The sequence below is a fragment of the Bacteroides bouchesdurhonensis genome (assembly GCF_900155865.1).
Taxonomy (GTDB): Bacteria; Bacteroidota; Bacteroidia; order Bacteroidales; family Bacteroidaceae; genus Bacteroides; species Bacteroides bouchesdurhonensis.
Map to the genome: position 1 here is coordinate 1,627,356 of NZ_LT707006.1, position 115,343 is coordinate 1,742,698.

Annotated in this window: 78 protein-coding genes and 1 pseudogene (2 of these 79 cut by a window edge); 50 read left to right on the top strand and 29 right to left on the bottom strand. The window is 38.6% G+C overall.

Annotated elements, in window-relative coordinates; genetic code table 11:
• The 5 genes from CZ225_RS06500 to CZ225_RS06520 form a co-directional block, all read left to right on the top strand.
• On the top strand, positions 1-1,675 hold the 3' portion of the coding sequence (locus CZ225_RS06500; protein ID WP_077153435.1) for a RagB/SusD family nutrient uptake outer membrane protein. The gene continues 284 nt to the left of window position 1, outside the view; only the last 1,675 of its 1,959 coding nucleotides appear in the window; the start codon falls outside the window, past its left edge; the stop codon is at positions 1,673-1,675.
• 23 nt (positions 1,676-1,698) lie between these two features.
• On the top strand, positions 1,699-3,039 hold the full coding sequence (locus tag CZ225_RS06505) for a BT_3987 domain-containing protein (protein ID WP_077153436.1): 1,341 nt from the start codon (positions 1,699-1,701) through the stop codon (positions 3,037-3,039).
• An 85-nt stretch (positions 3,040-3,124) separates the two neighbouring features.
• Positions 3,125-4,417 carry a glycoside hydrolase family 76 protein gene (locus tag CZ225_RS06510; protein ID WP_159441756.1) on the top strand — a complete coding sequence of 431 codons (1,293 nt, stop codon included), beginning with the start codon at positions 3,125-3,127 and terminating at the stop codon, positions 4,415-4,417.
• 398 nt (positions 4,418-4,815) lie between these two features.
• Positions 4,816-6,348, top strand: a complete 1,533-nt coding sequence (locus CZ225_RS06515) for a GDSL-type esterase/lipase family protein (protein WP_159441757.1) — start codon at positions 4,816-4,818, stop codon at positions 6,346-6,348.
• 36 nt (positions 6,349-6,384) lie between these two features.
• Positions 6,385-9,192, top strand: a complete 2,808-nt coding sequence (locus tag CZ225_RS06520) for a sugar-binding domain-containing protein (RefSeq protein WP_077153439.1) — start codon at positions 6,385-6,387, stop codon at positions 9,190-9,192.
• 213 nt (positions 9,193-9,405) lie between these two features.
• Here CZ225_RS06520 and CZ225_RS06525 read toward each other — a convergent pair whose 3' ends face one another.
• From CZ225_RS06525 to CZ225_RS06540, 4 genes are all read right to left on the bottom strand, one after another.
• Positions 9,406-9,909 (bottom strand): GDYXXLXY domain-containing protein, encoded by a 504-nt coding sequence (locus CZ225_RS06525; protein WP_077153440.1) that lies wholly within the window; start codon positions 9,907-9,909, stop codon positions 9,406-9,408.
• Positions 9,896-10,855 (bottom strand): DUF4401 domain-containing protein, encoded by a 960-nt coding sequence (locus CZ225_RS06530; protein WP_077153441.1) that lies wholly within the window; start codon positions 10,853-10,855, stop codon positions 9,896-9,898. The genes CZ225_RS06525 and CZ225_RS06530 overlap by 14 nt, the downstream gene beginning before the upstream one ends.
• A complete protein-coding gene (locus tag CZ225_RS06535) occupies positions 10,842-11,759 on the bottom strand; it encodes a DUF2157 domain-containing protein (protein ID WP_077153442.1) in 918 nt (305 codons plus the stop codon). The genes CZ225_RS06530 and CZ225_RS06535 overlap by 14 nt, the downstream gene beginning before the upstream one ends.
• Before the next feature lie 149 nt (positions 11,760-11,908).
• Entirely contained in the window at positions 11,909-13,648 is a 1,740-nt protein-coding gene (locus tag CZ225_RS06540) for a thiamine pyrophosphate-dependent enzyme (RefSeq protein WP_077153443.1), read from the bottom strand.
• A 236-nt stretch (positions 13,649-13,884) separates the two neighbouring features.
• Between CZ225_RS06540 and CZ225_RS06545 the strand changes: the two genes are divergently transcribed.
• Positions 13,885-14,103, top strand: coding sequence for a winged helix-turn-helix domain-containing protein (locus CZ225_RS06545; RefSeq protein WP_077153444.1), 219 nt, complete (start codon positions 13,885-13,887; stop codon positions 14,101-14,103).
• Positions 14,104-14,288: 185 nt separating this feature from the next.
• Here the strand turns inward: CZ225_RS06545 and CZ225_RS06550 are convergent, their stop codons facing one another.
• Complete coding sequence (locus CZ225_RS06550; protein ID WP_129585758.1) at positions 14,289-14,699, bottom strand: DUF6249 domain-containing protein; 411 nt, start codon at positions 14,697-14,699, stop codon at positions 14,289-14,291.
• 154 nt (positions 14,700-14,853) lie between these two features.
• Between CZ225_RS06550 and CZ225_RS06555 the strand changes: the two genes are divergently transcribed.
• The 8 genes from CZ225_RS06555 (at position 14,854) to CZ225_RS06590 (ending at position 22,697) form a co-directional block, all read left to right on the top strand.
• Positions 14,854-15,417 (top strand): RNA polymerase sigma factor, encoded by a 564-nt coding sequence (locus CZ225_RS06555; RefSeq protein WP_077153445.1) that lies wholly within the window; start codon positions 14,854-14,856, stop codon positions 15,415-15,417.
• Entirely contained in the window at positions 15,401-15,748 is a 348-nt protein-coding gene (locus tag CZ225_RS06560; RefSeq protein WP_077153446.1) for a hypothetical protein, read from the top strand. Before CZ225_RS06555 ends, CZ225_RS06560 begins: the two co-directional genes overlap by 17 nt.
• Before the next feature lie 45 nt (positions 15,749-15,793).
• Positions 15,794-16,807 carry a threonine aldolase family protein gene (locus CZ225_RS06565; protein WP_077153447.1) on the top strand — a complete coding sequence of 338 codons (1,014 nt, stop codon included), beginning with the start codon at positions 15,794-15,796 and terminating at the stop codon, positions 16,805-16,807.
• 95 nt (positions 16,808-16,902) lie between these two features.
• On the top strand, positions 16,903-18,093 hold the full coding sequence (locus tag CZ225_RS06570; protein ID WP_077153448.1) for a BamA/TamA family outer membrane protein: 1,191 nt from the start codon (positions 16,903-16,905) through the stop codon (positions 18,091-18,093).
• The gene (locus tag CZ225_RS06575) at positions 18,080-19,783 is read left to right on the top strand and encodes a phosphoethanolamine transferase family protein (protein WP_077153449.1); all 1,704 of its coding nucleotides are present in this window, start codon (positions 18,080-18,082) and stop codon (positions 19,781-19,783) included. Before CZ225_RS06570 ends, CZ225_RS06575 begins: the two co-directional genes overlap by 14 nt.
• Before the next feature lie 83 nt (positions 19,784-19,866).
• Positions 19,867-20,835 carry a DnaJ C-terminal domain-containing protein gene (locus CZ225_RS06580; RefSeq protein ID WP_077153450.1) on the top strand — a complete coding sequence of 323 codons (969 nt, stop codon included), beginning with the start codon at positions 19,867-19,869 and terminating at the stop codon, positions 20,833-20,835.
• 14 nt (positions 20,836-20,849) lie between these two features.
• Positions 20,850-21,164, top strand: coding sequence for a chaperone modulator CbpM (locus tag CZ225_RS06585; RefSeq protein WP_077153451.1), 315 nt, complete (start codon positions 20,850-20,852; stop codon positions 21,162-21,164).
• Between the two features lie 174 nt (positions 21,165-21,338).
• The gene (locus CZ225_RS06590; protein ID WP_077153452.1) at positions 21,339-22,697 is read left to right on the top strand and encodes a transposase; all 1,359 of its coding nucleotides are present in this window, start codon (positions 21,339-21,341) and stop codon (positions 22,695-22,697) included.
• Positions 22,698-22,997: 300 nt separating this feature from the next.
• Here the strand turns inward: CZ225_RS06590 and CZ225_RS06595 are convergent, their stop codons facing one another.
• From CZ225_RS06595 to CZ225_RS06610, 4 genes are all read right to left on the bottom strand, one after another.
• On the bottom strand, positions 22,998-23,468 hold the full coding sequence (locus CZ225_RS06595; protein WP_077153453.1) for a GAF domain-containing protein: 471 nt from the start codon (positions 23,466-23,468) through the stop codon (positions 22,998-23,000).
• A 176-nt stretch (positions 23,469-23,644) separates the two neighbouring features.
• Positions 23,645-25,351 carry an acyl-CoA dehydrogenase family protein gene (locus tag CZ225_RS06600; protein ID WP_077153454.1) on the bottom strand — a complete coding sequence of 569 codons (1,707 nt, stop codon included), beginning with the start codon at positions 25,349-25,351 and terminating at the stop codon, positions 23,645-23,647.
• Between the two features lie 6 nt (positions 25,352-25,357).
• Positions 25,358-26,377: an electron transfer flavoprotein subunit alpha/FixB family protein gene (locus tag CZ225_RS06605; RefSeq protein WP_025075962.1), complete on the bottom strand. Its 1,020-nt coding sequence runs from the start codon at positions 26,375-26,377 to the stop codon at positions 25,358-25,360.
• A gap of 47 nt (positions 26,378-26,424) precedes the next feature.
• Positions 26,425-27,297, bottom strand: coding sequence for an electron transfer flavoprotein subunit beta/FixA family protein (locus CZ225_RS06610; RefSeq protein ID WP_073350263.1), 873 nt, complete (start codon positions 27,295-27,297; stop codon positions 26,425-26,427).
• Between the two features lie 340 nt (positions 27,298-27,637).
• Here CZ225_RS06610 and CZ225_RS06615 point away from each other — a divergent pair, with 340 nt between their 5' ends.
• From CZ225_RS06615 to CZ225_RS06650, 8 genes are all read left to right on the top strand, one after another.
• Entirely contained in the window at positions 27,638-31,729 is a 4,092-nt protein-coding gene (locus CZ225_RS06615) for a hybrid sensor histidine kinase/response regulator transcription factor (protein ID WP_077153455.1), read from the top strand.
• 257 nt (positions 31,730-31,986) lie between these two features.
• The gene (locus tag CZ225_RS06620; RefSeq protein WP_129585760.1) at positions 31,987-33,564 is read left to right on the top strand and encodes a phosphodiester glycosidase family protein; all 1,578 of its coding nucleotides are present in this window, start codon (positions 31,987-31,989) and stop codon (positions 33,562-33,564) included.
• Between the two features lie 19 nt (positions 33,565-33,583).
• Complete coding sequence (locus CZ225_RS06625; RefSeq protein ID WP_083714598.1) at positions 33,584-36,823, top strand: SusC/RagA family TonB-linked outer membrane protein; 3,240 nt, start codon at positions 33,584-33,586, stop codon at positions 36,821-36,823.
• A gap of 11 nt (positions 36,824-36,834) precedes the next feature.
• Complete coding sequence (locus CZ225_RS06630) at positions 36,835-38,802, top strand: RagB/SusD family nutrient uptake outer membrane protein (RefSeq protein WP_077153457.1); 1,968 nt, start codon at positions 36,835-36,837, stop codon at positions 38,800-38,802.
• Positions 38,803-38,831: 29 nt separating this feature from the next.
• A complete protein-coding gene (locus tag CZ225_RS06635) occupies positions 38,832-41,825 on the top strand; it encodes a SusC/RagA family TonB-linked outer membrane protein (RefSeq protein ID WP_083714600.1) in 2,994 nt (997 codons plus the stop codon).
• A 16-nt stretch (positions 41,826-41,841) separates the two neighbouring features.
• Positions 41,842-43,500 (top strand): RagB/SusD family nutrient uptake outer membrane protein, encoded by a 1,659-nt coding sequence (locus CZ225_RS06640; protein WP_077153459.1) that lies wholly within the window; start codon positions 41,842-41,844, stop codon positions 43,498-43,500.
• 34 nt (positions 43,501-43,534) lie between these two features.
• A complete protein-coding gene (locus tag CZ225_RS06645; protein ID WP_077153460.1) occupies positions 43,535-45,784 on the top strand; it encodes a glycosyl hydrolase family 28 protein in 2,250 nt (749 codons plus the stop codon).
• Positions 45,785-45,796: 12 nt separating this feature from the next.
• Positions 45,797-47,647 carry a beta-N-acetylhexosaminidase gene (locus CZ225_RS06650; protein ID WP_077153461.1) on the top strand — a complete coding sequence of 617 codons (1,851 nt, stop codon included), beginning with the start codon at positions 45,797-45,799 and terminating at the stop codon, positions 47,645-47,647.
• An 11-nt stretch (positions 47,648-47,658) separates the two neighbouring features.
• Here CZ225_RS06650 and CZ225_RS23645 read toward each other — a convergent pair.
• The 5 genes and pseudogenes from CZ225_RS23645 to CZ225_RS24860 form a co-directional block, all read right to left on the bottom strand.
• Positions 47,659-47,802: pseudogene (locus CZ225_RS23645) on the bottom strand (IS982 family transposase); the annotation flags it as partial.
• A gap of 340 nt (positions 47,803-48,142) precedes the next feature.
• Positions 48,143-48,640: a cupin domain-containing protein gene (locus tag CZ225_RS06655; protein ID WP_077153462.1), complete on the bottom strand. Its 498-nt coding sequence runs from the start codon at positions 48,638-48,640 to the stop codon at positions 48,143-48,145.
• Between the two features lie 184 nt (positions 48,641-48,824).
• Positions 48,825-49,472, bottom strand: a complete 648-nt coding sequence (locus tag CZ225_RS06660; RefSeq protein WP_077153463.1) for an HU family DNA-binding protein — start codon at positions 49,470-49,472, stop codon at positions 48,825-48,827.
• 380 nt (positions 49,473-49,852) lie between these two features.
• The gene (locus CZ225_RS06665) at positions 49,853-50,755 is read right to left on the bottom strand and encodes a 6-bladed beta-propeller (protein ID WP_077153464.1); all 903 of its coding nucleotides are present in this window, start codon (positions 50,753-50,755) and stop codon (positions 49,853-49,855) included.
• A gap of 53 nt (positions 50,756-50,808) precedes the next feature.
• Positions 50,809-50,916: a 6-bladed beta-propeller gene (locus tag CZ225_RS24860; protein WP_394334018.1), complete on the bottom strand. Its 108-nt coding sequence runs from the start codon at positions 50,914-50,916 to the stop codon at positions 50,809-50,811.
• Positions 50,917-51,367: 451 nt separating this feature from the next.
• Between CZ225_RS24860 and CZ225_RS06675 the strand changes: the two genes are divergently transcribed.
• The 5 genes from CZ225_RS06675 (at position 51,368) to CZ225_RS06695 (ending at position 57,202) form a co-directional block, all read left to right on the top strand.
• Positions 51,368-52,627 carry an ISAs1 family transposase gene (locus CZ225_RS06675; protein WP_234982984.1) on the top strand — a complete coding sequence of 420 codons (1,260 nt, stop codon included), beginning with the start codon at positions 51,368-51,370 and terminating at the stop codon, positions 52,625-52,627.
• Between the two features lie 292 nt (positions 52,628-52,919).
• A complete protein-coding gene (locus CZ225_RS24255) occupies positions 52,920-53,747 on the top strand; it encodes a transposase (protein WP_234983011.1) in 828 nt (275 codons plus the stop codon).
• Between the two features lie 264 nt (positions 53,748-54,011).
• A complete protein-coding gene (locus CZ225_RS06685; protein ID WP_077153466.1) occupies positions 54,012-55,436 on the top strand; it encodes a DUF6734 family protein in 1,425 nt (474 codons plus the stop codon).
• Positions 55,437-55,472: 36 nt separating this feature from the next.
• Positions 55,473-56,216, top strand: coding sequence for a C40 family peptidase (locus tag CZ225_RS06690; protein WP_077153467.1), 744 nt, complete (start codon positions 55,473-55,475; stop codon positions 56,214-56,216).
• Positions 56,217-56,254: 38 nt separating this feature from the next.
• On the top strand, positions 56,255-57,202 hold the full coding sequence (locus CZ225_RS06695; protein WP_077153468.1) for a hypothetical protein: 948 nt from the start codon (positions 56,255-56,257) through the stop codon (positions 57,200-57,202).
• Between the two features lie 415 nt (positions 57,203-57,617).
• On the opposite strand, the gene CZ225_RS06700 is transcribed toward CZ225_RS06695, so the two are convergent.
• Positions 57,618-58,298, bottom strand: coding sequence for a hypothetical protein (locus tag CZ225_RS06700; protein ID WP_077153469.1), 681 nt, complete (start codon positions 58,296-58,298; stop codon positions 57,618-57,620).
• Between the two features lie 389 nt (positions 58,299-58,687).
• On the opposite strand from CZ225_RS06700, the gene CZ225_RS06705 reads away from it, so the two are divergent.
• Both CZ225_RS06705 and CZ225_RS06710 read left to right on the top strand, forming a co-directional pair.
• Positions 58,688-59,914, top strand: a complete 1,227-nt coding sequence (locus CZ225_RS06705; RefSeq protein ID WP_077153470.1) for a sensor histidine kinase — start codon at positions 58,688-58,690, stop codon at positions 59,912-59,914.
• On the top strand, positions 59,914-60,642 hold the full coding sequence (locus CZ225_RS06710) for a LytR/AlgR family response regulator transcription factor (protein WP_077153471.1): 729 nt from the start codon (positions 59,914-59,916) through the stop codon (positions 60,640-60,642). Before CZ225_RS06705 ends, CZ225_RS06710 begins: the two co-directional genes overlap by 1 nt.
• A gap of 16 nt (positions 60,643-60,658) precedes the next feature.
• On the opposite strand, the gene CZ225_RS06715 is transcribed toward CZ225_RS06710, so the two are convergent.
• Positions 60,659-61,843, bottom strand: a complete 1,185-nt coding sequence (locus CZ225_RS06715; protein WP_077153472.1) for a C1 family peptidase — start codon at positions 61,841-61,843, stop codon at positions 60,659-60,661.
• A 320-nt stretch (positions 61,844-62,163) separates the two neighbouring features.
• Positions 62,164-62,685 carry a hypothetical protein gene (locus CZ225_RS06720; RefSeq protein WP_077153473.1) on the bottom strand — a complete coding sequence of 174 codons (522 nt, stop codon included), beginning with the start codon at positions 62,683-62,685 and terminating at the stop codon, positions 62,164-62,166.
• Between the two features lie 187 nt (positions 62,686-62,872).
• Between CZ225_RS06720 and CZ225_RS06725 the strand changes: the two genes are divergently transcribed.
• Together CZ225_RS06725 and CZ225_RS06730 are read left to right on the top strand one after the other, a co-directional pair.
• A complete protein-coding gene (locus CZ225_RS06725; protein WP_077153474.1) occupies positions 62,873-65,077 on the top strand; it encodes a cation:proton antiporter in 2,205 nt (734 codons plus the stop codon).
• A complete protein-coding gene (locus tag CZ225_RS06730; RefSeq protein ID WP_077153475.1) occupies positions 65,074-65,934 on the top strand; it encodes a patatin-like phospholipase family protein in 861 nt (286 codons plus the stop codon). The genes CZ225_RS06725 and CZ225_RS06730 overlap by 4 nt, the downstream gene beginning before the upstream one ends.
• Here CZ225_RS06730 and CZ225_RS06735 read toward each other — a convergent pair.
• Positions 65,924-66,796, bottom strand: coding sequence for an aldose 1-epimerase family protein (locus CZ225_RS06735; RefSeq protein WP_077153476.1), 873 nt, complete (start codon positions 66,794-66,796; stop codon positions 65,924-65,926). The two genes, CZ225_RS06730 and CZ225_RS06735, sit on opposite strands and share 11 nt — an antisense overlap.
• A 651-nt stretch (positions 66,797-67,447) precedes the next feature.
• Between CZ225_RS06735 and CZ225_RS06740 the strand changes: the two genes are divergently transcribed.
• The 7 genes from CZ225_RS06740 (at position 67,448) to CZ225_RS06770 (ending at position 81,112) form a co-directional block, all read left to right on the top strand.
• On the top strand, positions 67,448-68,416 hold the full coding sequence (locus CZ225_RS06740) for a hypothetical protein (protein WP_129585761.1): 969 nt from the start codon (positions 67,448-67,450) through the stop codon (positions 68,414-68,416).
• A gap of 12 nt (positions 68,417-68,428) precedes the next feature.
• Positions 68,429-69,643 carry a 6-bladed beta-propeller gene (locus CZ225_RS06745; protein ID WP_077153478.1) on the top strand — a complete coding sequence of 405 codons (1,215 nt, stop codon included), beginning with the start codon at positions 68,429-68,431 and terminating at the stop codon, positions 69,641-69,643.
• Positions 69,644-70,027: 384 nt separating this feature from the next.
• Entirely contained in the window at positions 70,028-71,194 is a 1,167-nt protein-coding gene (locus CZ225_RS06750) for an MFS transporter (RefSeq protein WP_077153479.1), read from the top strand.
• 33 nt (positions 71,195-71,227) lie between these two features.
• Positions 71,228-72,115, top strand: a complete 888-nt coding sequence (locus tag CZ225_RS06755) for a carbohydrate kinase family protein (protein WP_077153480.1) — start codon at positions 71,228-71,230, stop codon at positions 72,113-72,115.
• Positions 72,116-72,402: 287 nt separating this feature from the next.
• Entirely contained in the window at positions 72,403-75,105 is a 2,703-nt protein-coding gene (locus tag CZ225_RS06760; RefSeq protein ID WP_394334025.1) for a hybrid sensor histidine kinase/response regulator transcription factor, read from the top strand.
• A gap of 86 nt (positions 75,106-75,191) precedes the next feature.
• On the top strand, positions 75,192-80,765 hold the full coding sequence (locus CZ225_RS06765) for an alpha-2-macroglobulin family protein (protein ID WP_234983012.1): 5,574 nt from the start codon (positions 75,192-75,194) through the stop codon (positions 80,763-80,765).
• Positions 80,765-81,112 carry an MGMT family protein gene (locus CZ225_RS06770; RefSeq protein ID WP_077153482.1) on the top strand — a complete coding sequence of 116 codons (348 nt, stop codon included), beginning with the start codon at positions 80,765-80,767 and terminating at the stop codon, positions 81,110-81,112. Before CZ225_RS06765 ends, CZ225_RS06770 begins: the two co-directional genes overlap by 1 nt.
• A gap of 158 nt (positions 81,113-81,270) precedes the next feature.
• Here the strand turns inward: CZ225_RS06770 and nifJ are convergent, their stop codons facing one another.
• Genes nifJ through CZ225_RS06785 form a run of 3 tightly spaced genes read right to left on the bottom strand, consistent with a single transcriptional unit; the run spans position 81,271 to position 86,579 of the window.
• Positions 81,271-84,828, bottom strand: coding sequence for a pyruvate:ferredoxin (flavodoxin) oxidoreductase (nifJ, locus tag CZ225_RS06775; protein ID WP_077153483.1), 3,558 nt, complete (start codon positions 84,826-84,828; stop codon positions 81,271-81,273).
• 28 nt (positions 84,829-84,856) lie between these two features.
• Positions 84,857-85,384 (bottom strand): magnetosome magnetite crystal formation protein family, encoded by a 528-nt coding sequence (locus CZ225_RS06780; protein WP_077155731.1) that lies wholly within the window; start codon positions 85,382-85,384, stop codon positions 84,857-84,859.
• A 16-nt stretch (positions 85,385-85,400) separates the two neighbouring features.
• Entirely contained in the window at positions 85,401-86,579 is a 1,179-nt protein-coding gene (locus CZ225_RS06785) for an ATP-binding protein (protein WP_077153484.1), read from the bottom strand.
• Between the two features lie 162 nt (positions 86,580-86,741).
• Here CZ225_RS06785 and CZ225_RS06790 point away from each other — a divergent pair, with 162 nt between their 5' ends.
• Entirely contained in the window at positions 86,742-87,950 is a 1,209-nt protein-coding gene (locus CZ225_RS06790) for a hypothetical protein (RefSeq protein WP_077153485.1), read from the top strand.
• A 515-nt stretch (positions 87,951-88,465) separates the two neighbouring features.
• Here CZ225_RS06790 and CZ225_RS06795 read toward each other — a convergent pair.
• Entirely contained in the window at positions 88,466-89,923 is a 1,458-nt protein-coding gene (locus CZ225_RS06795) for a glycoside hydrolase family 10-like protein (RefSeq protein ID WP_077153486.1), read from the bottom strand.
• 107 nt (positions 89,924-90,030) lie between these two features.
• On the opposite strand from CZ225_RS06795, the gene CZ225_RS06800 reads away from it, so the two are divergent.
• The 3 genes from CZ225_RS06800 to CZ225_RS06810 are packed head-to-tail and all read left to right on the top strand — an operon-like array spanning position 90,031 to position 92,178.
• Complete coding sequence (locus CZ225_RS06800) at positions 90,031-91,461, top strand: carbon starvation CstA family protein (RefSeq protein WP_077153487.1); 1,431 nt, start codon at positions 90,031-90,033, stop codon at positions 91,459-91,461.
• The gene (locus CZ225_RS06805; RefSeq protein ID WP_077153488.1) at positions 91,458-91,688 is read left to right on the top strand and encodes a hypothetical protein; all 231 of its coding nucleotides are present in this window, start codon (positions 91,458-91,460) and stop codon (positions 91,686-91,688) included. Before CZ225_RS06800 ends, CZ225_RS06805 begins: the two co-directional genes overlap by 4 nt.
• 4 nt (positions 91,689-91,692) lie before the next feature.
• Complete coding sequence (locus CZ225_RS06810; RefSeq protein WP_077153489.1) at positions 91,693-92,178, top strand: outer membrane beta-barrel protein; 486 nt, start codon at positions 91,693-91,695, stop codon at positions 92,176-92,178.
• A gap of 85 nt (positions 92,179-92,263) precedes the next feature.
• Here CZ225_RS06810 and uvrA read toward each other — a convergent pair whose 3' ends face one another.
• Positions 92,264-95,038, bottom strand: coding sequence for an excinuclease ABC subunit UvrA (gene uvrA, locus CZ225_RS06815; protein ID WP_077153490.1), 2,775 nt, complete (start codon positions 95,036-95,038; stop codon positions 92,264-92,266).
• Between the two features lie 94 nt (positions 95,039-95,132).
• On the opposite strand from uvrA, the gene CZ225_RS06820 reads away from it, so the two are divergent.
• Complete coding sequence (locus CZ225_RS06820) at positions 95,133-96,641, top strand: glycoside hydrolase family 10-like protein (RefSeq protein WP_077153491.1); 1,509 nt, start codon at positions 95,133-95,135, stop codon at positions 96,639-96,641.
• Positions 96,642-96,728: 87 nt separating this feature from the next.
• Here CZ225_RS06820 and CZ225_RS06825 read toward each other — a convergent pair whose 3' ends face one another.
• From CZ225_RS06825 to CZ225_RS06845, 5 genes are all read right to left on the bottom strand, one after another.
• Positions 96,729-97,277: a chromate transporter gene (locus CZ225_RS06825; protein ID WP_077153492.1), complete on the bottom strand. Its 549-nt coding sequence runs from the start codon at positions 97,275-97,277 to the stop codon at positions 96,729-96,731.
• A gap of 30 nt (positions 97,278-97,307) precedes the next feature.
• Positions 97,308-97,865 carry a chromate transporter gene (locus CZ225_RS06830; protein WP_077153493.1) on the bottom strand — a complete coding sequence of 186 codons (558 nt, stop codon included), beginning with the start codon at positions 97,863-97,865 and terminating at the stop codon, positions 97,308-97,310.
• On the bottom strand, positions 97,862-101,872 hold the full coding sequence (locus tag CZ225_RS06835; RefSeq protein WP_077153494.1) for a hybrid sensor histidine kinase/response regulator transcription factor: 4,011 nt from the start codon (positions 101,870-101,872) through the stop codon (positions 97,862-97,864). Before CZ225_RS06835 ends, CZ225_RS06830 begins: the two co-directional genes overlap by 4 nt.
• 270 nt (positions 101,873-102,142) lie before the next feature.
• Positions 102,143-105,847 carry a phosphoribosylformylglycinamidine synthase gene (purL, locus tag CZ225_RS06840; RefSeq protein ID WP_077153495.1) on the bottom strand — a complete coding sequence of 1,235 codons (3,705 nt, stop codon included), beginning with the start codon at positions 105,845-105,847 and terminating at the stop codon, positions 102,143-102,145.
• Between the two features lie 442 nt (positions 105,848-106,289).
• Positions 106,290-106,724, bottom strand: coding sequence for a DUF6078 family protein (locus tag CZ225_RS06845; protein ID WP_129585889.1), 435 nt, complete (start codon positions 106,722-106,724; stop codon positions 106,290-106,292).
• 203 nt (positions 106,725-106,927) lie between these two features.
• On the opposite strand from CZ225_RS06845, the gene CZ225_RS06850 reads away from it, so the two are divergent.
• The 7 genes from CZ225_RS06850 to CZ225_RS06880 all read left to right on the top strand — a co-directional run bounded on the left by CZ225_RS06850 (position 106,928) and on the right by CZ225_RS06880 (position 114,134).
• Complete coding sequence (locus CZ225_RS06850; RefSeq protein ID WP_077153497.1) at positions 106,928-107,581, top strand: LysE family translocator; 654 nt, start codon at positions 106,928-106,930, stop codon at positions 107,579-107,581.
• An 11-nt stretch (positions 107,582-107,592) separates the two neighbouring features.
• Entirely contained in the window at positions 107,593-108,138 is a 546-nt protein-coding gene (locus tag CZ225_RS06855) for a DUF4924 family protein (protein ID WP_077153498.1), read from the top strand.
• Complete coding sequence (gene rfbD, locus CZ225_RS06860) at positions 108,139-108,987, top strand: dTDP-4-dehydrorhamnose reductase (protein WP_077153499.1); 849 nt, start codon at positions 108,139-108,141, stop codon at positions 108,985-108,987.
• A 1-nt stretch (position 108,988) separates the two neighbouring features.
• Entirely contained in the window at positions 108,989-110,563 is a 1,575-nt protein-coding gene (locus tag CZ225_RS06865) for a peptide chain release factor 3 (RefSeq protein ID WP_077153500.1), read from the top strand.
• 211 nt (positions 110,564-110,774) lie between these two features.
• On the top strand, positions 110,775-111,035 hold the full coding sequence (locus CZ225_RS06870) for an OadG family protein (RefSeq protein WP_025074841.1): 261 nt from the start codon (positions 110,775-110,777) through the stop codon (positions 111,033-111,035).
• Positions 111,036-111,066: 31 nt separating this feature from the next.
• Positions 111,067-112,899, top strand: a complete 1,833-nt coding sequence (locus CZ225_RS06875; protein ID WP_077153501.1) for a biotin/lipoyl-containing protein — start codon at positions 111,067-111,069, stop codon at positions 112,897-112,899.
• On the top strand, positions 112,899-114,134 hold the full coding sequence (locus CZ225_RS06880) for a sodium ion-translocating decarboxylase subunit beta (protein ID WP_077153502.1): 1,236 nt from the start codon (positions 112,899-112,901) through the stop codon (positions 114,132-114,134). Before CZ225_RS06875 ends, CZ225_RS06880 begins: the two co-directional genes overlap by 1 nt.
• A 100-nt stretch (positions 114,135-114,234) precedes the next feature.
• On the opposite strand, the gene CZ225_RS06885 is transcribed toward CZ225_RS06880, so the two are convergent.
• Positions 114,235-115,343 carry the 3' portion of a TolC family protein gene (locus CZ225_RS06885; RefSeq protein ID WP_077153503.1) on the bottom strand. 163 nt of this gene lie beyond the right edge of the window, so only the last 1,109 of its 1,272 coding nucleotides appear in the window; the start codon falls outside the window, past its right edge — the gene reads right to left on this strand; its stop codon occupies positions 114,235-114,237.

A 115,343-nucleotide genomic window follows, 5' to 3' on the forward strand; every position in this document is an offset into this window, starting at 1 on the left:
AAATGCTGCCGGTTGGTGGAATGCTTGCTATAATTATATCGGACATTGTCATATGTTTTTAAATCTGTTGGAGCAGTATAACAATCCGACAGGAGCTACTGAAGAAGATAAGGCACGTTGGAAAGCAGAAGCACAATTCCTGAAAGCATATTACCACTTCCGGTTGCTGGAAATGTACGGACCTATTCCCATTGTAGATGATCGTATGCCTCAATCTACTTTACCCGGAGAGTTCCCCGGACGTTCGCATTTTGATTATGTAGTCGATTATATTTGTAATCAGAAGCTTAATGATGAGACCATTAACGCTCTTCCGGATGTAACAAATGCACAAGAATGGGGACGTGCTACTTCTATCGCTGCATTAGCATTGAAAGGACGTGTACTGCTGTATGCTGCTTCTCCATTATGGAACGGTAAGTTCCCTTATCCAGATTGGAAAAATACAAACTATGAGACCCCGGGGTATGGTACTGAACTTGTGAGCCGTCAGGAAGATATGAGCAAATGGGATCGTGCCTTGGAAGCCAACTTAGCGGCCCTGAAAGCTGCTGAAAGTGTGGGTGAACGTAAACTAGTAGACATGGATAATGTGCCTAGTAATATACGTGATGTGCCTATTCCTTATATTGCAGGGGTTGATACTTCAACAGTTGAGGGTAAAGAGTTTGCCAAAAGAGTATTAATGCTTCGTACCATTACTTCTTCAAACGAAGATGATGGTAATAAGGAAATTATTTGGGGAGTATTTTTACAAGGTAGTAACGCATGGATGACTTTTGCACAATGTCCTCCTCGTGTTCTTTGTTTCAATGAGGCAGATAATAGATGGGCAGATGGTTGGGGGGCTATCAATCCAACACTTTATTCTATAGAACATTTTTATACAAAGAATGGAAAATTACCTGATCTTGATCCAAGTTTTCCAAAAGGGAATGAACGTTTTGAGAGAGCAGGTATCTTAGTGAAAGGGCATGAAAATGTAATTAAGCTGAACACTAATAGAGAACCTCGCTTCTATGCAATGTTTTCATTTGACGGAGATGATTATTCACCGATTATGAAAGACGGTGAGCCATTAACTATCAATATGCTTAGCAGCAAGGCACAAGGTTATGGCTGGGATCAGAATGGACGTAACTATATCGAAGGTGGATACCTTACTAAGAAATATATCTCTCCTAGTGTACGCTATTCTTCTATAGACGGGGCATCTGATAGCAAGAATTATGCAAAACCATTATTCCGTCTTGCGGAACTTTACTTGAACGTAGCTGAATGTTATGCAGCAAAAGGAGAGGTGGGAAATGCTTTAATTTATCTGAATCGGATTCGTGAACGTGCCGGACTTCAAGGATTGACAGAGTCCGAAGTTGCTGCTTCGGGAATGAGTATTACTGACTGGGTACGTAACGAACGTTTCATTGAACTTTGGGGTGAAGGACACCGATATTATGATGTACGTCGTTGGCTGTTGGCTCCACAACAGTTGAAAGCCGGTGCACGTGAAGGCCTGAACATGTTAGGCGCAGGAAAAGATCCAACGTTTGAGGCATTTAATAAACGGACGGTTATCAAACAACCGTTCCAATGGGACAACCGTATGTATCTATGGCCTATCGCATGGACTGAGATTTCTAATGACCCGCAGTTGGTTCAAGCTCCGGGATATTAATAATGACCTTAATAGCAATAGAAATGAAAAAGATAGTATACTTATCAATGCTTGCAGGGTGCTTGGTGTCTCTGGGTGCTTGCAACAGTTCGGAATATGACCTTGAAAATCAGATACCGGAGCGATATAATAAGATATTGTATTTGCAAACCACCGGTAAACAGGAGCTGACGCTGTATGATACAGGAGAAAACAACACGTTTACTTATGCTGTTATTAAAAGTGGAAGTGAACCGACGCTGACTGCTACTGCAGATTTAAAGGTGCTGACTCAACAGGAATTAGATGAACGATATGGTGAGTTGGAAGGCGTCAATTACAAAGTTCTGTCCGGAGATGCCTATTCATTGGGGAATTCACATATGGAATTTGCTTCACAAGATCGATATCAGAATGTGACTGTCTCTGTGGATCCTACAAAGGTTCAAGCAGATATGGAGGCAGACCCTACTGCAGTATGGGTATTACCCTTATATGCTACGAGTGAGGTAGACTCTATCAATGCAGATAAAAACAATCTGTTTCTGCAATTTACAAAGATACTAAAACCTGCTGTGCAATTCTCTAACACAAGAGTTAGTATTATCACAAAGCAGTATGGTTTGGTAGGGACATTTACACAAGAAGCTTTGTTTAAACTTGATGTAGAGAATATATCTTGGGATATTACTTGTAGCTTTACGGTAGATGCCGAATATGTGAATAATTACAACACAGAACATAAGACTACATATAAGCTATTAGATGCTCATTATTCATTTGCCGAGCAGATGGTATTGTCGAAAGGAACAACAGAAGCTCCGTTGGTAGTGACTATTGAAGGAGCTAATCTGGAGCCGGGAGATTATATGCTGCCTATTAAAATAAGTAATACCTCTTTATTCTTACCGAAGGAGGGTGAAGATGTTTATCCATTGACATTCCGCATTATGGGGACTCAATTGAGTAGAACAGGATGGACTGTTGTAGCCAGCTCACAAACAGTGGAAGGAAACGGTAATGGGGCAGCTTCCAATATATTTGATGATAATATCAATACTTATTGGCATTCTAAATGGGATAATGGATATCCTCCATTGCCACATGATTTGGTCATTGATACTAAAACTATGCACGAGTTCACTCAGATCTCCTTACAACGTAGGCTAGGATATAATTATGCGCGTTCTGGTTATTTCTATGTAAGTGATACGGGAGAATCTTGGCAGGAGGTTGGAACATTTACAATGGAAAACCAAGATGCTGTACAGACATTCAGTATAACTCCGACAAAGGGACGTTATGTGAAGGTAGAAGTTACCGAAAGTAACAATAATAATAACTGTGCAGCTTTTTCTGAGGTTTATTTGTATGGTATAAACTAATAATATAAATAGGGGGTGCCCTGAGAGAGGGATAAAAATGTCTATCGGAGGTACTCCCTTTGATTTATCAAATTATATTTGGCATATGAATATATTGAAAAGTTTATTGATTAGCTGTTTTGTTATGCCACTATTCATATCCTGCGGAGGCGACGATAAACCTATTATTGATGATGGGAATCCAATTGGCGGTGAAAATAACGGTGGAGATACAGAGCAACCGGTAACTCCGGCTGATCCGAAATGGTGGGGAACCGAAGAAATTCCTCCTACCTTGGCAGATAGTGCTTTCTGCTATTATAACAGGGCTTTTCTTCTGGATCGTCTGAACAGCAAGGATGGAAGAATTTACTATCGTCATCAGCAGGGGACCAAAGATTGGTCTTATTATTGGAATCATGCATTGATCATATTGATGGTGGAAGACCGTTATCAATGTGTGGGAGACGAATCTGTAAAGCCATTACTGTCGGAATTACTTTATTCTTTTTTGGAACACGAAAAGAATCCTGCAACAAACGATACGCACGATTGGACATGGAATATCTTTACTGATGACCTGCTTTGGGCCGGATTAGCATTTATTCGTGGGTATCAAATTACCGGCGAACCCCGTTTCTTGGAACAGGCAGAATGGGATTGGAACCATCTTTATAAGCAGGCTTATGATAACACCTATGGAGGGGGACTCTGGTGGAGCGTTAATAAAGAGAGTAAGTCCGGTTTGAGTAATAATCCTGCTGTATCCATGGCTTGCTACCTCTATGAAGCAACTGGTAAAGAAATGTACCTACAAAGAGCCAAAGAACTCTTTGAATGGCTTTATACACATTTGTATCAGCCTACGGGAGGAGTTGATGAAAACATTTCCGGTCCTGAACCCGGGAAACTGACCAATTCGTACAATGTATACAATATAGGGGCTTTTGTCGAAGCATGTAATGCATTATATCAGATTACTAAAGAGCCTATTTATGCAGAAACAGCCAAACAATGTATCAAATACGTGATGACGGAATGTGTAACTAATGAAGGGATAATGTCTGCTCATCGTTATGATGGTAGTTGGGAGTCTGAATTTTCGCGTGGTATGGGGCTTTTCGTACATGAAAATAACTTATGGAATTATGAGACTACTTATACAAAAGACCGGAAACCAATTACTTATTATGAATGGATGAAACTCAATGCGATGCTTTCTTGGAAAAGACGTAATAATGATAATCTTACATGGAATGAATGGGCGGTACGGACACCGGATGCACCTGTAGATGCTCCTTTGAAAAGAAAAGTATGGTCAGCATTGGAAATGGTAAGTATGGTAGTGATGAATCAGGTTACTCCGGAGACTAATCCTATGGGAACATCCGGGGAATAAAGAAGAGTAAAGCATGTCCGGAAAATTGACTAGATGGGTGATCTGTTCTTTTTTTATAGGAAAAAAGAATATTCAAGGATATAATCCTTCAAAAGAATGTAAGACAAAAGGAAAACAGGTTAAATAGGTATTGAATAAATAGGTATTAAATATATAATTCAATTTTCGCAAGTGGTTTTAGGCACTTCAGAAAGCTTTTATTTCTATGTTTGTAGAGTATTAATGATCTACTTGACGGGTATTAATAGTCTATTTGTCAGTTATTAATAGTTTGGAAATAGGGTCTGAATACACCTCAATAGGGCTATATATTAGAAAAAATACTTGTGAATATTGAATAAATGAGAAGTGATAAACCCCAAATTTTCAACTGGAAATTGACTATTATTTTATTGAAAATGAAAAGAATAAATTTATTATTAGGTTTTGCCTTTTTTCTCTCTCTTACGGTATGTGGTAAGAATGAAAATGGGAGTATGGAGGGTGAGGAATCTGCTCCGGCAGCAAGAACAGTGGTGAAACAACTCCCACCGGTAAGAGTTGTTTGTGTGGGTAACAGTATTACTGAAGGCTACGGAAATACAAGTCAGGAAAAAGCATGGCCTGCTCAAACCAATAAATTGTTGGGAAACGGCTATGCAGTACTTAACTGTGGAGTCAGCGGAACTACTATGTTTAAAAATAGTGAAGTTCCTTATTGGGCTACCCAAAATTTTAAAAGAGCTAAAGAAGCCAATCCGCAAATTCTGCTCATTGCTTTAGGAACGAATGATGCTCATCCATCACGTTGGAATAAGTTGAAACAGGAATTTAAGTCGGATTATCTGGCGATGGTGAATGAATTTCGTCAAGGGGGAAAGGATCCGGTTATTTATGTTTGTCTTCCTCCTCCTTTGTTCGGTCCGGCAAAAGCCGACCAGAATAAAGTGGTGGAAGAAGAATTGATTCCACTTTTGAAACAGATTGCAAAAGAAATAGGGGCTCAGGTTATTGATTATCACCAACCTTTGCTGGGGGCAAATAAGGAATTTCCAGATGATGTACATCCTGACGATTCGGGGGCGGCATTAATGGCTGAAATAGCTTTTCAGAAAATAAAAGAGATGCAAGTGATACAGCCTCACCTTTCTGTAAACAAAGGAGAGGAGAAGAAAGAAAGTATTGCTATAGTTGAAAAGGGAGGAACTGTGACTCTTGATCCACTTCCTAAAAATGGTAGCTGGCGTTGGGAAGGACCGGATGGGGTCACATTTAATGAGCGTGTCTTGAAACTGGAAAATATTAAACAGGGAGGTATTTATACAGCTATTTATACCAATGAGGCCGGATATCGAAGTGTGGCTAACTATCTGGTTTCTGTCAAAGGAGAGGAAGGACCGATTTTAATATCTAGTGTCAGAGATATGGAAGGTAAATGGTTAAGAAGTAAATTTATACGTGTCAATCCGGGGGGGACTATTACTTTAGATGTGCAGGCCGATGCTGTCGGTGAGTTAAGTTGGAGCTGGATTGGTCCGAATGGTTTCTTTGCAGGAACGCGGGATGTCACCTTATCACCAGTGATGGTCAATCAAGGTGGTGAATACACAGCCTCCTGCATTGACAGGTATGGTCGCCAAAGAAGCACGACTTTTACGGTGAAGGTAGAAGGAGAGGTGGGTTGTCCCGATCTTGTGTCTTACCTCAATAATGGCAGTGGTTGGCAGCAAGTAACTGAAATGGAGTTAAAAGCTGGTGACAATGTGACTTTTGGTCCCCATCCTATGAACGGTAACTGGCATTGGGAAGGTCCTGCGGGCTTTACTTCCGATCGGCGGGATGCTTCTGTACTTAATTTTAGTGAAGAGAAAGCTGGAAAATACGTCGGAACTTTTACCAATGTGGCAGGCTGCCGGTTGGAACTGGTTGTTACATTAAAATTGAAGAAATAAAATATATAGTTGCGTTAATAATAAAGAAATCAAACCATGAGAAGAAGTATAGTAAATTGGAGTGTTTTTATGGCTCTATTGTGTGTGGTATATGCTTGTCAGACAAATAAAAACTTAGGTCATTCTTTGGCGGGCGATTGGAGTTTTGCTTTGGACAGCAATGATATTGGCGAAAAAGAGAATTGGGCAACAAAGTCCCTTTCGGAACGTGTCAAGTTGCCGGGATCTTTACAGGAACAAGGGAAAGGGCATGATGTGGATATCCATACGCAATGGACAGGATCGGTGAATGATAAATCATGGTACACAGCGGAAGAGTATGAGAAATATCGGAAACCGGGAAATGTTAAAGTTCCGTTTTGGTTAAATCCTGATAAACATTATGTAGGTGTTGCTTGGTATCAAAGAGAAATAGAGATTCCCGATGCTTGGAACAACAAACGAATTCAATTTGAATTTGAACGTACTCATTGGGAAACTTCATTGTATATTGACGGAAAGAAAATAGATCATCAGGATGCTTTACAAGTTCCTCACAGATATGTAGTCAGTTCTTTGATCCCCGGCAAACATCTATTGACTTTGAGAGTTGATAATAGAATGCACATTGATGTCGGTTCCAATGCTCATAGTGTTTCAGATCATACTCAGTCAAACTGGAATGGAGTGATAGGGACGATAAATATGAAAGCGCTTCCCTCTATGGCTATCGATCATATACAAGTCTATCCTGATGCGAAAGCAAAAAAGGCGAACGTTAAAGTTTATCTGAATGGAAAGCCTGAGAATTCTCGTTTGGCACTGAAAGTTCTTTTTGAAGGTCGTCCGGTATTGAAGAAAGAGATAGAGGTTGCAACTAGTACGGGTGATTGTGTAGAAACTACGCTTGAATGGGAAGATAGTGTAAAGTTATGGTCTGAGTTTACTCCGAATGTTTATCGGTTACAAGCTGTTTTATCTTCTCAAGATGGAGCTAGCGAGAAAGAACTTAATTTCGGATTTCGTGATCTTACCGTCAATGGGACTCATTTTGATATTAACGGTCGTCCCCTTTTCCTTCGTGGAACATTGGAATGTTGTATTTTCCCGAAGACAGGTTATCCGGCAATGGATAATGACTATTGGGCGAAAATCTATAGTACATGTAAGAGTTATGGCTTGAATCATGTCCGCTTCCATTCTTGGTGTCCTCCTGCTGCTGCATTTCACGTAGCTGATAGCATGGGAGTATATCTTCAGGTTGAGTGTGGTGGATGGACTTGGGTAGGAGATGGCAATCCGCAGGATGAATGGTTGAAAAAAGAGAGCGACCGCATTGTGAATGAGTACGGAAATCATCCGTCTTTCTGTCTGTTGGCGTATGGAAATGAACCGGGAGGGGATAATCAAAAAAGTTATTTGAATGATCTTGTGGTTCATTGGAAACAGACTGACGGTAGAAGATTGTATACAAGTGCTGCTGGTTGGCCTAAAGTGAAAGACGCGGATTATTTTAATACGGATCACCCACGTATCGGAGGAATTGGACGTATAGAAAATATTCTGAATGTGTATACTCCCCGTACTGACTATGACTTTAGAGAACGCATAGAGAAAGATATGCCGACGGTAAGTCATGAGGTTGGTCAGTGGTGTGTATATCCCGACTTTAAGGAAATTGATAAATATACAGGTGTATTGAAAGCCAAAAACTTTGAAATCTTTAGAGAAACCTTAAATGAAAAAGGGTTGGGGGATATGGCTGAGAAGTATTTGTATGCTTCCGGTCGTTTACAAACCTTGTGCTATAAAATGGATATAGAAGCTGCTCTGCGGACTCCTGGCTTTGCGGGATTCCAGCTTTTGGATTTACATGATTTTCCCGGTCAGGGAACTGCCTTGGTAGGAGTATTGAATCCTTTCTGGGAAAGCAAAGGTTATGTGGATGATAAAGAGTTTAGTACCTTCTGTAATCAAACCGTACCTTTAGCGAGAATGGCTAAATTAGTGTGGAACAATAACGAACAATTGACAGCAGATATAGAGTTTGCTCATTTTGGAGAGAAACCTTTGAATGATGTGACTGTTGTGTGGAATTTTGAAACAAAGGAGGGTAATGTTGTAAAGTCAGGTTCTTTCAAAACTGATCTTCCTATAGGAAACTTGATAGAAGTGGGTAGCATCGAATTACCTTTGAATACTTTCACTGATCCTACTCAGCTAACATTGAAAGTGAATATAGAGAATACCGAGATCGCTAACAGTTGGCATGTATGGGTATATCCTTCCGAAAAGAAAGAAATACAAAAGATGCCTTATATCACGTATGATCTGGATAACAAAGCCATAGAGAAGTTGAATCAAGGTGAAAATGTTTTGTTCCTTTCTTATGGTAAGGTAGTACCGGAAAAGGGAGGAGATATTAAAACGGCATTTTCTCCTGTTTTCTGGAATACAGCATGGACCAACAATGCTCCTCCTCAGACATTAGGTTTCTTATGCGATCCTAAACATGACGTCTTTGCTTCTTTCCCGAACGATGGTTACTCGGATTTTCAATGGAAAGATCTTGCTGTAAATTGCAATGCTATGATAATGGATGATTTCTCTCACGATTTCAGACCATTGGTTTATATCATTGATGACTGGTTCAAGAACCGGAAACTGGGTGTGCTTTTTGAAGGTAAAGTAGGAAAGGGTAATTTGATGGTTTGCAGTATTGATCTGGATACGGATTTGGATATCAGATTATCTGCTGCTCAGTTTAAGCAGAGTATTTTGGAATATATGGCTTCTGACAAATTTAAACCTCAACAGGAAATAGATTTGCAGGTATTAAGGCCTATGTTCCTAACAGAGAAATAAGCAATGTATGCTTACATATTGTAAATGTACATGCAGTATCTGACATCACTGAAAAGAGTAAAAAGAACCTTTTCAGGATAGTGACGGTATCTCAATAAAAGATTGACGGTATATGGTTAGGATGGTGACATTATCCTGACCATATACCGTCAGTCTTTTATAATGATGTTGTGGCTATCTGTGGATAGGTAATCATGCTTTTTTGATGGATTACTATTTATCCGGCTCCGGCTGAATCAGCTGAAATTTCTCATTATACAATCCGATCAGTAAGCTTTGTCCTTTCCCATCTACTTTCAATCCTCCATAAACGGCGTTTTCATAGACATCGGCTTGTCCTTCTTCAAAAAAGAAAGATTCTGCTCCGAAGAATAACCGGAAATCAACTACTTTATATTTGATAGCCAGCTCATTCTCTGATATAGGCTCTAGATTTTCTTGCAGACGAATGATTTGCCCCACTTGGTTACTGTCTGTTTTCAGAATAGCGTATCCATGTGCCGGTGCATTTTCTTGTAACAGTTCCGATCTTGCTTCCTGGTATCTGAGCCCCATATAGTCTCCTTGCATCAGAGAACGGGGATCGACCGGAGCTAATTGCAATAACACCAGTTGCCCGTTTTCCAGTATCTTTTCTTTCTGATAAACAGACCAATTGAAATATCCCAATAGAAGGATTAGGTTTGCGATAATCAGTATCCGGCTATATTTTTTCATGTTTCGTTCTTTTTTGAGTGAAGTAATACCAGGCTACTAGTAAAGCAACTCCTGTGAAGAAGAGAGTGATTGACTTCAGGAGTAGATTTAGATTCAAATCATAATAGTATTTCGAAATAGCATAGATGAATAGCAAGAGTGCGGTGGCACACTCTGTCCGGTAGCCATAATGGAAACATATCAGGATGAGAAGCAGACTACCTGACAGATAGGGAGTAAACAGGGTAGGCAGGCAGATGATGAGGCAAAGAGCATAAACTCCTGCTTGTTTGGCTATCGGCTTTATTTCCATCACTTCCATAATTTTGCGGACAATGATAAAAAAACCTGTCCAAATGGCAACAGATGGTATCCAGAAAAAGCCGATATCGATTATCCAGGAACGGATGGATAATATGGCTAATGATGCAACGCAGGAGACAAATAATCCAGCATGAAACGGTCTGTATTTGGCAAGGTGATTCTTAAAAACGAGAGAGACTTTTGTTTCGTATACATTTGTCAGAAGAAAGGCTGCTAATATAAGTATCATACCTATTTGCAGTAGCTCCCATGAGAAAGTTAGTTGGGATATTTCTCCAAGGAATGCAAAAGCAAACAGGATAACTGAAAGGAAGGGGAGGATGAAACCTTTTGAGAATAGGAAGGTAGGAACGCTGATTATCATCAGAATGATAAAAAGAAGTACCAAGTTTTGGAATAGGCCGTAGCCTAATAGCATAGCTCCAGCTACATAGAGGGTGATGTCCATGGCATCTAGAAAAGAAGCTGTAGAACTTCGGTTGATAAACAGTGTAGCAACTATTAGTATTACTCCTATTATCATTGCAGATATTTCCGTATCAATAATTGAGGATACAAACATAAAGCCTAGTAAGAATATAGCAGTCAGGATTCCTCCTATGATCGACAGGGCTTGGATTGTCAGGCTATTATTTTGTGCCATACCATTTCTTTTTTAAGTTAAGTACTGTATATATAAGTAGGGTAGTCCCGGTAAGAACTATCAGTCCACTCAGAAAAAATAGTGCTGATTCACTATGTAAATTACTGCGGATTATAAAGAGGAATAATAAAATCATCAATATGGCAAAAGGGATGGTAGAGAGATAGAACAGATTCTTCTGTTTCCAGCCAAACCATAATCCGACCGGGAATAGAAGGAGAACGCTGATCAAAGGAAAGATGATCATATTTTCGCTATCGTCTATGGCAATGATCATTTGATAACTGGCATGGATAATGGTGGCTACGGACAATAATTGGATAAACCAGCTATTATGTGTTTCTAATTTTCCTTTCATTCTCATCCATTCGGTGAGAATTGTAGCCAAAGCGCATATCCATGTGACGGCATTGGTCAGTAGGGCTACTTCGAGAATCTGATTGGGAACTATTTGCAGGGCATATAGCCATAAGGTGACACAAAATAACCCCAGAAAAGTGAACCAAAGTGGTGCGAAACGTATGGCGATTGCCCAAAGGAGTGTAAAAAGTGTCCATCCCAGAAAAAGATCGTACGCATCAGCTCCTGTCTGATAGATTTGCCCGAATACAGCAAAGAGAGTACCTATAAGAAATGTTGCTCCAGTAAGTATAATCTGCTTGGTGAGTAAATTCCATCGGGTAAAAACTGTCAGTAAGACAGAGATTGTTAATATCACTTCTACGATTCCTAATTTAGCAAATTTGGGTAGAGTATCCCAGTTATAGGCAAAGAAAAAGATAATACCCGCTACAGTGAAGCCAATGCCGGCAGCTAGTAAAAAGATGGAAAGAAATTGATTCCATTCTTTTTTATTTGCGTACATCGATTGGCGGAAGGGGGATGAAGAGTCCGGCTTTTCCATGTGTTTCTCTTTTTGATGATTATACAAACATAAGAAAATAAAATGATTTTATGCAAAGAAGCATATAAAAAAGGTATAATCTACTTGATGGTAAATGAAACATCAGGCAAACTATACCTTAATTAAACAAATGGTAAATCGCTTCTCCTTTAAAATACTTCTCTGATATGTTTATAATTTGAATTAATCGTATCAATGACTTCTTGTGTCCGTCCATTAATCAGGAGCTTATACATTGATTGTGCAAAACCAACCATTTGCCCTAATTCAATTTTAGGAGGCATAGCAAGTGCGTTCGGATCTGTCATAATATTGATCAGTACCGGACCGTCAATTTCGAAAGCATTATATAAAGTAGTCAATACTTCTTCCGGATCACTAACATTAAATCCTGTCATTCCCATTGCTTCTACCACTTGTGCAAAGTTGGGATTCAGCATATCTGTTTGCCAGTCCGGTAGACCGTCTACTTCCATCTCTAATTTGACCATACCCAAAGAACGGTTATTGAATACAATGATTTTGATTGGTAATTTATATTGGACAACAGTTTGCAAGTCTCCTAATGTCATCGATAATCCGCCGTCTCCGCATAGTGCTATAACCTGTCGCTCGGGACAAGCTAAAGCTGCTCCAATAGCTTGTGGCAGAGCATTTGCCATAGAACCATGATTAAAGGAACCCAACATGTGACGTTTACCTGTTGCCTGTAAGTAACGTGCTCCCCATACACAAGTCATTCCTGTGTCTACAGTGAATATTGCGTCATCCGAAGCTAATTTATCAATCTCTGACATCACATATTCCGGATGAATTTTATTAATTTCTCCTTTATCTTCTGTGTAGGCTGCTAAATCTTTTTTAACTCCTTCATACCGTTTTAACTGTTTTACAAGGAATGAATCGTTGGTTTTAGGGTTTAGCATACGTAATAATGCCTGGATAGTCATTTTAACATCTCCACAAAGTCCGATTGCTAATTTGGCACGACGCCCCAGACGTTCAGGTTTAATATCGATCTGTACTATTTTGATGTCATCAGGAAGGAAAGCCGAGTAAGGAAAGTCAGTACCTAACATCACAAGTACTTCGGCTTCATGCATACTATAATATCCTGAAGGCATTCCTAATAATCCTGTCATCCCTACTTCATAAGGATTTTCGTATTGTATATCCATTTTTCCTTTGAAAGTATATGCAACTGGTGCATTCAACTTTTCGGAAAGAGCAATCACTTCTTCATGTGCACCCCGACAACCGATACCACAGAAAAGAGTGATTCTTTCATGTTTATTTAGTAAATCAGCTAATTGTGCCAAATCTTCCTCTGCCGGACAGATTTCAGATTTTGTGGGATAAGCATGTGTGGAAGAGTCTACAGAGACGGAAGAAGCTTTAGCCAAATCTCCGGGAAGTCCAATCACTGAAACTCCTTTACGTGTAATGGCTGTTTGTATAGCCGATTGAAGCATACGGGGAAATTGTTTTGGGGTAGTTGCTACTTCATTGCAATAACTGCAATCATTGAATAGTTTGATTGTATTGGTCTCTTGGAAATATTCGGTTCCGAATTCATTGGTGGGAATTGTTGAGGCAATAGCAATAACAGGTGCACCTGATCGTTGTGCGTCATAAAGCCCATTAATCAGATGGACATGTCCAGGTCCACTGCTTCCGGCACAACATCCTGGGCGACCTGTAAGCTGTGCCTCTGCTCCTGCGGCGTAAGCTCCGGTTTCTTCGTGCCGAACGTGTATCCACTTTATCTTATCGTTTTTTCTAACTGCTTCATTTACTTCATTCAAACTGTCTCCGGTAACTGCGTAAATTCGTTCTATACCGGTATCTGCTAACGTTTCAATCAGTTGATCTGCTATTTTCTTTGCCATATCTTTATTGATTATTGATGGATAATTGGAATAATAACAGATGTTTATTAAGAAAAGTTCTACTTTAACGTATGCTGATGAACCTATCTTGAGAAAGCAGAACACTGTTTTTGTGTTAAAAGGAGTTTTGTAACAGTATTTTAGTAAAAACGAATAAACAATTGCAATATCAATTGGTTATTTTTACAGGTGAAATTGTAACTTAATGTTTTAACCTATAAAATTTTTAGTGTAAAATGGATAAAAATGAAATTGGACTGAATGCAGGTAAGGTTTGGCAGTTGTTAAGTAATAATGAAAAATGGAGCTATGGCGTTCTGAAAAGAATGTCTGGGCTAAAAGATAAGGAATTAGGTGCTGCTTTAGGCTGGTTGTCTAGAGAAGATAAAATAGAGTTTGACCAATGTGATGATGAACTATATGTATATCTCTGCGTGAATATTTATATAGGATAGTTTTTTATTTGGTGATAAATAGATGGTGTAACTTTAGCAAATCAATGATCAGGCAAATAAATTCCTGAAGGTTATTTGAGAAAGTAAAATAGATATAAAATTAAAGCCAACTGATATAATTTATCATGTTAGCTTTAATATGGTTTTTTGTGTCCTTTAGTTATATTATAAAAAGGTTGCTAAGATTATTCTTTCTGACGTTTATTCATTTTTGTTTCGATTAGAAAAGCGATCAAAAGTCCGAGACCTCCAAAGGCGAGGACACATGCACCGTAAATGATGCTAACTGCTTGATAATTATTTTCTTTATAAGTATATCCAGGAAAAGAAAATAGACAAATGAAAAATCCTAATAATAAACCTAGACCGATTCCTAACATCAGAAAACCTCCTTTTAATGGACCGAAGGAGAATTGAGAACGGGAATAATTGAGATTTAGAGAAAGATTACTAATAATATCTCCATTATTCAATTTGTCTCCGAGTTTTTCAATCATTGATAAACGTTCTTTTTTGCACACGAAGAGTTCGAACAATTTATAAATTCCTAGCGTAATAATTCCCACAATTAATGGGGCAATGATAAAATCCATCATAATCGTATTGTTTTTTAATGAGTAATTTCGTTCTTTGCATTATTTGACGCAAAGAATTCTGAAAGGTTACATCAATTTTCGATTAATTTTATATTTGATTTTTTCTAGTAAAACGATGTAACCTTTTGGAGAGAGATACGTCTAAAAGGACAAGATGGAACAGAAAGACGAAATAAGCTATGTGAAACGAATCTTGGATGGAGAAACAGAATTGTTTTCTGTATTTCTTGATAGCTATAGTCATTCTCTTTATTCGTTGATAGTACAGATCGTCAGATGTCCGGAAGATGCAGAAGAGTTGGTGCAGGATGTTTTTTTAAAGGCTTTTCGTCATTTGCAACGTTATAAAGGAGAGTGCCGTTTTTCTACTTGGCTTTATCGTATTGCCTATAACGAAGCGATATCCGCTACCCGAAAAAAGAAACAAGAATATTTCTGTATTGAAGAAAGTATTATAAATAATTTGCCTGATGAAAAGATAGAGAACCTAATGGATCCTACAGAAGATGAGGAGAAAATAATATGTTTGGGGCAGGCAATAGATGACTTGAATACAGAAGAAAGATTTTTGATAACCCTCTTCTATTATGAGGATAAATCTTTGGAGGAGATCAGTCAGATTATGAGTGTAGCGGTTGGCAATGTGAAAGTGAAATTACATCGTACGAGGAAAAAATTGTATGTTCTAATGAGTGAAAGATATGGAAATAAAGAATAATCCAACAAATGCTTTGAAACAGGCATTGGAGCGGAAGCAAACAGGAAAACTTTCTTCTAATTTCTCATTTCGGATGATGGAACACATTTATCGGGAAGCGGAGAAACAAAGGAAGAGAAGGGAAAGATTGGGTATTATAGCTCTTGGCACAGCTGTGCTGGCATTGATCGGACTGGGGATATACTATATTGTTTATTGCCTGAAACTGACAGATATAATGTGGGGAGTTTTTTCACGAGATTCTTCTTCATTCTCTTTTTATTTTTATATCAGTTTTATTGTATTGGTGCTTCTTGGATTAGATTATTGGTTGCGTAAGAAGCATATCTGAAAATAATTCTGTTACTTTGTATTCCGATTAAAAAGCGAAGTAACAATGAGAAGTTTTGCCTCTGATAATAATTCCGGAGTACATCCAATGGTAATGGATGTACTGAACCGGGCGAATGTAGACCATTCATTGGGTTATGGTGATGACAAATGGACAGAAGAAGCTGTCCGCAAGATAAAGGAAGCTTTCACTTCCGATTGTGAACCGTTGTTTGTATTTAATGGGACAGGTAGTAATGTGGTTGCATTACAGTTAATGACTCGTCCGTATCATTCTATTTTCTGTGCTGAAACTGCCCATATTTATGTAGACGAATGTGGTTCTCCGGTAAAGATGACAGGTTGTCAGATTCGTCCTATCATAACAGTTGATGGAAAATTGACTCCTGAACTCATGCAACCTTATCTTCATGGTTTCGGTGATCAACATCATTCACAACCCAAAGCTCTTTATATATCTCAATGTACTGAACTCGGAACAATTTATACTCCTGAAGAATTAAAACGATTGACGGACTTTGCCCATCTGAATGGTATGTATGTCCATATGGATGGAGCAAGAATAGCGAATGCCTGTGCTGCTCTGAATCTTTCTCTTCGGGAATTGACCGTAGATTGTGGAGTGGATGTTCTTAGTTTTGGTGGCACAAAGAATGGTTTGATGATGGGTGAGTGCGTTATTGTGTTTAATAAGGATTTGCAACGGGAGGCTCGTTTTATTCGGAAACAGTCTGCACAATTGGCCTCAAAGATGCGTTATCTTTCTTGCCAGTTTACTGCATATCTGACTGATGACCTTTGGTTAAAAAATGCAACTCATGCTAATGTTATGGCGGCAAAACTTTATCAGGAATTGAAGAAGTGCCCGGATGTTGTTTTTACGCAAAAAGCTGAAAGTAATCAGTTGTTCCTGACAATGCCCCGCCCTCTTATTGATCGAATGTTGCAATCTTACTTCTTTTACTTCTGGAATGAGGAAAAGAATGAAATCCGTCTGGTGACATCTTTTGATACAACGGATGAAGATGTGGCTGAATTTATACGACTTTTCAATCGTTAAAAGAGAAAAATAGAACAACAAAAGCCTTTGTAATCGTGTTGTAATAAGAAGTTTGGAATTAACTTTGTCCCAGACTTCTATTCTTCTTATTATATATGAACACTAGGCTAAACAGATATATATTTTTAGTGCTGCTATTATTCATACAAACGACTTTAAGCGCACAAACAAATTCTACTTCATTAGAACAACCGGTAGACTCAGTTGTATCTGTTGCCGATTCTATTCCGGTTAGTCGGAGCTTTTTCAAAAAATTTCTTGATTACTTCAATGATGCCAATAAAGAAAAGAAAAATAAGAAGTTTGACTTTAGTGTGATAGGTGGTCCCCATTATTCCAGTGACACTAAGTTTGGTTTGGGACTGGTAGCCGCAGGTTTGTACCGTACCGACCGGAATGATACAATCTTACCTCCTTCCAATGTTTCTCTTTACGGAGATGTTTCTACAGTTGGGTTTTATCTGTTGGGGATACGGGGGAATCATTTGTTTCCTCAAGAGAAATATCGCTTGAATTATAATCTTTATTTTTATTCTTTTCCCAGTTTTTATTGGGGACAAGGATATGATAATGGAGCAAATTCGGACAACAAGAGTGATTATAAACGATTTCAGGCTCAGGTGAAAGCAGACTTTATGTTCCGTATTGCCAAGAATCTATATATAGGGCCAATGGCAGTGTTTGATTATATTGACGGGCGTGACTTTGAAAAACCGGAACTCTGGGAAGGAATGGCAGCGCGGACGACTAATGTAAGTCTGGGTCTTTCTTTACTTTATGATTCACGTGATTTTCTGACTAATGCTTATCGAGGATATTATTTAAGAATTGACCAACGGTTTAGTCCGTCATTTTTGGGTAATAAATATGCTTTTAGCAGTACCGAATTGACTACCAGTTATTACCATACGATATGGAAAGGAGGAGTATTAGCTGGACAGTTCCACACTTTATTGAATTATGGTAATCCTCCTTGGGGACTAATGGCAACTTTGGGAAGTTCTTATTCAATGCGTGGCTATTATGAAGGACGTTATCGTGATAAGTGTGCGATGGATGCTCAAATAGAACTCCGGCAGCACGTGTGGAAAAGGAATGGAGTGGCTGTATGGGCAGGAGTGGGAACGATATTTCCTAAATTTTCCGGCTTCACTTCAAAGCATATTCTTCCTAATTACGGCTTTGGTTATCGTTGGGAGTTTAAGAAAAGAGTAAATGTACGTTTGGATTTAGGTTTTGGTAAACACCAGACCGGATTTATTTTTAATATAAATGAAGCTTTTTAAGAATATAAAGAAATGGTTAGAAAACCAGGAACACCTATTTTATATGTTCCTGTTTATATTGATAGTGCCTAACATTGTTCTCTGTTTTACAGAGCCGTTACCATTGATGGCAAAAGTATGCAATGTGTTATTGCCTTTTGCTTGTTATTATGTGTTGATGACTTTATCCCGGAATTGTGGGAAAATGTTGTGGATTTTGTTCTTATTTGTTTTTTTCGGAGCTTTTCAGATCGTATTGCTTTACTTATTTGGACAGTCGATTATCGCTGTCGATATGTTTCTGAATTTGGCAACAACCAATTCTAGTGAAGCACTGGAATTACTTGATAATCTGATTCCTGCTGTTATTATAGTGATTGTCCTTTATGTTCCGGCGTTGGTATTGGGTATGATTTCAATCGTTAAGAAGCGAAGACTTTCTATCGAATTTATACATAGGGAACGGAAAAGGGCTTTTATAGTTTTGGGTATTTCACTTATTAGTCTTGTGGGAGCTTATATACAAGATTCCCGTTATGAACTGAAATCGGATTTATATCCGGTGAATGTATGCTATAACGTAGCATTGGCTATTCAACGGAATGCATTGACTCAAAATTATCATGAGACATCAAAAGATTTCTCATTTCACGCTCGGACTACCCATCCCGAGAATGAACGCGAAGTGTATGTTATGGTAGTAGGTGAAACTTCCCGTACCTTGAATTGGCAATTATACGGATATGGAAGGGAGACGAATCCGAATCTGTCTAAGCAGTCGGGGCTAATCGCTTTTCCCAAAGTGCTGACGGAATCGAATACTACCCACAAAAGTGTACCAATGCTGTTATCCAATATAACAGCCTGTAACTATGATTCCATTTATCATCAGAAAGGAATCATAACCACTTTTAAAGAGGCAGGTTTTCAAACTGCTTTTTTCTCTAATCAACGTTATAACCGTTCTTTTATTGATTTCTTCGGAATGGAAGCTGACACTTCTGATTTTATTAAAGAGGATTCCGTTAGCTTAACGTATAATCCTTCTGATGATGAATTGTTGAAGTTGGTAGAGCAGGAATTAGCCAAAGGGGCGAATAAACAGTTTATTGTACTCCATACGTATGGCTCACATTTCAATTATCGCGAACGCTATCCATCAGAAAGTGCCTTTTTTACTCCGGATTATCCTGCTGATGCAGAGCCAAAGTATAGGGATAATTTGATAAATGCATACGATAATTCGATTCGTTATACGGATGGCTTTCTGGCACGACTGATTGGTCTGTTAGAAAAACAGCAAGTGAATGCGGCAATGATCTATACCTCTGATCATGGGGAGGATATTTTTGATGATTCCCGCCATTTGTTTTTGCACGCTTCACCTGTTCCTTCTTATTATCAACTTCATGTACCTTTTCTAGTCTGGATGTCCGAAAGTTATCGGACAACATATCCGGAACATTGGGAAGGGCTTACAAAGAATCAGAATAAAAACGTTTCTTCCAGTGGTTCTTTCTTTCCTACAATGTTGTATTTAGGAGGAGTGGAGACTGCTTATCGGGATGATTCGCAATCAGTGGCAAGTCCACTTTATACGATGAAACCTAGGGTGTATCTGAACGACCATAATGAACCCCGTCCCTTGGATGATTTGGGTATGAAAAAGCAGGACTTCCAGATGTTGAAACAGAAGGATATTAACTACTGATAAATTGTGCTAAAATAGACATCAAAAAGACCTGTTGGTGTGTTATTTGCGGTATGAATAATAAACGATTAAATTCATAAAACATGGCTTATATAGATTATTATCAGATTCTTGGGGTGGATAAGAGTGCTTCTCAGGATGATATTAAGAAGGCCTACCGCAAGTTAGCCAGGAAGTATCACCCTGACCTGAATCCTAATGACCCAAGTGCAAAGGATAAGTTTCAGCAAATCAATGAAGCCAATGAAGTACTAAGTGATCCGGAAAAACGTAAGAAATACGATGAGTATGGCGAACATTGGAAACATGCTGATGAGTTTGAAGCACAGAAGAAAGCACGGCAACAAGCGGGAGGCTTTGGTGGCGGTGGACATGGCTTTGGCGGATTCGGTGGTGCCGGACAAGGTTTCACTGATGGTGATGGAAGCTATTGGTATTCTTCTGATGGTGATGGCTTTTCTGGTGGTAATGCCAGTGGTTTCTCCGACTTCTTTGAATCGATGTTTGGGCAACGGGGCAGGGGGCAAGGTAGTAATGCCGGATTCCGCGGACAGGACTTCAATGCTGAACTTCATTTATCGCTTCGTGATGCGGCTCAAACTCATAAACAGATTTTGACCGTTAATGGAAAACAAGTGCGTATTACTATTCCTGCCGGTGTAGCCGATGGACAAGTCATTAAATTGAAAGGTTACGGTGGTGAAGGTGTCAATGGCGGACCTGCGGGAGATCTGTACATCACATTTGTGATTGCCGAAGATCCTGTATTCAAACGGTTGGGAGATGACTTGTATGTCGATGTGGAGGTAGACCTTTACACTGCTGTATTGGGTGGTGAAAAACTGATTGATACATTGGATGGAAAGGTGAAACTGAAGATTAAACCGGAAACTCAGAATGGAACGAAAGTTCGTTTGAAAGGTAAAGGATTCCCGGTCTATAAGAAAGAAGGACAGTTTGGTGACTTGATTGTGACCTATTCTGTCAAGATTCCTACGAACTTGACAGATAAACAGAAAGAATTGTTCCGTCAATTACAGAGTATGAACTAAAATGAATGAGCACTATGCAGACCGAATTAATTATTGTCAGTGAATACTGTCACAAATGTCATATTGAGCCTTCATTTATAGATTTGTTGGAAGAAGGTGGTTTGATTGAAGTACGTGCCGAAGGTGGCGAGCATTATCTGCTCGTGTCACAACTTCCTGAGGTGGAGCGTTATAGTCGGATGTATTATGACTTATCCATTAATATGGAAGGTATCGACGCTATTCATCATTTGCTGGAAAGAATGGAAGATATGAGACGTGAACTAGATTCACTTCATAAACAACTTTTGCTGTATCGAGGACATGAAATCGAAGATATAGATTGGTGATAAAATGAAGCCTCTGTTTGATAGAAACGGAGGCTCTATTTAGGGATATTCGTAAAATAATAAAATTTAAGGCAACTAATTCATTGCGAGTTAGTTGCCTTTTTTGTATCTTTAAGCATTCCCCCCAAAAAACGGTTTGACGGCCAAAACGGGGGTAATCTAAACTAAAAAGACATGGTAAAGATACAAAAAATATCCGAAATCGAACCTTGTTTAGGTTTTACCGAGTTCGATATGCTAAAAAAATATCGTCAAAGTTTTGCAACGAGCGAATTAGGTCGCCTCCATGCTCTGTTTCCTTTCTCGGAACTGGCCCGGCAAATGCATTTGAAGTCCTCTGCTTTGGGTCGTAAAAGTTATTTTTCTCCCGAAGGTAAAATAGCCTTGATGGTCCTGAAGTCCTATACCAACTTTTCCGATGCACAACTGATTGAGCATTTAAACGGTAATATTCATTACCAGTTATTTTGTGGTGTTCAGATTGATCCTCTTCATCCACTGACCAATCCTAAAATCGTCAGTGCGATTCGTCAGGAAGTAGCGGACCGCCTTGATATTGAGTCCCTCCAGCTTATTCTGGCTGAGCATTGGAAACCTTATCTTGAGAACCTTCATGTCTGTATGACCGATGCCACCTGTTATGAAAGTCATTTGCGCTTTCCTACTGATGTCAAACTCTTATGGGAAGGTATTGTATGGCTTCATCGCCATCTGTGCAAACATTGCCGTACATTGCACATACAACGTCCCCGTAACAAGTATCTTGATGTAAGCCGTGCCTACCTTGCTTACAGTAAACTGCGTAAACGCAGGAAATCACAGACCCGTATGATTAAACGCAGGCTACTTCAGTTATTGGAAAAGCTACTGGACCAGCTGGAGCAGCTTCATTCATCCTACAGGCACAGGCTTACACTATCCTCTGATTACCAAAGGCGTTTCTCGGTCATACAGACGGTCCTTGAGCAAGGGAAGAATTTATTTGCAGGCAAAAAAGTGTCCAACCGTATCGTGAGTATCGACCGGCATTACCTTCGCCCCATTATCAGAGGCAAGGAAACCAAATCCGTTGAGTTCGGAGCCAAGGTCAACAATATACAGATAGATGGAATCTCCTTCATAGAACATATCTCCTTTAAGGCTTTTAACGAAGGAGTACGTTTGAAAGACTGTATTCATTTGCAACAACAACTGACCAAGGTCAGGGTTAAGGCGCTTGCAGCGGATTCAATCTATGCTAATAATGCCAACCGGAAATTTTGTACTAAATATCATATAAGTACTTCCTTTAAGCGTAAGGGAAGAGCTGCCAAAGATGAGCCACTTCGGAAAATCTTACGGTCGGAACTCAGCCGTGAAAGGGCTACCCGCCTGGAAGGAAGTTTTGGAACGCAGAAACAACATTACTCACTGGCCAGAATAAAAGCCAGAAACAGGAAAACGGAAATACTTTGGATTTTCTTTGGAATACATACGGCCAATGCGGTATCTATGATAGAAAAGGTCGAAAAGAAAAAAAGAACGGCTGCATAATCAGACTAAAAGAAGAAGAAGAAAAGAGGAGAGGTTTTTAACTTCCCCTAAAAAGACATATACATAATGTACCGTTGGGAAGAAAGAATAAGAATATGTAAATAATATTCTATTAAAAAGATACAAGACTTGAGACTTTACACAAAAAAATTAAGAGAAAAGCTCACGTAAAGTAAAACTGTTCTCTTAATTTATAAGAAAGAGGGACATTTACTGAATATCCCTATTTATAGTAAACAGAGGCTCTGATTCATTTGAATGGAGCCTCTGTTTTTTTGTATTTGTTTTTGTACCTGTTAATTAGTTGATGTATGTACAAATTTCTTCCAGATAGCGCGCATCTGTTTCATCGAAACTGTTCAGCATATTACTGTCGATATCGAGTACTCCAATGACCTTTCCTTCCTTGACAATCGGTATTACTATTTCTGATTTGGATTCGGAACTACAAGCAATATGACCAGGGAACTGGTCTACGTCAGTTACTATTAGTGTGCGGACTTCTTTCCAGGCAGTACCACAAACTCCTTTGCCGTAACGGATACGTGTACAAGCTATAGGACCTTGAAAGGGACCAAGTACAAGTTCATCTTCTTTTATCATATAAAAGCCTACCCAGAAGAAATCGAAAGTCTGCTTTAATCCAGCTGCCAAGTTTGCGAGGTTAGCTACTCTATCTGTTTCCGTACTGACTAACGAATATAGTTGTGGAAGTAATTCCCGGTATTTCTCTTCTTTACTTCCTGTTTTGACGAATAAATTTTCTGCCATATACTTAATTAACTTCTTTTTACGGTTAAGGATATCTTTATTATAGATAAAATCGTTTTAATTTTCTTCATACAAAAGTAAGGAATAATAGTGAAATATGATAGAAGTAGGAGGGATCTAAAAAAGCATCCGCTTCATGCGAAGGGATGCTTTTTACATTGTTTATCTATTTTCGATTATTTCTTGTAGAAAGCTAGTTCTTCCTGATCGAAGTTTTTGATAAAGTTGGCATGTTTCTCTATTTCTGCTTCAGCATAGTTCAAATATACGTGTGCAGATTTAGCAAATAGCTCTGGTGCTTTACTTGCATCTTGGATTAATAAGTGGCACATAATACAGTCTGCCGCCATTTCCATGAGTCTGCGAGCAGTAAAATCGAGTAATTCCTGATTTTGAGTCCCTTTTACGAGATTGGTGCAAGCTTCAAATTTATCTGCCATCTTCTTCAGGCTAGACATTAACGGTTCCATCTCGGGTGAACAAGGAATAGCTTCAAATTCGCGGATCGTTGTAATATAAGAGCCATTTGTCACGTAACGGATAGCAGCAACTGTCTGTAACTGAGTTGTACCTTCATAGATACTTGTAATACGTGCATCACGATAAATACGTTGGCAAGCATATTCCATCATGAAACCTGAACCACCATGAATTTGAATACAGTCGTATCCGTTTTGATTGGCATATTCTGAGTTCATACCTTTTGCTAATGGAGTAAAGCTATCAGCCAATTTTGCATATTTCTTCTGTTCCTGGCGTTCTTCCGGGGTTAGTTTGCGTTCGCGGGCAATGTCGTCTAATGCTTTGTAGATATCTACATAGCGGGCTGTTTGATACAACAGTGCACGTCCTGCATCCAATTTACCTTTCATGATAGCAAGCATATCATATACAGCCGGGAATTCAATAATTGCTTTACCAAACTGTTTACGGTCTTTAGCATAAGCTAATCCTTCGTTATATGCAGCTTGACTCAGACCTACAGATTGTGCGGCAATACCCAAACGCGCACCGTTCATCAGTGCCATAACGTATTTGATCAAACCGAGTTTGCGATCACCACAAAGTTCAGCTTTTGCATTTTTATATACTAATTCGCATGTGGGAGATCCATGGATACCGAGTTTGTTTTCGATACGACGAACATTTACACCGCCCTGACGTTTGTCATAGATGAACATAGACAGTCCACGACCATCTCTAGTTCCTTCTTCCGAACGTGCCAATACCAAATGAATGTCAGCGTCACCATTTGTGATAAAACGTTTTACACCGTTCAGCAACCAGCAACCATCCTTTTCGCTATAAGTAGCTTTCAACATAACCGATTGAAGATCAGATCCTGCATCTGGTTCTGTCAAGTCCATAGACATTGTTTCACCTTCGCAAATACGTGGGATGAAACGGCTGTGCTGATCGGGATTACCAAATTCATACAATGTTTCGATACAGTCTTGCAAAGACCAGATATTTCCGAAACCGGCATCTGCTGCTGCTACGATTTCCGCGCACATAGTATAAGGAGTAATCGGGAAGTTCAAGCCACCGAATTGACGGGGCATAGTCATACCGTTCAATCCTGCTTTTACCATAGCATCCAGGTTTTGCTTAGTTCCTGATGCATATTCTACACGACCATTGGCACAATGAGGACCTTCTTCATCTACGCCTTCAGCATTGGGAGCAATGATTTCGCCAGTAATCTCTCCTGTGATTTCCAATACCTTATCATAAGAGTCTATAGCATCTTCGAAATCGATCGGAGCATAGTCAAATTCATCTTTATCTCTGTAATTGCGTTCTTTAAGTTCGCAAATACGTTTCATCATCGGATTGTTCAAGTGATACTTGAGTTCCGGTATTTCTGTATAAAAGTTAGCCATCTTTCCTTACTTGCTATTTTGTTTATAATACTTAATCATCTTCGGTACAACTTCTTCGATGGTTCCATTGATTACGTAATCAGCAATCGAATTGATCGGAGCATCCGGATCATTGTTGATAGAGATGATAATACCACTTTCCTGCATACCGGCGATATGCTGGATTTGTCCTGAGATACCACAAGCAATATAGAGTTTGGGGCGAACAGTTACACCAGTCTGACCAATTTGACGGTCGTGATCTGCAAAACCAGCATCAACGGCAGCACGACTGGCACCTACTTCTGCATGAAGTTCTTTTGCTAGGTCGAACAGTAAATTAAAGTTTTCTTTAGAACCTACACCGTAGCCACCAGATATGATAATGGGTGAACCTTTCAGATTGTTTTTAGCTTTTTCTACATGACGTTCGATCACTTTTACTACATAGTCTGTATCGGCTACATATTTCTTCACATCATGACGAATTACTTCTCCATTGTAATTGGGTGAAAGGATCTCTTTTTTCATTACACCTTCACGAACGGTTGCCATTTGTGGGCGGTGTTCAGGATTGACAATGGTAGCAACGATATTACCGCCAAATGCCGGACGAATCTGATACAAGAGGTTTTTGTAAGTTTTACCTTCTTTCTTATCCTCGTGGTCACCGATTTCCAATGAAGTACAGTCGGCAGTCAGACCACTGGTCAATGCAGAAGAAACACGCGGACCGAGGTCACGACCGATAACGGTAGCACCCATCAGACAGATTTGCGGTTGTTCTTCTTTGAAAAGATTCACCAGGATAGAAGTATGAGGAAGAGAAGTATAAGGATAAAGTCCTTCACCATCAAAAACATGGAGTTTATCTACTCCATAAGGAAGGATTTGTTTTTCGATATCTTTGAGGTCGGTTCCGGCAACCACTGCTTCGAGTTGGCAGTTTAATTGGTTGGCTAACGAACGACCTTTGGTCAGAAGTTCCAGGCTAACGTCTGCGACAATGCCTTCTTCTATTTCGCAATATACAAATAAGTTATTCATATTATTAATGTTTTTTGGTAGTTAAGTAGTGGTACTACTTAATTACTTTAACCAATTGTGTGGTTAGCTAATAGTTCAACAATTAAGTCTTCCACGTCGCGGTCGCTGCCGCTGATGGTTTTACTCTCTTTAGCCTGGAACACGATGTTCTGAATAGCTTTTACTTTGGTTGGCGAACCTGAAAGACCACATTGAACAAGATCTCCGTTTACATCGGATACACTCCATTCGGTCAGATTTAAGTAATCACGCTTGTCGTACAGGTCAGTATAATCAAGATTACCTTGTTGCTTTTCCGTAACAGTCTTAGCGTGTTTGTACTTTTGTACTAATTTTGCATTACGTGGACGGCAGGGAGCGGCAGAGCCATTTACAGTAATAACGATAGGTAGAGGTCCTTCTACAGTTTCCACACCACCGTCGATATGACGTTTCACTTTGATTTTACCTTCGCCTACTTCTAGAATTTCTTCTGCGTATGTAATTTGCGTCAAACCTAACTTTTCCGCTACTTGTGGTCCTACCTGTGCAGTATCACCATCAATAGCTTGACGTCCGCCGATAATAATATCGCATTCACCAATTTTGCGGATAGCAGTAGCGAGTGCATAAGAAGTGGCCAGTGTATCTGCACCGGCAAAAGCGCGGTCGGTTAATAAATATCCATTATCTGCACCGCGGAAAAGTCCTTCACGAATAATATCGGCTGCACGTCCCGGTCCCATTGTCAGAATGGTAACGGTGGAGCCCGGATGAGCATCTTTCAGTCGAAGAGCTTGCTCAAGAGCATTCAGGTCTTCGGGATTGAAGATGGCAGGGAGTGCCGCACGGTTAATCGTTCCGTCGGCTTTCATGGCATCTTTCCCAACGTTACGTGTGTCGGGAACTTGTTTAGCCAATACAACAATTTTCAAACTCATGTTATTAATTTTAGTATTAGTATTTCTACAAGTTAGCAGCCAGTAGTCAAGTAGTAATGTTATGCTATCTAAACTATCCGGTTAACTATCAGCGTACAAATTTACGCAAACGCTTGGTTCTGACAAGAAAACTGCATAAAAAATGCACATGTTTAAGGAATTTGAGCAAAAGAGAGGTGATTAAGTGGCTTGTTTTGATACCTTCAAAATTATGATAGGATGTTATTATGCTAGTAGAATAGCTTTGCTAATCTTAGGGAAAATTTAGATCAGATTATTTGATAATCTTTGAAAATCTCTATATTTGTGTGAATTTAAAATAGAAAAACACCCTTTGGATATGCCTAAGTTCTGCTTTTGTTTAATACTATGGATACTGGGAATCTTTTATTGTGGCTCAGTATTAAAAGCTGAGGCTGTATCAGACTTAAAATTTATTCCTATTCAATCTAAATTGCTTCCTTCTAATGAAGTCCGAAAGTTGTATCAGGATTCAGATGGATATATTTGGATACCGACCTATAATGGTCTTGTTAGATATGATGGATATAGCATAACTACTTATGGACTTTATAATGGAATAGATGAATCTTTTAGTTCATACCTTAATGCTGTTGTTGAAGATGATTCTAAGAATTTGTGGATCGCTACTGAAAAGGGCTTGTATCAACTAAATAAAGTAACAGGTAAGTTATCCTATATTCGTTCTGATGAGTTAGGGCAATTGAATGCTGCTGATTTATTGTATGGGACAGGTAAAAGTTTGTGGATTGGGGGAGACAAAGGTCTCTTTAGAAAAGGTAAAGATGAGGATTTTGAATATATTGATTTAAAAGAACCTTCAGGAAAAAGGGTATTGCATATTAGTTCTATAATGGAAGATTCCCGGCAGAATTTGTGGATTACGGCTTGGGAGCAGGGATTATTTCGATATGATATTAAAAATAAAAAACTGTATTCTTATATTGATCCGATACTTAGGAACGCTAATGTGGTATTTGAAGATGCAAATCATTCTATATGGGTGGGAACATGGGGAAAAGGATTGTTGAAATTGAATAACCCTTATACATCTGGAAGTATGCACTATAAACAATATATTCATGATGAAAAAAAATCCAACTCGTTGCTGGACGACATTATTTATGATATAGAACAGGATAATGAACATCGACTTTGGATAGGAAGTAGAAGTGGATTAAGTATTCTTTGTAACGAAAATGATGTAAACTCTTTTGAGAATTTTGTTCCGGATGGTGAATATGGGAGCTTACCTTATAATGAAGTTAGTTCTATTTTACGTACCCGAGATAATCTTATGTGGATTAGTATGTTTGGAGGAGGATTCTGCAAAATTCAAACTGAAAGTAATAAGTATGGAGTAGACAATTTAGAGATTGTAAAAGAGAAATATAAAACCAATTCGGTGAGAAGTATTTGTCAGGCAGGAGAAAATGAATTCTGGATGGGAATTATAGGATTTGGCATGATTAAATATAATTTGGAAACACAGAACTGTGTAAACTACGTGGATATTCCGGAATTTAAATCATTGCCTTATACTTCCACTGTGGATGCAATTATTAAAAGGAAAAATGGTGAGATTTGTTTTGGAACCTGGAATGCCGGACTTTGGTTTTATAATGAAACGGATCGTAAAATAACTTTGTTGAACCAATACATGAATAGTAAGTTTAAAGACGACTGCATTCATGTTTTAAGAGAAGATTCGGAAGGAAACTTATGGATAGGAACAAGAAAAGGCGTATATATATTGGATACACAAGGACAATTTTATACCTTGTCAGAATGGCTTCATTTTGATACGGATTTGGTGTCTTCCAATATATTCGATATTAAAGAAGACCAAGAGAATAATATCTGGATTGCAACCAATTATGAAGGTGTTAGTCGGATTAATTTATCTACAAGACAATATAAGAAATATCCTGTTATAGGTAAGAAGGAGATATACAATACCAATTGTTTATTAGTTGATTCCCATCAGCGAATCTGGGTGGGAACGATGTGGAGCGGTTTGGCTTATTATCAAAAAGAAACAGATTCCTTTGTTACAGTCTCTTCGATTTCAACCATTGAGAATAAGGGCATATTAAATATATTGGAAGACGATAATGGAAGGATATGGATTACAACTAATAGTGCGGTACTTTCATTTGCAGTCAATGACTTTTTCCAAATGGAGAAAATAAACTATTATACAGTGTCTAATGGTGCTTCAGAGTTCTTCTTCAATAAAAATGCCTCTTTTAAAATGCCCGATGGAAGGATTATATTTGGTGGTTCACAAGGACTTCGAATATTTGAATCAAGTCAGATTGTTGAGGATACGCCCTTATTCTATTCTTTGGTATTTACTGATTTTAGGATTCATAACCAATCTTTGAGAGATTTTCCTGAAAAGAAAAGAGAAAAACTGACTAAATATGATATTGATTATACAAAGGAGATAACATTGACACATGATAAGAATAATTTTTATATTGAATTTTCAATTTTGAATTATGAAAATCCTCAAGAAAATCTTTATTCTTATCAATTGGAAGGTTATGATGAAAAAGAAGTTGTTGTGGATGCCCAACAACGTTTTGCCATTTATAATAATTTACCTGCCGGTACATATACTTTCAGATTAAAAGGAACCAGTGCAAGTGGAGTATGGAGTAAGCATGAAAAGACATTGACTATTCATATTCTGCCCGAACCCTGGAAATCATGGTGGGCTTATTTATTATATTTTTTAATTGGAGGTACTTTATTCTATTTTGTGATTCGTTTTATACATTATCGCTGGAAAATGCAGCATGAAATCCAGATCAGTAAGCTTGAAAAACAGAAAATAGAAGAGATAAACCATGTTAAACTTCAGTTCTTTACAAATATTACTCATGAACTAATGACGCCTCTCAGTATTATTCTCGCTTCATTGGAGAATCTTCGAAATAATAGTGGAGATCAGTCGTCTTTATACTCAATTATGTCATCGAATGCAACACGATTGATGCGTTTGATCCAACAAGTATTGGAATTTAGAAAGGTTGAGAGCGGGAACCTGAAGATATGTGTATCTAGCGGAAATATTTCCGAGGCTGTTGAGAACTGCATAGAAGCTTTTGCCCCATTGGTTGCAAAAAAACTACTAAAGATAGATTTTCTTAGTGATCCGGAGATAATCATCGGATATTACGACTCGGATAAGTTGGATAAAATCATTTATAACCTGTTGTCAAATGCCGCTAAATATACCCCTGAAGAAGGAAAAATTAGTGTGAACTTACGATTGATTGAGGACTCCAGAATACAAATAGAGTTTATTAATACCGGAGAACCTATGAGTAAAGGTAAAATGAACACTCTTTTTCAGCGATTTTATGAAGGAGATTATAGAAAATATCACACTATGGGAACAGGAATCGGATTATCTTTAGTGAAAGACCTGGTAGAAAAGCATCATGGAGAGATAACAGTACAAAGCGAGGAAAATATAGGCAATTGTTTCAGAATAGTCCTTCCTATCACTAAAGAAAGTTATCACGAAGATGAGATTGATGATTCTGTTAAGTCGCAAATTGTATCGAGTTTGCCATATATAATGTGCGAAAGCGGAGCTAATACGGAAGAACTGGAACGTATTGATGGTGTACAATCTGATTATACAATCCTGATTGTAGATGATAATGAGGAGTTGTGTATGTTATTCTCCAATTTGTTTGCTAATTATTTCCATGTAAAAACAGCATATAATGGAAAACAAGGACTTGAAATACTTGAAAATACCTCTATTCATTTGATCGTTTCGGATATTATGATGCCTGAGATGGATGGAATAGAGTTTTGTCAGACAGTTAAAAGCAAGTTTGAGTTTTGCCATATACCGATTATCTTATTGACAGCCAGAGGAACCGAGGAAAGTCAGATAGAGGGTTATAATTCGGGAGCGGATGGATATATCAGTAAACCATGTAATTTCTCTTTATTATACGCTCAAATAATGAACCTTCTTAAAAAACAAGAGCGGAAAGGTGCTGATTTTAGGAAGCAAATCGTTTTTGAAGTAGGGAAACTGGAATATACCTCTATGGACGAAAGTTTTATCCAAAGAGCCATTGATTGTGTAAACTCTCATTTGGGCGATTGTGAATTCGGACAACCGGAGTTTGTGAGAGAAATGGGAACTTCTCGTACTGTGCTTACTGAAAAACTAAAATCCTTAACGGGGCTGACTCCATCCATTTTTATATTGAACGTACGTTTAACCGCTGCATGTAAGTTGTTAGAAGAACAGAAAAAAATGAGGATAGCAGATCTGGCTTACTCTGTTGGTTTCAACGATCCCAAATATTTTAGTACCTGTTTTAAAAAGAAATACTCATTGTCTCCTAAAGAATATATGGACCGTTTGCAATCCTGATGGAGATGATTCTGCCAATTTTAAGTATTCTGAAAGCTTTAGAGAAGTATTACGGTAAATATTCGACCTTTTAGTTATCAAAGTACCCTATCTTTGAATTGTCTGGAAAGCTATTGACCGGACAATTCATTTTTTTATTTAGTTAATCTTAAAACCAAATCTATTATGATGTACAACAAACCTCCCTAGCCACTCTGTTGCTGAACTCCTTTTATCTAATATTTATTTATGCTAAACCAATAATTTTGCTATTTATCATGAAAATAGAAAACACATTATTAAAAATCTGCTTTATTCCTATTTTATATATAGGTATAATGATATGTAGCTCTTCATGTACAGATGAAAATGAAAAGGATGAGCAAAGCCAACCTTTTAAATCTGTTTTTGTAACCGTAGATAACGAAAGAGTACAGGCGGAAGTGGTAGATGGAAAACATCTTTCATTGTCTTTTGAAACTGCGGAAAATTTCTCAGAGGCTAAACTCGATATTGCATTAAACGATGGTTATGAATTAATTTTCCCTACGGATATAAACAAAGCAGATATGGCTAATTATCCCGTATTGAATTTTAGAGCACCAGATAACCGTATTGTTAAATACTGGTTTAATATTTTTTCCAAGGCATTTCCTATTGTCGATGAGACGAAAATAGGAGTATTGGGCTTGCCTAATGACATTACCGTTCAGAATTCTACTAAAGAAGTTTTGGTCAATTTCAACAAAAGTTTGATGGATATGAGCAAGGTTGAACTACATTTTGAAGAAGGAGCCTTAATGGAGGGAGCTGAGATCGTGAGTGATCTGCTCTATGACTTTACTCAAGATCTTACTCAAAATCTTATTATTAAATTAGGAGGGATAGATCGTTTATATAAAGTGAGATTGAATGTTGCTACGGCAATGGGCGATCCGAAATCTTATGGATTTACCAATGTTACCAATAATTTTATAGATGCTCAGCAATATCCTTTTGTTTCGGTGTATACCGCTTCTTCAGTGGCAAAAGTTCCTGTGAGAAATGATGCTCCAGAGACGCCTTGGAGTTGGGATGTATCTTGGGATAAAGTTCCTGAATATCTAGCATACATCGGTGATTGGAGTGTAAATAGATCAACGGAGACTATTAATAATACTCTTTTTGCCATTGCTACTATGGATATCAAGAAAGCCTATGTTTCGATGAAATCGAATAATCAGACACAAATAGCCGTAAAAGACGCGGGTGGACTGATTACAATGAGCGGAAAGCCTCTTGGTGAAAATACGATGCTTTATTGGAACGGACAAGTATTAAGTAGAACAAATACCAGTGATGCCGGATGGAGAGCGGCGGTAGGCTTCGATGAAGAAGGTCGGGTTTCATTCTATAACGCTTCTATTCAGGATGAAAAGATGATTCGTATGCCTAACTATGACTCTTACCCAGACAACTATCTGACCACAGCATCTGATTGGGATGTAATATCTGCTGCTTGTGGACATCCTTGGTTAGTGAGAAATGGGCATTGCATGACACGTTTGGAAATGTACGTCAATGATGCCACCAATTGGGAGGTTGCTCTTGGAGAGGCGTGGAACGGAACTCGTGCCCGCTCTTTTATGGGTATTACTTATGATAATAAGGTCGGTTGCGCAGTCGTTGCAGACGGAATGAGTACTTGTCAGGCTGCTTGGGTGCTTGAGAAATTGGGATGGAAAGAAGTCTTCTATGTAGGTGGAAACTACTATATGGCTAATGATTTTGTGCCTACATTGTGTGTCAATGGAAAACTAGTGGTAGGTGATATGAATCAGCAGGCACAATATTGCGTCGCTATTGATGCAAAATAATAACTTTAAATGAGATATTATGAAAAAATATATATACTTGATTATTGCGTCTCTGTTATTACCTTCAACTTTAATGGCTGTTTCCGAAAGAGGATTTGATAAGGAATCCACAGAAATAAGCTCTGAAATAGTGTTGAAGGTGGATAAAGCTATCGTATATAAAGGAAAAATATTAGATGATAAGACTTCCGAACCATTAATAGGGGCAAGTATCCTTGTAAAGGGAACGACTATTGGGACCGTTACTGATGTAAACGGTGAATTTCTGTTAAGTCTATCTGATGAAATCAATCCTGTTGTTTTTGAGATATCTTTTATCGGATATGTAAAGAAAGAAATAACTCCTCGCAAGAACGGGGATATTGTGATTCGTTTGGTGGAAAATACGGAGAATCTTGAAGAAGTGCAAGTGGTGGCGTATGGCAAGCAAAGTAAGATGTCTGTTACCGGAGCTATATCTTCTATTAATACCAAAGACCTATTAAAATCGCCCAGTGGAAGTGTGGCTAACGCTTTAGCGGGTGCTATCACAGGTGTCTCCAGCGTGCAAACATCCGGGCAACCCGGTGCGGAAGATCCGAATATATATGTTCGTGGAACCGGATCATTAACAGCCAGTGCCTCAAAACCACTGATATTGGTGGATGGAGTAGAACGTTCTTTTTTCCAGATGGACCCTAATGAAATAGAAAGTATCACCGTTTTAAAAGATGCGGCTTCTACGGCTGTATTTGGTGTACGTGGCGCAAATGGAGTCATTCTTGTAACTACCAGGCGTGGTGTGGCAGGCAAACCAAAGATTTCGTTAAGCTCTTCTTTCGGTTTGACACAGGCTTTAAGAAATTTGAAAGGGGTAGACAGTTATAGTTATGCAAACTTGTATACTGAAGCGCAACGTAATGACAATCCTAATATTTCAGATGATCAATTAAAGTTTTCCCCGTATGTGACGGAAATGTTCCGTACCAAAGCAGATCCTATTATGTTTCCTAATGTAGATTGGGGTAAATACATTTTTAAGGATCTTGCTTGGCAGACTCAACATAATGTTACATTATCCGGTGGTGCCGATCGTTTCAGATACTTTGTTTCATTGGGATATTTGGGAGAAGATGGTATGATGAAGCGAACCTATGAAGTTTATGACCCTAACTACTCATACAAACGTTTCAATTATCGTTCGAACATAGATATTGATTTGACAAAGTCTACTTTACTAAGGATGAACATCGGAGGACGCGTTGGGATCAAAAGAGAACCGCAAACATATGATATCTGGCGAAATATAATGTGGTGTACTCCATTTGCTAGTCCCGGTTTTGTGGATGGAAAGTTCATTCTGAATCAGAATAATAAATATATCCCTTTAGAACAGTTGACTAGTGGATTAGATTGTTATTACAATTGGGGATATCAAACAACTAACGATAATGTGCTCAATATGGACCTTTCCTTGAATCAACAGTTAGATATGTTAACGAAAGGGCTGAGTTTCTCGGTGAAGGGAGCTTATAATACGAATTATTCGATGACAGTGAAGCGTGGTCCAACGGTAACCGACAGTGCATATACTCCTATTTATTTAGGAACTAAAACGCAACCGGGAATGGATATCTCAGATCCTCGTTTTGATAATACCATTGTATATCAGACAGATGGAGTGATGGGACTTAGAGAACCATTAAGCTATGGAGATTATACAGGAAGAGGTCGTAACTGGTATGCTGAAGCCAGTTTGAATTATAATCGATCTTTTGGGAATCATGAAGTGACTGCTTTATTTCTATACAATCAATCCAAAACATATTATCCGGATGAATATACCGAAATACCGACCGCTTATGTAGGCTATGTAGGTCGCATTACCTACAATTGGAAGAAACGTTATATGCTTGATCTCAATGCCGGATATAATGGTTCAGAGAACTTTGCACCCGGCAAACGATTTGGATTTTTCCCGGCTGCTTCTGTCGGATGGATACTTTCCGAAGAGAAATTCATGAAGAAATTTGAATTTTTGGATTTTCTTAAACTACGTGCTTCTTACGGTATTGTAGGTAATGATAAGTATAGTGGACATCGTTTCCTTTACTTAAATGGTTCTTGGAATGGAAATCATCAGGTATGGGGTGGTAATGGAAGTTACCAGTTCGGTCAAGGAGGCAGTTATAGCTTGTTATCCGACGCAAAAGAAAATACGATAGGTAATGCTGAGGTAACTTGGGAGAAAGTAGGAAAGCAAAATTATGGAATAGACGTGAAGATGTTTGATGCCCAGTTGAGTTTTACTGCCGATATCTTTTTTGAGAAGCGAAAAGATATTTTGTCTACCCGTAATACACTTCCATCAATAGCAGATATTCAGTTACCTCTTATTAACTTGGGGAAAGTGAATAATCATGGATATGAATTATCCCTCGGTTGGGATTCCAGAGTAGGAAAGGTTGATTATTGGTTACGAGGAAATGTATCTTATTCAAAGAATAAAATTATGTTTATGGATGAGGTTGTTCCAAATGAACCATATATGGCTCAAACTGGTCGCAGTACAGGATTGAACTTTGGTTATTTGTTCGACCGCTTCCTTCAAAAGAGTGATTTCGATGAACAGGGAAACTTGAAGGTAGATTCGAAAGGCAAGCAGATATTGCCTGAAATGTCCTTAGGAAATCCTCGTCCGGGGGATGCTTTATTTAGGGACCTGAACCAGGATGGTAAAATAGATGGTAATGATAAAACTTATTTTGGTTATAGTGACCGTCCCGATTATACATTTGGTTTGTTGGGAGGATTAAGATGGAAGAATTTCGAGTTTTCCATGCAATGGACCGCTGCCTTGAATGCATCAAGACTTTTGTATCAGGAATATAGGGATGCATTTGGTAGCACCAATAGCCGTATGCTTCTTAAGTTTTTGGCAGATGGGAGATGGCGTGAGGGGAATGAAGACAATGCGCGATTTCCCAGACTGACTTTCCAGAGTAAATCTCATTATATGGATGATTCAGATCTTTGGTTGATGAATGGTTCCTATTTACGTTTAAAAACGGCAGAGATCTCCTATACTTTTACAAATCGTAATCTATTAAAGAAAATAGGAGTTGAATCGGTGAAATTATACTGCAACGGATATAATCTATTGACTCTATTCTCTGATTTGAATGATATTGATATTGATCCGGAAGGCATGACTAGCGGAGAAAACAGTGCTTATCCTAATATACGTATTTATAACTTTGGAGTTAATATTTCATTTTAAATAAGGATGATATGAAGAATTCTATAATTACATATTTGCTACTAGGTAGTTTATGCCTCGGCACATGGAGTTGTGGTGATATTGCTTTCGGAGACGGCTTTCTGGAGAAAGCTCCCGGCGGAGATATAACTATAGACACTATATTCTCATCGAAAATGTATGCAGACAGGGCACTGACTTCAGCTTATGCGACATTGCGAACCGGATTGACAGTTCATGAGAATAACGGACAATATTTCGAGTATCAAAGTCCCGGAAATAAATTGGGATGGGATAATCTGGATGCACTGACCGATATTATCAGTACACGTTGTAACTGGGGTGGTGTATATGGTACTTACTATGGCGGTCAGTACAATGCCGAAACTGAAAATGGTTCTTTTGCCACTAAGTTCGGTTTCAATCCTATACAAGACGCTTCGTGGACCGGGATACGTAAAGGTTTTCTGTATATCAACAATGTGGATCGTGTTCCTGATATGACAGATGATGAGAAAAAGATTCGTAAAGGTGAAGCTCGGATGGTCATAGCTTGTCAGTACCATGAGCTGATGCGGCATTTCGGAGGTATCCCTTTATTGTATACTGACATTCAGGCAGGCAATGATATGGGAACAGATTATTCAAGACAGACTTTTGAAAAGACGGTGGATTTTATCGTTTCCTTATGCGATCAGGCTGCTTCCGAACTTCCGTGGACTGTTGCTCCGGTAGATGACGGACGTTTCACGAAAGCATCCGCTATGGCATTGAAGATAAGGGTATTGTTAATGGCTGCCAGTCCTCTGTTTAATGCCAATAAACCTTATTTGGAAATGGGAAAACCTACTGTAGCTAATGTAGATAAAATTCCAGTCGAAAATATTGATAAAATGATTTGGTATGGTAACTATGACCAGAATCGCTGGCAGAAGGTCGTTACAGCATGCGAGGATTTTTTTCAAGAGAATGAGAAGAATGGTAATTTTTATCATTTGGTAGAACCGGTTAGTCAGGACGTGGAAGGCTATCGTGATGCTTTCTCAAGATGTTATGCTGAACGTTATAATGGTGAAATCCTGATCGCAACTTGTCGTACCATGAGAACATTCGGAGAACTTTATCATAGAATGTATTTTGGTCCCTCAGCCGATACCAATGGCAATGCGGGACGTGGTTATGGTGGTGGATGTGTTACACTGAATTATGTGGATATGTTCCCATACTCTAATGGTGAGAAGGCTTCGTATACCCAATGGATACAGGAACACGGATCGATAGGTACATTAGATAATAATCCATTTGTGAATCGTGATCCCCGGTTATATGAATCTGTTATGATTGTCGGAGATAGGTTTCAGGGTCGCGTGGCCGAAATGTGGGTTGGAGGACGTGAAAGAGTCGCTCAGGATAATCCGCGGGCTATTACAGGATTTTGCGTCAGAAAGTTTCTGTGGGATTATAACGAAGCTACTTTCCATAACAAACCTGCCAACTATGCTTACATGAGACTTGCCGAAGTATATTTGGCGTATGCTGAGGCGTTGAATGAAACGGGAAACAAGGGTGAGGCTTATAAATACCTCAACAAAGTGAGAAACCGGGTAGGACTTCCGGATATGAGTGATGATTTATTACATCGTTTACAGAGTGGAAAGACAATCCCTTCTTATTCCGAATGTTCGTTGATAGGAGATGCAGAGTTACGTGAAGAAATTTTGGATGAGCGTGCTCGTGAATTTTCGTTCGAAGAAGTGCGATGGTTTGATATAGCACGTTGGAAGAGAGGCGATATCTTCCAAAAAGATTTATATGGAATCACTATTATGCCCGAAGGAGGTTCTATAGACGCAGGAAATCTGAAACTTTCATTCTCAGATCCTACTATGGAGGATATGCGTTATTGGAAACATAAATTCAGTCCGAAGTGGTTCTTGAGTGCATTCCCCACGAGTGAGATCAATAAAGGATATGGACTTATTCAAAATCCGGGTTGGTAGATATTTGTCAAATCAAAACAGAGATTACAATGAAAAGATTCAATATATTAATTATGTTCATATGCTTCTCGTGCTTTTTAAAAGCGCAGCTATTGCCTGTGAACGTGTATGTGGTGGATGAACAGAACAATCCCGTATCAGGGGTAGTGATGAAGATTTCCGGTAACGAGAATGAAATTTTCACTACGGACGAAAAAGGTATCATTCATTTCCAGGCAGAGCCGGGGACAGAAGTTACTTTCTCGCAGTTTAATAAAATGCTTCGTAAGCTAACAGTTAAAGATAAAGACGTACATGTTCGTCTCGACCGGAATGCTCGTTTGCTGGAGGTGGGATATGATGAAAAGATAACCAAAGAGAATACAGCTTTAGCAGTTAGTGGAGTCACTGCCGAGGAAATGCAAATATCCGGGCAGTCCAACGCAATGAATACCCTGTATGGATTGATTCCGGGTTTAACTGTCCTGCAAAGAGAAAATCAACCTTGGAATGTCACGCCATCTGTCTATATTCGTGGTAGAGGCTCGTTTGGAGGCAATAGTGTCATTGTATTGGTAGATGGAGTCGAACGTGATATTTCAAACATACATCGCGATGAAATAGAGAGTGTGACTGTGCTGAAAGATGCTGCCTCATTGGCGTTGTATGGAAATAGGGGAGCTGATGGAGTAATCTGTTTTACAACAAAACGCGGAGGAGACTATAAACTACGGACACAAGTTGATTATAACTTTAGCGTACAGACTCCGTTCCGAATTCCCGAAATGGCAGATGCCCCTACTTATGCGAATGCTCTGAATGAAGCATTGGAAAATGACGGACTGGCTCCCAGATATACTCAGCATGACATTCGCACAATGATGAATGGAGATGGAGGAGGATTGCTTCCGAATGTAAACTGGAAAAAAGAACTGTTGAGAAAAGCCGCTTTCAATCATGATTTGAATTTGTCCTTCGACGGTAATAGCCAACGGATGCGTTACTATGTTTTTGCAAACTATACAAGTAACCGCGGACTTATGAATAATACAAATCTGAACGACGGATATTCTACTCAGGTGGAGATGTATGCTCTTAAACTGCGGACGAATCTGGAAACTTACATAACTCCTACTACGGTTGCCCGGATGAATTTAATGGGACGTTTGCAACAGTATCAGCAACCGATTTCGGGTACTGATCTGGGATATATGTATAATACTCCGTCAGCTGCTTTTCCTATAAAGAGTCCTCAAGGAGTATGGGCACAGAACTGGCAGTATAGAAATCCTTTGGCAGAGAAAACGGCAAGAGGATATGGTGTCTTGTTACAGCGTACTTTATTCGCAGATCTGACCATTGACCAGGATTTATCTGTTATAGCAAAGGGTCTGTCGGCACAACTTCGTATAGCTTATGATAATGGAGCTGAAATAAATGACTCGAAATCGAAAGATTACGCCTATTACAATACGACTCAGATTTTTAATGAGTCGGGCAATGTTTCGGACATTCTTTATTCAAGATATGGTAATGATACGGAACTTAGTTTTAATAATGGGTCGTTATCATGGCAGGTGATGCGGACTACGATTTGGGGAAAGGTTGATTACGTGAAAAGTTTTAACCAACATTATCTGAAAGCAGCGGGTATATACAGTCAGGGAAAGGCAAAATACAGAGGAGCCAATAATACTTTTATGTATCGGGATTATATATTGAATATGGAATATAATTATGACAACCGTTACATCGTGAATGGAGTTCTTTCTTATTCAGGTAGTGCTAAACTGTCTGCGGGTGATAAGTACAGACTCTATCCGGCTGTTTCTGCTGCATGGATACTTTCGAATGAGAAGTTTATGAGTAATTTGAAAGCCATTGATTATCTCAAACTACGTGCTTCGTATGGTATAGTCGGTATGGATGCCCGTCTCTCCTACGATATGGACAAACAGTTTAATGGTAGCGGACAACAATATATTTTTGTAGGAACTGTTATAGAGTCGGGTATGGCTCAGGGTGGACTACCTTCTGTAAATGTGGAGCCGGAGAAAGAATACAAAGCGAATGTCGGACTGGAATTCGGACTTTGGAAAGGTCTTTCTGTCGAGTTGGATGGCTTTTATAATCGCCGAAAAAATATTCGCGTTTCTTCGGGTGGCTCAGTATCTACAGTACTTGGAGTGGGAGTGCCCGATGTATTTACCGGTGAGGTAAAGAATTATGGTGCTGAATTCTCACTGGGATGGAAACAGCAAATACGTGATATGAGTTATTCCATTCGGGGTAATGTTGCTTATGCGAAAAATGAAATCATCAATATGGAGGAAGAATATCATCCGTATGCTTATATGAATCAGACCGGACAATCCATTGGGCGTTTTTACGGACTGGTTGCCGATGGGCTTTACCAGAAGAGTGACTTTGATGCCAACGGGAACTTGAAATCCGGAATCCCGACCTCTTCTTATATTGCCAATTTAAAGCCGGGTGATGTAAAGTATAAAGATTTGAACCGTGACGGGAAAATAGATGACTACGACAATTGTTATCAGTTAAGAAACCAGCTACCTGAGATTTATTATGGATTTACATTGGGAGCAAATTATAAGAATATTGGGTTCAATGCTTACTTCCAGGGGGTGGCTCGTTCTACTGTAACTACCAATCTGAGTAGTATTTATCATCCGTTGTATGGAAATGATAAAAATATTTCCAATCATTACTTGACAAATTATTGGTCGGAATATACTCCCGAAGGTCGTTATCCTCGTTTGACAACCTTGTCTAACAACAATAACTATCGTGGCAGTTCTTTATGGACCGAAAAAGGAGATTACCTGAAATTGCGGACACTGGAAGTTTATTATAAGATGCCAACCCGGTTTATCAAAGGTATGAAAATGAGTGAATGCAGATTCTTCTTTAAAGGTCTGAACCTGTTTTCCATTGACCATGTCGGCGTAATGGACCCGGAATATATCAGTATGGGTTATCCTTCGATGCGTAGTTATCTGCTTGGTGTGAATGTGCAGTTTTAAATAAAATAAGTTACTTATGAAAAGATATATATTTATTTTAACCGGTTGCCTGTGGCTCGCTACTTCTTGTAGTGACTTTCTTGAGCTGAATGAATCTCAGTATCATACAGTAGAATATCAGTTCTCAACTTTCGGGGATGTGAAAAAAGTGGCGACGAATGTGTATGGATATGTTCAAGATGGGTTGGCTGACGTGGGAAACACTATGAGAGATGCGGCCACAGACGATGCTGTCTATGCTTGGGAAGTAAACAGTTTGAAAACATATTATGACGGTAGTTGGTCATCTATAAACTTGATTGACGATCAGTGGTCTCACTATTATTCTGCAATCAGTGCGGCTAACTACTTTCTAGAGAACTGTCCATCGGATTTTCCTGCAACTATCTATCAAGAGAACTATAAGGAGAAGATGGAACAACTCAAAAACTATCCTTTGGAGATCAAAGCATTACGCGCTTACTTTCATTTTGAGTTATTAAAAAGATATCGGAATATTATAGTAGTGGATCACACCTTGTCCGTTAAAGAGGTGAACGATTTGAAACCATCTCCTTTTGACCAGGTAGTCAGTTGGATTGTTAATCAGTGCGATGAGGTCATACCTTTGCTTCCCGTTACCTATGAAAATACAACGAAAGGAGAAATAGCACGTACCACTAAAGGAATGGCTATGGCTTTGAAAGCCAGAATTCTACTTTACGCTGCCAGTCCTTTGAACAATCCGACGGATGATAAAGCCAAATGGCTAAAAGCAGCAGAAGCCGCCAAGAACATTATTGATGCCAATATCTATCATTTGATTAACGAAGACGTAGTGAATAATGCAGCAGCGGCAGGATTGATTTTTGGAAAGTGGAATTCGCCCAGCAACAGTTTTGAAGGGTCTAATTTCCCAATGGGATTTGAAGGAGGTTATTCAGGAGTTTGTCCGTCGCAAAACTTAGCCGAAGCGTTCGACTTAATTGACGGAAGTCCTTTTGACTGGAATAATGAGAATCATCGCAAATTTGCGCTTGAAGTAGATAAACGTGATCCTAGGTTTCAAAAGACATTACTTTCTAACGGAGTATCTTTCAAAGGTGAAGTCATAGAAACGTTTCTGAATGGAAAGAATGGTTTGCCTATGGAAGGAGCTACTCCTACCTCTTATTATTTACGTAAGTTGCTCAGAGAAGAAACAAGTTTGATACCCGGAAGTACAACCAGCTATCAACACATCGTTCCTTTGTTCCGGTATGAAGAGGTTTTATTGAACTATGCAGAAGCACTTTTGGAAGCAGAAAAAAATCCTACTTATAAAGGAAAGCAGGGAGAGGTGGATTATCAATTATCTCCGTTAGAAGCTGTCAATCAGGTGAGAAATCGGGTAGGAATGCCTGGATTGCCGGATAATTTGGATTATATATCGTTCCAGAAACGTCTGAGAAACGAACGTCGTGTGGAACTGGCATTCGAAGGACACCGTTTCTGGGATATTCGCCGATGGAAAATAGGGAAGGACACCCAAAAAGTATATGGTCTGACTCTGACGGCTAAAGGTGACGGTACATTGAATATAGAACGCACATTAGTGCATGACCGGATATGGGAGGATAAGATGTATTATTATCCTATAGCGGATTTTGAACTCTTTAATAATAAGAATCTGACTCAGAATGATGGCTGGAAGTAACACCGTCAGGATAACCTGTTTAAAATGTAGAACGATGAAAAATAGTATTTTATTAGTTTATTTCCTTTTTCTGGTATTTGCTTCAGCTTCCTGTAAAGAGGATGATACAATGACAGTAAATGCGCGGTTTGACGAACAGACGGGGTATGTTCCGCAAGAGTTATCTTCCTGGGCTCATGCTATGTTTATTTTTGATAATCACTCCTGCACCGGATTAGAGATGGCTCCCGATAAGGCTTCTTTGAAGGATATGCCGATTGAGGCGGGTAACAGGGCTACCGTAATTGCTTATGAAAGTGATAAGAACCTGAACTTCGGAAAAGTCGGGTCCGGTGGTGCTTCTACCGACTATTATGTATCATTGAAAGATATCAATGGAAATATTCCGCAGATATGGATGGAACATATTCCTTTGAATCAGGTTGCCAACGGTTTTGCCATGAAGCCACTTACCTCTATGATAACTGTGAATCTGCTAAATGCTCCGGAAACGTTCGAACAGATCTCGTTTTCTTTGCCGGGTATGACGGACGCATTGTATTTGTCGTCGGGGAAGGTTGAGGCATTGAATACTATACAGGATAAGCAAATCACTATAAAAAGTGGAGAGTCGGGTATCAAAAAGGCCGTTTTCCCGATGTTGAAGACGGACGGGAGCTGGGTACTTACTTACAAACTGAAATTGCAGGATACCACATTAGAAGGTACTCTTGAAGTTTCTAAAGGAATCAAGGCGGGGCAGACACTGGAGTTAAATGTTGATTTCTCCAAATATCTTTCGGAAAGTTTGTACACGCTGGCATACCGATATACGGCTTATCATGCAGATCTTTGGACTGAACAGAAAGAAGAGTTTTTCAGGCTGTGGCCGGGTGATGACGCATTCAAGGATAAGAACAAATATTATAATGTGTATGTATTGCAGGACAAACGTTGGAAAACGGTAGACGTACGTAATACATTATGTTCGGACGGCCCGAGACATCATGCTGAGATCTGGAACGACTGGGATAATTCCAAGATGCTTCGTGATACGATGTGCTATGCCAATTTTATCGATGAGTTTAAAGGTCCGGTGAAGATACGAGTAGAAAAACGTACAGGCGGTAAATTCAGTAGCTTTCAGGTACGTCCGAGTTCGTATGCCATTCAGCCCGTAGAATGTGCAAAGAACACCATCGAGTTTACGTTGCCCGATTGGGAATCGAGAAAAGTTTCTGTTGAGTTTGATGGAGACAGATATCATAATTTGTTCTTGTTTCCTAACCGTCCCGATACCAACAAACCGGATGTTACAGCCTCTAACGTAAAATATTACGGTCCAGGAGAACATCATACCGGACCTATCACTTTACTTGAGAATGAGACACTTTATATAGACGAAGGTGCTACTCTTTATACCGAGAAACTGTTTGTCAGAGGTAACAACGTAACCATTACGGGTAGAGGTATACTTTCGGGCGAAAAGAATCGCCACTGGGGGGAGGATTATGCCAATGGGGATATCTTGATGTCCGTACAGGGGCAAGGGGTAGGACTGAAGAACTTCACTTTGTCCGGCATTACGATCATTGATTCGCCAAGTTGGGCTGTAGCTATTTGGAATACAGATAATGTGATGATTGATAATATCAATCTTATTTGCTGGATTCTCAATGGCGATGGAATTGATCTTTGTAGTGTGGTGGGTGCTACAGTCAAAGACTCGTTCATACGTACGTACGATGACTGCATTACCTTGAAGGTCCGCTTTAACAATGATCCGGAGACAGATACTAAAGACATTTTGATACAGAAATGTATTATCTGGTGTGATTATGCCAGAGGCATTATTGTGGGACCGGAGTGCGGTGATTGGACATGGGGTACAGGAGGTATCAATAACTGTTTGATTGAAGATTGTGTCGTACTCGAACAATCGAATGGTGATGGTGACTTCAGGGCTGCTTTATCTGTGGTCCAGCAAGAACAGCATGGCGGTGGGGCTGCTCCGATGAGAAACATTACATTCCGCAATATCTTGATTGATGATATTCAACCTACAGGTCGCCCTATTTGTGTGGAACAAACCCAACAGAAGAATGGATGTACGATGGAAGATATACTGTTCCAGAATATTACGATCAGAGATAAGTCCGATGGTAGATATAAGTCTACTGTGGTGACCAACAATAGTTGGATATCCAGACTCACCTTTGATAATGTCACTTATAATGGAGTGAAAATATTGGGAGAAGGTGATCGGCTACATATTTCAGGTAATGCGGAAGTGTTTTATAAATAATAGGTGAAGGTTATGAATATAATATCGTCATTCCGTTTGGAAAGTAAGAAGCTTTGTGTGCTATTTGTCTTGAGTTTGTCATTATTGTTTGCTTGTGCCCCTGAGAGGGCACAGGTAAACTTGATTCCCCAACTGGTAAGTATAAAGCAGAGTAAAGGTTATTTTAAGGTAGACAGTGTGAAAGCGGCGAAAGAGGGGATCGAATCATATATTCATTGTACGATTGACTCTGCTTTGAAGGAGATAGGAAATGAAGGATACCTATTATCTGTAACTCCTGAAAGAATAGAATTGTCAGCCACTACTTCCACAGGAATCTATTATGGTAAAAAGACTCTCTATCAATTGCTGACTTCCCAAGGGATACCTTGTATGGAGATCAAAGATTATCCGCGTTTTCAATATCGTGGAATGCATCTTGATGTCTCAAGGCATTTCTTTTCCAAAGAGGAAGTCCTTAAATTACTGGATGAAATGTCTTACTATAAAATAAATACGTTTCATTTTCATCTGACGGATAATGGCGGATGGCGTATTCAAATAGATAAATATCCGAAACTGACTTCTATGGGATCCTATCGTACAGAAAAAGATTGGTTGAAATGGTGGGATGGAGATGTCAGGGAGTTTGTGCCGGAAAACACTCTTGGTGCTTATGGTGGTTATTATACTAAAGAGGATATTCGTGATATTTTGCAATATGCGGCAGAAAGGCATATCAATGTAATTCCCGAGATAGAGTTTCCTGCTCATTCCGATGAAGTGTTTGTTGGGTATCCGGAACTTTGCTGTATGGGGAAACCTTATACTAGTGGCGAATTCTGTATTGGGAATGAAAAGACATTTACTTTTATGGAAGATGTACTTTCTGAAATAATAGAGTTGTTTCCTTCTAAATATATCCATGTTGGAGGAGATGAAGCGCGGAAGACTACATGGAAAACCTGTCCTAAATGCCAGGCTCTAATGAAAAAGATGAATATGAAGAGTCTGGATGATCTTCAATGTTATATCATTCAGAAGGCAGAAGCCTTTCTTAATTCGAAAGGCAGAACGATGATTGGCTGGGATGAAATATTAAAGAACGATTTGGACTCTTCTTCCATTGTGATGTCTTATCGTGGACAACGGGGAGCGATCATGGCAGCTAATAAAGGATTTCGAGCTGTGATGACTCCGGGAGAAGTGTTATATTTTGATTGGTATCAGGCAGAACCGCGTACTCAACCACAAGCTATGTATGGCTTTTCTCCTATAAAGAAAATGTATTCTTTCAATCCGGTTCCGATAAATGCTGTCACATCAGCAGCCAATGAGGAACTGGTACAGTCGAAACCGATTTCTTCGGATACGATGATTTATATATTTCCGGAAAATGCTCATAAGATCATTGGAGTACAAGGATCTACGTGGGCAGAATTTATACCGGACGAAGAACATCTGGAGTATATGATATTTCCCCGCTTGCTAGCTGTGGCGGAAGTGGCGTGGACATCACAGGAAAACAGGGATTGGCAGTCTTTTAAATGTCGTGTCAATACCCATATACCTCAATTAAAAGTAAGGGGGATACGTCCGTTTACGTTATCTGATAATGTGGAATTAACTACTCGTATTATATCTGATAGCGAGGAAGTTGAAGTAACTTTGGACGCAGAGAAAGTTCCGGTAGAGATTCATTATACTACGGATGGTTCGGAACCTTGCATACATTCTGCTATTTATGAACAACCTTTCTCCTTGAAGAAAGAGGCTATGGTGAAAGCTGCGATTTTTAAAGGGATTGAGAGACAGGGAAAAGTATTAAAGAAACATGTCAGTCTGTCGGAAGAAATAAAGAACTATTATGAGTATAGTGATTAGCTCCCGAATGCTTCTTTATCACTCATACGATTGGGCTTGTAACGATGTGTACGTTTCTTATCTCCAATCATGTGTTTTTCCTGATGGGATGTAATTTTTTTGCAGAAATCATCTACTATACAATAAATTTCCATAACTTTAGGCTCTGTAAACATAGTGATAATTGTTTAAATGTTATGGTTTCGCACTATAACATTTAAGACTTTTATTACTATGTTCTTAATAATCAGATGAATATTTATTTGCTTATATCTAATTCACGTTATATTAGTTATTATGAATAAAAATACAGTTTTCAAGGTGTGCTTGTTTTTAACTCCTATCCTTTTCTTTTTGCTATATTACTTGATTTTTGATAATAGTGCGGAAGCACTAAAGAATAGGGTAATAGGAGCTTTTTTTTCTGGTTATGGATTGAGTATAGGCTTATGGTTACTTTACAGAAAACGGTGTTAGAGTGGCTCTCAATATTATTTTTAGATAATACTGCTTAAATTACTTTCTTGTCAATTCCATTATTTCTTTTTTGTAATCAGGATATTCGGAAAGTAATAAGTCTCTATTTGCCAACTCAAAGTCTTCAAATTCGAATCCCGGTGCTACGGCACAACTAACCAAGGCAAACGTACTTGGCTCTTTCAATCGGGCAGCAAACCAAACTCCCGGTTCTATTGTCACTTGCAATACTCCACTGTTCTGATCAGATAATTCCCGACACACTAATAACCCTTTCTCAAAGGAATATATCAATAAAGGTGCACCTTTATGAAAGAACCAACTCTCAGGTGACTTGATCCGATGAAAAGCTGAGAAATCATTTTTCTCTAACAAATAATGAATAGTTGTCATGACTCGTCGCCTAGCTTCCCATCCTTCCATTGATGTCCATTCCTCTGCCCGATAGACCTCTCGGTAGTAACCGCCTTCCGGATGAGGTGTCATTTTCAGATGAGTAATCCAATATGCGGCGTGTTGTTCTTCATTGTTCTTCATAATGTTTTATATGTCTGGTTTACAAATGTATATACTATTTTTCTAATCTTATTTTAATTATTTGTATGCATACAATAGAAAAAAGACGTTTTTCTCTATCAACCTATCACCATACTTCTGCATCCCTTTATTCATCGGGTTTACAAGAGGTGATAGGTTGTAAAGTAATCTATCACTTCCTCTATCACCTATCACCACTATCTTGTTGATTCCTTTTTATATAAACTCTGTGCGATCCTATCCCGTCAATTCCTATTCCGGATTCCGGTTGATGTGCCCATTGTCTCAATTCATTGGTAGCTGCGGTCTGTAATAAACCGGTTATCCTTCGGTATTCCCGAACTGTTAGGAAAGGATGATTGTCGAGATATTTTAAGGCTAATGCTAGTCGTTGTTCCGTGGTGTACTTTTGTGACGAACTTTGTCTTTTCCATGGTGCTCTCTCCAGATGACATCTTGAATTGATGTTTCTTATCATCGTTCTATCTACCCGGAAGTTCACCTTTCCCACTACAATACTTTGCGCGTTACGATGTTTACCTCCCTCTTCTGCATCTTCTCTCTCTTTGCCTTCGCATAAAGCGAGGGACGGAGTGAATGTTCCTATTCCATCTATTTTCACAGAATATCCATTTGCCATTAGATATGCCATTTCTATAGATGCCTGAAGAAATATTCCTTCAATATCCCCTGCACTGAATCCACTCACATCCTCAATTCTCTTTGCCAATTCTTTGGTGCTCATTTTCTCGATCCGTGCAAACTTCGGATAGGTCACTTTTTTGCCCTTTTTGTGTATGTCGGGCATCTCTTCCATAATGTATCGTGCCATACTCTTTCTTTCTTTCTTAAAGTATTAATAGATATTTCCTGTTGTATTAATGAAAAACTTCCTCTTATCTAATAGCAAACTTCCTCTCATTTAATAGTAAAGTTTTTCTCTATTAAATATAAACTATAAACGCAAGTTTTGTTTGTATAAACTCAACTTGCGTTTATATAAATGAAACTTGCATTTGTACAAACAAAACTTTCGTTTATAGATTGATAATAGGCAAAGATAAGTTTTCTATTTGGGAAAAAAAAGTTTTCTGACGGAGAAGAATAACTTTTCTATTAATAGATAACATACTAACAAGTATGATTCTGATTAATAATGCAATAGGAATGTCGATACTAATTGTAGAACGGCACACACTACTATGAGGGATTCTATCGTTTTTTCTTGAAAGTACACTTTACCAGTAATGGATTTGACTCCTCTGTAATATTATGATTAATCAACATTTTAGAAAACTCGTTGTTATCTTTACACATTTCAATAAATTGCTCTGGTGAAATGAGAAAATAAAGAGCAGCTTCGTCCATAGCGAAAAGTGTATTCAAATTATCAACATTAATCTGAGATAAAGAATTGATATCATCTTCTAAAATATTGCCTATATGATTAACATCGTTTGGTATGGCATGAATACTCCAAAAGCATTTTTTATCTAAAAAGAAAGATAACAAGATATGCTCTTTATTCAATGAGAAGTTATTAACAAAATAAATATATTCCCGCTTATTAGCTTCTATGGAGAATTCCATTATGTCAGACAACTTATGCTTATAAAACTCTTCAGGAACAGCATGTTTACCAAAGTCAAGTATATAGGTGTTTTGTGTAGATAATTTATTGTTTGTAAAATAAATATTCTGAGAAGTACATGAGAAGAAAAAGACTCCTTCTTCTCTATTGACAAAATTATTACCTTCAACGACAAAGAAGAAATTAGAAAGATCTGAATCGATAGGAAAATGTTCGTTTATGATCTCTCCCTTTGTTGCATCGAAATGTATAACTTTAGATGTTGTTTTGTCAGAGACTAAATTATTATTATAAAACCAGTAGTCTGATTCACCTCTTTGGGTAAATGAGAAAGACATGAATGGCAAGGATAATGAACTTTTATATTGGCCATTCAGGTCATATTTCTTAATTTTCTTTCCATTCATATCCAATAATTCAATAACTCCCGTCTTTTGGTCTATGTAGGTGTCATATAACGATTGGTAATCTTCCGGACCATTTCCTAATTTGGATAACTGAAGTTCAGTATGACCATTCTGCATATTGAATAAGTAAGTGATTTATCACTTAACAAACAAACCTTATTATCAAATATTCACAAACGTTCCACTATTCCAACTAATGAGGAATCTGTCGTTTCCAGAGGTATGTATTCTACCTGTTCAAAGATTTTTGGAAAAGTGTAATTTTGATGATTTAGCAACCTCTATCTTAATTGTTTTTTCACTCAAATCTTGTTCTTTCTTAGATGAATAACATGAGGAAAGAAAAAATGTGATACATAATATCTCAAATAGATGTAATTTCATATTATTAGAATTAGTCCTTGTTTAAAAATCAAGTTTAAACTAAAAAGAGTGTTTTTCTATTCTGAAAGAAATGATTATTTTGAGTTACCAAGCTTAAAATAATAATGTATTCAACGGATCTAGAAGAAATACATTGGCAAGTTATCAAGAATATATTGAACTTGCAAGAAAGGAAACGAAAATATGATTTACGTGACACGGCTTTTTCATTTAAGAAATATTGTTCATCGCTTGTTGTTGTAATAAAAATCCTTATATTCGTGCGCAGCGATGCTGAAGCACCGCCTTAGGTGTTTCTTCTTATCGTTCATTTTTATTTTTTTATAGGCGGAATTCAATAGTGGTATGATGTTTCTATTGTCTTCCGCCTTTGTTTTTGCGACAGCAAAAATACGATTTATTTCCCTGATATACAACTTTTTACGCATAATACTACTAAAGAAGAAACACCTTGACTGTCTTCGTGGCAGCATCCTGACTCATTTGAGAAAATTTGTATCCTCAGTCCCTGAATACCGCAGAACAAGCAGGGGAAACTTCAAGCACAAACTTGAAGACATACTCATGCTTGTCATATTGGGGAGACTCAGCAAGTGTATTACCAGGGCTGAAATACTTCAATTTGGCAAACATCACTTAAAACGCCTGCAGGGGAAAGGGCTATTCCCGTATGGGCTACCCTCAGCAGCTACGCTTTGCCGTGTGTTTCAAAGCATAGACGATGAAAAGATGGCTGAGCGCATGTCTGCTTTTGCAGATGTTTTCCGCAAGGAAATATCCACTACGGCAACTGATATCATTTGTATTGATGGCAAGGCCATGCGGGGTACCTTGTACGACAACGGACGTAACCCTGATATCGTCTCTGCCTACTCACTTGGTTCGGGCCTTACTTTGGCTACTGATATTTGCAAGGAGAAAAGTAATGAAATCAAATCCGTGCCCCGGTTATTGGACAAACTAGACGTGTCAGGATGTGTAGTCACAGCAGACGCCATGTCATTCCAAAAGGTAATAATAGACAAGATTAGAGATAAAGGAGCAGACTTCGTGATCGAACTCAAGGCGAATCAAAGATCTTTGCGCTATGGACTTGAAGATTCTATAAAGACCGCCACCCCGACTGATGTCTACAAGGAAGGTCCATACTTGGAACACGGCAGGATTGAGTCAAGGATATGCCGTATATACCGTGGGGAAGAACTTATTGTGGACAGGGAAAAATGGAATGGCAATTTGACAGTTATAGAAATAGTCACATCTACCGAAAAAAAGTCCGATGGCAGGAGTACATCTGAACAGCGACTCTACATTTCAAGCCTGGATAGCAGTGCAGAGCGGCTTAGTCAGATAACCAAACAGCATTGGGCTATTGAAAGCATGCACTGGGATCTTGACCGCAATCTCCGGCAGGACAGCATAAAGCGTAAGGCTGAACGGGCGGCCAGGAATCTGGACACAATTCAAAGGATGGTGTTGGCATTGATTGCCGTTTGGAAGAACAGAAGGAAAAAAATATCAGATAAGCAAAAGGGTACAGCTGAGATAATAAGGGAACTATCGGTAAGCTTCACTAACGTGTTGCATTTTTTGGCTCAAAAATGAGAAAAATTCAGATTTGACATATTCGTAACGCATTGATTACCAACAACGGGATACCCGCCCATGCCGCACTGGCATGGGTAGGGGGATTGTACCCCTAAATCAAAACTTAAATGAAAAAGCCGTGTTTACGTGAAATATGGAATGTTATTTTCTATATAGTGAAAACAGGTTGCCAGTTCTTTCATATACAGTTTATATATAACAATAGTTCGTTAAGTTTTGAATTAACAAATAAAAAGTAGGTCAAGTCCTACCGATTCATTATATTAAGGGTTCCTACATCCTGAAAAAAATGAATCAGAACGAACTTGACCAATATTTAGAACTAATACTCATTGATATGGACCTTCATACCTGCTTCCATTTGGAGGCTGTTCAAACACCACCGACGAAAACACTGGAGCAAGTTAAATACGCATTAATAGATTGGTATTTACATGTGCTACGTACACGCAAAGAAATACTTCAGCGACTGACAAACTATGTGTTTGCGGATGCCTACTTCTCCAAATCCACTTTTGTGAATGGCGCACTTGAAATGGGATTTCATGTAATCAGTCGATTTAGAGATGATGCCTATTCCCAGTATCTCACCACAGAGCAGCCTAAAGGTAAAAAAGGGTGCCCTAAATTATATGATGGTAAAATCGAGATGAAACATTTGGAAGAGGACAGATTTGAAATAATCAATTTGGAGAATGGGCAAGGACGTATTCTTTCAGCAGTAGTTCATTCACGTTCATTGAGTAGAGATATACTGTTGTGCATTTGGGGAAGTGAGGATAAGAAAGTACGTAAACTATATTTCGCAACTGATACTCAAATGAAGGCGATAGATGTTCTGGATTTTTATAAAACACGCTTTCAAGTCGAATTTTGTTTTAAGGATAGTAAGCAATTCACAGGATTGACAAATTGCCAAAGTCGGGATATTGATAAGCTTCATTTTCATATCAATGCTTCAATGACCACCGTAAATCTGGCTAAAGTCAAAGCACTGGAGAAAGGAACAGTCTTATCAATGGCTTCGGTGAAAGTGCTATGCCACAATATTTTTCTCATGCAACGATTTATTTCAGTGTTAGGCATTGAACCGAATCCAGAAATCTCCAGTGTATAACAGGATATGGATGCTCATTATTTTCGCATCATTTATATGGCTATGTTTGTTTATATAGTTGCTTTTCTCATGTCCAATTATAATTTTTTTTAATTGAGATGTAAATTCTTTGCAAAAATTGTCTGTCCTGCAATAAATATCTGTAACTTTATCCTCTGCGAACAAGTCGGTAGTCGTTATATATTTAATACATTTATCGCTATGTTCTTAATATTCAGCTAACTATTTATAAAATTATTTCGAACTCGCATTAATTTAATTACTATGAGAATTGTACAGACTTTTTGGACGGCGAATAATTCACTTTTGGAGAATGGATTTGGGTGGCCTCATCCGCAGTATCACTTGATGTCATGGGCGCTAAGTTGTCTGAGTCTGCGTGAAAACTATAATAACGTGGTCTTTTATACAGACAGTAATGGTTATAAAGTCTTTATTGAGTTGCTGAAACTACCTTATACGGATGTGGTGGTTCAGTATGACGATTTGTCATGTCCCGACATTCATTGGGCTTATCCCAAGATTTTTACTTATTCTTTACAGAAAGAACCTTTTATCCATGTGGACGGTGATATACATCTTCCTTGTCGGTTGGACGCTTCCATAGAGTCTGGTGCATTAATCGCTCAAAATATAGAGATGGGCACTCAATATTATAAGAATATGATGAACGATCTCTTGCGTAGGGACTACCGGATGCCGGAATTCTTGCATAAGGTTTTAGAACGTGATGTCATTCCCTCTTATAATGCCGGTTTCCTGGGTGGCAACGACCTTGATTTTATACAGGAGTATTGCCGGATTGCTTTTCAGTTTATAGACGACAATGGCTTGCTTGATTTTCATAGCCGTAATCTTAGTGTAAACAACAATCTTTTATTCGAGCAGACTCTTTTTGCCGCACTTGCCGAAGAGCGTGGCAAAAAGGTGACGAGTGTCCTTGATATGGTAGTTCCGGATAATGGCTATGATTATTTCCGTTTCTGTGATTTCTATCGGTTCGAGGAAGTTAAGTTTCTGCATCTGTTGGGTGGACATAAACGTAACCTGCGCATCTGCGAACTGCTTGGCAAAACTTTGCTCAACCGTTATCCTGAGTATTATAAACGCATCGTGGAACTTTTCCCACAAAACAACAAGCGCTTAGGTAATGTCAAACAGACACCTCCGGATATGACAATACAGAAATGTATCGCATTATATCAGGATTATTTGTGTGACCGCATTGCCGAGTGGAAAGAGCTACCTAACACTATGCTTTACGATTGGGAGAAGCGGCTTTCTGCCTATCCCCGTTTTATCAATGCTGATCGTGAACGGCAGTCTGCTTGCATTATCGGTAAGAATCCTTATGCGTCTGTGTTTGAGATACCCCATAGCTGGCTTGATTTGGCTAAACATCTGCTAAAAGAACGCGTAAGCCGCGAACGTTGTGGCAGAAGTGCGGATGTGGTATGTGCGCCTTGTTTGTTGGGTGAGGGATACAAGGAAGCGTTGTTAAGTGATTGGGGGTATAATATGCTGGCTTTGCTGGATAAAGAAATGAGTTTTGGTGAATTACTTTCCGAATTGCGAACTTCTCTCTCCTCGGATATCCGAAACAATGAAGAAGGTGGTTACCGTTCGGTGTTGGCAGAACTGGAATATTTGTGTTATAATGGTATCGTTTATATAAAATCAGAGAAATAACAACTTTTTTGTCTAATATTTTAAAATAAGAGTTTTATGGAAACAAAAAATGAAAATCAGAGTAAAAAAACTAAGTTGAAAGAAATCAGCCAACTTTCTCCGGATGCACAAAACTATAGTTATGGTTCTTGTGGTTGCGGATGCGGATGCGGATGTGGATGTGGAAGCGGTTGGGAAGGCGGTTTTGGAACAGGACCTGATGACTGCATGTCACAGGAGTTATTTTTTAAACTTAGTGATAGCGGTGCTTTAAAATCGGAAGTTTATGTGTGTGGCTGGGGATGGACATTGCCCGGTGTAACAACATATGGTTCCAGTAGTTCTGGTAGTATTTCTGGTTCATGTGGTAGTTGCGGTTCATGTGGTAGTTGCGGATGTTGCGGATGTTGTGGCTGTTGTGGTTGTGGATCTCTTTTGGGAGAACAAGCCTTACTTCGGGCAAGAGAATATGAAGGAACTCCCTATCTTCCGGGAGGTATGTCTAAGGATGGTATGGATTGCAGCGGTTTGATTTCGGTTGCATTCCAATTGCCTGGACGTTGGAATACAAAAGATAGCTTGGTCCCTTACGGATTTGATAAGATTGCTGCAACCAAAGATAATATTTTATCTGTGGCAAAACCCGGTGACGTACTGGTTTGGACTGGTTCCCATGCAGCTTTCTATGTTGGTGGAGAAAGAATTTATCATGCCCACTCTACCGGTGTGGGGGAAACCGGTGATTTAAAGCTATATTGGCTTAAGGCTAAAGGTTGTCCTGTCGTTTATAGGAAAAGATAAATAATTTGATACATTCAACTTACATTAAATGATTTCTTATGAAAAAGGTATTTTATTTGATTATATCTTTATTGTTGTTTGCGTTTGAGCCGTTAGCAGCCCAACGCGTAAACGAGCGTTATCCGGTCATAAGTTACTGGGACTTCAAGTATAGTGATTCCGTTGATTCGGTGGACTGCCGTTACACGGTAAATCATAAATTGTTTCTTTCCGGATTCGATACTGACGGCAAGGGTACATTTTATTTTGCTGGTGGCTCCCCGCTTCGTGTTTCGTGCTTTAAAGGTACTACGCTGCAATGGCGACGCAAGGTATCTGATACTTACACCACACGCGGATTGTTTCGTTTGCGTGGCGATAGCCTGTACCTTGTGCACGACCGGACACATGAACTCATCATTATGAGTAAGGACGGCAAAGGTGAAGTGCGCCATGTAAAGCTGGCGACAAATGATATATTTGAAGGTGTGATGCACGATAATTACTTTGTCATTAGAGGTGAAAAAACAACGGATTCAACCAAAACGTATGATTGGGAAAACTATAAATTAAGTTTCTTCAATTACCAGGGAAGATTGGCGTGGACGGATGTAACGGATCGTCTGTATAGCGATAATATGATGAGACCTATGCCAAATACTCCGCATATTGATGAGTATTCGACAGATTTAATAAGGTATGCGGGTCTGTTCCGGGATATGCACCTATTTGTTGATCTGGCTGCGAAACGTTTCTTTTTATTCGATTTAAACGGGAAAAAAATATATCGCATGATTGAAGGTGATTTGTTTTATGACGTGCTTCCTTTATCGGTATTTACTGATGAGATAGATCAAGAGGATTTTTTCTCTTCTCGGGAAAGTTATATTCTTCGTGGTACGCACTATTACTATGCGGGTTATAAACCGAAGGACAACCATTTTATAGTGGTTGATATCGATCTAGACAAGATTTTTCCAGAAGCTGTAAATTGGTATAAAAAATGACGGTATGTATTCCGATGGCTTAAGTATAGCAAGCATTATACGAAGATACCCGACAGGGAAACAAGTAGGTCAGGTGCTTGCATACATATTGCAGACAATAATGTATGAACGCAGGAACTTCAGTAGTTGGATGAGGGATGGACGAGCACCGGTGTTCCTACATTATTCATATGGTTAGTCTTGTTACGATACTTGCTTTCCGTATCCTCAGTGATGAATCTTTCTAACCGGATGCAAATTCTTTGTACAAAGTGTCAGTCCTACAATAAATATCTGTAATTTTATTCTCAGTAAACATAGCGGTAATCGTTTAAATGTAATATTTGACACTATTATATTTAATACTTTTACCACTATGTTTTTGGTTTGTTTAGAAAATCAAGTTTAAACTAAAAAGGGTGTTTTTTATTTGAGTTTATAGACTAAGTCCAAATACAAAATAAACTTGTTCCTCATAAGGATTAGCGATCAGCTTTCCGAAAATAGGCAGTGAGAAGTTGGAAGTAATCTTTAATTCTTTAGTGGCTGAAAGTCCTACATTGACTACATTGAATTTGTTGGAATACATACCGTCCCAAGGAGTGAAGCCGGCTTCGATACTCATACTGACATCTTTTACACTGAATGGGTAACTCACTTCACAATAGCTCGACCATGCACGTTTCTCATTCTCGCGATAGTCGTTACCGGCAAAGACAGTATACCAACTGATAGATAAAGGAAGTTTTTCACTAAGCATATATCCGGCACCAATTTCAAATGTATGGCCGGTAGAATGTGAATTGTAATTGAAATATTTGAAAGGCTCTTCTTCCGTTTGAGTAAAGTAGTTGTTGGCGTAGAGAGTTAGGTTCTTGCACTCATACTCCAAAGACAAGTCTATTTCATTATTTTTGTTTCTGAATTCAGTTGATCCCCAGGCATAGGCAGTCAAACCTTTCCAATTGACACCGAGAGAAGGTTGTACACAGGCATTTCCACTGTCCATACCTCTCCATATATAGCTGCTGACAAAATCAGCATTAATAAAAACATCCTGTGATTGTGCGGAGATAGCACAAAAGAGGATTACAATAAGTGTAATAGTTTTCTTCATTTTGTCGATTGGTAGTTTTCGGACAGCAAAGATATAGATTAATAGTTAAATAATGATTAAGAGTAATAAAAAAGGAGTTTCATAATAAGAAATAGCTGCCATTTTGTTCTGTTATCACTTTAGGAAAGTAAAAAGAATTGGTCGTTACGAGCAAAAGTTCCTGTGATTCAGCGTAGCGAAGAATCTCTTCTTTTTTCTTTGATATACATTCTTGATATAAATGTAATGAGGACATTGTATGTCGAATAGCTCAGTAGGAAAGGGATGTTCGAACTAGGGATGGTAAAATATGTAGTTTACCGTTGAAATCTTTCCTTTAGTCGATTCTTTTTGCAGGCAAGTTTCAACGGTTTTACTTTTGTATCCATAACTTGGAACCATGAATAATCATGCAAAGATTGCGTAAACAACAATGGTTAGAGCAGAGTATTTATGCAATTCTCTGGATCGCAGTTTTTCTATTCCCGCTGATAGGAGCATATTTTGCTGTTAGTGGAGGGGGAGAAAGAGAAGAAGTACGCGAAATGGTTCGCAGTTCTTGGTTGGCTTTACTTCCCTTTTTAGGACTTTTCTTGGTGAATAATTATGGTTTGCTCCCTTATTTTTTGTTTAGAAAGAAACATTTAGAATATGTTATTTCTTTAGTTTGTACTGTCATTGCTATTTCTTGTTTTGTTCCTGTGCCTATGGGAATACCGTTTGAAAAAGGAGATCGGATGGCAAAAGAACGTGTGCTAACAAAAGAGCAACTTAGAAATCAGATAATAAAACATCGGGAACGAGTGCGGGAAATAAATAATGCACATTGGAATTCTGAACAAGATATCAGTGAAGAGAAAACCCAAATGGAACCTCAACCTCGTGTGAGGGAAGATAGACGGCCGGTTTCATTGATGAAACCGGCTCCTTTTCCTCCTTTCTTCATTCGTTATCTGATTCATATTGTTACTGCTTTTCTGATCGTTGGTTTCAACATTGCAATCAAGCTTTTCTTTAAATCCGTTCGGGATGATGAACACTTGAAAGAATTAGAGAACCAGCGTCTGCAATCGGAATTGAAATATCTTAAATATCAGATTAATCCACATTTTTTTATGAATACACTTAATAATATTCATGCATTAGTGGATATTGATAACCAAAAGGCAAAAGGATCTATTGTGGAACTTTCTAAATTGATGCGTTACGTACTCTATGAGGCGAGTAATAAAACTATTCTGTTGTCTCGTGAAATTCAGTTTCTAAAAAACTATATTACATTGATGAGCCTTCGTTTCACAGATAAGGTCTTTATAAAGGTCGATTTTCCGACAGAAGTTCCTGAAGTACAAATACCTCCTTTACTTTTTATCTCTTTTATTGAGAATGCTTTTAAACATGGAGTCAGTTATCGTAGGGAGTCTTTTATCCATGTTAGTATGCAACTGGAAGAAGGAAATCGTATTTCATTTCGTTGTGCTAACAGTTGCGGTGGGATGGTAAATAAAAAAGATCATGGTATCGGGTTGGAGAATATCCGTAAGCGATTGAGACTTCTGTTTGGCAATGATTATACTCTTTCCATTACTGGAAAGGAAGATGAATTTGATGTTCTACTATTAATACCTTTATTATAATGAGATGTATTGCAATTGATGATGAGCCGTTGGCATTGACACAACTATCGGATTATATATCCCGCGTGCCTTTTCTTACTTTGGTAAAATCTTGTCAGGATGCTTTCGAAGCGATGAAATTATTATCTGAAGAAGAAATAGAACTGATTTTTGTAGATATTAATATGCCTGATCTAAACGGGCTGGATTTTATACGTTCTTTGATTAATTGTCCGATGGTGATATTCACTACGGCTTATTCAGAGTATGCAGTAGAGGGGTTTAAACTTGATGCAGTTGATTATCTGTTGAAACCGTTTGAATTCCAGGATTTGTTGAAGGCAGCGGATAAAGCACGCCGTCAGTATGAATTCCGTATATTGGAACAGCAGGGAGAATTAGGGAATACTTCCCAGGTTAAAGGTGATTCGTTGTTTGTGAAGAGTGATTACAAAGTCGTTCGTATTGATATAAAGAATATTCGGTATATTGAAGGAATGAGTGAATATGTTCGTATTTTTGTGGAAAGTGAAGATAAACCGATTGTTACTCTTTCTAGCCTTCAGAAAATGGAAGAACGGCTTCCCTCACATTTTATGCGGGTCCACCGTTCTTATATTGTCAATCTTCATAAGATAACTGAAGTGTCCAGGCTTCGTATTATTTTCGATAAAAATACATATATTCCTGTAGGGGATAATTACAAGGACAAATTTGCGGAGTATATCAGTAAACTCAGCCTCTCCTGAATACTTCTGTTTTAGCTTATTTAATTCCTAATTTCTTAGCGATGTCTTTAGGAAGTGCATCTTTGTGTACTACAATATTCATTGTTTTGTAAGCAACAAATGGTTTGGAAGCATACCAGATACCTTCGTATTTTCCTGCTTTACCCCATGAGTTCTTTACCATGAAGTATTCTTTTCCATTCTGGTCTTTTGCGATACCATAAATAACCATTCCGTGATCATCTGTCGTTTCCCAGTTATCGAAGGCTTCCTGGCGCATTTCTTGTGTGATTTCCATTTCCGGACGTGGCTGGTTAGTCATTTCTTTACGTCTGTCGGCAGGAGTCTGGCCTGTCCAGCGTGCCATATCAGATCCACTTTGTTCTGTATCTTTATTTACGTCAGGCATTACTGCAATACCATCACGAGTGAAGCCTTGTTCGCTAACATCGCTACCCCATGCAAAAGTATATCCTTTGTTTACTGCATTATCCATTACAGCCATCAATTCATCGATAGGCAAGTTGTATGACAGACCGTTACGCCAGTTGTCTTGGATCTCGATTGCGAATTGAGTATAGAATGGGTGATGAGTATATGAAGTTAATGATACATAATCTTCGGCTTTCAAACCTAATGACTCAACGAAAGATTTTGGAGTGTATTCTTTGCCTTGGTAAGTAAATTTTTCAGGGCATACTCCTAAGTATGTATCATAGATAGCACTTAATCCTTTTTTCCATACAGGAGTCAGCTTGCTGAATTTTCCTTTTGCAATTGCATTCACATAAGCTCCGGCTACTGCATCTAATTCATTATGTACGGGAAGTGAATCACCATACATGATGCCTGGCATTGCTTCTTGCGGAACTAGACCGTAATTTTTCATACAATACAATATGTCATAGAAACTTCCGCCCGGGGAGAAAGAACTGTCACCGTGATAGCGTACATAGTTTGCTCCGCGGTCTTCCATCGTTTTGTGTACGACGAACATTTCTGATAGATCATGTTCACCTTTGCCTAAACGAAGCAATTCTGATTCAAGGAATCCTAAAGCGGAGAAACTCCAACAAGTACTTGAACGATTTTGGTTTTTGATAGAAGTGATCGGATTTTCTTTCACTGTTGTGAATACAAATCCTTTTTCGGATTTTGCATCTTGTGCCATAATGTTCAGGCTGAACAGACCTAAGGCAGCAATAAGTATTGTCTTTTTCATTCTTATGAAATTAATATGATTTATTTTTGAATGCAAATATAAACAATCCCTGTTGTATTTCCATCTGATTGTATGCTAATTGCATAAAAAAAGAATGAATCTTATTATATTTTAGGTCGATAGGTTCCTTTAGAGAATGTAGTGTACAGAAGGAGCGGCTATTTCGCATTGCATATCATTAGGCGTTTTCATTTCTTGAAGTGCTGCTGATATAGGTTATTGTCTTAAATATATATTGAATGTTGAAAAGAAATAACGCGGACTTTAAGAGTTTGTAAAGCTCATAAATCCGCGTTATTAAAAATATAATTCACTAAAATCTATTCCGGATTCTTTGGGGGTGCTATATAATCTTCTTTAATAAACTCGTCATATACTCGTTTGGGATGATCGAAAGAAGCTGTACCATTTCTGCTTTCATCGAAATTCGCCCGACGGAATTGTTTGAGCTTTACATTATCTTCCGCATATTCCCTTAACTTTTTATGATCTCTTTCATAAAGAGAGCTTTCAATAACTTCTGAATTGAGCAGACTTTCTTTAGGAGTAATAGTGGGCAAAAGTACTTGTTCTAATAGTCCTCGATAAGCACCATTGTACTCACACCAAACTACGTCCTGAGTTACAAATATACGATATGTATATTTCGACCATGCAGTTTTGATAGTGACTTCCTTAGCATATATTTCAATTGTAGCTTCCGACCCGTATTCTTGATCTCGGATAACAACAATGGTTCTACCATCCAGTTCTTCTAATACAGAAGTAATCCATCGGGGAGAATTCATAATTTCCTCAATGATTTTGGGCAATGTTTCTTTAATTTCAAATTGTATCCTCATAGTTTTTGCCTGTGGGTCAGGACTTTTTATACACCCGCCTTAAAACGATTAAGGTGTTCTAAAGTTATGAATTAGAAATGATAAAAGCAAGAATTAGCCTGGAAATTTAGATTTTTATGCAAACTAAGTGATGATTTTATTTGTTTTATTCATAATATATACAGCAAACTACAAAACTTCAAGATCTATGCAAAAGAGAATTAGGAAGAATTACCTTATTTATGTTACAATGCTGCTCTTCTTCGGAGGGCTTATTTATATTGCAATTGAAGAGGGAGATCGATTTTTACATCATGAAGCAAATCTTACGGTTGTACAAGGTGACCCGTTTGCCATGTTCTGTCAGTTTATGACAGATAATCTGCATCATCCGCTTACTACATTGCTTATTCAGATTATAGCCGTCTTGCTGATGGTTCGTTTGTTCGGTTATCTTTTTAATTATATCGGACAGCCTGGAGTAATAGGTGAAATTGTTGCCGGTATTGTATTAGGTCCTTCTGTATTGGGAGCTTTGTTTCCTGATGCTTTTCAATTTCTTTTTCCACCCGATTCATTGACTAATCTGGAATTGTTGAGTCAGGTCGGTCTGATTCTTTTTATGTTTGTTATTGGTATGGAATTGGATTTCAGTGTGTTGAAGAATAAAATCAATGAAACATTGGTAATCAGTCATGCAGGTATTTTGGTCCCGTTCTTTCTAGGTATTTTAGCATCTTATTGGATATATGAGGAGTATGCGGCTTCTCAGACACCTTTTCTTCCTTTTGCCCTTTTTATAGGCATATCGATGAGTATTACTGCCTTTCCTGTTCTGGCACGTATCATTCAGGAACGGAATATGACAAAAACTCCCTTGGGTACATTGGCTATTGCTTCGGCGGCTAATGATGATGTAACGGCTTGGTGTTTGCTGGCAGTTGTGATAGCTATCTCAAAAGCGGGAAGTTTTGCCAGTGCTCTCTATTCTGTAGGATTGGCTGTCGTGTATATTGTAATTATGTTCCTGGTGGTTCGTCCCTTTCTGAAAAAGGTAGGAGAGGTTTATGCAAATCAGGAAGCTATCAATAAGACTTTTGTTGCTTTTATCCTTTTAATTCTGATTATTTCATCTTGCATTACTGAGGTAATAGGCATTCATGCATTGTTTGGTGCTTTTATGGCAGGAGTAGTGATGCCTTCTAATATTGGTTTCCGTAAGGTAATGATGGAAAAGGTAGAGGATATTTCATTGGTATTCTTCTTACCCTTGTTTTTTGCTTTCACCGGGCTTCGTACGGAAATCGGTTTGATAAATAGTCTGGAACTATGGTTCGTGTGTTTATTGTTAGTGACGGTAGCTGTAGCGGGAAAGTTAGGTGGATGTGCTGTAGCAGCTCGTTTGGTCGGAGAGTCTTGGAAGGATAGTTTGACAGTAGGAACCTTGATGAATACTCGCGGATTAATGGAGTTGGTCGCATTAAATATTGGTTATGAAATGGGAGTTCTTCCTCCGTCTATTTTTGTCATTTTAGTTATTATGGCATTGGTTACTACTTTTATGACTACTCCGTTGTTACATTTAGTCGAACGTTTTTTTGTACATCGGGAAGAAAAGCTATCTTTGAAGCGTAAATTGATTTTGTGTTTTGGAAGACCGGAATCGGGAAGAAATCTTCTATCTGTTTACTATCTGTTGTTTGGACAGAAATTGAAAAAAGAACATTTAATTACTGCTCACTACACAGTTGGTACGGACTTGAATCCTTTGAATGCGGAGTACTATGCCCGGGAAAGTTTTGCTTTGGTAAATCAACGGGCAAAAGAGTTGGATATTCAGGTGGATAACCGTTATCGGGTGACTGATAAACTGGTACAGGAGATGATTCATTTTGTACGTAAAGAACGACCGGATATGTTATTGTTAGGAGCGGGTAGTCATTATCGTCCGGATGCGTCGGGAACAACGCCCGGGGCTATTTTGTGGTTGTCTTTATTTCGGGATAAGATTGATGAGGTATTGGAGCAGGTGAAGTGTCCGGTAGCAGTGTTTGTGAACCGTCATTATCGGGAAGGAGCAATGATCAGTTTGGTACTTGGAGGCATGATTGATATATTTCTGTTCTTCTATTTGGAAGAAATCCTTGTAGCTGGTCATTCTGTCCGTCTTTTTCTTTTTGATACCGATGATGATAGGTTTCGGTTGAAAGTAAGAGAATTAATGGGGAAATATCCGGGATTGATTTTCCCGGTTGGTTTTACCAAAGCTGATGATTTGATAACAGAGGATAAAGATGGTTTGCTGATTATGAGCCATCTTTCATATACAAAATTGGCGGAAAAAGAGGAAGTGTTATCTAAACTGTCTTCTTTGTTAGTGATTCGCGAAAATAAAAATAATGGAAATAAATGAGGAATTTAGAGATAGATAAATTTACAGGGTTGGTGTTGGAAGGTGGTGGTATGCGCGGAGTGTTTACCTGTGGTGTACTTGACTATTTGATGGATCGTGATATTCGTTTTCCCTATACGATAGGAGTTTCTGCAGGGGCGTGTAACGGACTATCATATGCTTCTCGTCAGCGAGGGCGTGCTAAATATAGCAACATAGATTTATTGGAAAAATATAATTATATCGGTTTGAAGTATTTACTCAAGAAGCGTAATATTCTTGATTTTGACTTACTGTTTAATGAATTTCCAGAACATATTCTTCCCTATGATTATAAAACTTATTTTTCTTCATCTGAACGTTACGTGATGGTGACAACAAACTGTCTGACGGGGGAAGCTAATTATTTTGAAGAAAAAAAAGATAAGCATAGAGTAATTGATATTGTTCGTGCATCAAGTAGTTTGCCTTTTGTTTGCCCTATTGCCTATGTAGATGGTGTTCCTATGCTTGATGGAGGAATTGTAGATTCTATTCCTTTACAACGTGCTATAGCAGATGGATATGTCAAAAATGTAGTTGTATTGACTCGTAATCGTGGTTACCGGAAAGACTCTAAAGATATTCGTATACCTTCTTTTGTATATCGGAAATATCCGAAACTGCGTGAGGCACTTAGTCGTCGTTGTGCTGTATATAACGAGCAGTTGGATATGGTGGAACGTATGGAGAACGAAGGTAAAATTATGGTGATCCGTCCATTAAAGCCAGTGATAGTGGACCGCATTGAACGGGATATTCAGAAATTGACGGATTTTTATGAAGAAGGATATGAGTGTGCAAAGAGCTTATTTGAATACCCTATGGTTATTCATTGATTTCTATTGTGTATCCTCCTTTGAAGGTCTCACCTGCTTGTAGATGTTGCATCCAATCTTTGTCTTTATATTCTCCGGTATAGTGAGTCCGGTCACATCTTCCGTACCAGGGTTCGATACATACAAACGGAGCATTCTTGCCAGGAGGTGACCATAATCCTACTACTGGTGTTGTAAAGTGAAGGCTGAGATATGCCTTTTTCTCTCTATTATATAGGGTAACGGTTTTTACCTGACTATTTTCTATAATCAATGCATCATTATCGAAAGTATGAGTATCTAATGGTAGTAATCCATCTGTTAATACTAGTGGATATTCAGTAAAAGGGTCGACACATCCTTTTTCGGAAATTAGGATATAGTTCAGATGGTCCTTTTTATTAAAGCCGAAATATCCTCGTTCTTGAACTGCTTCTTCAAAGTCAGGCCAATAAAAAGCAGGGTGAGCACCGATCTGAAAAAACATTTCTTTTTCTCCTGTATTTTTGACTTCCCAGATTACTTCGACTTGTTTATTATGAATACGATAACCTATTTCCAAACAGAAAGGATAAGGATATTTTGCCAAAGTTTCTTGATTGTTGATAAGACGGTAACGAAGTTCATCTGTTTCTTCGGAGATAAGTGTAAATTCCATATCACGAGCAAATCCATGTTGGGTTAGACTATAAAGAGCTTTTCCAACGCGGTATTCATTTTCCCAAACACTTCCTACAATGGGGAAAAGTACTGGAGAATGACGTTTCCAGAATGCGGGGTCTGCTTGCCATAAATACTCTTTCCCATTGGCAAAGATACTGCAAAGTTCAGCTCCATGGGGAGATACTTGAATGCTGATTTGAGAGTTGGATATTGTTTTCATATCATTGTTTATTATAATACGTAAAAAACGAATTAAGTTATTAATTGTCAAACTAGAATATTGATCAATTATCTCGATAAATTACTAATTGGCTATATGCAGAGTATCTCAATTTTCTATGTATTGCATAATTTAAATAGATTTCGTGTCACAAAAATAAATCAAAAATAGGATATATCAGAAATATGTTTCATCTAAATTCATAATATCCTTAAGCTAAGCATTTTCGTCAATATAATAATCATTGTCGTTTGAATGTCATTATTGTGTAAATCAGACAATCCTATTCATGGAATGAAGTTTGGAAAGTTACTCTTGTATGTTACGTTAATAAATGAAAAAATAACCTTGGATATTCGTTTGTTTAATATTTTTTTTCTTACTTTAGAAAAAGAAGGTAGGTTACGATGCGCTAATTGGATATAAAGAGTAGGTAATTACTGGATTGTTATAGGGATGCAGTTTAAAAGTATTAACATCAAATTTTAAGAAGAATAAAAAATATGTGGTGTAATAGTAGTACTGGAGATTGTACAAGAGGTACAGAAGGAACCTTAAAGATAGGATATGTCAAGTGTGAAGGCATGAAATATACTTGTTGATAAACTGAAGATGACTTATAACTCAATCTCATTTAAATATATAAATATAATGAAACTATTATTTTTTCTCATGTTATTGTTATTGATTTCATGTAACTCTAATCAAGAAAGATTGTGTATCATTGATAGTAGTGTCAAAACATTGACAGATTCCACTTTGTTGGGAGATTTAAGACAATTACAGATATATAACGATACATTATATATGTTGGATGAGGTAGATGGTAGAATAATCAAATTGGATACAGGTTTTCGGGCTGGTTCAGTTATTGATTTTTCTGGTTTAGATCATACAGGTAGTTCATTTGATCCTATTGGAATTTATGTTGATGCAGACTCTATCTATATGATGGATGCAAATGTGAGGGGAATACGGAGTCTGTCTTTAAAATGTAAACATGGACCTATAACTGAACTTATCGGGGCAACAGGTACGCGTTTCTTTATTCATCAAAATAAATTTTATGTATCTCATATAACGGAACAGAATTGTATAATAGTTGTTCCTGAAAAGGCAGCACTGAAGGATACAAATGTTGTCTTTACTGGAAAAAACTTCCAATTTACTACAGCTAAAGAGAATCTTAATAGAAATAACCGTTATCTTTTATGTGGTAAGAAGCACTACTACGCTATTTCGGATAATCAACCAATTATTGAAAAGTATGAATTGGAGACCAATAAACTTTTATATTCATTTGATTTTTCAGATGTTCCGATGATAAAATCTAATATTCACTTTATTAGATCAAAAGTGTTGGACGATAATTCTTATTATGTGATGATAGAAGATGCTTATATGTATGGAGATGCCATTTATTTATTATGTGCCACTCTTGGAAATAACTATGAGAGGAATACAATTATAAAAGTGGAGTTAGAGCCTAATATGCATGTTACTGGTGTGTATAGATTACCAGAAATATCTTATACTTCATTTTGCGCTGATGGATCTTATATTTATGCTTTTAGCAAAACAAACAACACACTTGGGCGATTCAAACTGAACGGTAACTAACTTGCGTGGATAATGGGAAATAAATATATTCTAATATTATTATTTTCTTTGTGTCTTTATATGTGTGACACATCTAATTCAAAGAATGAAAGTACTGAACTTTTTGAGATGGAAACTGATCACTTCCTTAAAGTGCAATCTATAAAGTATGGAGATACCAAATATTTTAAATCCATTAAGATTGTTAAATTGGAAACCCTTGATGAAAATTTAATTGGAGGAATAATCCAACTCGAACTATATGATAATAAGTTTTATATTTTAGACAAGTACCTGTCTGTCTCCAACTTGTTTGTCTTTGATTTAGAGGGCAATTATCTGTATAAAATCGGAACAAGGGGACAAGGTCCGGAGGAATATATAAATATTAGCTCTTTTTTCATAGATGAGAAAGAAGGGATTGTCAATATTGTTGATGGGTTGACTTCTACAGTTATCCGATACGATAAAGAGGGAACTTTCATTAATAAAATAAAACATAATAATCCACATTTAGATTTCATGGAAAAAGCAAAAGTGATAGATGATAACTTATTTTGTTATTCTGGGACGAATTGGGAAGGCAATAACATGTTTTTTGTTGTGGATAAGAATAATTTTTCTATTAAGAAGAAGATAAGAAAATATCCGGGAGAATATTTGGAGCATTTTATGATTAATTTTTGTATGCATCCTTTTACTTACATTGATGGCGAATTTCATTTTGGTGCTTTATTTACAGATACTATTTTCTCTTTCAAAAATGATACGATTGTACCTTATATGATTGCGAGGGGTAGGAAGAATATAAATTTGCATAAATTGCAGCAAGAGTTGGAAAAAGATAAATATGATTATGGGAAGACTATTGGGAGAATTGCAAAAGAAAATAAATATACTACGGGGACATCCAATTATTTCGAAAATAAGAGATACATTTTACGAGATTTCATCATAGCAGATAACTTATTAGGTGCTGTTTTGTGGGATAAAAGGGATAATGAGGGCGTATATCTTAGTAAATACATACAAAATTGTGGTCCTGAACTTTCTTCATTTATAGCAACTTTCGGAAATACAGTCATTAGAATTTGGAATAATAAGACTATACAGATGTTTAAGAATGAAATGGATGAGAATCGAATAAAAATGAGTGATTATCCACCTGAAGTGATTGACCAAATTAAGAATTATAATACTGAGGATGATAATCCGCTCTTGATCTTGTATGAATTCAAAGATGATTAAATATAAGGGAATTGATAAATATTGTAATATTAGTAATGATTTGTATGACACTATATTCATGCAAGGAGAATACATCGTTTGCTGAAATGAAAAAGATAATAGTAGAGAGGTGGAATGGCAAAAAAATAATTTATCCATAGAATGTCTTATTTACCCTTTTATCAAAAAACATCTAAAGGTATCAAATATAACAGAGAATGAAACAAATGTTTCAGTTGGTAAAGTTGATTTGCGCTACTTTTGCAGGAACAAAATTGCCGAGTCTTTTTGATTTGGAAAAGTAGTAAAAAAGAATAGGTAAAAAGGAAAAACGGATAATTACCGTATGATATTTTATTTTCAGAATATAAGTAGCATATATTAATAAACTAATAAGATAAAACGATGGAAAATACAAAAAATTCTTCTCTTTCAAAGCTTATCCCTGTGATGTTTTGCTTCTTTGCTATGGGCTTCGTCGATTTGGTGGGCATTGCTTCTAATTATGTAAAACAGGATTTGGGATTATCCGATTCTCAGGCTAATATCTTCCCTTCATTAGTATTCTTCTGGTTTTTGATTTTTTCAGTACCTACAGGTATGTTGATGAACCGTATTGGACAAAGAAAAACAGTCTTGTTAAGTCTGGTGATAACTTTCATCTCTTTACTCTTGCCGATCTTTGGTGATAGTTATATGTTAATGTTGGTTTCTTTTTCTTTGTTAGGTATTGGAAATGCTTTGATGCAGACTTCTTTGAATCCGCTTCTTTCTAATATAGTACGAGGTGACCGTTTGGCAAGCAGTCTTACTTTCGGACAGTTTGTAAAAGCAATCGCTTCTTTCTTGGCACCATTCATTGCCATGTGGGGAGCAACTCAGGTGATTCCGTCTTTGGGTTTAGGTTGGCGTGTACTATTTCCTATTTATATGATTATAGCAGTTATTGCTATTCTGTTGCTTAATGCTACGCATATTGAAGAAGAAAAAGAAGAGGGTAAACCTTCTACTTTCGGACAGTGTCTGGCATTGTTGGGTAAACCGTTTATCTTGCTCTGTTTCTTAGGAATCATGTGCCATGTTGGTATAGATGTAGGGGCAAACACTACTGCTCCTAAAATATTGATGGAACGTCTTGGAATGAGTTTGTACGATGCTACTTCAGCAACAAGTTTTTATTTTATTTCCCGTACATTTGGTTGTTTGTTGGGTACATTCATATTACGCATGATGTCTCCGAAATCTTTCTTTGGTTTCAGTGTTATTATGATGCTAGTTGCAATGGTAGGGTTATTTATATTCCACGATAAGACAATGATTTATGCTTGTATTGCTTTGATTGGTTTTGGCAACTCAAATGTATTTTCTGTTATTTTCTCTCAAGCACTACTTTATTTACCGGGTAAGAAAAATGAGGTTTCCGGTTTGATGATCATGGGACTTTTCGGAGGAACTGTTTTTCCGTTGGCAATGGGAGTTGCATCTGATGCAATAGGGCAGAATGGTGCAGTTGCAGTAATGACTATTGGGGTACTTTATTTGCTGTTTTTTACATTTCGTATTAGAAAATAATTTTATATTTGTTGAAAATAAAATTTGTTGATTATGAATAATATAATAGTAGGTATGGGTGAGGCCCTGTGGGACGTATTACCCGAAGGAAAGAAAATAGGCGGTGCTCCGGCAAATTTTGCATACCATGTTTCACAGTTTGGATATGATAGTCGTGTAGTAAGTGCAATAGGAAAAGATGAATTGGGGGATGAGATTCTGAAAGTATTCAAAGAAAAGAAGCTGCAACATCAGATTGAATGTGTAGACTATCCTACTGGTACGGTACAGGTAACGCTCGACGGTGAGGGGGTACCTTGTTATGAAATCAAAGAAGGAGTTGCATGGGATAATATTCCGTTTACGGATGAGCTAAAGCGTTTGGCGTTGAATACACGTGCCGTTTGTTTTGGTTCTTTAGCACAACGGAATGAAGTTAGTCGTGCTACTATCAATCGTTTTCTCGATACGATGCCGGATATGGAAGGGCAATTGAAGATATTTGATATTAATCTTCGGCAGAATTTTTATACGAAGGAAGTGTTGCGCGAGTCATTTCAACGTTGTAATATTCTGAAAATTAATGATGAAGAATTGGTGACTATTAGTCGAATGTTTGGGTATCCGGGTATTGACCTGCAGGATAAATGTTGGATTCTCTTGGCTAAGTATAATCTAAAAATGTTGATATTGACTTGTGGTACGAATGGAAGTTATGTTTTCACTCCGGGAGTTGTTTCTTTTCAAGAGACTCCCAAAGTGCCTGTTGCAGATACTGTCGGTGCAGGAGATTCATTTACTGCTACTTTTTGCGCTTCTATTTTAAAAGGTAAATCCGTGCCCGAAGCTCATAGGTTGGCTGTGGAAGTTTCTGCTTATGTTTGCACTCAGAGCGGTGCTATGCCGGAACTTCCTTCTGTTTTGAAAGATAAGTTGCTTTAGTTTCTCTGGTACAAGACTGATATTTTTAGATGTAAAGATAAAAACCTCTCAAAGTAAACCTATTTGCTTTGAGAGGTTTTTTATTGTACAAATAAATAAGGTGGTAACGATGTTTTAGATCAATAAGATATTTGTTTCTTCTTATTTGACTTTTAAGAGAAAACTGCTATCTTTATCCCGATATCGATAAAGAAGATTAGGATTGTATGGTAGAAGAGAAAAAAGGTAGAGAAAAACACGATATTATGAGGTATTTTCATTGGATAGGATTTTTGTATTGTTTTGTTATGACAGTGTCTTGTACACAGGATGCTTCTCGTTTCCGTATAGGTGTAGCACAATGCAGCGATGATTCCTGGCGCCATAAGATGAATGACGAGATACTTCGTGAAGCAATGTTTTATGATGGTGTGTCTGTTGAAATCCGGTCAGCTAATGATGATAACCATAAACAGGCAGAAGATATTAGTTACTTTGTGAACAATGGAGTTGATTTACTGATCGTTTCAGCTAATGAAGCCGCTCCGATGACTCCGGTTGTGGAAGAAGCATATGAAAAGGGAATTCCTGTCATAATGGTCGATCGGAAAATTCTTTCTGATAAATATACGGCATATATTGGAGCAGATAATTATGAAATAGGTCGTGCCGTTGGAAATTATATTGCTTCCCGTCTCAAAGGAAAGGGGAAAGTTGTAGAGCTGACAGGGCTTAGGGGATCTACACCAGCAATGGAACGTCACGAAGGATTTATTACTGCGATCAGTCAATATCCGGATATAGAATTGATTGATGAGGCAGATGCGGCATGGGAGAGAGGTCCTGCGGAAATAGAGATGGATAGTATGCTTCTTCGCCATCCTAAAATTGACGCTGTATTTGCTCATAATGACCGTATTGCTCCGGGAGCCTATGAAGCAGCTAAGAAAGTTGGAAGAGAAAAAGAGATGATTTTTGTGGGTATTGATGCTTTGCCGGGTGAGGGAAATGGATTGGAATTGGTACTTGATAGTGTACTGGACGCCACTTTTATCTATCCAACAAATGGTGATAAAGTGATGCAATTAGCAATGAATATCCTTCAAAAGAATCCATATCCTAAAGAAACGGTTATGAATACAGCAGTAGTAGATCATACTAATGCCCGGATTATGCAGCTTCAGACAACTCATATTTCAGAACTTGATCAAAAGATAGAAACGTTGAATGGACGAATTGGCAATTATCTTTCACGCGTAGCTACCCAACAATTTGGATTGTATGGTAGTTTGTTGATCTTATTGTTGGTGGGGAGTCTGTTACTGGTTGTTTATAAAGCACTACGTTCTAAAAACCGTTTGAATAAGGAGTTGTCTGTACAAAAGAAACAATTGGAAGAACAGCGTGATAAGTTGGAGGAGCAACGTGACCAATTAATTCAACTGTCTCATCAATTGGAGGAAGCTACTCATGCAAAACTAGTTTTTTTTACAAATATATCTCATGATTTTCGCACTCCACTGACATTAGTTGCCGATCCGGTCGAACAATTATTAGCTGATAAATCCTTGAATTCGGACCAGCACAGAATGTTGATGCTAGTACAGCGTAATGTAAGCATTCTCCTTCGTTTGGTTAATCAGATTCTGGACTTCCGCAAATATGAAAATGGTAAGATGGAATATACACCTCTTCCTTTAGATTTACTTTCATGTTTTGAAAGTTGGAATGAGTCATTTCAGGCGGCTGCCCGTAAAAAGCATATTCATTTTTCTTTTGATAATATGCCGGATACTGACTATCATACTTTGGGGGATGTGGAAAAGTTGGAACGAATTTACTTTAATTTGCTTTCAAATGCATTTAAATTTACTCCGGAAAATGGTAGAGTTACTGTGCGTTTATTGGCATTTACAAAGGAAGGACAACGGTGGTTGCGTTTTACAGTCGCTAATACAGGTTCTTTAATTTCTGCCGAACATATTCGGAATATCTTCGATCGTTTCTATAAAATAGATATGCATCATGCCGGCTCGGGGATTGGATTGGCGTTGGTAAAAGCTTTCGTTGAATTACATGGTGGTGCTATTACTGTGGAAAGCGATGAAAAACAGGGAACAGTTTTTACTGTTGAGTTGCCGGCACAAACTGGCCATTTAAATTCTTTGAATGAAGAAACAGTAGCTTCTATTACGGATTATCAGGTAGATGATTTATTGTCAGCAGAGGATAAAGAACTAGAAAAGGGATATGATTCATCCAAGCCATCAATTTTGATTATTGATGATAATGAGGATATCCGTTCTTATGTTCATGGGTTACTTCATTCGGAATATACGGTTGTTGAAGCTGCAAACGGTTCGGAAGGAATTCGAAAAGCAATGAAGTATGTACCTGATCTGATTATTTCTGATGTGATGATGCCTGGTATTGATGGAGTAGAATGTTGTCGTCGTCTGAAGAGTGAATTACAGACTTGCCATATTCCTATTATGCTATTAACAGCTTGTTCATTGGATGAGCAACGAATTCAGGGATATGACGGTGGAGCGGACTCTTATATTTCCAAACCTTTCAGTTCGCAACTGTTGCTATCACGTGTCCGAAATTTGATAGATTCACATCGTCGTTTGAAACAATTCTTTGGAGATGGACAAACTTTGGCTAAAGAAGATGTTTGCGACATAGATAAAGATTTTGTCGAAAGATTCAAGGCTTTAATTGAGGAGAAACTGGGAGATTCAAATTTGAATGTAGAAGATTTGGGTAAAAATATGGGATTAAGTCGTGTACAGCTCTATCGCAAAATAAAATCATTGACTAACTATTCTCCAAACGAGTTACTTCGTATCGCCCGTTTAAAGAAAGCGGCGTCTTTACTTGCTTCTTCGGATATGAATGTAGCAGAAATTGGTTATGAAGTAGGATTCAGTTCACCTTCGTATTTTACCAAATGCTATAAAGAACAGTTTGGAGAAAGCCCTACAGATTTTTTGAAAAGGAAAGGATAAGGATTGAGTTATAAAATAATATGAAGTTTGAAGGCTGGCTTATCTTTTTAATTCTTATTTTTGTAAAGAGGATAACTATTAATACTATGATTGCTAAACACTTCTGTTTTAAAAGTTTTTTGTTGTGTGGGTTATTATTTCTATCCGGTTGGATATATGGCCAATCCACAACTTGGGAAAACAGTTCTCCGGAGACTATGGTTTTTGAACTGACAAATAAGGAAGCATTGAAACTTATTAAAGGAAAGTTCAAGCAAAAACATTGGGATAAAGTGTTGAAGACACCATTCGCCAGTTTTACGAAAACATGGGAAGACCGACCTTCTGTGGGGCATTTCTTGTTGGCTGATGTATACCGAAACGAAGTTCGTTACCAATATGCATCGGCAATTCCTTTTCAAGTTTTTCTTTTTAAAGAATATGGGATGTTGTCTTTGCAAGTAGTTGATTCTTTAGGGACAATACGAGGGGATGCCAAAGTTCGTGTTGATGGTCAGGTTATAGATTACGAAGAGATAAGCCATACATATACAGATGATAATTGGTCACAAAATGAACAACATATTCTAACTGTGGAATTGGATAAATTTCGTGCGGTCTTCAATTTAACAAAGCATTTTGTCCCACTTTGGAATGGTAGAAGTTCATACAGCGGTAAGCCTGATTTTTATAGTTATTTGATTACTGATAAAAATAAGTATAAACCTGGTGAGACAGTGCGATTCAAGTCTTATGCTCTTTCCAGATATAAAAGAGCATTAAGGCAGGAACTTTCTTTATGGTTACGTACAGGTGGACAACATCCATTTAAGAAAATACTGTCTGTCAATCCTTATCATCCTGGAGGTTTTGCCGGAGAATTTCAATTAGTGGATTCTTTGGAACTGAAACTGGGGCAAAGGTACAGTATGCAACTTAGAGATGCACGCGAGCGTGTTGTTGCTACGACGGAATTTGTATATGAGGATTATGAACTAAACGGGAATAAATTGCAATTGAATTTAGACTCACATACACATTACTTTCCTAATAAGAACCGTTTAAATATTTGTGCCACAGACGTGAATGGGCTTCCTTTGCGAGAAACTGTTGTGGATGTGACTGTCAGAAGACAGGAGGTTCTGAAATCCTATTCGGAATTATTGGAGCTTCCAGATACTTTGATGGCTATGCAGGTAGAATTGGATGCTTTAGGTAAGGCGACAGTGGATATTCCTTCAGATTTATTTGGTGCTTCTAACTGCGTATATAATGTGGAAGTAGTATTGTTTACTTCAGATAATCAGCGGTTGGAACAGCGTAGTGAAGCTACATTCTATCATTCTTGTTATGAAATTCGTAATACCATACAGGGAGATACCCTTTGCTTGTCGTTGTTAGATTTGGGAGAAGAACGTCCTATGGAAGCATTATTGGATTATGGTGACAAGAAGAAAAAGAAAATTCATTTACCTTATAAGGAACCTTTCAAACAATCTGTTACAAAATACTGGCTAGACCTTCCTGAAATTGGATATCAGACAGGGATTTATCCCTCTGACATAGATCCTAAATTGGAGTTAATAGGAGGTATTGAGAATGATTCACTTTGTGTTTCGCTTTCCAATCCTTTGCAATTAGAGTTTTCATGGTATGTATATCAGGAAAATCAACTGTTAGGAAAAGGCTTTGGAAAAAAACTGGAATATAAACAAGGTTTGATCGATCCTTCTTCTGTTTATTATGTAGAAATCTTCTACTTTTTGGGAGACGAGGAATGTGAATTAAGACGTGCGTATACATCCTCTGCTAAACACTTGCTGATTGAGTCCGATTTGCCGGAACAGGTTTATCCGGGTCAAAAAGTATCAGCGGAATTAAATGTAACGGATGTGCAAGGACATCCTGTTGCTAATGTAGATTTGACTGCATTTTCTGTCAATAGCCAGTTGGAGTATAATATACCCAGTTTGCCTTCGTATAATAAAACACCTCGGGCGCGTGAACAACGGGTCTCTTATTCTATGGATGAAGTGGACTATTTACATACTACCACGTTGGATTATTCACGTTGGAATAGCTTGCTTCATTTGGATCAGCTTCTTTATTATCAGTTTGCCTATCCTTCGGGAAAGGTATTTCGTCATACAGTTGATACTCCTGACCGAACCACTCAGTTTGCACCATATGTAATGAAGAATGGAGAGGCGGTTGATATTTACGTGATTGAACAGAATGATGTTCCTTGTTACTTCTCCTGGACCGAACAGTTGAAAGGGTATTCTTTTCTTGCTTGTTGTCCTCAGGGAAAGCAAAAGCTAACTTTACGAATGGCGGACCGTGCTTTTGTAATTGATTCAATTGCTTTTGAACCGGGTAAGAAAACGATTCTTAGTTTTGATATGGAACATGTACCGGAAGGGATAAAGGTTATTTGGTTGAATCAGAAAAATACTCAAGAAGAATGCGAATTTACGGATATAGAGAGAAAACGATATGAACAGTATATTTGTAGGCTTCCTGTACAGGAAAATTCAGATTATACCTGTTTGAGAAGAAATGGTGAGGAATTCCCTGTTTCACTTCGAGGTTTGTCACCTGTTTATAAGAAAGTTTTATTGGTAGGGCCAATTGAACCGGCTGTTTGGCAGTATACGAATGGTGTTTCGTACAAACATGAAGGTGGGTTCTTTTATAAATTTGAGAATAATATAGTTTATAAATTTAAAGATGATAATCTTTGTCCAAAAACATTGAGTTTTTCATCTGGAGCAACGATATTAACGTTGGATGATTTCTGTTTGACTTCAGCGGTCATTCGTGATCTCTTGACCGAATACAAGAAAGGGAATATTTGGTCTCCTACTCAAATTTGTATTTCTTTGCCGGATAAGAAGTTGAAATTTCATCTTCCAAGAGATAAGAATTTTACCGGTGTAGCAAACTTACTCTTTAGAAATTGTGAAACCGGAGCATTATTATTGCCTGATACATTGATAAACGGCAGTAAGACATATGCTCATTTTCCGGTCGGCGTATATGATGCTATATTGCTTTATAATGATGGAAAGTATTTGGAATGGAATAATTTGACAGTGAAGTCTAATACTTATCTGGATGTTAATATGGAAAGTATAGCTTTGAATGAATGTGATTCATTGTCTGCATCTTGGCTTTCAGTTAGCGGTTCTGTAGGCGGCATTGGCGTTAATCAACAAAAAGGTCGGAGTATGAGTCTTAAACGGCCAACACGAAGATATGGAAATATGGTTTGTGGTTATGTAACAGCCCCTTCTGGAGAACCCATCATAGGAGTTTCTGTGATGATTAAAGGAACACAAGAGGGAACAATTACAAATATGGACGGTTATTTTGAGCTAAACTGCGGAAGAGGGGAGATACTTCAATTTTGCTATATCGGTTATAAACGACAAGAAATGCAAGCTGTTTCTGGTATGGACTTGTTTGTTACGATGGAAGAAGATAATGTTGTTTTGGAAGAAGTGGTGGTGACTGGATTGGGAAGGCAATCGAAAACCTCATTCACAGGAAGTCTGGCAGGAGTAGTTTCGGATGGTTCGGTAAGATCTTCATCTTCTGTTCCTTTAGAAGAGGCTGAGGAGATGAATGAAAAAGAAGAGACGAAAGCTGATATGGAACAACTGTATAGTGAACTGATGCAGTTAAATGGGATTCGTCGTAATTTCTCGGATGTTGCTTTTTGGCAACCACGTTTATATACGGATAAAAAAGGAAAGGCACAGTTTGAGGCGACTTTTCCTGATAATGTGACTAAATGGGAGACAGTAGTATATGCTATGAATCGACGATTGCAGACTGGTACATTTCGCCGTTCCATTCGTTCCTATAAACCGCTAATGGCTGAATTGAAAACTCCCCGTTTCTTTGTGGAGGGAGATGAAAGCGGGATAACTGGAACTATTCGTAATTATCTGGAGAAACAACAAGTCAAGGGACAAACTCTCTTTGCTGTTGGAAGTGATACATTAAACCGTCGGGAAGTGAACTTGACAGAAGGGGTTCATGAAACATTACCGTTGCGAGTTGCCAATACTGACAGTGTAACTGTGAGTTATCTTTTTACTCGTGATGATGGTTATCGTGACGGAGAAGTATATACTATTCCAGTATTATCTCAAGGTACGGAATTGGCACAAGGTATATTAGGCATTTTGCAGGATACGAAGCCGGTGAGTATACATGCCGGCGAGAATGAAGCAATTACTGTCAGTATAACTAATAATCCGTTAGATATTTATAAAGAAGCTACAAGTTATTTGACAGGGTATAAATACCTGTGCAATGAACAGCTAGCATCTAAACTAGTGGGGTTGTTATCTTATCGGCTTTATATGCAATATGAAAATGAACAAGTAAAAGTAGACAAAGATATAAAATCAATCATTCGTCATTTGCTGAGAAATCAGAATAAACAGAAATTATGGTCGTGGTGGGGTAATAGTGAGGATACATCTTATTGGATGTCGGCGCATATACTACGAGCCTTAAAGATGGCTAAGGACGAAGGATATACAGTAGAGTTAGACGTAAAAGGATTAGAAAAGGATTATATTCATATGTATCCCTATCGTGGAATGAATCTGGAGGATATTGAAATTCTCCATGCACTATCTGATTGGGGAGTCACAATTAATAGCTCTAAAGTAGCTAATCTGTTTAATCCGTTGATTAGGAAGTTGGAGCAACGGGAAGATTCGTTGATGAGTAAGAATGATACGTATGTCCCTGTATCATTCTTAAAGGACAAGTTGCTTCTTTGGGAGATGATGCAGCGGACAGATTCGATAAATGTGGGTGATAGTTTACGTCATTATCTTAAAAAGGATGTATTAGGAGGTGTATATTGTAGTGATGGACGACGTGCAAAATATTGGGAAGGAGATCATTTGATGAATACATTAATTGCTTATCGGATGGTTAAGAATGATTCTTCTTTGTGTTATTTGAAAGAAAATATGCAATTATATATTTTGCGTACCCGTCAGCAGGGATGGAATACGTATCAGGCATCCTCAGCAGTGGCTACTGTTTTATCCGATTTGTTGGCAGACTCTATAAAATGTACGGAAACAGTCGTTTCAATACATGGTAAGGAGAATAAGCAGATATCTGAATTTCCTTATCATTTCAGGTTGGAAGCAGGTGATAGCTCAATAATAGCGAAAACAGGAAATAACCTTTTGCTTTATAGCGCGTATTCTAAGAAGCGTGTGTTGGATGCTCATGAAAGTGATGCTTTTAAAATAGAATCAGTTTTGAGTAGTGACACATTGACCGCAGGTATTCCGGTTATCTTGACTGTCACTTTACAAGTGAAGCGGGAAGATGCTCAATATGTGTTGATTGATGTTCCTATTCCTGCGGGATGTAGTTATGACTCAAAACCGGTTTATACTTCTGGATGTGAAGTATATCGTGAGTATTTCAAAGAAAAGACAGTTATCTTTAGTGAAAGATTGCCGATAGGTACTTATCGGTTTAACATTCCTTTGTTACCACGCTATACAGGTAAATATACGCTGAATCCGACAAAAGTCGAATTGATGTATTTTCCGGTAGTAAATGCCAATAATAGTAAAAAAGAAATCCGGATTATGAAAAGAGATATGAAGTCATTGAATTTGAAAATGAGCAGGTGATGAAAGACTATAAGGAAAATAAAACCGTTTTATCTGAAGAATTTTGTAGCAATGTATATGGAGTTGTGAAGGAAATCCCTGCAGGTAAAGTTTCTACTTATGGAGAGATTGCTGCTCTGCTGGGTTTTCCTCAATATTCTCGTATGGTGGGTCGCGCATTAAAACAAGTGCCTCAAGATTTGTCTGTTCCTTGTCATCGGGTAGTCAATGCGGCAGGTAGACTTGTGCCTGGATGGGAAGAACAAAAAAAGTTGCTATTGGAAGAAGGGGTAACCTTTAAATACAATGGTTGTGTGGATATGAAAAAGCACTTATTTCAGCCGCTCGGACATTCTTTTTTTTCGTAGACATAAATGTCTGTATAATGCCGATAACGCAAATAATGCTCCAATCATATATCTTATTGTTCTTTTGTTTGAGGACAGTCATTTCATAAGATACAAACAAAAAAAGGTAGAAATCAGTTTCAAGATTTCTACCTTTTAATATAAAGGATGATTACTTATTATTCAATGTCTGCACCCCAGTTGCTTTTAGCTAGACGCTTGTAGCTATTATAACGCCACTTAGCATTGTCTTCAGCAGCTTGGAATAATTCAGCAGCTTCAGTAGGATACTGCTTCATTACTGAAGAGTAACGAACTTCATTCTTCAAGAACGGTTGGAATTCAGCCCAATTTGGTTCTTTGCTATCCAGTTGGAACGGATTCTTTCCTTCAGCTTCCAAAGCTGGGTTATAGCGCCACAAGTGCCAGTATCCACATGCAACAGCCTTTTCTTCTTCTTCCTGGCTCTTACCCATACCTGCTTTCAAACCGTGATTGATACATGGAGCGTAAGCGATGATCAAGGATGGTCCAGGATATGCTTCAGCCTCACGGATAGCTTTCAGAGTCTGAGCTTGGTCAGCACCCATAGCGATCTGAGCAACGTAAACATAACCATAAGTAGTAGCCATTAAACCAAGGTCTTTCTTACGTACGCGTTTACCAGCAGCAGCAAACTTAGCGATAGCACCTACTGGAGTAGCTTTAGAAGACTGACCACCTGTGTTAGAGTAAACTTCAGTATCCAAAACGAGGATATTAACATCCTTGCCGGAAGCAATTACATGGTCAAGGCCACCGTAACCGATATCGTAAGAAGCACCGTCACCACCGATGATCCATTGGCTGCGTTTAACAAGATATTGAGTCAGACCTTTCAGTTCTTTGCTATTTGGACAACCAGCAGCAATGCCTTGTTCAATAATAGCTTCAATCTGAGGCGCAAGTTCTTTTGTCTTGTCTGCATCGTTCATGTTTTCAATCCATGATTTCAGAACTTCTTTGACTTCAGCAGGAGCATTATCAGATGCCAAAATGTTATTGAATAACTTCACGATACGAGCACGCATCTTTTCGTTAGCCAATTCCATACCCAAACCGAATTCGCAGAAATCCTCGAACAATGAGTTAGCCCAAGCAGGACCGTGGCCTTTTTCGTTCTTAGTATACGGAGTAGAAGGAACAGAACCAGAGTAAATAGAAGAACATCCGGTAGCATTAGCAACCATTTCGCGATCACCGAATAACTGAGAAATCAGTTTTACATACGGAGTTTCACCGCAACCGGAACAAGCACCGGAGAACTCAAACAATGGAGTAGCGAATTGAGAGTTCTTCACGTTAGCCTTGATATCAACTAAGTGTTGTTTGCTCTTCACTTCTTTAACGCAGTATTCCCAGTTAGATGCTTCAGCTAATTGGCTTTCAAGATGTTTCATAGTCAATGCTTTGCCACCCTTCTTCGGATTACCCGGACAGATATCAGCACAGTTACCACAACCCAGACAGTCGAGAACGTCTACCTGAATGCGGAATGTCATACCATCAAATGCTTTACCTACGGCTTTCAGTTGAGTGAAGTTAGCACCCTTTTGCTCTTCTGCATCGAGTACGAACGGACGGATAGAAGCGTGAGGACAAACATAAGCACATTTGTTACATTGGATACAGTTTTCTGCGTTCCATTCAGGAACGAAAGCTGCAACACCACGTTTCTCATATTGGGAAGTTCCTTGTACCCAAGTACCATCTTCAATTCCTTTGAATGCAGATACTGGCAACAAATCACCGTCTTGTGCGTTGATAGGACGAACAACTTCATTGATGAATGCCGGATCATTGTTTTCAACTTTTGCATCGTCTGGCAGGTTAGCCCAAGCCGGATCAATAGTCAGTTGTTGGTATTCACCTCCACGATCAACAGCAGCATAGTTTTTATTAACAACATCTTCACCTTTCTTACCGTAAGACTTAACGATGAATTTCTTCATCTGCTCAACGGCTTGTTCTACAGGAATTACACCTGTGATACGGAAGAATGCTGATTGAAGAATGGTGTTGGTACGGTTACCTAAACCAATTTCCTGTGCAATTTGAGTTGCGTTGATGTAATATACGGATATGTTGTTCTTAGCGAAATACTTCTTTACCTTATTAGGCAAGTTCTTAGCGAGTTCATCGTCTTTCCAGATTGTATTCAGCAAGAAAGAACCATTCTTACGCAAACCACGGGTTACATCGTACATGTGCAAATAAGCCTGTACGTGGCAAGCAACGAAGTTCGGTGTGTTTACCAAATATGTAGAACGGATTGGAGTATCACCGAAACGTAAGTGAGAACAAGTGAAACCACCTGATTTCTTAGAATCGTAAGAGAAGTAAGCTTGGCAGTGTTTGTCAGTGTTGTCACCGATAATCTTGACAGAGTTCTTGTTAGCACCTACAGTACCGTCAGCACCCAAACCATAGAATTTAGCTTCGAACATACCTTTACCACCTAAGGCGATTTCTTCTTCCTGTGGAAGAGATGTGAAGGTAACGTCGTCTACAATACCAATGGTGAAGTGATTCTTTGGCATCGGCATAGCCAGATTCTTAAATACTGCGATAATCTGAGCAGGAGTAGTATCTTTTGAGCCCAGACCATAACGACCGCCAACAATTACCGGAGCATTTTCTGCACCGTAGAAGCAGTCTTTAACGTCAAGATATAGAGGTTCACCGTTAGCACCCGGTTCTTTTGTACGGTCAAGTACTGCAATACTCTTAACAGTCTTAGGCACAGCAGCCAAGAAGTGTTTAGCAGAGAACGGACGATACAAGTGTACAGCAACCATACCAACTTTTTCGCCATTTTCTACCAAGTGGTCGATAGCCTCGCGAGCAGCTTCTGTTACAGAACCCATTGCGATAATTACGCGTTCTGCATCTTCTGCACCGTAGTAATCGAACAAACCATATTTGCGGCCTGTGATCTTATAAATTTCATTCATATATTCTTCTACGGCAGCCGGAACTGTTTCATAGAAGCTGTTGCATGATTCACGATGTTGGAAGAAATGGTCAGGATTTTCAGCCATACCACGAGCAACCGGATTCATTGGATTGAGTGCGCGGGCGCGGAATTCAGCTAATGCTTCTTGGTCAATTAGCGGAGCAAGATCTTCATTTTCCAACATTTCGATCTTCTGAATTTCGTGAGAAGTACGGAATCCGTCGAAGAAGTTCACAAATGGTACACGAGTTTTAATAGTAGCTAAGTGAGCTACACCGGCTAAGTCCATAACTTCCTGTACGGAACCTTCTGCCAACATAGCAAAACCTGTTTGGCGAGTAGACATAACGTCTTGGTGGTCACCGAAGATACACAGAGCATGAGAAGCCAATGTACGTGCAGATACGTGGAATACGCAAGGCAAGAATTCACCAGCAATTTTATACATGTTAGGTATCATCAGGAGAAGACCTTGAGAAGCAGTATAAGTAGTGGTCAATGCACCAGCTTGTAATGAACCGTGAACAGCACCCGCTGCACCGGCTTCTGATTGCATTTCCTGTACCAATACTGTTTCGCCGAAGATGTTCTTACGTCCTGCGGCAGCCCATTCGTCTACGTACTCAGCCATAGTCGAAGAAGGAGTGATGGGGTAGATAGCTGCTACTTCAGAAAACATATATGAGATATGTGCTGCAGCTTGGTTACCATCACAAGTGATGAATTTCTTTTGTTTAGTCATAACAAAATTAAATATTTAAGTAAATAAATTATTTCAAAAATGGAATGGAAAGCGGGTATTTCCATGCTTGTCCGTTCAGTCCTTTGATTCCTCCGATAACAGGAAAAATCAAGCATAAAATACAAATAATAGCACTAACAGGCAAAAGCCAGAATATACTTCCGAAAAGTCCGAGTGCGTTTGAAAGTGCTCCGCTTGCAATTGCAGCGGGAAGACTGGCAACAAATGCTATTACAAATATTATTCCAAAGATAAACCAAGTGATATACCAGTTTAGGATATATTTTCCTTGTTTGTTGATTTGTTCCGAAGAATTCTTACCCATTGCCCATAGTACGATAGGAATGATCCATCCAACGTAAGGAACAAGGATTAGAAAATTCATTAAAGCCAGATAAGAGCTTTCTTGCAATCCCATTGGAATCTCTTGGCTAGGACAGGAATTTATAGTTTCATCTTCAGCGAATAACTTCTGTTTCTCAGTCTTAAATTCTTCTTCAGTCAGTGCACCGGACTGGCGTAGTTTGTTCAATTCATCTAACTTCTTGTAATTCATAATCGTACTTTTTGTATTAGTATAAGAATCCAAACATCCAGAGAGGTATCTGATTTCCACGACCTATTTCTGCCTTATGCAGAGCATAAATCACCTCTGGATTGTTTTTTACTCTTGTACCTTCAAGACAAATCTTGAACGGCATTACTTCATCTACTAAAAATGAAGTATTTTTATCCCCTTTGTACACTTTATGATCTTTCCATAAAGTATTAACGAAAAAGGTATCGAGTACATCTTGTTCCTCCACTTTAACCGGATAAATAGAATACATCAAGTTAGAGTTGTGCATCATAATCTTTGATGGTTTCTTTGGGAACTCTTCTCCCTTAGGATAAACTAGATTGATGAGGCGTGCATCTGCCAAATACTTAATATAATTCATTACCGTCGCACGGGAAGTCTGTATATCGCTGGCCAATTGACTGACATTGGGTGCTTTTGGACCATCGACAGCCAACAAATATAGTAATTTTTTTATCTTTGAGAGATATTTCAGTTCAATTTGTTTGATAAGCAAAATATCTACTTCCACCATCATGTTCATTGTCTTCAATAAATTCTCCGAGAAATTACGCTTTTCAAGGAAGAACGGGTAGAAACCATGATGAATGTAATCCTGAAGATAATCCAACGGACGGACTTTAGAAAGTACCCCTTTGGCTATTTGCTCGTGGCTGTTGAGAATTTCTTCAAGGCTATAGGAACGGAATTTCATACCTGTTTGCAGATTTAGGTATTCGCGGAAAGAAAAACCACGTAGATTATAGCTCTTAACAATATCGCATAGCTCAAGATTTTCTTCTTTCAAGCGCATGACGGAAGAACCGGTAAACACAATTTTCAGGTTCGGAAATCGGTCATAGCACATACGTAACTCTTTACTCCATTCGGTATGTTTAAACACTTGGTCGATCAGTAACACTTTACCTCCTCGTTTTTGAAACTCATAGGCAAAGTCAACAAGACTATGTCCCGAGAAATAAAAGTTGTTCATATTGATGAACAAACAAGAACGGTCGGTTCCGAATTTCTCTTTGGCGTATTGGAGGAGGAAAGTGGTTTTTCCTACGCCACGTGTCCCTTTAATACCAATCAAACGGTCACTCCAGTCGATCTCATCCATAAGATCGCGGCGAACAGGAGCATTTGTGTGTTCGACAAGGTAAGCGTGTGTGCGATAGAATGATTCCATTTCTGTTCTTTGGTTTTCGGATGGCAAATATACTGCTTTTTTTAGTCTTTGCAAAGTAGAGATAGCAAAAATATGCTTTAGAGCATAAGTTTCTCTATATTGTGAGACTTCCTGATTATTTCCTGTATATATTTGCAGAATAATGTTTTAATCACATTTAAAATGGAGAGAAAGTCACTTTATATCTTTAATCCCGAACACGATTTGGCAATGGCAAGTAGTGAAAAGAATTATATGGCACCGGCTTCTGCTCGCCAGATGGCAGCTGATTTGGCTTTGCTCCCTGTTTGGTATGCTGAAAAGGAGGCAAAAATACTGGCTCCTTCGGCTTATAATATGAACTTTTTGAAGGAAATTCAAGCTCTTTTGGGAGATATGGCACAATTAATAACAGAGCCGGAAGTTGCTGATGAGACGGAATGGAAGTTCTTTCCATGGGGGTGGGACCCAGCTTTACGAAAGCGTTTGTTGTCGTTGGGAATAGATAGGTCACAATTGCCTTCTGAGGAGTATTTAGTTTCTTTGAGAGATTATTCACATCGTTCTCATGCTGTGGATTTACTTCCAAAGTTACAGTTGGATGAGTATTTTTGTGGTGAATCATTTTATTTTAAAACACCGGCTGAATGGAAGGCTTTTGTTGAAAGTCGGACAGCTTGTTTGTTGAAAGCACCACTTTCCGGAAGCGGAAAAGGATTAAATTGGTGTAAAGGAATATTTACTTCTTTTATTTCAGGATGGTGTACTCGTGTGGCTGCTTTACAAGGGGGAGTGATTGGAGAACCTATATATAATAAGGTAATTGACTTTGCTATGGAATTCCATTCTGATGGAAAAGGGAAAGTCAGATTTGCCGGATATTCTGTTTTCCATACGGGTGGGAGTGGTATGTATACGGGCAATGAACTCCTTTCGGATGAAAGTATTCTTTGTAAATTATCAGGTTATGTGCCATTGGAAGAGTTACTTCTGTTACGGAATTGTCTGGAAAAGGAATTGACAAATCTGTTTGGTCATCTGTATTGTGGTTATCTTGGAGTAGATATGATGATTTGTCATTTCCCGGATAAATATCCTGTTTATCGGATTCATCCATGTGTAGAAATTAATTTGAGGATGAATATGGGAGTGATAGCACGTTTTTTGACGGACCGTTATTTATCTTCCAAAGCAGGTGGTATATTTCAAATTGCATATTATCCTGAGGTAGGGATAGCTCTGAAGGAGCATGAGCGAATGATTGCTGCTTTTCCTTTACGTATAGAAAATGGGCGTGTATGTGACGGTTATTTGCCTTTGGTACCTGTGACGTCTCGAAGCCGGTATCGTGCTTGGATAGAAGTTATTGGTAAGGTTTCCGGTTTGGAGTGAGCCGACGTGATTTTTTATGGCGTTTGTCGCCTGTGGATACATAGATTAACTTATTATCATGGAATGGAATGGTTTAATCTATGAGAAGTTTGTATTCAAACTATTCGATCTTTTTTTCAAACTATAAAGGTGTTTATTTTAAACATTACGATCTTTTTATTTCAAGTATATCACTTAGTTGAGTCTAGTACAACAAGTATACAACTTCTATAGGACAGTTCTGTCAGAGATATACTTCATTCAGTTAAGTCTATTACATCATTTGGACAACTCAAGTACAAGTTTTCAGGAAAAAAACGGTGAATTTGTTTATTTGAAAACAGATAGACGGTTCGTCATGTTTTGTGATATATTTCTATATATCAGTGAGATAATATGAAGGAACTTCTTTCTGACTGTTTTCGCTTGAGGTAAGCGTCTGTGTCTGTACGTCATTCATCTCCTTCAAAAAGATGACGCAATGTATGTGCTTGAATTATAGGGAAATATGCTAAAATATGACGATGACGAAAGTCTTATTCACTTCCTTGCACAGCCTTACTTTCGTTCCCATATCGGTCGATTGCAGTGATAGCGAAATACTTTTTTGCATTCCAAGGCAGGATGGGGGCATAAATATAACTCGTTTCACGAACATTTTGAGATACAATATTTTTAGGGTTATTAATATCTACCGGGAATTCATTTGAAGCATAAATTATATACATCGGTTTATTTCGTTGATCATTGTCTGTAGCTTCTTTCCAGTTCAGTTCTGTATATCCGTAATCGATGGTAGTGATTTTCAGATCTGAAGGAGCGGATGGAGGAACATTATCCAGCCAAGGCATGGGTGGTTGTAAAGCTGGATAAGCATAGAAATTATCAATGAGTTCATCATATATTCCTTGCGTGTTGTCCATCAGATACTTTACTCTGTAATGTCCTTCTCCCGCCATCTTCTGCCTACGTATGAAATTGATCTGACGATCTACTTCATCGCGGGTCCAATTCCCTTCGTCGGGATGAAGGAAATAAATGCCAAGTCCCGGAATAATTTGTCGTCCGTTACTTTGTTCTTGCCAGTCGAGAGCAAAAGGATAGAAACTGTTACCCTGAAAATACATCATTGGATATATCTGATCCTGAATTCCTTCTCCGAGCCAGCCTTGCGGATCCTGATAGACAGTATAAAAAGCATTCCATCCTCGTGAAGAGTAGCGTGATGTATCTCGGTACTTGCCGACAGGACAGGTGCTGACCTTTACCCAAGGTTTCATTGCTTTAACCCCTTTATATATATATCTTACGATTTCAGATATATTGTCCCTTCGCCACTGTTCTAACGTACGGCCTTGGTTATATCGTTTAAAGTCATATCTATCCGGGAAAAGAGGAGCATTTTCCGGGTAGCGCAGATAGTCGAAATGGACACCGTCCACGTCATATTTTCCTACTACTTCACGTACCAATTTCATTAAATACTCTTTAGTTCCCGGATGACCTGGATTTAAAAAATATTCGTTTTTGTAAGGGACACAGATATCTTTTGTTTTTTTAGTTACAGATTGATTGCCAAGAGAAGCAACATGTTTTTTATTACCTAAAGGGATTGATACCATCCAAGCATGACATTCCATACCTCGCTTGTGGCATTCTTCGATCGCAAAAGCTAAAGGATCGTATCCGGGATTTCCTCCAACTTTTCCAGTCAGTATGGAATTGAAAGGTTCGATGGCTGAAGGATATAAAACATCACCACGCGTACGTGTTTGGAATAGAACCGTGTTAAAGTTGGCTGTTTTCAGTTTATCAAGAATATCTACCAATTCTTCCTTCTGCTGACGAATCGTCTGTGGATTCGTAGCCTTTGTGCGAGGCCAATCCAAGCCATATACAGCTGTAAGCCAAGCGGCACGAACTTCAAATTTAGGTTGCGCCATGGTGAAAATGAAGGGAAACAAAAGTAAAAGAATGAAAATAAATCGGTGCATATTCCTTATTTTTTGTCTAAATTCCCTGCAAAGTTAGTAAAAGTGTCGGTATTGTTGTGTGATTTCGTGAGATTATGTTACATTTGCGACAGTTAAAATAACACGCCATGATTACATTTACTCTTTGCCTGCTAGCACTGATAGTGGGCTATTTCACATACGGGCGTCTGATGGAACGTATTTTTGGCCCGGATGACCGTAAAACTCCGGCTCTTACTAAAGCCGATGGGGTGGATTATATTCCATTACCCACTTGGAAAATATTCATGATCCAATTCCTTAATATTGCTGGATTAGGTCCGATCTTCGGTGCTATTATGGGAGCTAAATTTGGAATATCTTCCTATTTATGGATTGTACTGGGGAGTATATTTGCAGGTGCAGTTCATGACTATTTTGCAGGAATGTTGTCTTTACGTTATGGTGGCGAAAGTCTTCCTGAGATAATAGGTCGTTATTTGGGGCTAACTACCAAACAGATTATGAGAGGATTTACAGTTCTTTTAATGATTTTAGTAGGTGCCGTCTTTGTAGCAGGTCCGGCTGGATTATTAGCCAAACTGACACCTGAGAGTCTGGATGCTACGTTTTGGATCATAGTAGTCTTTATTTATTATATTTTAGCAACGTTGCTTCCAGTCGATAAGATTATTGGTAAAATCTATCCGATCTTTGCGATTGCTTTACTTTTTATGGCTGTTGGCATCTTGGTGATGCTCTATGTTTATCATCCTGTGTTGCCGGAACTTTGGGACGGATTGCAGAATACCAATCCTGAAGCAGATAAACTTCCTATCTTTCCTATCATGTTTGTCAGTATTGCTTGTGGTGCAATTTCCGGCTTTCATGCTACACAAAGCCCGTTGATGGCACGTTGTATGACATCAGAGCATCATGGACGTCCGGTATTTTATGGAGCAATGATAACCGAAGGTATTGTAGCTTTAATTTGGGCCGCCGCCGCTACTTATTTCTTTCATGAGAATGGGATGGAGGAAAGTAATGCTTCTGTGATAGTAGACTCTATTACTAAAGGATGGTTGGGGACTATTGGAGGTGTGCTGGCTATTTTAGGAGTAATTGCGGCCCCCATAACTTCGGGAGATACAGCCTTCCGTTCCGCTCGTTTGATTGTGGCTGATTTTCTGGGATTGGAACAAAAGAGTATGCGCCGTCGTTTGTATATATGTATTCCGATGTTTGCTGTAGCTATTGGGTTACTTTTATATAGTTTACAAGATGCAAATGGATTTAATAGGATATGGCGTTATTTTGCCTGGGCTAATCAAACACTGGCTGTATTTACGTTATGGGCAATAACGGTTTATCTAGCGGTTTCAAAAAAGCCTTATTGGATAACGTTGATACCTGCTTTGTTTATGACTTGTGTTTGTTCTACTTATATATGTATTGCGCCCGAAGGTTTAGGACTTTCGCATATGCTTTCTTACTATATCGGCATTAGTTGTGTAGTGGTTGCTATTGGTTGGTTCTTTGTATGGCTGGGGCGACAAAAGACAGGAAAATTATCAGAATGAAGAAAATAAGAAAATCAACAAAGGTTGCAATAGCATTCCTTATTTATGTATCAGTAACGGCTGCATATCTGTTGCCTCGTAATACGGAAGTTAGTAATACAGAAAAGTGGCTTACAGTAGCAGTGTCTTATGTCATTGTATTATTTCTTTGGCTAGTGCTTCGCAAAAAAGAACAGATGCGCGAACGCCGAAATAAAGACGAACAATCTATTCACTCAAAAAAGTAAATTCATGAAGAAATTAGCTTTAGCTATTTGCCTATTGGCCGTTTCAATGGTTGCACAGGCACAGTTTGAAAAAGGAACTACGATTATTAATCCTTCTGTTTCCGGATTGGATTTTTCGTACAGTAAAAATGATAAGGCAAAATTTGGAATTAGTGCACAAGCCGGTACATTTCTTGTCGACGGTATCGCATTGATGGTGAATCTCGGTGCCGATTGGTCGAAACCTGTGGATGAATATACAATGGGTACAGGAATGCGATTCTATTTCAATAAAACCGGTGTTTATCTAGGTGGCGGACTTGATTGGAACCGTTTTCGTTGGAGTGGTGGAAACCATCAGACCGATTGGGGACTAGGGATAGAAGCTGGTTATGCTTTTTTTCTTTCCCGTACGGTAACGATTGAACCTGCCGTTTATTACAAATGGCGTTTTAACGACGGAGACATGTCTCGCTTTGGAGTTAAGGTAGGATTTGGATTCTATCTTTGAATGAAGAACTAAAAAATAAGAAACTAAGTATGAAAAAATCACTATGTTATTATGTTGCATAGTGATTTTTCTCATTTTTAGTTCTTTATTCATTTATCTTTTCTTTCAAAAACTGTCCCGTATAGCTTGCACCGCATGCGGCAACTTCTTCAGGAGTACCTACTGCTACAATATTTCCTCCTTTATCTCCACCTTCCGGTCCCAAATCAATAACATAATCCGCACATTTGATAACATCCATATTGTGCTCAATGATTACAATACTATGTCCGCGACGGATCAGTGCATCGAAAGCATCCAATAGTTTGCGGATGTCGTGGAAATGTAATCCGGTAGTAGGTTCGTCAAATATAAACAGAGTCGGATCTGCTTTTTCCTGGCTTAAATAGAATGCTAATTTCACACGTTGGTTTTCACCACCAGATAAAGTTGAAGAGGATTGTCCTAGTTTTATATATCCTAGACCTACATCTTGTAAAGGGAGGAGTTTTTTCACGATCTTTTTTTGTCCATGTTCGGTAAAGAACTCAATAGCCTGATTGACTGTCATTTCCAATACATCATAGATGTTCTTATTCTGAAACTTAACTTCTAATGTATCAGATTTGAATCGCTTCCCATGACAAGATTCACACTCTAATACCAAGTCTGCCATAAATTGCATCTCTACGGTAATAGTTCCTTCACCCTTACATTCCTCACAACGTCCCCCTTCACTGTTGAAGCTAAAGAATCCGGCGGTATATCCCATTTGTTTCGCTAAAGGTTGATCTGCCCATAGCTTACGAATCTCATCGTATGCCTTGATGTAGGTAACCGGATTTGAACGCGATGATTTACCTATTGGATTCTGGTCTACAAATTCAATATTTCGTAAATCCTGTATACTGCCTCCGATAGAAGAAAATTCTCCGGGACGATCACTGCATTCATCGAGTTCACGTTTTAATGCACGATAGAAGATGTCACGTACTAATGTACTCTTTCCTGAGCCCGAAACACCTGTAACGACTGTCATTACATTGAGGGGAAAGCGTACATTCACTCCTTTCAGATTATTTTCACGTGCTCCTTTTAGCTCGATATAATTATTCCATGGACGGCGATGCTTGGGAACAGGGATTTCTTCTTCTCCTAAAAGATAGCGGACAGTGTAACTATTGCTGCCTTTTTTTAAGTCTTTCATATCGCCTTGATATACAACCTCTCCCCCTAAGCGTCCGGCATTAGGACCAATGTCGATAATGTAATCGGCAGCACGAATAATTTCCTCATCGTGTTCTACCACAACAACGGTATTTCCTAATTGTTGCAGCTGGCGCAATACATGAATCAGACGATCTGTGTCGCGGCTATGTAGCCCGATACTTGGTTCATCAAGAATATAAAGACTGCCGACAAGGCTGCTTCCCAATGAGGTTGCCAGGTTTATACGTTGGCTTTCACCTCCGGATAGTGAATTACTAAGTCGGTTTAACGTCAGATATTCTAATCCTACATCCATTAAAAAGCGAATACGACTATTGATTTCTATCAGGATACGACGTGCTACATTGCTATCGTGTTCATTCAGTTGCAAATGATCGAAGAACTGTTTTAAATCCGTAATTGGTAAATCTACTAATTCGGAAATGTTTCTTCCATTTACCCGTACATACCCGGCTTCCGGTTTCAGACGTGTACCATGACATTTCGGGCAGAGTGTTTTACCCCGATAACGAGCCAGCATAACACGGTATTGTATCTTATATTGACTCTCCTCCAGCATCTTGAAGAAATCATTGATACCGTGAAAATATTGATTCCCTTCCCAAAGAATTCTCCGTTGTTCGTCTGTCAGTTCATAATAAGGAGTGAAAATCGGGAAATCAAATTTATCCGCATTGTGAATTAGTTCTTCTTTCCATTCTCCCATCTTCTCACCCCGCCAACAAACGATAGCACCTTCGTAGACGGATAAAGAGCGATCAGGAACAACCAAATGTTCATCGATACCGATCACTTTACCAAATCCTTCACATACCGGACAAGCTCCCATTGGAGAGTTGAAAGAAAACATCTGGTCATTAGGTTCCTCGAAAGTAATGCCATCTGCTTCGAATTTGGAACTAAAAGTATGTAGTTGTGTTGATCCATCTGAAAGGTAGAAACGTAGAATACAAGTACCATCGCCTTCATACATTGCAGTTTCTGCAGAATCTGTTAGTCGGCTGATAGCATCTTTGCTGCTAGCTACAGCCATACGGTCTACCAAGAGATAAACGTCATCCCCTTTTGTAAAGTTATACTCATCAATACGTTTCATCTCACCGTTTACTTCTACTCTGTTGAAACCTTGTTTCAGGTCTATCTCCAGCTGCTGCTGTAAAGTACGGTTTTCGCGAAGTCTTATAGGAGTCAATACGGTGTATCTGGTTCCTTCGGGATAGGATAACATGCAATTGACAATATCTTCAGTAGAATGCTTCTTCACCTCCTGACCGCTGATAGGGCTATAAGTCTTTCCGACACGGGCATAAAGCAAGCGTAAATATTCATAGATCTCAGTAGAAGTGCCTACAGTAGAACGTGGATTTCGACTGTTTACTTTCTGTTCAATGGCAATGGCAGGAGGAATTCCTTTGATAAAATCACATTCAGGTTTACTCATTCGTCCCAGAAACTGGCGTGCATAACTGCTGAGACTTTCTACGTATCGGCGTTGTCCTTCTGCGTAGAGGGTATCAAAAGCAAGCGATGATTTGCCTGAACCTGATAACCCTGTAATGACGACAAGTTTGTTACGGGGTATATCTACATCGATGTTTTTAAGATTATTAACCCGTGCTCCCTTGATTGAGATATATTTGTTTTCTGGCATAAAATACTCCTTTTTTATGGTAGTCGGCAAAGTTAACGAATTTATCGAGAGTTTGTATTATCTTTGCGTCACATTATTATGATTTAAGAACATTATGAATCTGAAAAATTATCTTTTCCTTTTGGCTCTTCTTCTGGCTGTAGAAGTAGGGGCACAAGTACCTTCGGGAAATAAATATCCCAAACGAGAGTTTCGTGCTGCATGGATACAAGCTGTAAACGGGCAGTTTCGTGGTATTCCTACAGAGACATTGAAACAGACATTGATTAGCCAGTTGAATTCTCTTCAGGGAGCGGGTATCAATGCGATTATCTTTCAGGTACGTCCCGAGGCCGATGCTTTGTATGCTTCCCAATATGAGCCGTGGAGTCGGTTCCTGACAGGTACTCAAGGACAGATGCCGTCTCCGATGTGGGATCCGATGCAGTTTATGATTGAGGAATGTCATAAGCGTAATATGGAGTTTCATGCTTGGATTAATCCTTATCGTACAAAGACTTCATTGAAGAATCAGCTTGCTCCTACACATATCTATAATGAGCATCCTGAATGGTTTGTTACTTATGGTGACCAATTGTTTTTTGATCCGGCATTGCCTGAAAGTCGTGAGTATATTTGCAAGATTATCACTGATATCGTATCTCGTTATGATGTAGATGCTATCCACATGGATGATTATTTCTATCCTTATCCAGCCAAAGGGCTTGATTTTCCGGATGATGCAAGTTTTGCCCGTTACGGTGGCGGTTTTAGTAATAAGGCTGATTGGCGGAGAAGTAATGTCAATATGTTGATTAAGAAGATTCATGAGACAGTGCGTGGAATAAAACCATGGGTGAAATTTGGTGTGAGTCCATTTGGTATTTACCGTAATCAAAAGTCCGATCCTTTGGGCAGTAACACAAATGGATTGCAAAATTATGATGATTTGTACGCAGATGTTCTGTTGTGGGCACGCGAAGGATGGATTGATTATAACATTCCACAAATTTATTGGGAAATAGGTCATAAGGCTGCCGATTATGAGACATTGGTCAAATGGTGGGCAAAACACTCAGAGAACCGTCCGTTATTTATAGGTCAGTCTATCATGAATACAGTGCAGAATGCTGATCCTCAAAATCCTTCTATCAATCAGCTTCCGCGAAAGATGGCATTACAACGTGCCTACCAAACTATTGGAGGAAGTTGCCAATGGTATGCAGCTGCATTGGTTGAAAACACAGGTCAATATCGGGACGCTTTGGTACAGGAATATCATAAATATCCGGCTTTGATTCCAGTATTTGATTTTATGGATAACAAATCTCCCGGTAAAGTTCGTAAAGTGAAAAAAGTATGGACTGAAGATGGTTATATGCTTTTTTGGACAGCACCGAAAGCAGATACAGAGATGGATAAAGCAGTTCAATATGTAGTTTATCGTTTTGGATCGAAAGAAAAAGTAGATATTGAAGATCCTTCACATATTGTAGCAATTACCCGCCATCCTTTTTATAAACTTCCATACGATGATGGGAAAACGAAATATCGTTATGTAGTGACAGCTTTAGACCGTTTGCATAACGAGTCAAAATCTGTTAGCAAAAAAGTAAAGCTGTAAGGAGATAAAAGGCTAAAAATAAAGAATGAAGAATGAAGAATTAGCTGCGCAATCATTGCATAGTTATTCTTCATTCTTTATTTTTATTTAGTAAAGCAATAATCCGGCTATCCCGCAAGCAATAATCATTAAAATAGGATTAGCTTTATACTTTCGAGTTCCAACGAAAGTAACCAAAAAGATAATGATGCTGATGATAAATGAGTAGGTATCTTGGGTTGGTGATCCAAAATTTTCTGTATTCATCAACACCAAAGCTGCCGAAGCTAATAGTCCGACTACCGCCGGACGCAAACCATTGAAGATTGATTCTACTACCGGATGCTTCTGGTATTTTAAGAAGAATTTACTAATTGTCAGCATGAGGATAAAGGACGGAAGTATTACAGCAAATGTTGCAATAATAGATCCCCAGATGCTACCAGTGGCAGTAAAACCTACATAGGTAGCTGCATTGATTCCGATTGGTCCGGGAGTCATTTGGCTAATAGCGACAATGTCTGTAAATTCTTGCGAACTTAACCATTCATAGCGGGTTACTACTTCTCCCTGAATCATTGAAAGCATTGCATAACCTCCTCCAAAGCCAAACAATCCTATTTTGAAAAACGTATAGAATAATTGAATATATATCATACCTCTAATTACAAATTATGTGTTTTAACATTATATTTTTCCAACTTTATCTTTAGGCGATTTGAATTTTCCCCAAAGAAAACCTCCTACGCCGGCAGCAATTATAATCCAGATAGGGGAGAAGCCTAATAGCCAAATTAATAAAGCTGAAACAACAGGAATCCACAAATTATAACGGTTGATTTTTGCCGATCTTCCCATTGTAAAAGTTGGAGCAGCAATCAAAGCCACTACAGCAGGGCGGATACCTTTAAAAATACGTTCGACAATCGGATTATCTTTGAAATTATGGAAAAACAGAGCGATGGCTAGGATAATGATAAATGAAGGTAAAATTGTTCCTAATGCAGTGACAATACTTCCACGAATACCACGTAGTTTATATCCTATAAAAATTGAAATATTTACTGCCAGGATTCCTGGTGCAGACTGGGAAATAGCCAATAGATCAATAAAATCTTCCTGCGCTATCCACTTACGTTTAGTAACAATCTCATTCTCAATGAGCGGTACCATTGCATACCCTCCACCGATGGTAAAGGCACCTATTTTAAAAAAGATTCTAAATGATTCAAGATAAATGTTCATTCTTTAGATATTCCTCCTTCCTTGTCTATATTATCTTCCTTACCATATTGGCTCGGACTTACATTATATCGTTTTTTAAATACTTCGCGGAAATATTTCACGTCGTTAAATCCTACCATTTCAGATATTTCAGTAACATTGTAATTTCCCTCTTTCAGTAACTGTACAGCCCGTTTCAAACGGATTAGTCGTATGAAGTCGGCAGGTGGTTGATCGGTGAGTGCTCTTAGTTTGTTGTAAAAACTAGTACGGCTCATGCCAACAAGACTACAAAGTACATCTACCGTAAGAGCTGGATTATCAATGTTGTCTTCTACATGCTTTCTTACATTCGCTAAGAATTTCCAATCTATATCTTTAGAACAATTAATGTTACTTTCATCATTATTCTCTTCTTCGTCCATCTCCAGATTAGCATATTTATTTCGTAGAAGAGCACGATTGGTTAATAGGTTGGCAATAGTAGCTTTTAATATTCCGATATTGAACGGTTTGACAATATATTCATCCGCACCGATTTTTAACCCTGATAAAATATCCTTCTCATTATTCAGGGCAGTTAATAAAATAATAGGTATATGAGAAGTTTCAATGTTATTCTTAATTGTATTACATAATTCGTCTCCACGCATTTCGGGCATCATGATGTCGGAAATAACTAATTCCGGTTTATATTCCGGTATAATGGTTAGTGCTTCTTTTCCGTTGGAACAAGTTTGTACAATATAGTCTGCGGATAAGGTTTGTAGAAGATAATTGCGTAATTCATCATTATCTTCAACAATCAGAATACGTTGATGGTCTGGATTCTGTTTCTTCTGGATGCTCTCATAAATTCCGGCAGGAGGAAAATTATTATTACTAACTGTTTCGTTAGGACGTTTATTTGAAAGAGCCAAATGTGCCTTGCGGAAGCGTTTACTATCTTTCGGGAAAGTAATTTTGATGACTGATCCTTGGTTCTCAACACTTGATAAGTTTATCTTTCCTTTATGTAACTTGACAAGTCTCCAAACAAGCATTAATCCAATGCCACTTCCGGTAATCTTAGAATTGATAGCATTACTACTTCTGAAATGCAGTTTGAATAAGTTCTTTTGTTCGTTGGCAGGGATACCGATTCCGGTATCATGTACTTCCACACTCCAGGATTCACTATTTTCTGAAACAAAAATCTGAACGCGTCCATTCTCAGGAGTATATTTCAGTGCATTCGAAATTATATTCTTTAAAATAGATTCCATTTTCTCTTTATCAAACCATACGTTTAAATACCGGGAATTACTTTCGTATGTGAAATTGATATGTTTGATATTGGCATAAGGCTGGAAAGCGTTGAATATTTCATTCATAAATGTATTCAACTCATGTTCTGAGATATATAATTCTGAAGAGTATACATCTGCTCTTTCAAAATTGATAAGGTTAGTTGTCAGTCGTAATAATGCATTTACATTTCGTAGAGCAGTATTCATATTCATGATTCCTTCCTTGCTTAATTGTTCTTTTTCACGTACATCCTCCATGGGTGCTTTGATTAAAGTTAATGGAGTTCGGATGTCATGCGCCGTATTAATGAAGAATTGTATTTTATCATCAGAAACTTTTCGTTGTTTTCTTAAAATAAGAACACGCAATGTGGTCGTAGCTATCCCAATGATAGCAATCATATAAATCAACATTGCCCAAACTGACCACCAGAAAGGTTGGGCGATACTAATATCTATTTTTCTTTCTCCAATTACAATCTTTTTGTCCTCGTTGGAAATAGCACGTATCCGAAGCATGTATTTTCCGGGAGCCAGATTCGTATAGCGGATGATATTTTCAGTTCCGGGTTTACTCCATTCATCGTAAAATCCTTCTAATTTCCATGAATAAAGGATATTGGAAGGATAATCGTAGTTAATGGAAGAAACCATTAACGAGAAAATATTCTGGTTAGATTTCAATCGTAACTTTTTAGTCTGATCAATATCCGTTTCTAGCGGAGAGCCTTCATCTCCCGGATAAACGGTCTGATAGAACAGTTTGAAATCACTTAGAACCATTTTAGTGGAATAATATCTGGGCAACTTCATGTCTTTATTGAATTCAACGGCTCCATCTACACTACCTAATATGAAATTATTATTTTTACGAAGAATGCCGGACAATGCATTAAAATGGGTTGTCATAAGTCCCATTTCACTGGTCCAATTGTGGAAAGATTTTTGTTTGGGATAGAAACTGGTCAGTCCGTTTTCAGTGGCTAAGAGTATATCATTATCATCATCCGATAATATCGTATAGATATTATTAGAAATCAATGCACAATTATCTGTATAATAACGAGTAAACAGTTTCTTATCCGGATCATAAATCAATAATCCGGAGCCACTTGTACCTATATACAAAGAACCATTTTGAGCTTGATATAGCGAATAGATATAAGTGGATTCTACCGGCAGTTGAATGCGTTCGAACCTTCCTGATTCTTTATCCAAAAGATAAAGCCCGTTTGCACTGCCTATCCACATTTCTTTTTCGTTTTTTTCTGTAATAACAGTAATGGAATTGAGCCCTTTGTATAGACGTAACTCTCTGGTATGTAAATCTATACGCTTCAGATTGTAGTATCCTCCCACCCATATGTTTCCATCAACATCTTTATGGATATCGCGCATATATTTATCTGGTCGAATATTTTCATGTGAGTATGAAGAAGGGGTGAAATACTCTATACTCAAGGTCTTTTTATTAATCTCATAGATTCCGGAAGAATAACCTCCCGCCCAAATAATGCCGGGACTTACCTCACATAATGTTGTGAAAATATGATTCCTGCTTTTTTGCACTGTTTCAAAGGAACTTAGAAATGAACTCCATTTTCCGGTTTTAGATTCTAATAGGCTTATTCCATTGTTTGTTCCAAACCATAGATCACCGTCGCTATCTTCAATGATAGAATTTACTTGATCATTGATTAATGATTGCTTATTGCCAATAGAATGTTTGATCCATTTATAACTGGAAAAACGATTATTATTCCGTATTGTAATTCCAATAGGATAGTTTGCCATCCAAATACGTTCTTCATCATCAATATAAATATCATTGATACTATTACCGTTCATTTCATTATTGCTGTTATAATCTGCAATAATATAAGGTTCGGTTTTATAATTATCAACATTCAGTTTATATACTCCTCCACCATCTGTAGCCACTAATAATTCTCTTTTATTAAAGGGCTTAATTCGTGAGATGCTGATATCCGTCAGGCTATACTGGGGTTGTATGGTAGACTTTATCTCCATATCATATACCATAATTCCACGTTGGAAAGTTCCAATAAATAATTTACGGATTTCCGGGTCGAAATATAAATCATTAATTTGGATACCTATATTGTCTAGTTTGTCACAAGGAAGAAGTTCCAAGGTATTGTTTTCTAGCTTGGCATGATGAAGTCCCATTTCGGTGCCGATAAAGAAATGTGTACTGTCAATTTGTTCGATGTCGGAAATGGCTTCATTAAGTTTGTTTTGCACTTGGACAACTTTTTGCGTCTGGGTATTATAAAGCAAAATTATACTTTCCTTACACAACCAGATGTTATTATTGTTGTCAAGCCAACTGAAGCTGACGGGAGACGGAGAGTTTTCATAATCTTCCTCAGGTAATCTATAAACACATATAAAGTTATCATGTGCCTGATCATAGCGGAATATTTTTCCTTTCTTTCCTATTTCCCAAAGAACACCTTCTCTGTCAATATATAACCAGTTAAGATTCAGCAAAGAATTTAATTCTATGCCATTATCTATTAATTTATATTGTTTAAATTCTTTTCCATTGTACCTATCTATACCCTCATGAGTAAGAAACCACATGTAACCGGTTTTATCTTTCTGAATACAATATACCCGTCGATTACTTAATCCATCTTCCACTCCAAAATATTGATACGTTTGGGCAACGCAGATAATAGGAAACAATAATAAAAGAAAAAGCCATTTTTTCATATAAATAGGACTTTTGGGGTTATTGAATCTTTTTCTGAGGGGGAAAGTGTCACAAAATTAAAGAGTTTTTTGGATAATACCAAATTTTAGGATAAGATTACATTGATCTTCTAGTTAAGTAAATTCCGTATTTTGTGACAAATTGTATATCTTGTATATTTACAGATGTTAAGTTGTAAAATGCATTCGCCAGAAGTTCGGATTTTTGAAAAAGAAAGGCTGTTGCACTTCGTTGAGCAACAGCCTTTGTTTATTTGCAGAAAGAATGGCTTACTTTGTTTTTTCTTCCACCCATTTACGAGCATTAACAAATGCTTCTATCCATGGGGTTACTTGGTCGCTGTTTTGGCGATCTGCAGGATAACAACCGTTTTGCCATGGGAAGATTGCACGCTCCAAGTGTGGCATGATAGCCAAGTGGCGTCCGTCTGCACTGGCAACTCCTGCAATTGAGTAGTCAGAACCATTCGGGTTACTTGGATATTCGTCGTAGCTGTACTTAGCAACTACATTATATTTATCTTCATCATACGGTAAAGAGAACTTTCCTTCTCCATGAGCTACCCAGATACCTAGTTTGCTACCACTCAATGAACCGAACATTACGCTACGGTTAGTCGGGATAGTGACCCCTAAGAAGCGGGATTCAAACTTATGAGAATCATTATGCAGCATTTTACCTTTCTTCTTATATTCAGGGTTGATAAGGTCTAGTTCCATCATCAATTGGCAACCGTTACAAACGCCTAATGATAATGTGTCTTCGCGTGCGTAATATTTATCCAATGCTTCCTTTGCTTTCGGGTTGAAGAGGAAAGCACCTGCCCATCCTTTTGCAGAACCCAACACGTCAGAGTTAGAGAATCCACCGCAGTAAACTACCATGTTTACATCTTCCAGCGTTTCACGACCACTAACCAAGTCAGTCATTGTCACGTCTTTCACGTCAAAGCCAGCTAGATAAAGTGAATAAGCCATTTCACGTTCACCGTTCGTTCCTTTTTCGCGGATGATCGCTGCGCGGATACCGCTTGGAGTACGACGGTCCGGAGTGATGCCATATTGAGAAAGTTTACCTTTGAAGCTTGGCATAAATGCAAATTCAACAGGCTGCATCTTGTAGTTTTCGAAACGTTTCTTGGCACAACCGTTCATTGACTGTTTGCGGTCGAGCAGATAAGAAGAGGAATACCATACATCACGCATATAGTCGATACCAAACTGATAAGTTGCATTATCTTTGGATACGAGAATGTGACGTTCGTCAGTCGGTTTACCTAACTTCAAATAGCCTATTCCTGCATCTTCCAGAATCTTCTTCACTTCGTCTTTGTGCTTGTTGCTGATCTGGATAACGATACCCGGATTTTCTGCAAACAGAATCTTGATGATATCTTTTTCCTTCATCTTGTCAAGGTTGATTTCCATACCGCCTTCTACATTAGAGAAACACATTTCAAGCAGTGTGGTGATCAAACCGCCAGCCGAAATATCATGTCCTGCCAAAATCAAGCCCTTATTTACAAGTTCCTGAACAGCAAGGAAAGCATCACGGAAATATTCAGCATCTTGCACACAAGGTACTTCGTCGCCCACCTTACCAAGTGATTGGGCAAAAGCTGAACCACCCAGTTTCAGTTCGTCGAAGCTGAAATCGATATGATAAAGTGTTGTCTTTTCATTGTTTACCAATACTGGAGATACTACTTTCTTGACATCGGACACTTCGCCGCCGGCAGAAACGATCACTGTTCCCGGAGAAATAACTTTCTCTCCGTTGGGATATTTCTGAGTCATAGACAAAGAATCCTTTCCGGTAGGAACGTTGATTTGTAAAGCACAACAGAAGTCACTTAATGCTTTTACTGCAGTGTACAGACGTGCATCTTCTCCTTCTTGTGAACGGCAGGGCCACATCCAGTTAGCTGATAAGGAAATGCTATCCATACCTTCAGCCATCGGAGCCCATACTAAGTTAGTCAAAGCTTCGGATACGGAAAGGATAGAACCTGCTGCCGGATCAGCCAACGCTGCTTGCGGGGCATGTCCGATAGAAGTGGCAATACCCTTTTCTCCACGATAGTCGAGTGCAACGACACCACAGTCGCTCAATGGCAACTGAAGTTCGCCCTGACATTGTTGGCGGGCTACTTTTCCTGTAATAGAACGGTCTACTTTATTAGTCAGCCAATCCTTGCAGGCTACTGCTTCAAGTTGCAAGACATTGGTAAGATATTCATGAAGTTTGGACAATTCGTATTTCGGCATTTCATAATGACGCTCTACGGTTTTGTCTATCATATAAGTTTTCGGTGAAGAACCAAACATTTGGTCTACAGCAAGATCGAACGGACGTACACCATCAGCTTGCTGGAAGGCAAAACGATGGTCACCGGTTGTTTCACCCACTACATACATCGGAGCGCGTTCACGCTCAGCAATCTTGCGTACATGTTCGATTGCTTCTTCTTTGATCAGTAGTCCCATACGTTCCTGACTTTCATTGGCAATAATCTCTTTTGCAGACAGTGTTTTGTCACCAATCGGCAATTTGCTCATGTCAATCAGACCACCACATTCTTCAACTAGTTCGGACAGACAGTTTACGTGTCCGGCTGAGCCATGGTCGTGGATGGAAACAACAGGATTTACTTCTTCTTCGCAAAGAGCACGAACTACATTGTTGGCACGTTTTTGCATTTCTGCATTCGCGCGTTGTACGGCGTTCAACTCAATACCGCTACTATAACGTCCGGTATCTACAGAGGATACGGAACCGCCACCGAGCCCGATGCGATAGTTATCACCACCGATGACAACCACTTTGTTGCCTGCTTCCGGCGTACCTTTCAGGCAGTCACGTTGTGTTCCGTAACCTACACCTCCGGCAAGCATGATTACTTTGTCGTAACCGTAAACTTCATTGTTTTCTTTATGTTCGAAAGTAAGTACAGAACCGCAGATCAGCGGCTGGCCGAATTTATTTCCAAAGTCAGAAGCACCGTTAGAAGCTTTGATCAGGATTTGTTCCGGAGTTTGGTATAACCATTTGCGAACCGGAAGAATTTCTTCCCAAGAACGATCTTCGTCTGTGCGGGGGTATGAAGTGATGTAAACAGCAGTACCTGCGATTGGCAATGAACCTTTACCACCGCCCATACGGTCACGTATCTCACCACCTGTACCGGTAGAAGCACCGTTGAATGGTTCTACAGTAGTAGGGAAGTTATGCGTTTCAGCTTTCAGGGAAATCACACTTTTAATATCTTTGATCTGGAAGAAATCAGGTTTCGAGTGGTCTGCCGGAGCAAACTGTTCCACGACCGGACCTTCAGCGAAGGCTACATTGTCTTTGTAAGCAGATATGATTTTATTCGGATTTTCCTGTGTTGTCTTTTTAATCATCTGGAACAAGGAAGATTCTTGTTCTACACCGTCGATGATAAACGTGCCACCAAAGATTTTGTGACGGCAGTGTTCGGAGTTGATCTGTGCAAAACCGAAAACTTCAGAGTCAGTCAGTTTACGTCCGAGGTCACTTTCTACTTTCTTCAAGTAGTCCATTTCTTCTTTCGAGAGGGCAAGACCTTCTTTCTCATTGTAAGCTTCGAGGTCTTCGATGTAAATGATAGGCTCCGGTTGGCGGTTAGTGGTGAAGACATTCTGATCCAAACCTTTGTACATACGTTGAAGCATTGGGTCATGGTCAGCATTTTCATCTTTTACCGGGAAATATTCCTCGATACGGCTAATGCCTTCAAGTCCCATGTTTTGGGTGATTTCAACTGCGTTGGTACTCCAAGGAGTAATCATTTCGCGGCGTGGACCAACGAAACAGCCTTTCAGGTTTTCTTCACTTTCCGTCACGGCTTCTCCAAAAAGCCAGCAGAGTTTATTACTTTCGTCCGGGGTAAGCTGATGATTGCTCTCTACGGCAATCACGCTCTTGGAAGGGGTTCTGAAAAAAAGAATCATGTTGTATATTTACGATTTTACAATTTACTGAGTTACGATTAAAGTCACTCGTGTGACTTCTTCTCTTTTTCTTGCCCGCAAAGATAATCAATTTCGTTGGTGGTAAGAAAAAAAAGAAGGAATAAATTCTTATACCTTATTAATATGACTCACTGTATAAGCTTTCAACTCGTTAATAAAGGAGGAGAGACATTCTTGAGTAGCCGGCTTATCAGTTTATTGAGTATGCTTTCCTTTTGTGTAAGGAGGTATTCTCGTATGTTTTAAGAAAGAGGTTCCATCTATTTATTTCTTAAGTTTGTGCCACACCATTGGCACACTTGTGCCACCTTGGTGGCACAGCTGTGCCAATATGATGAAACGAGTGTGCCAATAAGGTGGCACAAACGCATCTATTACTGTAATACGCTGTGTCTATTAGAACATCTGTTTCTCTCTCTTATTACCAGTCGTAATCATCTACATACGCATCAAACTCTAAAGCAACGTTTATCCCATGCCGTTTGAAGATACTTCGTATCATTTGTTGTTCGGACTCCGATAACAGACGTTCTCCTTTACGGACACGGTAATATGTTCTGCGTCCGAAGGCTCCCATTAGATACGGAACAATTGCTTGCATCTGTTTGTGGGGCAAATTCTCTAAAATACCTACAAAGCCTTTGGCATAACGTACTTTTGTGTCGGGACGATAATAAGGACATTCACCTTTCAATGTTGCAAGGTGTTTAGGACTGATAATACTCCAATATTGTAAATCTTCCGTTGTGCTTTGTTCGACTAATTGCCTCAGGCAAGTGCTGGCTTTGGGGCATTGGGAGTTAAGGCACATTGAATACTGGTGAGGGACTATTGAGAAGTCAATCTTTTCTTTTATCATGTTGCTCTTTTCTTTAGGATTCTGGTATGTATGATATCGTTTTATTTGAAATTTTGAGTAAAGGTAGGTATAATTTTTTGATATAGCTGCCTTCAATCACAATAAATCCATTATCATTTACAGAGGAACTATTTAAGTATTGTGTGGAAAAAACGTTAATATCCTATCCCTGTCTCATAAAAAAGTGCGATATTTGCGGCATGATTCAGATAGAAACAATATTCGATATATTAGTTAAAGGCTTTATTATTGGCGTTGTTGTGTCCGCACCACTTGGTCCGGTGGGGGTTCTATGTATTCAGAGAACGCTAAATAAGGGACGATGGTACGGATTCGTAACAGGTTTGGGAGCCTCTTTGAGTGATATTGCTTATGCTTTGCTGACAGGCTATGGCATGAGCTTTGTATTTGACTATATCAATAAAAATATTTTTTATTTGCAATTATTTGGTAGCATAATGTTGCTGCTTTTCGGTATTTATACCTTTCGTAGCAATCCGGTACAGTCTATTCGTCCGGCTTCGTCCAATAAAGGTTCCTATTTCCATAATTTCATAACTGCTTTCTTCGTAACTCTTTCTAACCCGTTGATTATCTTCCTGTTTATCGGACTATTTGCTCGCTTTGCCTTTGTGCAGCCGGGGGTGTTGGTGTTTGAAGAAATTACAGGGTATTTCGCTATTGCATTAGGGGCTTTGGTCTGGTGGTTTGGAATTACCTTTTTTGTGAATAAGGTACGAACTCGGTTTAATTTGCGTGGTATTTGGATACTTAACCGCGTGATTGGAAGTATTGTGATGTTGGCGTCAGTAGCAGGGCTGATTTATACATTATTGGGTGAATCTATTTACTAATATAGAAGATTATGAATCAGATAGCACAACAGCTTAAAGAAAAGAATATTGCCGAATACCTTATATACATGTGGCAAGAAGAGGATCTGATCCGCGCCAACCATTGTTCAGCGGATGAATTAGAGGCCAATGTGATTGTTCGTTATCCTGATGAAAAACGACCTGCCATGCGTGAATGGTATGAGAACCTGATTACGATGATGAGTGAAGAAGGTGTTCGTGAAACGGGACATCTGCAAATTAATAAGAATATCATCATTAAACTGACAGAACTTCATAATGTTTTGACCTCTTCTCCTAAATTCCCTTTTTATAGTGCAGCATATTTTAAAGCTTTGCCGTTTATTGTAGAATTGCGTAACAAGAACGGAAAAAAAGAAGAGTCTGAACTGGAAACTTGTTTTGAAGCATTGTACGGTGTGTTATTGCTCCGCTTACAGAAAAAGGAGATCAGCGAGGGAACGGCAAAAGCCATAGAAGCTATCAGCAGCTTTCTCTCGATGTTGGCAAATTATTATGATAAGGAACAAAAAGGCGAATTAAAATTAGAAGAATAAATGAGAATTTTAGTGACCGGTGCCAATGGACAACTTGGTAACGAAATGCAGGTACTTGCAAAGGAGAATCCACAACATACGTATTATTTCACAGACGTACAGGAGCTTGATATTTGTAATAAAGATGCAATTTGGACTTATATTGCCGAAAAACAAATTGAGCTTATTGTTAATTGTGCTGCTTACACAGCAGTAGACAAAGCGGAAGATAATCCTGAACTGGCACGCCAACTGAATTGTGAAGCACCCAAAGAACTGGCTAGTGCTGCTCAATTCTATGGAGCGGCAATGATCCAGGTTTCCACAGACTACGTTTTCGACGGCACAGCTCATACTCCTTATGCAGAAGATTGTGAACCTTGTCCGGATTCCGTATATGGTACTACCAAACTGGCAGGAGAGTATGAAGTGATAAACAATTGCAAGCAAGCAGTAGTGATCCGTACTGCATGGCTTTATTCAACCTTTGGGAATAATTTCGTGAAGACAATGCTCCGTCTGGGGAAGGAACGCGATAGTCTGGGAGTGGTTTTTGATCAGATAGGAACTCCTACTTATGCCAACGATTTGGCTCAGGCCATTTATTCTATTATAAATAAAGGTATAGTTCCCGGAATTTATCATTTCAGCAATGAAGGTGTTTGTTCATGGTATGATTTTACGGTGGCAATCCATCGTTTGGCGGGAATAACCTCATGCAAAGTAAGACCTTTGCATACAGCCGAATATCCTGCAAAAGCAAACCGCCCGGCTTATTCAGTACTTGATAAAACAAAAATAAAAACGACGTTCGGTATCGAGATTCCTCACTGGGAAGAGAGCTTGGAACGATGCTTGGAAAAATTATAATATGGCAGATAATACAGAAATTCAGAGAAGGCGTACGTTCGCCATTATTGCACACCCGGATGCAGGTAAGACTTCATTGACGGAAAAGTTATTGCTTTTTGGAGGTCAAATCCAGGTAGCAGGTGCTGTAAAGAGTAATAAAATTAAGAAAACAGCTACTTCCGACTGGATGGAGATTGAGAAGCAGCGTGGTATCTCGGTGACAACTTCTGTGATGGAATTTGACTATCGGGATTACAAAATTAATATTCTAGATACTCCGGGTCACCAGGACTTCGCTGAAGATACTTACAGGACATTGACTGCTGTAGATAGTGTTATCATTGTAGTGGATGGAGCGAAAGGTGTTGAAACACAGACTCGTAAATTGATGGAAGTATGCCGTATGCGCAATACACCGGTTATTATCTTTGTGAATAAGATGGACCGCGAGGGTAAAGATCCGTTTGATTTACTGGATGAATTGGAGGAGGAACTACAAATCCAGGTACGTCCTTTGTCTTGGCCAATTGAACAAGGTCCTCGCTTCAAAGGCGTTTATAATATCTATGAACAACAATTAAACCTGTATCAACCTTCCAAACAAGTTGTGACGGAAAAGGTAGAAGTTGATATTCATACGGAAGAACTGGATAATCAAATCGGAAAGCCGTTGGCAGATAAGCTGCGTGGTGATTTAGAACTGATAGAAGGGGTTTATCCGGAATTGGATATAGAGTCATATTTGGCGGGAGATTGTGCACCGGTATTTTTCGGTTCTGCTTTGAATAACTTCGGTGTTCAGGAACTGTTGAATTGTTTTGTAGAGATCGCTCCGAGTCCCCGTCCAGTGCAAGCGGAAGAACGTGAAGTGGAGCCGGACGAATCAAAGTTCACCGGATTTGTATTTAAGATTACTGCCAATATTGATCCCAATCATCGTTCTTGTGTAGCTTTTTGTAAGGTATGTTCCGGTAAGTTTGTGCGTAATGCACCTTATTTACATGTCCGTCATGGTAAGACGATGCGTTTTTCTTCGCCTACACAGTTTATGGCACAGCGGAAAACAACTGTTGATGAAGCTTATGCAGGTGATATAATCGGTTTGCCGGATAATGGTACCTTTAAGATTGGAGATACACTGACAGAAGGGGAAATGCTTCATTTCCGCGGATTGCCAAGTTTCTCACCGGAGATGTTCAAGTATATCGAAAATGCCGATCCAATGAAACAGAAGCAATTGGCAAAAGGTATTGATCAATTGATGGACGAAGGTGTAGCTCAGTTATTTGTCAATCAATTTAATGGTCGTAAGATTATTGGTACGGTAGGGCAGTTGCAGTTCGAAGTAATTCAGTATCGTCTGTTGAATGAATATAATGCTTCCTGTCGTTGGGAGCCGGTAAGTCTTTATAAGGCTTGTTGGGTAGAGAGCGACGATCTCGAAGAACTGGAAGCTTTCAAGAAACGTAAATATCAGTATATGGCGAAAGATAGGGAAGGACGGGATGTGTTCCTGGCCGACTCCGGCTATGTACTTCAAATGGCTCAAATGGACTTTAAACATATTAAGTTCCACTTTACGAGCGAGTTTTAAGTCCGCAATGGATTATACAGATTTGCAGGGATTAAGGAGGTAAAATATCTGTTTATACTATCGAAATCAGTGCAAATCTGTATAATCTGTGGTGAACTTTTATTTACGATTTATACTTTTTTATTCCTTCCTTATATTATTTTATAATAAATTATTGGTAATTTCGGACGCTTTTAGAGCATCACGACTTAAATAACTAATAGTTTATTATATGGAAAATATCGAAACAGCGATTCTGCTGATGGTAGTCGGAATGGCTACAGTATTTGTTATTCTGCTGATTGTGATTTATTTAGGTAAATTGCTTATTTCCTTGGTCAATAAATATGCTCCCGAAGAAGTGGCTCCTGTAAATAGGGAAGCACAGAGAGGTCCTGCACCTATTCCGGGTAATATTTTGGCTGCTATTACAGCTGCTGTAAATGTAGTGACACAAGGTAAAGGAAAAGTCACTAAGGTAGAAAAATTATAAATGAATCATTAAAGTATAAGCACTGAAAAACATGAAAAGAGAAGTAAAGTTTAGTTTGGTTTTCCGAGATATGTGGCAATCTGCCGGAAAATATGTACCTCGTGTAGACCAACTTGTAAAGGTTGCACCTGCCATCATTGAAATGGGATGTTTTGCCCGAGTAGAAACAAATGGTGGAGGTTTTGAACAAGTCAATTTATTGTTTGGAGAAAACCCCAATAAAGCCGTGCGCGAATGGACAAAACCGTTCCATGAAGCCGGTATACAAACACATATGCTCGACCGTGCATTGAATGGGCTTCGTATGAGTCCTGTTCCGGCTGATGTCCGTAAATTATTCTATAAGGTAAAGAAAGCACAAGGTACAGATATTACTCGTACATTCTGCGGGCTGAATGATGTTCGTAACATTGCTCCGTCTATCACTTATGCCAAGGAAGCCGGCATGATTTCACAATGTTCTCTTTGTATCACTCATTCGCCTATCCATACGGTAGAGTATTATACTAACATGGCATTGGAACTTATTAAATTAGGAGCGGATGAGATTTGTATTAAGGACATGGCCGGCATTGGTCGTCCTGTTTCATTAGGAAAGATCGTGGCAAATATTAAAGCTGCTCATCCTGAAATACCTATCCAGTATCATAGCCATGCGGGACCTGGCTTCAATATGGCAAGTATTCTTGAAGTATGCGAAGCAGGTTGCGATTACATTGATGTAGGCATGGAACCTCTTTCCTGGGGAACTGGTCATGCTGATCTCCTCAGTGTACAAGCGATGTTGAAAGATGCCGGATTCCAGGTACCTGAGATTAATATGGAAGCTTATATGAAAGTGCGTGCCATGATTCAGGAATTTATGGACGATTTTCTTGGATTATATATCAGTCCGAAGAACCGTTTGATGAACTCGCTGTTGATTGGCCCCGGACTTCCGGGCGGTATGATGGGGAGTTTGATGGCAGACTTGGAATCAAATCTGGAATCTATCAATAAATATAAGGCAAAGCACAATCTGCCGTTTATGACTCAGGACCAACTTCTTATCAAACTGTTCAATGAAGTTGCGTATGTATGGCCACGTGTCGGTTATCCTCCGTTGGTGACTCCGTTCAGTCAATATGTAAAGAACCTTGCCATGATGAACGTTATGGCGATGGAAAAAGGGAAGGAACGTTGGGGGATGATTGCTGATGATATCTGGGATATGCTTTTGGGTAAAGCAGGTCGTCTTCCGGGTAAACTAGCTCCTGAAATTATTGAAAAGGCAGAACGGGAAGGACGTAAGTTCTTCGAAGGGAATCCTCAGGATAATTACCCTGATGCTCTCGATAAGTTCCGTAAGATGATGAAGGAAAACAAATGGGAAACGGGACAGGATGACGAAGAACTCTTTGAATATGCGATGCATCCGGCTCAGTATGAAGCTTATAGAAGCGGTAAGGCTAAAGAAGATTTCTTGGAAGATGTAGCAAAACGTCGTGCCGAGAAAGATAAATCTCCGCAGGAGGATGCTAAACCAAAGACATTGACGGTACAGGTAGACGGACAAGCATATCGTGTGACAGTGGCTTATGGTGATATCGAACTAGCTGCTACTCCGACAGCTGCAGCAGCTCCGACAGGAGAAGGAAAAGAGGTACTCTCTCCATTGGAAGGTAAATTCTTCCTGGTGAAGAATACACAGGAAACTGCACTTAAGGTTGGTGATGTTGTGAAAGAAGGAGATGTGATATGCTATGTTGAGGCGATGAAGACTTATAATGCTATCCGTGCAGAATTTAGTGGTACGGTAACTGCTATCTGTGCTAATCCGGGAGATACTGTTTCAGAAGATGATGTATTAATGAAGATAGGGTAATGAACGAAATATTTGAAAACTTATATGACATGACTGCATTCAGCAATATTATTGCTGAACCGCAGTTTCTGATAATGTATGCCATTGCGTTCGTCCTCCTTTATCTGGGTATAAAGAAACAGTACGAACCATTGCTGTTGGTTCCTATCGCTTTCGGAGTATTGCTTGCTAACTTCCCCGGTGGAGACATGGGAGTCATTCAGGCTAACGAAAATGGAATGGTGATGGTGAACGGAGTTTGGAAGAACATCTGGGAAATGCCTTTGCATGATATAGCCCACGAATTGGGGTTGATGAACTTTATCTACTATATGTTGATTAAAACCGGTTTCCTTCCTCCGATCATCTTCATGGGTGTCGGTGCATTGACGGATTTCGGACCGATGTTGCGTAATCTGCGCCTTTCTATTTTTGGTGCTGCTGCACAGCTTGGTATTTTTACAGTGTTGTTGGTGGCTATCTTAATGGGATTCACTCCGAAAGAAGCAGCTTCATTGGGTATAATTGGTGGTGCGGACGGTCCGACTGCTATTTTTACAACAATCAAACTGGCTCCTCACTTGTTAGGCCCTATTGCGATTGCAGCATATTCTTATATGGCACTTGTTCCGGTTATTATACCATTAGTAGTGAAACTGCTTTGCTCTAAGAAGGAGTTGAGTATCAACATGAAAGAACAGGAAAAGAAATATCCGTCTACTACCGAGATAAAGAATTTGCGTGTGTTGAAGATTATTTTCCCGATTGTAGTTACGACTGTTGTTGCACTTTTTGTTCCGAGTGCAGTGCCTTTGATTGGTATGTTGATGTTTGGTAATCTGGTGAAAGAAATTGGAAGCAATACCTTCCGTTTGTTTGATGCGGCTTCTAATAGTATAATGAATGCTGCTACCATCTTCCTAGGTTTATCAGTAGGAGCGACGATGACAACAGAAGCTTTCCTGAATTGGACGACTATTGGTATTGTGATTGGCGGTTTCCTTGCATTTGCTCTTTCCATTGCAGGTGGTATTCTGTTTGTAAAAGCAGTGAACTTATTCTCAAAGAAGAAAATTAATCCGCTGATTGGAGCTACCGGATTAAGTGCAGTTCCAATGGCTAGTCGTGTAGCCAATGAGATTGCTTTGAAATATGATCCGAAGAATCATGTATTACAGTACTGTATGGCAAGTAATATTTCCGGAGTAATCGGTTCAGCTGTTGCTGCGGGAGTGCTGATTTCTTTTTTAGCTTGATTTAATTCAGCGTAAATAATAATTTGAGGGCACGGAATCTTTCTTGTTTTATTCAAGTAAAGAAACTCCGTGCCCCTTTTATATATTTCTGTGATAACTATTATTCGCTAGTTACTTTTCTGTATTCTGCAATTGCCATCTTTTCTGCCAGATATGCGTTGATCACATTGGTTTGTGCTTGTGTCCATGATAACTGAGCAGAGAGTACATCCACCATATTTGATTTTCCTTCATTATAGGAAAAGGAAACAATCTCCAGATTCTCATTGGCTAACTTCATATTTTCATTAGCAGTTTTCACTTGTTCTTCCGTTTCTTTTAGTTTGGTCAACGATCCGGATAATTCTTCGCTAATATTATCTTCCACATAACTTTGCTGTAGTCTCTGCATACTAATATATGCTTTTTGCTGGCGGTTCGTTTTAAATCGGGCACCCCAACGGAAAATAGGAATATTCAGATTGACACCCACAATGGGGTTAAATGAGACATCGTAGCCTAGATTCGGTGTTCCCGTTGCCCAACCTCCACTGAAATACATATTTAGTTGTGGGTTAAATTGACTGAGAGCAGCTTTACGTTGTGCCTGACTCTTCATTATATTTACTTCTGTACTGGCATAGTCTGCACGTTGCTGTAATACATCTCCCAGAGATAGGACTTTTACAGGTTCGGAGGGTATACTGATAGAATATAAACTATCCACCGGAGCATCAGGTTCTTCACCCATCAGAATATTTAGTTTTTGCAGTGCTAACGTATAGTTCTGACGAGCCTTGATATATTGCAATTCCGCTTCTTTTAACCGGGTAGAAATCATTAACAAATCTATGCGGCTAATCTTTCCATTGTCGAAACGATCCTGTATAATATCATATTGTTGTTTGATTATACTTTGATATTTGTCAGCAGCTTGGAGCATGGCTTTTGAGGCAGAGGCATTCCAGTAGACTGCATCACTCTGGTAATGTATCTGGTCTAAAGTCAGCTCTTCGTTGAGTTGGTCCAGTTTCTCGTCCGCTTTTGCAATCTTATGTTGGGCATTCAGTGCACCACCTGTATATATCGGTTGTGAGACAATGAATACTCCTTGATAAGTATGATTGCGGTATTCCCCCAATGGCTCGTTCCAGGCACTTAAATCACTCATGTTTAGCGTTCCGTCTGCACTAATGTCTATTTTCGGAAGGAAACCGGTATGAGCTATTT

What these genes read in the sequence shown, in the direction of transcription:
- CZ225_RS06580 (WP_077153450.1), top strand. Translation starts at nt 19,867, where the DNA reads ATGGCTTATATAGATTATTATCAGATTCTTGGGGTGGATAAGAGTGCT.
- CZ225_RS06645 (WP_077153460.1), top strand. Translation starts at nt 43,535, where the DNA reads ATGAAAAATAGTATTTTATTAGTTTATTTCCTTTTTCTGGTATTTGCT.
- CZ225_RS06835 (WP_077153494.1), bottom strand. Translation starts at nt 101,872, where the DNA reads ATGAAAAAATGGCTTTTTCTTTTATTATTGTTTCCTATTATCTGCGTT.
- CZ225_RS06785 (WP_077153484.1), bottom strand. Translation starts at nt 86,579, where the DNA reads ATGGAATCATTCTATCGCACACACGCTTACCTTGTCGAACACACAAAT.
- CZ225_RS06590 (WP_077153452.1), top strand. Translation starts at nt 21,339, where the DNA reads ATGGTAAAGATACAAAAAATATCCGAAATCGAACCTTGTTTAGGTTTT.
- CZ225_RS06735 (WP_077153476.1), bottom strand. Translation starts at nt 66,796, where the DNA reads ATGAAAACAATATCCAACTCTCAAATCAGCATTCAAGTATCTCCCCAT.
- CZ225_RS06820 (WP_077153491.1), top strand. Translation starts at nt 95,133, where the DNA reads ATGAATCTGAAAAATTATCTTTTCCTTTTGGCTCTTCTTCTGGCTGTA.
- CZ225_RS06625 (WP_083714598.1), top strand. Translation starts at nt 33,584, where the DNA reads ATGAAAAAATATATATACTTGATTATTGCGTCTCTGTTATTACCTTCA.
- CZ225_RS06760 (WP_394334025.1), top strand. Translation starts at nt 72,403, where the DNA reads ATGACAGTGTCTTGTACACAGGATGCTTCTCGTTTCCGTATAGGTGTA.
- CZ225_RS06690 (WP_077153467.1), top strand. Translation starts at nt 55,473, where the DNA reads ATGGAAACAAAAAATGAAAATCAGAGTAAAAAAACTAAGTTGAAAGAA.
- CZ225_RS06720 (WP_077153473.1), bottom strand. Translation starts at nt 62,685, where the DNA reads ATGAGGATACAATTTGAAATTAAAGAAACATTGCCCAAAATCATTGAG.
- CZ225_RS06745 (WP_077153478.1), top strand. Translation starts at nt 68,429, where the DNA reads ATGGGAAATAAATATATTCTAATATTATTATTTTCTTTGTGTCTTTAT.
- CZ225_RS06655 (WP_077153462.1), bottom strand. Translation starts at nt 48,640, where the DNA reads ATGAAGAACAATGAAGAACAACACGCCGCATATTGGATTACTCATCTG.
- CZ225_RS06715 (WP_077153472.1), bottom strand. Translation starts at nt 61,843, where the DNA reads ATGAAAAAGACAATACTTATTGCTGCCTTAGGTCTGTTCAGCCTGAAC.
- CZ225_RS06630 (WP_077153457.1), top strand. Translation starts at nt 36,835, where the DNA reads ATGAAGAATTCTATAATTACATATTTGCTACTAGGTAGTTTATGCCTC.
- CZ225_RS06870 (WP_025074841.1), top strand. Translation starts at nt 110,775, where the DNA reads ATGGAAAATATCGAAACAGCGATTCTGCTGATGGTAGTCGGAATGGCT.
- CZ225_RS06755 (WP_077153480.1), top strand. Translation starts at nt 71,228, where the DNA reads ATGAATAATATAATAGTAGGTATGGGTGAGGCCCTGTGGGACGTATTA.
- CZ225_RS06525 (WP_077153440.1), bottom strand. Translation starts at nt 9,909, where the DNA reads ATGAAAAAATATAGCCGGATACTGATTATCGCAAACCTAATCCTTCTA.
- CZ225_RS06805 (WP_077153488.1), top strand. Translation starts at nt 91,458, where the DNA reads ATGAAGAAAATAAGAAAATCAACAAAGGTTGCAATAGCATTCCTTATT.
- CZ225_RS06560 (WP_077153446.1), top strand. Translation starts at nt 15,401, where the DNA reads ATGGAAATAAAGAATAATCCAACAAATGCTTTGAAACAGGCATTGGAG.
- CZ225_RS06855 (WP_077153498.1), top strand. Translation starts at nt 107,593, where the DNA reads ATGAATCAGATAGCACAACAGCTTAAAGAAAAGAATATTGCCGAATAC.
- rfbD (WP_077153499.1), top strand. Translation starts at nt 108,139, where the DNA reads ATGAGAATTTTAGTGACCGGTGCCAATGGACAACTTGGTAACGAAATG.
- CZ225_RS06795 (WP_077153486.1), bottom strand. Translation starts at nt 89,923, where the DNA reads ATGCACCGATTTATTTTCATTCTTTTACTTTTGTTTCCCTTCATTTTC.
- CZ225_RS06515 (WP_159441757.1), top strand. Translation starts at nt 4,816, where the DNA reads ATGAAAAGAATAAATTTATTATTAGGTTTTGCCTTTTTTCTCTCTCTT.
- CZ225_RS06615 (WP_077153455.1), top strand. Translation starts at nt 27,638, where the DNA reads ATGCCTAAGTTCTGCTTTTGTTTAATACTATGGATACTGGGAATCTTT.
- CZ225_RS06675 (WP_234982984.1), top strand. Translation starts at nt 51,368, where the DNA reads ATGATGTTTCTATTGTCTTCCGCCTTTGTTTTTGCGACAGCAAAAATA.
- CZ225_RS06730 (WP_077153475.1), top strand. Translation starts at nt 65,074, where the DNA reads ATGAGGAATTTAGAGATAGATAAATTTACAGGGTTGGTGTTGGAAGGT.
- CZ225_RS06825 (WP_077153492.1), bottom strand. Translation starts at nt 97,277, where the DNA reads ATGATATATATTCAATTATTCTATACGTTTTTCAAAATAGGATTGTTT.
- CZ225_RS06520 (WP_077153439.1), top strand. Translation starts at nt 6,385, where the DNA reads ATGAGAAGAAGTATAGTAAATTGGAGTGTTTTTATGGCTCTATTGTGT.
- CZ225_RS06750 (WP_077153479.1), top strand. Translation starts at nt 70,028, where the DNA reads ATGGAAAATACAAAAAATTCTTCTCTTTCAAAGCTTATCCCTGTGATG.
- CZ225_RS06595 (WP_077153453.1), bottom strand. Translation starts at nt 23,468, where the DNA reads ATGGCAGAAAATTTATTCGTCAAAACAGGAAGTAAAGAAGAGAAATAC.
- purL (WP_077153495.1), bottom strand. Translation starts at nt 105,847, where the DNA reads ATGATTCTTTTTTTCAGAACCCCTTCCAAGAGCGTGATTGCCGTAGAG.
- CZ225_RS06600 (WP_077153454.1), bottom strand. Translation starts at nt 25,351, where the DNA reads ATGGCTAACTTTTATACAGAAATACCGGAACTCAAGTATCACTTGAAC.
- CZ225_RS06665 (WP_077153464.1), bottom strand. Translation starts at nt 50,755, where the DNA reads ATGCAGAATGGTCATACTGAACTTCAGTTATCCAAATTAGGAAATGGT.
- CZ225_RS06570 (WP_077153448.1), top strand. Translation starts at nt 16,903, where the DNA reads ATGAACACTAGGCTAAACAGATATATATTTTTAGTGCTGCTATTATTC.
- CZ225_RS06710 (WP_077153471.1), top strand. Translation starts at nt 59,914, where the DNA reads ATGAGATGTATTGCAATTGATGATGAGCCGTTGGCATTGACACAACTA.
- CZ225_RS06575 (WP_077153449.1), top strand. Translation starts at nt 18,080, where the DNA reads ATGAAGCTTTTTAAGAATATAAAGAAATGGTTAGAAAACCAGGAACAC.
- CZ225_RS06565 (WP_077153447.1), top strand. Translation starts at nt 15,794, where the DNA reads ATGAGAAGTTTTGCCTCTGATAATAATTCCGGAGTACATCCAATGGTA.
- CZ225_RS06545 (WP_077153444.1), top strand. Translation starts at nt 13,885, where the DNA reads ATGGATAAAAATGAAATTGGACTGAATGCAGGTAAGGTTTGGCAGTTG.
- CZ225_RS06635 (WP_083714600.1), top strand. Translation starts at nt 38,832, where the DNA reads ATGAAAAGATTCAATATATTAATTATGTTCATATGCTTCTCGTGCTTT.
- CZ225_RS24255 (WP_234983011.1), top strand. Translation starts at nt 52,920, where the DNA reads ATGAATCAGAACGAACTTGACCAATATTTAGAACTAATACTCATTGAT.
- CZ225_RS06865 (WP_077153500.1), top strand. Translation starts at nt 108,989, where the DNA reads ATGGCAGATAATACAGAAATTCAGAGAAGGCGTACGTTCGCCATTATT.
- CZ225_RS06790 (WP_077153485.1), top strand. Translation starts at nt 86,742, where the DNA reads ATGGAGAGAAAGTCACTTTATATCTTTAATCCCGAACACGATTTGGCA.
- CZ225_RS06875 (WP_077153501.1), top strand. Translation starts at nt 111,067, where the DNA reads ATGAAAAGAGAAGTAAAGTTTAGTTTGGTTTTCCGAGATATGTGGCAA.
- CZ225_RS06530 (WP_077153441.1), bottom strand. Translation starts at nt 10,855, where the DNA reads ATGGCACAAAATAATAGCCTGACAATCCAAGCCCTGTCGATCATAGGA.
- CZ225_RS06770 (WP_077153482.1), top strand. Translation starts at nt 80,765, where the DNA reads ATGAAAGACTATAAGGAAAATAAAACCGTTTTATCTGAAGAATTTTGT.
- CZ225_RS06700 (WP_077153469.1), bottom strand. Translation starts at nt 58,298, where the DNA reads ATGAAGAAAACTATTACACTTATTGTAATCCTCTTTTGTGCTATCTCC.
- CZ225_RS06740 (WP_129585761.1), top strand. Translation starts at nt 67,448, where the DNA reads ATGAAACTATTATTTTTTCTCATGTTATTGTTATTGATTTCATGTAAC.
- CZ225_RS06780 (WP_077155731.1), bottom strand. Translation starts at nt 85,384, where the DNA reads ATGAATTACAAGAAGTTAGATGAATTGAACAAACTACGCCAGTCCGGT.
- CZ225_RS06555 (WP_077153445.1), top strand. Translation starts at nt 14,854, where the DNA reads ATGGAACAGAAAGACGAAATAAGCTATGTGAAACGAATCTTGGATGGA.
- CZ225_RS06540 (WP_077153443.1), bottom strand. Translation starts at nt 13,648, where the DNA reads ATGGCAAAGAAAATAGCAGATCAACTGATTGAAACGTTAGCAGATACC.
- CZ225_RS06705 (WP_077153470.1), top strand. Translation starts at nt 58,688, where the DNA reads ATGCAAAGATTGCGTAAACAACAATGGTTAGAGCAGAGTATTTATGCA.
- CZ225_RS06550 (WP_129585758.1), bottom strand. Translation starts at nt 14,699, where the DNA reads ATGATGGATTTTATCATTGCCCCATTAATTGTGGGAATTATTACGCTA.
- CZ225_RS06765 (WP_234983012.1), top strand. Translation starts at nt 75,192, where the DNA reads ATGATTGCTAAACACTTCTGTTTTAAAAGTTTTTTGTTGTGTGGGTTA.
- CZ225_RS06830 (WP_077153493.1), bottom strand. Translation starts at nt 97,865, where the DNA reads ATGAACATTTATCTTGAATCATTTAGAATCTTTTTTAAAATAGGTGCC.
- CZ225_RS06800 (WP_077153487.1), top strand. Translation starts at nt 90,031, where the DNA reads ATGATTACATTTACTCTTTGCCTGCTAGCACTGATAGTGGGCTATTTC.
- CZ225_RS06685 (WP_077153466.1), top strand. Translation starts at nt 54,012, where the DNA reads ATGAGAATTGTACAGACTTTTTGGACGGCGAATAATTCACTTTTGGAG.
- CZ225_RS06620 (WP_129585760.1), top strand. Translation starts at nt 31,987, where the DNA reads ATGAAAATAGAAAACACATTATTAAAAATCTGCTTTATTCCTATTTTA.
- CZ225_RS06695 (WP_077153468.1), top strand. Translation starts at nt 56,255, where the DNA reads ATGAAAAAGGTATTTTATTTGATTATATCTTTATTGTTGTTTGCGTTT.
- CZ225_RS06660 (WP_077153463.1), bottom strand. Translation starts at nt 49,472, where the DNA reads ATGGCACGATACATTATGGAAGAGATGCCCGACATACACAAAAAGGGC.
- uvrA (WP_077153490.1), bottom strand. Translation starts at nt 95,038, where the DNA reads ATGCCAGAAAACAAATATATCTCAATCAAGGGAGCACGGGTTAATAAT.
- CZ225_RS06535 (WP_077153442.1), bottom strand. Translation starts at nt 11,759, where the DNA reads ATGGAAAAGCCGGACTCTTCATCCCCCTTCCGCCAATCGATGTACGCA.
- CZ225_RS06610 (WP_073350263.1), bottom strand. Translation starts at nt 27,297, where the DNA reads ATGAGTTTGAAAATTGTTGTATTGGCTAAACAAGTTCCCGACACACGT.
- CZ225_RS06640 (WP_077153459.1), top strand. Translation starts at nt 41,842, where the DNA reads ATGAAAAGATATATATTTATTTTAACCGGTTGCCTGTGGCTCGCTACT.
- CZ225_RS06585 (WP_077153451.1), top strand. Translation starts at nt 20,850, where the DNA reads ATGCAGACCGAATTAATTATTGTCAGTGAATACTGTCACAAATGTCAT.
- CZ225_RS06725 (WP_077153474.1), top strand. Translation starts at nt 62,873, where the DNA reads ATGCAAAAGAGAATTAGGAAGAATTACCTTATTTATGTTACAATGCTG.
- CZ225_RS06650 (WP_077153461.1), top strand. Translation starts at nt 45,797, where the DNA reads ATGAATATAATATCGTCATTCCGTTTGGAAAGTAAGAAGCTTTGTGTG.
- CZ225_RS06510 (WP_159441756.1), top strand. Translation starts at nt 3,125, where the DNA reads ATGAATATATTGAAAAGTTTATTGATTAGCTGTTTTGTTATGCCACTA.
- CZ225_RS06850 (WP_077153497.1), top strand. Translation starts at nt 106,928, where the DNA reads ATGATTCAGATAGAAACAATATTCGATATATTAGTTAAAGGCTTTATT.
- CZ225_RS06880 (WP_077153502.1), top strand. Translation starts at nt 112,899, where the DNA reads ATGAACGAAATATTTGAAAACTTATATGACATGACTGCATTCAGCAAT.
- CZ225_RS06810 (WP_077153489.1), top strand. Translation starts at nt 91,693, where the DNA reads ATGAAGAAATTAGCTTTAGCTATTTGCCTATTGGCCGTTTCAATGGTT.
- nifJ (WP_077153483.1), bottom strand. Translation starts at nt 84,828, where the DNA reads ATGACTAAACAAAAGAAATTCATCACTTGTGATGGTAACCAAGCTGCA.
- CZ225_RS06505 (WP_077153436.1), top strand. Translation starts at nt 1,699, where the DNA reads ATGAAAAAGATAGTATACTTATCAATGCTTGCAGGGTGCTTGGTGTCT.
- CZ225_RS06605 (WP_025075962.1), bottom strand. Translation starts at nt 26,377, where the DNA reads ATGAATAACTTATTTGTATATTGCGAAATAGAAGAAGGCATTGTCGCA.